The following is a 113,810-nucleotide window of genomic DNA, read 5'->3' as shown; positions in this document are numbered from 1 at the left end:
GGCCTGGCACGCGCTGGACGGCGCCACCGCCTCAACCCGCCCGGCCCGGGCCCGCACCCCTGAGACGGCCTCCCCGGCCGCCGCGCTCTTCGACCAGGCCGGCACACGCCCCCGCCCCGGCCGCCGCCCCGGGCGCCGACGCCGCCGCCTGACCGGCGCCCTCATCGTGCTCCTCGCCTTCGCCGCCACGCTGGGGGCCGGTGCTCTCGCCGTCGACGCCCTGGGCCTCCTCGACCCCCGGCCCGAGCCGACCCCCGAGGCCGCCACCTGGGTGCCCCCCTCACCCACCCCGTCCGGGCCCGCCGCCGTCGTCCCCGACTACACGGGCTTCGATGCCGCCCACGTCATCGACGACGACGTCTTCTTCGACTCCGGCTCCATGACGCTGGAGGAGGTCAGCGACTTCATCGCCCGGGTCAACAAGGGCTGCGTGGCCGGCGACGACGGCACCCCCTGCCTCGCCCAGGCCGTCTTCACCACGGAGGACTACGCGCCCGGCCCCGGCTGCTCCGGCTACACGGGGGCCGAGGGCGAGAGCGCCGCCCAGGTCATCACCAACGTCGCCGGCTCCTGCGGGGTCAGCCCCCGCGTGCTGCTCACCCTCATCCAGAAGGAGCAGGGCCTGCTCACCGCCTCCGGCGAGAGCCTCACCGCCCACGACTACGAGGCCGCCGCCGGCTACGACTGCCCCGACGGCGGCACCTGCGACCCCGAGCACGCCGGCTTCTTCCGCCAGCTCTACGGCGCCGCCGCCCAGTTCCAGCGCTACCACCAGGACCCGTGGGGCTACGAGGTCGTCGCCGGCGAGACGGCCACGCTCGGCTACGCCCCCAGCGCGGCCTGCGGCACCGGTGAGGTCACCCCCGTCAACCAGGCCACCGCCGGCCTGTACAACTACACCCCGTACCTGCTCAACGAGGCCGCCTGGGACGGAGGGGACGACTGCACCACCTGGGGCACCCTCAACTTCTACGGCTACTACCGCACCTGGTTCGGGGACCCGACCCCCTCGAGCGCCGACTGAGTGCGGCCGGCAGCGCCACCGGGCTCCGCCGGGCGCGCCGCCGGCCTGTCGGCTTGAGCCCCGTCCCGGGAGCCGGCGTGACAGGATGTCCCCATGCAGCTGCCCGAGATCCTCACGACCATCTGGGTCGTGCTCGAGTACGCCATCAAGGTCGCCGCCCTGGGCACCGTCCCCGAGAACCGCAGGCCCTCCTCCTCGACCGCCTGGCTGCTGCTCATCTTCCTGCTGCCCGTCGTCGGCCTGCCCCTGTACATCTTCCTCGGCAGCCCCTGGATCCGCGGCCGCCGCCGCGAGCAGCAGGTGAGCGCCACCGAGGGCGCCCTGCGGATGACCGCGGGCCTGCCCGACGCCCCCGAGGGCGCCCACCCCGGCGAGCACCTGGCCTCCGTCCTGCGCATGAACCGCAGGCTCACCGGCCTGCCCTGCGTCACGGGCGAGGCGGTCGCCCTGCACGCCGACGCCGCCGACACCTACGCGGCCATGGCCCGCGCGGTCGACACCGCCGAGCACCACGTCCACGTCGAGTTCTACATCCAGTCCTGGGACGAGGTGACGGACGTCTTCTACCGCTCCCTCGAGCGCGCCGCCGCCCGCGGGGTCACCGTCAGGCTCCTCGTCGACCACCTGGGCTCGCGCAAGTACCCCGGCTGGCGCACGCTCGGGCGGCGCTGGCAGCAGGCGGGGATCCAGTGGCGGCTCATGATGCCGCTGCTGCCCCACCGGCGGCGCTTCCGCCGCCCCGACCTGCGCAACCACCGCAAGCTCCTCATCGTCGACGGCCGCACGGCCTTCATCGGCTCCCACAACATCATCGACCCCACCTACCGGCTGCGCTCCAACATCCGGGCCGGGCGCGTGTGGCACGACCTGTCCGTCGAGGTCACGGGGGACGTCGTCGTCGAGGCGCAGGCCGTGTTCGCCATGGACTGGTACTTCGAGGCCGGTGAGCAGCTCGAGGCCCTGGACCTCGTCCCCGGCCTGGGCGGGCAGGACCTGGCCGACGTGGGCGACGGGGCGGGCAGCGCCGTCGTCGGCACCCCGGCTCCCCGCAGCGGCAGGCCCGACGCCGTCGTCAACGCCATGCAGATCGTCCCCTCCGGGCCCGGCTACCCGACGGAGCCGAACCTGCGGATGTTCCTGTCCCTCATCCAGACGGCCGAGCGGCGGGTGTCGATCACCAGCCCCTACTTCATCCCCGACGAGGCCCTGCTGTCCGCCATGACGACCGCCGCCTACCGGGGGATCGACGTCGAGCTCTTCGTCGGCAAGGAGTCCGACCACTTCATCGTCAACCACGCCCAGCGCTCCTACTACTCGGCCCTGCTGGCCGCGGGCGTGCGCATCTACCGCTACCCGGCGCCCACGGTCCTGCACGCCAAGTACATGACGGTCGATGACGACGTCACCGTCATCGGCTCCTCCAACATGGACTTCCGCTCCTTCGCCCTCAACTACGAGGTCATGCTGCTGGCCTTCGGCGGGGACCTGGACGACCTCCTGCGCCTCAACGACGAGACCTACCGCGAGCTGAGCGAGGAGCTGACGGCTGAGCAGTGGGCGAGGGAGCCGTGGTACCGGCGCTACGTGGACAACGTCTGCCGGCTCATGTCCGCGGTGCTGTAGGGCGTCCGGCGCGTCGGCGCCCGCGACGCTGTCGCCGCGAGCTCGAGGGTTGGGTCACGAGGTCGAGGGTTGCGGACTCGAACTCGGCACCGAACCCTCGAACTCGTGCAGGGACGGGGCTCAGACCCTCGCCAGCAGCCTGCCGATGCGCTGCACGCTCACCTTCCGGCTCGTGCCCAGCGTCTGGGCGAACAGGCTCACCCACAGCTCCTCGATGAGCCAGCGGCCCTCGACCAGCAGCGCCTCGCGCCCGGCATCCGCCGGCAGCGCCGCCGCCCGCTCGCGCGCCTGCGCCAGCAGCGCCTCGGCCTGGCCCACCTGGTAGGCCAGCGCCGCGTCATGGCTCGGCGAGGCCTGCGCCTTGTCCACGCGCAGGGCCGCCGCCCGCAGGTAGCGCGGCAGGTGGACGAGGTGCTCGGGTGGCGTCGCCGCCACGAAGCCGTCGAAGACGAGCGAGGCGACGTGCTCACGCACCTGCTGGAGCGTGGACAGCAGCGCCAACGAGGTGTGCTGCTCGACGGCGCGCCCCACCTCCCGCTGCGCCTGGAGCGCGGCGGCCACCACCTGCGCCACCCGGTAGACCTCGTCCTCGAGCTCGCGGCGCATGACCGCCACGAGCTCCTCGAAGACGGCCCGCGTGCGCACCTGGTCCAGGCGACGCCCCACGGCCACCGCCCACCGGTCGGCGACCACGCGCGCCGCCGACAGCTGGATGTCCGTCACCAGAGCCTCGGTCGTCCGGTACGGCGAGGCGGCCAGCGCCAGCGTCTCACCGGCCGTCCAGCGTGAGGTCACGCGCCCGACGGCGAGCTGCGTGCGCGCCAGCGCCAGCGCGGTCACCCCGGCCGGGTGCGCGCGGGCCTGCGCCTCGGCGTCGGGCAGGATCGTGAGGTCCGCGCTCGCAGGGCCGGCGGCCACGAGCGTCGGGTAGCCGCGCACGACGAGCCCGGCCGTGCCCGTGGACTCGACGGTCGCCGGCAGGGTCGAGCGGTCCTCACCCTCGAGCCCGGCCACACCTGTCGGCCAGTCGACCAGGCCCCTGCGCTCCGCGATCCCCGCCCGCAGCCCGGCGCCCGGCGCACCGGAGCCGGCCGACGACGAGCCCGGTCCTCCAGCGGACGGTAGGGCGCCGCCGTCGGCCCCCTTCCCGCGGCCCTTGCGCCTGCGGCCACGAGAGGAGCGGCGGTCCTCGGCCTCCGCCATCGCCTGGGCCAGCGCCCCGCGCACGGCCGAGCGCACCGCCTGCTCCGTCCGCCCGGCGAGCCGCTTCTGCAGCGCGACGAGGTCCTTGCCGCGGCCGACCTCGCGCCCGCGTGCGTCGAGCCCCACGAAGGCGACGCGCAGGTGCTCCGGCAGGTGGTCCTCCGCCTCGAGCCAGTCGGCCGCGGTGACCTCGACGTCGCGCAGGCGCCGCACTGCGGCGGAGAAGGCCTCTCTGAAGGAGACGGCCGGCGCGCTGGCGCCCTCGGGCACCGGGTGGGCCTCGCGCATCATCGCCCACAGCTGGGCGCCGACGTCGGGGGCCGGCACGAGCTGGCGGCGCACCCGCTTGGGCAGGGCCCGGATCGTGGCGACGACGAGCTCGGGGCGCATGCCCGGCACGAGCCAGTCGAAGCCCTTGGGCTCCAGGCGGCCCAGCACCTCGAGGGGCACCTGGACGCTCACGCCGTCGTCACTGCGGCCGGGCTCGAAGACGTAGTCCAGGCCGAGGGTGAGGTCCCCCTGGACCCACTGGTCCGGGTAGGCCTGCTCGAGGTCGTCGTCGCCACCGGGCAGGAGCAGCTCGCGCGTGAAGTCGAGCAGGTCCGGGCGCCGGCCCTTCTCCCACCTCCACCAGGCGTCGAAGTCGTTGGCGCCGTGGACGTCGTCGGGGACCCTCTCGTCGTAGAAGCGCAGCAGCGCCTCGTCCGAGGCCAGCAGCCCGTGCTCGCGGCGGCGCGACTCGACGTCGCCCAGCTCCTCCACCAGGTCGCGGTTGCGCTGGACGAAGCCGTGGCGCGCGTGCCAGCCGCCCTCGACCAGGCCCTGACGCAGGAACATCTCGCGGGCCACCTCGCGCGCGGAGGCGGTCCCGACGGAGGCGAGGGTCGCCGGGCGGTCCGCCGCCAGCGTCATGCCGTACAGGAGGACCTTCTCGTGGACCATGGCGGCGCCCTGGCGGGTGGACCAGTAGGGCTCGCCGTACACGTGCCGGGCCAGGCCGGCGGCCTCGGCCGCCTCCTCGACCCAGCGCGGGTCCACCCGCGCGACCGTGCGGGCGAACAGGCGGCTCGTCTCGACGAGCTCGGCGGTCATCACCCAGTCGTAGGTCTTGCGGCGCAGGCCCGACCCGGGCCAGATCGTGAAGCGGGTGCCGCGGGCGCCGCCGTACTCGCGGCGCCGCTCGTCCCAGCTGCCGACGTTGGACAGCAGCCCCACGAGCAGGGAGCGGTGGATGGCGTCCGCGTCCGGCGTGTCCGCGCTGCGTCCCAGGGCGACGACGGCGGCCGCCACGTCCCCGTGGGCGACCTGGGCGGCGTGCGAGCCCGGCTCAAGGGCCTCTCGGGCGGCCCGGATCGAGCGGGCCGTGGGCAGCTCCACCGGTGCGGCGGACAGCCCCAGCGGCCGGGCCAGCTGGCGCAGCTGGGTGTGGACGTCCTGCCACTCGCGCACCCGCAGGTAGTGCAGGAACTCACTGCGGCACATGCGGCGGAAGGCGGAGCCGGAGAGCTCGCGCTGCTGGGTGCGCAGGTAGCGCCACAGGTTGAGGTAGGTGAGGAAGTCGCTCGTGGGGTCCGCGAAGCGGCGGTGCAGCGCGTCGGAGGCCTCCTGGCGGTCCACCGGCCGCTCGCGCACGTCCTGGATGGACAGGGCCGCGACGATGACCATGACCTCGCCGGCGCAGCCGCGCTCGCCGGCCTCGAGCAGCATGCGCCCCAGGCGCGGGTCGATGGGCAGGCGGGCCAGGCGCCGCCCCACGTCGGTCAGACGCGGTCCTCGCCGGGAGTCGTGGGCCGCCCGGCGCGAGGAGCCGGCGCCGACCGTCTCGATGGCGCCGATCTCGGTGAGGAGCTGGATGCCGTCGCGCACCGCCCGTGAGTCGGGGGCGTCCAGGAAGGGGAAGTCCTCGACCGCTCCCAGGCCCAGGCTCGCCATCTGCAGGATGACGCTGGCCAGCGAGGTGCGCAGGATCTCCGGCTCCGTGTACTCCGGGCGGGCGAGGTAGTCGCCCTCGGAGTACAAGCGGATGGCGATGCCGTCGGCCACGCGGCCGCAGCGGCCCGAGCGCTGGTCCGCGCTGGCCCGGCTCACCGGCTCAATGGGCAGGCGCTGGACCTTCGTGCGGTTGGAGTAGCGGGAGATGCGCGCCAGGCCCGGGTCGATGACGTAGCGGATGCCGGGGACCGTCAGGGAGGTCTCGGCGACGTTCGTGGCGAGCACGACGCGACGGCAGGAGTGCGCCTCGAAGACCCGGTGCTGCTCGGCGGCGGTCAGCCGCGAGTAGAGGGGCACGACCTCGACGGCGCCCGGCGTGCGCGAGCGCCCGTCCGCGGTGTAGCGGGGCCCCAGGTGGTCGATGAGGGCGGACTCGGTGTCGCGGATGTCGCGCTCCCCGGCGAGGAAGACGAGGATGTCACCGCTGCCGGCGGCCATGAGCTCGTCGACGGCGTCGAGGATGCCGGTGACCTGGTCGCGGTCCTCCTCGCGCTGCGACGGCGCCCGGCCCGCACCGGCCCGGGCGGTGGGCCCTGCCCCGGCCGCCGCGCGCACGGCCTCACGCCGGGCGCGGGCGGCCGCCCTGACCGCGGGGTCGGGCGAGGTCAGGGCCTCGAGTTCGTCGTCGGACAGCTCCCCGGCCGGGGCCGGTCCCGTGGGGGCCGTGGGACCGGTGGGGGCGTCGTCGTCGGGGACGTGGCCCCCGGCGTGACGCACCGGGTCCGCGGCGGCGTCGAAGCCGTCATCGGCGAGCAGGGGCCGGTAGCGGATCTCCACCGGGTAGGTGCGCCCCGAGACCTGGATGACGGGGGCGGGGACCCGGGTGACTGAGCCGTCTGCGCGCGAGACCTCCTGGCCGAAGTGCTCGGCGAAGCGCTCGGAGTCGATGGTCGCCGAGGTGATGATGACCTTGAGGTCCGGGCGACGGGGGAGCAGGCGGGCGAGGTAGCCGAGGATGAAGTCGATGTTGAGGCTGCGCTCGTGCGCCTCGTCGACGATGACCGTGTCGTAGCGGCGCAGCATGGGGTCGGTCTGGATCTCCGCCAGGAGGATGCCGTCCGTCATGAGCTTGACCAGCGTGCGCGGGCCCGTCTCCTCGGTGAAGCGCACCTGGTAGCCCACGACGCCGTCGCCCCCGATGGAGGTGCCGAGCTCGTGGGCGATGCGCTCGGCGACGGAGCGCGCGGCGATGCGCCTGGGCTGGGTGTGGCCGATCATGCCGGTCACGCCGCGGCCGAGCTCGAGGCAGATCTTGGGCAGCTGGGTGGTCTTGCCGGAGCCGGTCTCGCCGGCGACGATGACGACCTGGTTGGAGGCGATGGCCTGGGCGATCTCGTCGCGGCGGGCACTGACGGGCAGCTCCTCCGGGTAGACGACGGCGGGCACGTTGGCGGCGCGCTCGGCCAGCTGCTCGGGCGTGAAGCCCGGCCACTCGCGGCGGCGCCCGCCCCGCTTGGCGCGGCGTCCCTGGTCGGAGTGCCCACCCGGGCTGGCTTGGCCGTCCTGCTCGGCGCGGCTGCCCTGGTCGGCGTGGCCGCGGCGGGAGGGACGGTCGTGCCGGCTGGTGCCGGTGCCGGAGGCTCGGCCGGAGCCACGGCCGGGCCGGGGACTCCCGGGGCGCTCGCTGGGCGGCGCAGGGCTCAGTGCTTCCGTGCTCAGCGGCTCTGGGCTCATGCTCGTCTCGTCACTCATACGGCTGCCCATTGTCCCCCAGGCTCAGCGCCGCGACCGTGTGATGTCACCAGCGCCCGGCCCCAGGACAACCTTCCCTGCGTAGGACAACCTCCCGCTCGTAGGACAACGTGTGTGCGCGCTTTTCGTTGTCCTTGGGTGCGCAGGTTGTCCTTGGGGCAGGAGGTGGTCCTTGGGTGTGCAGGAGGTGCTCCGTGACGGCACCGGGGTCCTCGCGATCCGGTGCGCCAGGAGCCCACGTGGCGACCGTCTCATGGGGGAGCATGGCCTCATGAGCGACCCGACGCCCCACCCCGACGACCCCACGGCCCCGGCCGCGCCCGCTGAGCGGTCGGGCGTCCCCGCCACCCGCAGCACCTGGCAGAGGGTGCGCCGTGCGACCGGCTGGTGCGTCGCCGTCGTCCTCGGGCTCCTGGCCGTCCTCACCCTCGCCCCGGACCTCCTCGCGGGCCTCAGCGAGGACCTGCGCCTGAGCATGCGCTACCCCTTCGCCCAGGCCCTCGCGGTCCGCAGCGGGCTCGTGCTCATCCTCGCGCTCGTCGGCCTCGTCGTCGCCGTCTCCGCGCTCACCCGCGTCCTGCGCCGCGAGGGCGGGCTGCGCACCGGCGTCCTCGCCCTCGTCCTGCTGCTCGTGGCCGGCACGCACACCTGGGTGCTGTGGGACCGCGGGCTCGAGACCACGGACCTGGCCACCGCCCCCGCCGCGGCCGGCGAGCCCTGGGACGGCGGCCTCACCGTCCTCACCTTCAACACCTACGGGGGCCGGGCCCACACGGTCGAGCTGGCCATCGCGATCCGCTCAACCGCCCCCGACGTCGTCGTCCTGCCCGAGACGAGCGCCGAGGACACCACCGAGATCCTCGCCCTGCTCGCCCAGGACGGCCTGGCCTACACGCCCTTCACCACCGCGCCGGGTGCGCCGGAGGAGGCTGCCGAGCCCGCCGACGCCGGGGCTGCCGATCCGGTGGCCGAGACTGCTGAACCAGCCGACGCCGTCGGAGAGCCGGCTGAGCCTGCCGGCGACCTCGACGATCCCGCCGACCCTGCCGCCTCGCCCGAGCCCACGCCGACGGCACCCGGGGCCGGCTCGGGCGCGGGCGCCACCTCGGTCCTCGTCAGCGCCGGGATCGGCGAGTACGAGCAGGCCAGCGCCCCGGACGGCCTCGGTCACGGCGCAGTGCTCCTGCAGCCGGTCGGCGACGCCCTGCTGGACGGCCACCAGCGCCCCACGATCCTCGGCGTCCACACCATCGCGCCCCTGAAGGACACGATGGAGCCCTGGGCGCAGTCGGTGAGCAGGGTCGTCGCCCAGTGCGCAGCCCCGGCCCCGGGCCTCGTCCTCGCCGGAGACCTCAACGCCACCCTCGACCACGCCCCCATGCGGGACCTGGGCGGCTGCACCGACGCGGCCCTGCAGGCCGGGGGCGGTGGCCTGTCCACCTGGCCGGTGTCCACCCGCACCCCGCTGCTGGGCTCGCCCATCGACCACGTGCTCATCGACACGGCCACCTGGACCAGCACGGGCGTTGACCTCATCGAGGTCCCCGGCTCCGACCACCGGGCCCTCGTCGTCACCCTCGAGCAGCACTGAGAGGTCCTGAGAGGTGCTGGGAGCCGACGGCGTCCGCCGCACCGCCCGGCCCACCCGCCGAGCCGCGCAGCCCCCCGCCGGCCACCGGTTGGCCGGCCCACCCACTGGCGCGGGCCTAGCGCAGGCGCCGCTCGAACCACTCACGGCCGAGCCTGCCCACCTGCTCCTGGGCCTCCTGCGGGTTCTCGGCCCGCACCTGTACGAGCTGGCTGCCGTCACGCAGCAGCGTGAAGCCCTCGGTCGCCGCCGCGGCCGAGTCCGGGAACTCGTCCGTGAGCGCGCCGTGGAGCATGAGGACGGGCCAGGGCAGGCCCTCCATCGTGCGCTCCGGGCTCTGCAGGGACACGTCCGCGAGGGTCTGCTTGGACAGCACGTCCCACTCGCGCGCGTTGGGGTTGTCGTCCACGAGGCGGGTGAGGCCGTGGGCGGCGAGCTCGTCGAGCTGGTCCGGGGAGAAGACGTTCTCCCACAGGATCGACTGCGGGCCCACCACCGCCCCCACGACGACGACGGCCTGCACGTTCTGCGGCCGGGCCAGCAGGGTCGCCGTCGCCCCGAAGCCGTTGGCGTGCACGCCCGTGCGGCGGTAGCCCAGCACCTCGAGCCAGCCGGTGACGGCCTGCAGGTCCTCGACCTCGCCCGCGAGGGTGACGACGTCGTCGTCGGAGGCGCCCAGGCCGGAGAAGTCGAACTGGAGGGTCGCCCAGCCGGCCTGGCGGTAGGCCGCGGCCAGGGCGTCGAGGCGGTGGTCCAGGCCGTGCCTGTCGGTGAGGAAGTCGTGGGCGAGGACGATGACGCCCTCGGCGCGCTCAGGAGCCGGGATGCCGGCGTCCACCCCGGCGAGCACGGCGTCGATGTCGAGCCCGGCGGCGCCGTCGGGCAGCATCAGCGTGCCCGCCAGCGTCACGCCGCGGGAGGTGTCGATGCGGACCTCGCTCATGTGACCCAACCTAAGGCAGCGGCCAGCCGCACCGGGAGGGGCAGGACGCCCCGTCGTGTCGATTGCGCTCGCAGCGTGACCCGTGGGGTCCCGCCTTCTGCGCGCTCTGCGCGCGCCTTCCGCGCGGTGCCCGGGCGACGGCGTCGGCCCGGTCCCGGCGGGCGCGCTCAGACGGCGATGGCGTGGGCGGCCTCGACGGCCAGGCGCACGAGGGACTCGTCCGTGCGCTGGGGCTCGCCGGGGGTCAGGCCCCGCACGGAGCAGCGCATGTGGATCTCGCGCGCGCCCGTGGCCTCGATGACCTGGGCCGTGTTCTCAGGGCGCACCGTGCCGGCCGCGATGACCGTCGGGCCGCCGGCGGCGACGAGCCCGCGCAGGACCTCGGCGCCCTCCAGCGCGGTGGGGGCGCCGCCGGAGGTGAGCACCGCGCTGACCCCGAGCCCGCCGAGGTCCCCGTAGGCCTCGGCGAGGTCGCGGGTCTCGTCGAGCGCCTTGTTGAAGGTGATGGGGGCGCCGTCGGCGGTGTCGACGAGCAGGCGCAGCAGGCCGCGGTCGATCGTGTGCTCCTCGGTGAGGACGCCGACGACGAAGCCGAGCTCGACGGCCGGCGGCAGGGGCTGCCCGGCGGAGCCGGCGGGCTGGGGGCGCGTGTACTCGCTCATCTCGCGCGCGAGGGCGGCGATGCGGCGCACGTCGGCGACCATGGCGCGACCCTCGTCGGAGCTGAAGACGAAGCCGCCGCCGCGCGGGCGGATCATGACGCGCAGGCCGAGCGGGTGGGCCGCGGGGCTGGTGAGCCAGTGGCGTCCGGCGAGGGCGCGGCGCTGGGCGATCTCCTCGGCGGCGGCGAGGACCGCGGCCTCGACGGAGCCGATGGAGGGGGTGGTGCCGCCGGCGGCGAGGTTGTCGCACAGCTCGGCCCGGTCCGCCCCGGCCCGGGCGGACAGCCGCACGCCCTCGGCGTTCTCGGTGCAGATCTCGACGGCGACGTGGCCGGGGCGGCCCCAGGACCGGTCCTGCGTCCAGACGGCGTGGCGTCGCAGGGAGGGGGCGGAGCCGGTCAGGCGCATCGCGTTCATGGACCGAGTGTGTCATGCCGTCCGGCTGTGGTGGAGGTCGCAAGATGTGACACGATGTCGCGAAGCCGGGACGTGAAGGTTAGGCTCTCCTTCGCTGCGTGCCCTTCCGGTGACGAGCAGCCCCCGACCGGTCACGAGAGAAGGACCCCATGGCCCGAGCCACACGCGCCCCCAAGGTCCCCGTCGGCACCCCCGCGGGCAGCCGTGCCAACACCGCCTCCTTCCTCCTCACCGCCCTCGGCGGCCTCGCCTCCGGCTGGACCCTCATCCACCTCGGGCGCGGCCTCGGCGCCGTCACCGGGACCGCCCTCACCCGCAGCCCCACCGCCGACGGCGACTGGCGCGCCCACCTCCTGGCCGCCCTCCTCGGGGCCCTCCTGGCCGGCGCCTGCCAGCTCGCCGTCGAGCTCACCGCCCGCACCAGCGCCGCCGGCCAGGAGGGCGCCATCCGCGCCAGGGCCCTCGGCCACCTCCTCGCGCTCGGCCCCGGCCGCGCCCGAGAGCACCGCAGCGGTGCCACCGTCTCCCTGCTCACCGACGGCGCCGAGCGCGTCGCCCTCTACCGCCAGACCTTCCTCGCCCCCACCGTCGCCGCCGCCCTGTCACCGGCCCTCGTCCTCATCCTCCTCGGCGCCACCGTCGACTGGCTGAGCGCCGTCGTCCTCGCCCTCGCCGTCGTCCTCATCCCCGGCTTCATCAGCGTCTTCCACTCCAAGGTCCGCCGCTCCTCCTCCGGCTCGCGCCGCCAGCGCACCCGCCTGAGCGCCGAGTACCTCGACGCCATCCAGGGGCTCACCACCCTCGTCCTGGCCCGCGCCGCCCGGCGCACCCACGAGAGCCTCAGGCGAGAGGGCGAGGCCAACCGCCGCGCTGTCATGGGCCTGCTCGCCGGCAACCAGCTCGTCATCCTCGTCACCGACGGGCTCTTCTCCCTCTTCTTCGTCGCCGCCTCCGCCGCCCTCGCCCTGGCCCGCCTCGGCTCGGGCGCCATCGGCCCGGGGGACGCGCTGGCCATCGTGCTCGTCTCCTACACCCTGCTCGAGCCCCTGGACCGCGTCGGCGCCTTCTTCTACGTGGGCATGGGAGGACTGGCCAACCAGCGGGCCCTGCGCGCCCTGCTCGCCACCGAGCGCGCCGACGGTGCCGCCCTGCCCGACGGCGAGAGCCTGCACGAGCCCACCACCCCACCCGACAGGGCCGGTGGCGCCGGCGGCACCTGGGTCGACGGCGCCCGCCTGAGCCTCAACGGCGTCACCGCCACCTGGGCGAGGCCCGACGACGACGCCCCCGCCGTCCTCGACGACGTCGACCTCAGCATCGAGCCCGGGGAGCGCGTCGCCGTCGTCGGCCCCTCCGGCGCGGGCAAGTCCACCCTCGTCTCCCTCGTCTCCGGCGACCTCCTGCCCGCCGCCGGCACCGTGCGCGTGGACGGCACCGCCCTGACCGCCGCCACCCAGGACGAGGTCCGTGCCGCCAGCGCCGTCGTCGCCCAGACCACCTGGCTGTTCACCGGCACCATCGCCGACAACCTGCGCCTGGCGGACCCCGGCGCCACCGAGGAGCGCATGTGGCAGGCCCTCGAGGCCGCCCACCTCGCCGACGAGGTGCGCCTCATGCCCGAGGGCCTGCACACGCTCCTGGGCGAGCAGGGCCTGGGCCTGTCCGGCGGCCAGGCCCAGCGCGTCTCCCTGGCCCGCGCCTTCCTCGCCAACCGGCCCCTGCTCGTCCTCGACGAGCCCACTAGCCAGGTCGACCTCGACTCCGAGGCCCGCATCGTCCAGGCCATCGAGCGCGTCTCCGCCGGCCGCACCGTCCTCACCGTCTCCCACCGCGCCGGAGCCGTCACCGGGGCGGACCGCGTCCTGCGCGTGCAGGACGGCCGCGTCGCCGTCGTCACCCCCTCCCAGAAGCAGGAGGCCTGAGCCCATGAGCCGCACCCCCTCCGCCGCCCCCGTCGCCCCGGCCCCCACCCGCCGTGAGCTCATCGCCTGGCTCCTGCGGGTCACCCGCCCCGTCCTCGCCCCGCTGCTGGCCTCCACCGCCTGCCGCGTCGCCGACCTGCTGCTCGGCGTCGGCCTGTTCGCCCTCGCCGCCGCGGCGGTCGTGCGCACCGCCACCGCCCTCGCCACCGGGGCCTCCCTGCCGTCGCTGTGGGTCGTCGTCGGCGCCATGGCCGCCATGAGCCTGGCCAAGGCCCTCCTGCGCTACGGCGAGCAGCTCCTCGGCCACCTCGTCGCCTTCAAGGCCCTCGAGCTCCTGCGCGCCGAGATCTTCCGCGCCCTCATCCCGCGCGCGCCGCGCGTCATGGCGACCTCCCGCTCCGGCGACCTGCTGGCCCGCTCCACCAAGGACGTGGACCGCATCGAGGTCTTCTTCGCCCACACCTTCGCCCCCATGGTCTCCGCCGTCATCGTGCCGACGACCGTCCTGCTCGTCATCGGCGCCCGCGCCTCCTGGGCCCTGGCGCTCACCGCCCTGCCCCTCCTGCTCACCGCGACCCTGCTCGTGCCGCTGGCCGGCTGGCGCCGCTCCCTGCGCTCCTCGCGCGAGGTGGTGGCCGCCCGCGCCGTCCTCACCCAGCACGTCACCGACTCCGTGCAGGGCCTGGCCGAGGTCGTCGGCTACGGGCGCACCAGCGAGCGGCTGGCCCAGATGCGAGAGCTGGACGACGCCGTCGCCGCCGCCGGGCGGGCCTCCACCGTCTGGGCCGCCGCGCGCCGCGGCGCCGTGCAGCTCCTCGTCCTGGCCGGCCCCCTGGCCGTGCTCGCCGTCGGGGCTCCCGCCGTCGAGCAGGGCGCGCTGAGCCCGGCCGTGCTCGCGGCCAGCGCCGCCGCCGTCCTGCGCCTGACGGAGACGGTGCGCGGCGTCGAGGAGTTCGCCGCCTCCCTCAACGCCTCCTTCGCCTCCGCTGAGCGCGTGCACGAGGTGGTCCACGCCCCCGTCGAGGTGCCCGACGGCGGGACCGAGCTGGTCGGCGCCGGCGCCCACGAGGTCGTCTGGGAGGACGTCTCCTACGCCTACCCCGGCGCCCGCGGGCGGGCCCTGGCCGGCGTGTCCCTCACTGCGGCGGCGGGACGGTGGACCTGCCTCGTGGGGGTCTCCGGCTCCGGCAAGACCACCCTGGCGAACCTCGCCCTGCGCTTCGACGACCCCACCGGCGGGCGGGTGCTCGTGGACGGCCACGACCTGCGCTCCCTCACCGCCGACTCCCTGCGCCGCGAGGTCGCCCTCGTGTCCCAGAGGGCCCACCTGTTCCGCGCCTCCGTCGCGGACAACGTGCGACTGGCCCGCCCGGACGCCACCCAGGAGGAGGTGGAGGATGCCTGCCGGGCAGCCGGCGTCCACGACGAGGTCCTGGTCATGGAGGAGGGCTACGACACGCTCATCGGCGAGCGTGGCGCCTCCGTCTCCGGCGGGCAGCGCCAGCGCCTGTCCCTGGCGTGCGCCCTGCTCGCCCGGCCCGGCGTCCTCGTGCTCGACGAGTTCACGAGCCACCTCGACCCCGAGCTCGAGGGGCGCGTGCGCCGGGCGGTGCGCGAGCGCCTGACCGGGGCGACCGTCATCGAGATCACCCACCGCCTGGGCCGGGTGGGGGAGGCGGACCACGTCGTCGTCCTCGACTCCGGCCGCCTGGTGCAGGCCGGCGCGCCCGAGGCGCTGCTCGCCGTCGACGGGCCGCTGCGGCGGCTGCGTGAGCGCGAGCGGGCCTGAGGCTCAGACGTCGTCGACGTCGTCGTAGGAGCGCGGGTCCTCGATGGGCTCCAGGTGCGCCGAGACCCGCAGGCTGGGGTCGGCCGCCACGAGCTCGTCGATGAGCTCCTCGGTGAAGTCGTGCCCCTCCTTGACCGTCCACGCCCCCGGCACGAGCACGTGCACGTGAGCGAAGCGCCGGTTGCCGGCCTCGCGCACCCGCACCGCGTGGAAGTCCACCCGCCCCTCGACCCGGTGTCCGTCGAGGACCGCGTTGATCGCCGCCAGCGCCTCCGCGGACGGGGCGACGTCCATGAGCCCCGCGACGGACTCCGACAGCAGGCGGAAGCCCGTCCACATGATGTTGAGGCCCGCACCGAGCGCGACGACGGCGTCCAGCACCGGGGACTGGAACACGGCCACGAGGCCCACGCCGAACAGCACCGCCACCGAGGTCATGACGTCCGTCGCCAGGTGCGTGGCGTCGGCCACGAGGGTCGCCGAGCGCTCCGCGCGTCCGGTGCGGTAGAGCACCGCTGCGACGACGGCGTTGATGACGGAGGCGACGACGCTGACGGCCAGGCCCACTCCCAGCCTCTCGGGCATGACGGGCGTGAGGACCCGCTCGACCGCGGAGACGATGATGAAGGCGGCTGCCACGAAGATGAGGGCGCCCTCGACGACGGCGGAGAGGTACTCGGCCTTGGAGTGCCCGAACTGGTGGTCCTCGTCCGCCGGGCGGATCGAGACCTTGAGGACGATGAGCGCGACGACCGCGGCGACGAGGTTGACCAGCGACTCGGTGGCGTCGGAGAGCAGGCCCACCGAGCCGGTCATCCAGGCGGCCCCTGCCTTGAGGGCGATGGTCGTCACGGCCGCCGCGACGGACAGCCAGGCGTAGGCGCTCAGGTCCTTGGGGGGCGCGTACCTGGGGGAGGACATGACCGCAGTCTGGGCCCTGGGTCCCGGCCGGACCGAATCAGGGTTTCGGGGCCCCGGAAGCGGGGGCAGTGTGAGCCGGGCCGGCGTGGGCCGGGCGGTATGGGTGGGGAGGCAGGGTGGCTGGAAGCCGGCCTCGCCCGGAGCGTTGGCACCGCCGCCCGGTGCCTCCGTAGAGTTCAGCCCGTGCTGTGCGCCGTGGCCTCCTGCCTGCCCGCCGTCGTGGACCTGCCCGTCCCCGACGCCCTGCCCAGCACCTTCCGCGCCGTCGACCTGTGCGGGGTTCTGCTCAACGGCATCCTCGGCGGGCTCATCGCGCGCCGCAAGAACTTCGACATGGTGGGATTCGTCGTCCTCGCCATGCTCACCGCCACCGCGGGCGGGATCCTGCGAGACGTCATGATCCAGGCCGGCCCGCCCTACGCGCTCACCGACCCCTACTACCTGTACACGGCTTGCGCGGGCGCGCTCATCGCCTGGTGGCTGCCCTTCCGCTCGCGCCCGGCGCGCCGCTTCCTCGTCGTCGCCGACGCCGTCGTGCTGGGCACGTGGGCCGCCACCGGGGCCTCCAAGGCCCTGGCCAACGGGCTGGGGGTCATGCCGGCCCTGCTGCTGGGCTGCCTCACCGCCGTCGGTGGCTCGATGATCCGCGACGTCTCCGTGGGGGAGACTCCGGCCGTCTTCGGCGGGAACAAGCTCTACGCCGTGCCGGCCCTGTGCTCGGCGGCCACGGAGGTCTCCCTCGTGCTGTCGGGGGTGCCGGACGCCTACGCGATGCTCGCCTCCACGCTCGTGGGGGCGGGCACCTGCCTGCTCGCCTACTGGCGCTCCTGGCGCCTGCCGGTGATGGAGGAGGTCGAGCGCGAGCGCGAGCGGCGGCGTCGGACCCGGCTGACGTCCGGCGCCAGGCGCCTGCGGGTGCCGGGGACCGCGGTGGCGGACAGCGGTGGGACCTCGGCCTCGGGCTGGCGTCGTGCCCTCATGCTGCGGCCCCGGTGGGCGGCGACGGCGGAGGCGGCAGAGGCAGCGCGGCCGGGCCGGACGGTACGGCCGGGCTGGCGCTACCGGCCGCTGGACCCCGAGGACCGGTGAGCGCTGCGGGTGCTGTGAGTGCCGTGGGCGCTCGCGGTGCCGCGATGCGGGGCCTCAGGAGGGGCCTCAGGCGGGGCGGGTGCCCGCGGGCAGGTCTCAGACGGAGCGGGCTGACCTCAGACGGAGCGGACCTGGGCCTCGTCGACGTGGATGGGCTCGGGGGCCTCGGCCGGCTCCCCGGTGCGGGTGCGCCCGCCGAAGAGGGTCTCCTTGACGGCGTCGGCCACCTTGTCGGTGACGACCTCGCCCTGCTGGCGCACGAAGGAGGAGGCGCGGGTGGTGGCGGCGTCGACCTTCTCGCGCACGAAGGGCTGCTCGGTGACGCGCGAGGCGGCGGCCTTGATGCGCTCGTACTGCGCGCGGCCGGCGCGCGTGCCGAGGACGTAGCCGGCGCCGAGGCCGAGGATGAAGGGGAGCTTGCTGGCCATGCGGACCTCCTGTGGTTGCGTGGTGCGGGTGCGCCGACGGCGTCCGCGCGTCTCTGGCCCCAGCCTACCGGGAGCGCCTGCGGGGGCGCGGCGAGGAAAGGCGCCACTTCCTGAGGTAAGACTTTCTTTGCTATACGCGCGGATTAATCGTTCTTACCATTGTCTGGTGCTGACTCCCGAGACGATCCCCGCGACCCCCACCGCCTCCGACGAGGTGACGGTGACGCACCTCGACGCCCGTGCGCCCTGGACGGGCCCGCTCGACCTGCGCGCCGGCAGCGGCCGGGAGCGGGGCTCGCGGGCGTCCGCCGAGCCCGAGGAGGGTGAGGACCTCGCCGCCCGCCTCAACTGGCTGCGCGCCGGGGTCCTGGGGGCCAACGACGGCATCGTCTCCGTTGCGGGCCTCGTCATCGGCGTCGCCGCCGCCGCGCCCGGGGACAACCGGGCGATCCTCGTCGCGGGCGTGGCCGGCGTCCTGGCCGGGGCCTTCTCCATGAGCGCCGGGGAGTACGTCTCCGTCTCCACCCAGACCGACGCCGAGCGGGCCCAGTCCGAGCGCGAGGGGCGCGACCCCGGGGCCCTCACGAGCGCCTGGCAGGCCGCCTTCTCCTCCGCCGTCAGCTTCGTGCTGGGCTCACTGCTGCCGCTCGCCCTCGTCCTGGCCGCCCCCGGCCCCTGGAAGGTTGCCGCCACGGCGGGCGCCGTGCTGCTCGCCCTCGCGCTCACCGGCGCCGTCTCCGCCCGCCTGGGCAGGTCCCCCGTGAGGCCGGCGGTGGTGCGCAACATGGTGGGCGGCGCGCTGGCCATGGCCGTCACCTGGGCGATCGGCCACCTCATCGGCGTCAGCCTGTGACGCCCTCCGCCTGGTCCGCTGTCCAGCCCCCCGCCTGGCCGCCGACGATCCAGGGCGGCAGCAGGCGCGCGAGCTCGAAGCCGTCGCGCCCGGTCACCACGGGCACGTCCGCCTCGGCGAGGGTGCGCGCCTCGTAGCCCAGGCCCATGGGGTGCGCGATCTGCGCCCCGGCGAGCACCTGCTCCTTCTGGGACAGGCGCCGGATGGCGACCGCCGCGACGCGGTTGGAGTGCTCACGAACCACCTCTGAGTAGATGAGCGGGTCGTGCTGGCCGTCGTCGCCGATGAGCAGCCAGGTGACGTCGGGCAGGTCGATCATGAGACGGCGCAGCTCGGTGCGCTTGTGCTCGATGCCCGAGCGGAACCAGCCGGTGGCGCTCGGGCCCCAGTCCGTCATGAGCTTGGGCGCCTGGGGGTAGCCGTTGTGGGCGAAGAAGGAGCGCAGGGTCGGCACGGCGTTCCACGGGCCGGTGGACAGGAAGATGACCGGCGTGTTTGGGTGGGCGGCCTCGACACGGGCCAGCAGCTGCGCCATCCCCGGCACCGCCTCGCGGTTGGAGGCGTTCTTGAACAGGAAGTTCCAGGCGGCGATGAGCGCGCGGGGCACCTCGGTCACCATGGCGGTGTCGTCGATGTCGCACACGATCCCGAGGCGCTCACCGGGCCCGATGATCCGCACGCGCGTGGTGACGGTGCCGGCGCCGGCGGCGTCGATCTCGACGTCGTGCCAGCCGGGGGCCAGGCCGTGGTCGCGCACGACGACGTCGATGTAACCGCCCTGGTCCGCGCGGGTGCGCACGCTCACCCCGCCCACGCGGATCGTCACCGGCAGGTAGGGAACCGGCACGTCGATGAGCTGGCGCCAGCCCCGCTGGGCGTCCATGAGGGTGTCGACGGCGAGCTCGCGCACCTGCTCGGGCGTCGTCGGCAGCTCGCGGGGGATGGAGCGGAAGAGCGGTCCCTCGGCGGGGGCGTTGGCCGGGCGCATGAGCATACGGGCGAGCACACGGGCCATGGGGGCTCCGGCGTGGTGCGCGCCGGTGGTGGAGGGGGCGCTGGAGCCGTAGCCGTCATAGCCGATGACGCGCGGGCGCCAGCCCATCGCCTTGAGGGAGGGGATGAGGCTGCGGGACAGCTGGATCTCGGCGGCGCGGGCGATGTCGGAGAGAGGCACGCCTCGATCCTATGGGGTGCCCGCCGGTGCCCGCCCGGGCCTGAGCGGGCCCGCCTGCGCCTGGACAACGTGCTCGTGCAAGGACAACCTTCCTGCGCCAGGACAACGTGCGTGTGCCAGGACAACCTGGTGGCGCTCAGCAGGTTGTCCTGGGAGCGCCAGGTTGTCTTTGAGCGCATACGTTGTCCTGCGCGCGCCGGGTTGTCCTGGGAGGCAGGGGCGCACTCCTGGCGGGCGCGTGAGGCCGGCGGCTGCGGCCGGGAGCGATGGACGGCAGCTATGGCCGGGCACCACCGCCGGGGCGCAGGGCGAGCCCGACGGCGACGCCCGCTGCCAGCGCCCACCACGTGTAGGAGGAGCCGAGCAGCTGCTGCCACCACGACCAGTCCCGCTCGAGGTGGTGGCCCTCGGTGAACCACCAGTGCGCCGCCAGGAGGAGCACGAGGCCCCCGGCCCCGGCGACCACGAGCAGGCTGCCGCGGCCCCACCGGAGCGCGGCCGCGACGAGGCCGACCAGCGCGGGCACCGCCCACACCCAGTGGTGCGACCACGAGATGGGGGACACGAGCAGGCCCAGCACCATCGTGACGCTCACCTGGAGCAGCAGCACCGTCCCCTCTCCCGCGTCGGCGTCCGTGCCACGACCGGACGGACCGTCCTCCCGGCCCCGGCCCCGGCCCCGGCCCGCACAGCCCGGGCCCACCTCCCCGACCCGCTCGAGCCGGCGCAGGAGCAGCCACGCGCCGATGACGGCGGCCACCACCGTCCCGGCCCACACCAGCGACAAGCCGTGCTCCCCTGACCACGAGGGCCAGGCCCGCGTGAGGAGGGCCCGCAGGTTCTGGTTGCCGGCGTAGTCGGCCTGGCCCGCCCGCGTGGGGTCCCACATCGCCTGGGTGAGGAACCGCCACGACTCCGCCGGCGAGACCACCGCCGCGCCGGCCGTCACCGCCAGCGCGCTGGCCACCATCGTCGCGGTCGAGCGCCACTCGCGCCGCGCGAGCAGCACGAGCACGGCGATCGCCGGAGTGAGCTTGAAGGCCGCCGCCAGGCCATTGAGCACGCCGCGCCAGCGCGAGCCCCGGGGCACCACGAGCAGGTCGACGGCCACCAGCGCCATGAGCACGGCGTTGACCTGTCCGTACTCCATCGTCTTGTGCACCGGCTCGACGAGCACCACCGAGGCCGCCGTCAGCCACGGCACCGCGACCGCGAGCAGCACCGGGCGCCGCAGCACCGGGCCGCGGCCGACGGCGCTGAGCACGCGGCCCCCCGGCAGCAGGCAGCGCAGGCACGCCCAGAGCGTGACGGCCACGGCCACGGGTGTGGCCACGGTGAGCAGCGCTTGCGAGAGGTCGTCGTCCACCCGGGCCAGGGGCGTGAGGACCCAGGCGGCGAAGGGCGGGTAGGTGAAGGGCCACAGCTGCTCGGCAGGGTTGGCCCACCAGTCGTACAGGCTCCCGCCCGCGCGCCACTGCGCCACGGCGGCGCGGTAGATCCAGGCGTCGAGGTGGAAGACGCGACCGCCGTCGTCGGACACGACCCACGGCCGGGTGACGACGGCGACGGCGACCCACCCGGCCAGGGACGCGAGAACCGTCAGGACCCACGGCACCAGGGTCCCGGGGCGGGCTGCGGGTCCGGGTCGTGCGGCCGGTCCGGGCTCGGGGGCGGTGGGGGTTGGGCTCACGGTGTCAGAGGATCTCAGAAGTGGCCGGGGGAGTCAGGCCCTCTCCCCGTCGGGCGCCTCCCCGTCGCTGGGACTGCCAGGGCCGGCGGGCCCGGGCAGGTGGGTGGCCGAGCGCGCCCGGCGCAGGGCCGGTAGGCCGACGACCATCGCCACGACCGCCACCCAGGACATGCTCGCGGTGAAGAGGTAGCCGCCGTGCGAGCCCGCGGCGTCCAGGACGACACCGCCGACCATCGAGCCCAGCGACACCCCGATGTTCATCGAGGTGCTCACCCAGGCCAGGCCCTCGGTGAGCTGGGAGCGGGCGACGGTGGCCTGCACGATGTTGTTGCCGGCCGCCATCGTCGGCGCCGTGCCGAAGCCGACGAGCACGTACAGGACGGCGAGGACCTCCAGGCCCGGGGCCAGCACGAAGGTCGAGGCGCCCAGCGCGAGCCACACGACGCCCAGGACCAGCTGCTTCCACAGGGGCCAGCCCCAGGAGCGCGAGCCGTACAGGAGCGCGGCCACGCAGGAGCCCGTCGCCCAGGCGGCCAGCGCGATGCCGGTGGAGCCCCGCTGGCCCAGCTCCGTGGCGAAGGCGACCGCCGCGACGTCGTTCGCCCCGAACATCGCCCCGCTGAACAGGAAGATGACGATGATGGACACGACGGCGCCCTGGCGCAGCACCGGGGTGGGGCGGGCCGCGAGCAGCGCGTCCACCTCCTGGCGGCGGGTGGCGTCGTCGCCGGAGCGGCGCCTCGGACGGCGGGCGCGCGGGTGCGGGACCGGCTCGGTCGAGCGCTGGGACAGGAAGAGCAGCCCGCCGACCACCTGCAGGAGCAGGGAGATGATCCAGCCGCTCGTCACCGGCAGGGCGGAGGTCGTCGAGACGGCGGTGGCCAGCACCGGACCGACCATGAAGGCGATCTCGTCGAGCGCGGCCTCCAGGGAGAAGGCGGTGTGGATGTCCTCGGGCGTGCTCAGGACCGTGGTCCAGCGCGAGCGCACGAGCGAGCCCATGGAGCCGCCGAAGCCCCCGGCGCCGGCGGCGAGCAGCACCAGGAGCCACAGGGGTGCGAGTGCCTGCGCGGCCACGATGAGGCCCAGCAGGCAGGCGGCGGAGACCAGCATTGAGGGCAGCATGACCCTCCGCTGGCCGTGCACGTCGATGAGGCGGGCGAGCAGGGGCGCCCCGATGGCGGTGGCGACCATGTACGCCGCCGAGACGGTCCCGGCGGCCGTGTAGTCGCCGTAGAGGGACTGGACCGACAGGATCGTCGAGATCCCTACCATCGACATGGGGAAGCGGGCCATGAGCCCGGCGCTGGAGAACAGCAGCGCGCCCGGCCGCGACAGGATCCGCCCGTAGGCGCTGGCAGTGGGAAGGGACATCGGCGGTGGTCAGCGGGTGGTGGAGTAGGCGCCGGAGCGGTTGACGGTGAAGCCCTCGCCGGTGACCTGGCTCCAGCACTCGACGCCCTCCTCGGAGGAGGTGCAGGCCATCTGCCCGTTCTGGGCGGCGGAGCCGTAGCTGAGGGTGGCGCCGGCCCCGCCGACGGCGGGCAGGTCGCAGCTGCCGGTGGCGGAGCCGTTGGCCTCGAGGACGATGGTGAAGGGCAGGGAGTTGTCCTCCCCGCACGTGTTGTCGACGAACTCGTGCTCCGCGATGGTGCAGGTGACGGCGTCGGCGCCGACCGCGCAGCTGATGTTGCCCGACGGCGAGGCGAAGGAGCTGAGGGTGATGGCGCCGGCGGGGGCCGGGTGGGCCAGGGCGGTCGGCGTAGGAGTGGGCGACGGCGTCGCCGAGGGTGTGGGGGAGGGCGAGGGGGCGGCCTGCTCGGGCTGCCCGGGCTGCTCCGTCTCGGTGGGGGCCTCGGCGGCCTGCGTGGGCACGGCCTCGGGGGAGGGCGCGGCGGGGCGGTCGGCGCCGCCCATGAGGAACCAGACGGTGAGGGCGACGACGAGGACGAGGGCGACGGCGCCCAGCACCCACAGCCAGACGGTCCCGCCGTGCCCGGCGGGCTCCTCCTCGGCCTGCCCGACGCCGAAGACTCCCTGCTCGCCCTGGGCGGGGCGCTGGGCCCAGGCAGGCGCGCCCAGGGGACCCGTCGCGACGGCGGCGCCAGTAGTGCCCATGGCCGCGGCCGCGGTCCCCTGCGGGCCGGGGCCGCCGGGCCGGTACTGGCCGGGCGCCTGGGCGCCCTGGTAGGCGGCGTAGGGCTGGTGGGGCGGGTAGGCCTGGGTCTGCTGCGGCGCGGAGGGCTGCTGGACGGGCAGGGCGACGGTCGCCTGCGTGGGGGAGACCGCGGCCCCCGCGCCGGTGGGCAGCATCTGGGTGGTGGCCTCGCCGCCGGCCTCCGCAGCGCTCACAGGACCCACCGGACCCGCAGTGCCCACAGCGCCCGCGGCACGGCGGGCCAGGGCCGCGTCCACGGCCGGGTCGCCCAGGGAGCCCAGCCACTCCAGCAGCGCCGGGTAGGTGCGCGGGTTCTCAGCGATGTAGGGACGCAGACCCGGGTAGTTCTGGGCCAGCGTGTGCAGCGTGGTGAGCTCGGCGTGGGGGTCCGTCGCGCGGGCGACGAGCTCGGCCTGAGCCTGCGACATAGCGGTGTCCTTCGGGTCCGGTGAGGCGGCGCGCGGTCCTCGGGCGGCAGCGCGGAGGGCTCGGGCCGGGGACGGGTGCGCCGGGGCCGGTGGGTACCGGTCCCCATGAGCCTACCTGAGGGGGCTGGCGGGGCTCCGGGCGGGGCCCCGGCCGGTATTGTCGGGCGCGCGGCCCCCGGCCCGGGGCGCCGTCAAGGAGCCGACCTCAGGAGCGCGCATGGCGGACACGGCCGACGGACGCGTCGGACATCCCTCGGCCCCCGACGGCGCGGACCGCCCGGATGGACCCGTGGCCGGCAGCGCACCGCGCCCCGGCGACCTCGTGCCCCTCGCCGGCGCCGCCACCGACGTCGGCCGGTTGCGGCGCGTCAACGAGGACGGCTACCTCGCCCTCGCCCCCGCCTTCGTCGTCGTGGACGGCATGGGGGGCCACAGCGCCGGGCGGGCCGCCGCACGCGCCGCCCTGAGCGCCCTGCGCCCCCTGGGCGGCACCCGCGTCACCGGCGCCGAGCAGGTCGTCGAGGCCGTGCGCGAGGCCGCCGTCGCGGTCACCGCCATCCCCTCCCAGGCCACCCACCGGCCCGGGGCGACCGTCGCCGGCGTCGTCCTGGCCCACGTGCCCGGGACCGACGGCGACGTGCCCACCTGGGTGGTGCTCAACATCGGCGACGCCCGCGTCTACCTCCTGCGCGACGGCGCCCTCACCCAGGTCAGCCACGACCACTCCCAGGTGCAGGAGCTCGTCGACGCCGGCCGACTCACCCCGGCGGCCGCCCGCCGCGACCCGCGCCGCAACATCGTCACCCGCGCCCTGGGCGGCGGGATCGACGACGACGGCGTGCCCGCCCTGCGCCTCCTGCCCGCCGCCGTCGCCGACCGCCTGCTCGTGTGCTCCGACGGCCTGAGCGACGAGCTGGACGACGACGAGCTCGCCGTGCTCCTCGGCGCGGGCCTGTCCCCCCAGCGCACGGCGGAGGCCGCCGTCGCCGCCGCCCTCGAGCACGGTGGTCACGACAACGTCACGGCCCTCGTCATCGACGTGCCCGGGTCCCCGGCGCCCGGGGCCGGCCCAGCCTGTCCCGGTGACGAGGAGCTGCGGTCGGCGTGAGCGCGACGACGGCGCCCGGTCAGGGCGACGAGACCCGGTCGCTCGCACCCATCGAGGTCAGCGGGCCCCTCGGCAGCGCGCGCCTGCACCCGCACGCGCCCGCCGACGTCGTCGAGCAGGTCCGGGCCCTGCTGAACCGCGCACCGGAGGGCCCCGCGGCGCAGGCGCCCGCCAGGCCCTCGGCCACCACCGCCGACGCCGCCGCCGACCTCCCCGTCCTGGAGGAGGCCCCGGCGACCATGACCTGGTCCGAGGAGGACGAGGCCCGGGCCTGTGCCGCCGGGACCGGCGTCTGGGGGCCGGCCGCCCCCTCGCCCGACTACCCCGAGCCCGAGCCGGGCTCGGGCCGTCGTCGGCACCGCTCCTCAGGCGGGCCGGTGGAGGGCACCACCGCCGAGCCGTCGGCCACCGCGCAGGAACCGCCCGCCCCCGGGCTCGAGGCCCCCCAGCCTCCCGGCGTCCCGCTCGTGTGGGGCAGCCTGTGCGCCGCCGGGCACGTGAGCCCGCCCGACGCGCCCCGCTGCCTGTCCTGCCCCGCGCCCCTGACCGGTGAGCGGCGCCAGGTCCCCACCCCGGTCCTCATGGTCCTGTCCCTGTCCACCGGGCAGCGGGTGCCCGTGCGCGGCGAGGTCGTCATCGGGCGGGCCCCTCAGCCCCTGGCCCCCGGCGGCTCGCTCCTCGTGCCGGTGGCCAGCCCGACGGAGGTCGTCTCGCGCTCGCACCTGCTGGTCTCGACCGCCGGCTGGTCCGTCCTCGCGCGCGACCTCGGCTCCCACAACGGCACCGTCCTGCTGCGCCCCGGCATCGCCCCGGTGCTGCTGGGGAGCACCGTGCCCTGCCCGCTCCTCGTGGGAGACTTGCTGGACATCGGCGACGGCGTGACGGTCCGCCTCGACCCGCCCGGCTGACCCGACCACCCACCTCGGCCCCAAGGAGGACCCCATGAGCGACCTCACCTGGTCCGACCTGCCCCAGGTCGACCCTCAGCGCCCGGACGAGCTGGTCCTCGACTTCTCCGGCGAGGTCCACCGCGTCGCCACCGGGGAGGTCTTCGTCATCGGCCGCGGAGGCGACCTCGACATCGACGACAACCCCTACCTGCACCGGCGCTTCCTCGTCCTGAGCCACGACAACGGCCTGTGGTGGATCGCCAACGAGGGCTCGCGCCTGTCCGCCACCCTCACCGACGGCGACGGGCTCGTCCAGTCCCGCCTCGCCCCGGGCGCCCGCATGCCGCTCGTCTTCCCCCACGTCATCCTCACCTTCTCCGCCGGGCCCACCACCTACGAGATCGACCTCGTCACCGCCGGTGAGGACCGCTTCACCGGCATCGGGGGCGCGGGCGGCTCCTCCGGCCAGACGACCATCGGCGTCACCCCCATGACGAGGTCCCAGCTCCTGCTCGTCCTGGCCCTGAGCGAGCCCGTCCTGCGGCGCGCCGGGACCGGGGCGGCGGAGATCCCCTCCTCCGCCCACGCCGCCGCCCGCCTGGGCTGGCCGCTGACGAAGTTCAACCGCAAGCTCGACAACGTCTGCGAGAAGCTCGACCGCGTCGGCGTGCGGGGGCTGCGCGGCGGGCGAGCCGAGGGAGCGGCCTCCAACCGTCGCACCGCCCTCGTGGAGCACGCGGTGGCCACCCTCATGGTCACCGCCGAGGACCTGCCCATGCTGGACGAGGAGCACGCGGCCAACATGGCGGCCCGCCGGGCCGAGCAGGAGGCCGTGCAGGGGGCCGACGGCGCCCGGGCGGCGGGGGAGAGCACCACCCGTGTCACCGGGGGCCGCGAGGCGCGCGCGTGAGTGAGCCCGGGGACCTCCCCGAGGCCGAGCCGGTCCCTGCGGCTCCCGCGGCCTCCGGGACGGCCTGGGACGAGCCGGCTGCCGGTCCGGCCGGGGACGAGCGGGCCCCCGAGGGCCCCGGGCCCGCCGGGGCCCTCCCCGACGAGGAGGAGCCCGCTGGCCGGCCGAGCCGGTCGTGCCGGCCGCCCAGGCCCGGCCGCCCGCGGCGCCCTGGGCGCCGCGCCCTCGTCGTCCTCATCGCCCTCATCCTCCTGCTCCTGGCCGCAGCGGCCGCCGGCGCCGAGCACCTGGTGCGCGGCCGGGTCGGCGCCGTCGTGCGGGCGGCCGTGCCCGGCCTGTGCGCCGACGCCGAGGCGCGCACGCAGGGCCTCCTGCTGACCCAGCTCCTCACCGGCTCCCTCGACACCCTCACCCTCACCTCCTCCTGCCTCCACCTCGAGCAGCAGGGCGAGGACACCGCCCTCGACCTGCGCGACGTCACCGCCACCCTCACCGGCGTCGGCCTGCGCAGCCCCCACCCCGCCCGGTCCCTCGACGCCACCGGCACGATCACCTGGGAGGACCTGGGCACCCTCATCGCCAACGCCTCTCCCACCCTCGACCAGGTCGCCGCCGCCCCCGAGGAGCACGGCACCGTCACCGCGCCGGGGGCCTTCACCGTCACCTGCGAGGTCCTGGGGGCCGACGCCGTCCTCCTCGTCGTGCCCTCCCTCACCCAGGACGGCGGCCTGCTCATGACCGTCACCCGGGCCACCGTCGCCGGCGTGGGCCTCGACCTGGCCGGTGAGGACTCCCTCGCCACGACGCTGCTGGGCACCCCGGTCCCCGAGGTCGTCCTCGACCGCGACCTGCTGCCTCACGGGCTGTCCTTCAGCGCCGTCGTCGTCACCGAGGAGGGGCTGCGCGTGTCCATGAGCGGCCAGGACCTCGAGCTCGCCACCCTGTCCCGCTGACGGCTGCGCCGCCCCGCATGGGGCGGGCTCCCCGTCGCCCCGCCTGGGTGGGGCGCGAGCGACCGTATAGCCTTCGCGTGGCGTCCACACCGAGGAGAGACATGAGCACTGAGCCCGCCCGCGCCGACCACATAGCGCCCGAGCGGCACGGGCTCGCCACCGGCCCGGCCGGCGCCCACCCGGCCCCGCCCGTCCCCGGACACCAGGCGGGCTACGGACAGGCCCCCTCCGCGCCGTCGGGCCCCTCCTACCCGACCACCGGCACACTGCCCACCTCCAGCGAGCTGCGGCGCGAGGCCCAGCGCACCGCCCGGATCGACGCCCGCCCCACCAGCCCCGAGGAGGACGTCGCCCGGGCCGGAGAGCTCGTCAAGCGCGTCACCAAGGTCTTCTCCCAGCGCGTCGTCGGGCAGGACCAGCTGCGCGTGAGCCTGCTGTCCACCCTCATCGCCGGCGGCCACGTCCTGCTCGAGTCCGTGCCCGGCCTGGCCAAGACCACCGCCGCCCAGACCCTCGCCTCCGCCGTCTCCGGCTCCTTCCGCCGCATCCAGTGCACGCCGGACCTCATGCCCAACGACATCGTCGGCACCCAGGTCCTCAACTACGCCACCGGTGAGATGACCACCCAGCTGGGGCCCGTGCACGCCAACATCGTCCTGCTCGACGAGATCAACCGCTCCTCGGCCAAGACCCAGTCCGCGATGCTCGAGGCCATGCAGGAGCGCCAGACCTCCATCGGCGGCGTCATCTACCCGCTGCCGCACCCCTTCATGGTGCTCGCCACCCAGAACCCCATCGAGGAGGAGGGCACCTACGTCCTGCCCGAGGCCCAGATGGACCGCTTCCTCATGAAGGAGGTCCTGTCCTACCCCAGGCCGCACGAGGAGGCCGACGTCCTCGACCGCGTGAGCCGCGGCTCCTTCGACAAGCCCGTCACCACGCCCCCCATCACCACCGAGGACGTCGAGTGGCTCCAGGGCGCCGCCGAGCGCGTCTACGTGGACCCGGTCATCAAGCAGTACATCGTCGCCCTGGTCAACACCACGCGCGGCGGCGGCCCCCGCCCCGTGCCCGGCATCGAGCGCCACGTGCGCGTGGGCGCCTCCCCCCGCGGCGGCATCGCCCTCATGAAGGTCGCCCAGGCCATCGCCCTGCAGGCCGGACGCACCTACGTCACCCCGGACGACGTCGGCCTGCTGCGTCACAGCGTCCTGCGCCACCGCCTCGTGCTCACCTACGACGCCCTCGCCGACGCCGTCGCCCCCGAGGCCATCATCGACGCGGTCTTCGCCGCCGTGCCCACCCCCTGACCCATGGTCTCCTCCCCGGTCTCACGGCTGGCGCGCGTGCGCGGGCGCCTCGAGCTGCCCACGTTGCGGCGCGCCACCGGTCTGCTCGACGGGCGCCACAAGTCCGTGCTCATCGGGCGCGGGCAGGACCTCGACGACCTGTCCCTCTACCGGCCGGGCGACGACGTGGGCGACATCGACTGGAAGGCCTCCGCCAGGACCGGCCAGCCGGTCATCAAGCGCTTCCAGCGCGAGTCGAGCCTGCCGCTCGTCCTCGCCGTCGACACCGGCCGCACCATGGCCGCGCAGGCGCCCGACGGCACGGACAAGCGCGAGATCGCCCAGGCGGTCGCCGACACCCTGGCCTACCTCGCCCGCCAGCGCGGGGACACGCTCGCCCTCGTCGCCGCCGACGCCGCCCGCATGGTGGACCGCCCGGCCCGCTCCGGCTCCGAGCACGCCGAGATGCTCCTGGCGCTCCTGGACCGCCAGCTCGGCGCCCTCACCACCAGTCCGGCCGGGGGGAGCGCCCCCGGGGCCGTGCTGGCACCCGGGGCGGAGGAGACTGTGCTCGCCCCCGGGGCGCCCGCCTCCCGGGTCTCGGCCGTCCTCGAGCGCGTCTCCACCTGGCACCGCCGCCGCAGCCTCGTCGTGCTCATCACCGACACCGCGCACCCGGACGCCCAGAGCGACCCCGAGGCGGCCCTGTGGCTCAGGCGCCTGTCGGCCCAGCACGAGCTCGTCGTCGTGCAGGTCGCCGACGCCGCCCCGCTCGGCCCCGGCCGGCGCCGTGACGTCGAGCTCGCCGCCGAGGTCCCGGCCTTCCTGCGCCAGGACACCCGGCTCACCGCCCAGCTGGGCGCCGAGGACGGCGCCCGGCGGGCGCGCGTGGCCACCCTGCTCGACTCGCGCCGCATCGAGCACGTCACCGTCACCTCGCTCGAGCGCATGGTCGACGAGCTCGCGGACCTGCTCGCCCGCCAGCGCCTGGCCTCCTCGCGCCGGAGGAGGTGAGCGCGGTGCCCATCCTGCCCGCCCTGGCCGCGGCACTGCCCGCCGCGCCCGCCCTGGCCGCCTCCGTCACGATCGCCCGACCCGTCCTCATGCCCGTGTGGATGCTCGTCCTCGCCGTCATCACGCTCCTCGTCGTCGCCTCCTGGCTCATCGGCACCCTCATCGGCACCCGCCCGGACCGCTCACGCGCCGTCGGCGACGTCCCCATGGCCCCCGAGGACCGCCGCGGCTGGCTCGACGCCGTGGAGGAAGCGGCCGCCCGCCACCGCGAGGGCACCACCGACCTGCGCGCCCTCCACCTCGAGCTCGCCGCCGCCCTGCGCGGCTTCGCCTCCGAGCGCAGCGGCGAGGACCTGCGCAGCGCCACCGTCCGCGAGATCCTCGACATGGCCGACACCGCCGGGCCCCGCAGCGTCGAGGAGCGCCTGCGCCTGGTCGGCTGCGGCCGCCGCCCCCTGGACACCAACCCCCTCGGCTACGTCGGCGAGCTTCTCTACGTGTGGGAGCAGCCCTCCTTCGACCGCGACCCCGCTGCGGCCGCCGAGGAGGCCGTCGACCTCGCCAGGCAGGTGGTGACCCGGTGGTGATGCCCTGGCTCACCGCGGCCCTCGCGGTCCTGGCCGCCGTGCTCGTCGTCCTGGCCGCCACCGGCCGCCTGCCGGGCCGCAACGGACACCTGCGCGCCGCCCTGGACCGCCTGCGTCCCCGCCGCAGCACCCCCGCCCGCCGGGCCCCCGTGCGGCTGGGCAACGCCGCCGCCCTGCTCACCAGCCCTCACGTGCGCCGCCGCGTCACCCACCGCCGCCTGCTGCTCGCCGCCCTCGCCCTCATCGCCGTCGGAGCCCTCGCCGCCTCCGCCACGCTCGCCGGCCGCCCCGTCGCCGTCACCGAGCGCTCCGACACCCTGTCCACGCGCGACATCGTCCTGTGCCTGGACACCTCCACGTCCATGCTCACCACCGACGCCCATATCCTTCAGACCTTCTCCGAGCTCCTCGACTCCTTCGACGGCGAGCGCGTCGCCCTCGTCGCCTGGAACACCACCGCCCAGACGATGGTGCCCCTCACCGACGACTACGACCTCCTGCGGCGCGAGCTGCGCGAGGTCGCCGAGGTCCTCGACTTCGTCCCCGTCTACGGCAGCAACGCCCTCTATGACTACTACGAGGCCTTCATCGGCACCTTCGGCGACGTCGAGGCCTCCTCCCTCATCGGCGACGGCCTGGCCTCCTGCGCCCTCGCCTTCGACCGTCAGGTCGAGGACCGCTCCCGCACCGTCATCCTCGCCAGCGACAACCAGGTGCAGGACCCCTACCACCTGCAGATCTACAGCCTCGCCGAGGCCGCGGACCTCGCCCCCGAGCGGGGCGTGCGCCTCATCTCCATCTACGGCGCCGACCCCGACCTCCTCGACCCCTCCCTCACCCAGGCCGACCTCGAGCAGGCCCGCGCCGAGCTCGAGTCCGTCACCACCGGGCACGGCGGCCTCTTCTACGAGTCCGACGACGCCGGTGCCGCCGCCGGCATCGTGCGCGAGCTCGAGCAGGACCAGGTCGAGGAGGTCGAGGGCGACGTCGTCACCCTCGTGAGCGACGAGCCAGCCCTGCCCGCCGCCTGGCTGCTGGGCTGCGTCCTGGCCCTGCTCGCCCTGGCCGCCTGGAGGCGCGCATGAGACTCGTTCCCGTCCTGCCCGGAGGCTGGTGGACCGTCGTCGGCGCCGCCCTGCTCATGGCCGCCCTGCTCGCCCTCGCCGCCCGCCCGGCACTGGGCCCCGAGACCGACCCCGGCACCAGGGCGGGGTGGGTGCGGCGCGTGCTGCTCGCCGTCGTCACCCTCACCCTCCTGGCCGGCCCCGGCCTGCCCGCCCGTGAGAGCCAGGCCGTGTCCAGCCTCGAGGTCTACCTCCTGGTGGACCGCACCGGCTCCATGGCCGCCGAGGACTGGGCCGGCGGCCCCGGCGCAGGTGGCGGGACCCGGCTCGACGGCGTCAAGGAGGACCTGCGCGCCGTCGTCGACGCCCACCCCGGGGCCCGCTTCAGCATCATCGCCCTGGACTCCGCCGCCGCCCGCGAGCTGCCGCTCACCAGCGACGTCCAGGCCGTCCGCTCCTGGATCGACTCCCTCCAGCAGGAGGTCACCGACCGCTCCACCGGCTCCTCCCTCGAGCGGGCCCTGCCGCTGCTCGCCTCCACCCTGGCCGCAGCCGCCGAGCGCGACCCCGAGGACGCCCGCGCCCTCTACGTCCTCAGCGACGGCGAGGCCACCGACGAGGGCGCCGGGGTCGACGTGGTCGAGGCCGCCCAGGCGAGCTGGCGCGAGCTCGGCGCCCTCGTCGACGCCGGCGCCGTCCTCGGCTACGGCACCGAGGCCGGCGGCCCCATGCGCGCCTTCGACGGCTCGGGCACCGACGGCGGCTACATCGAGGACCCCGCCACCGGGCAGCCCGGCGTCTCCGTGCCGGACACGGCCGCCCTCGCCGCCGTCGCCGAGGGTCTGGGCGTCCCCTACCTCCAGCGCGACGGCACCGACGACGGCTCCACGAGCGAGTTCACCGACATCGACGTCGCCGTCACCACCGCCCTGACGGACGGGCGCGAGCGGCACGGCGTCCAGCGCTACCTCACCTGGCCCCTCGGCCTGATCGCCAGCGTCCTGCTCACCTGGGAGCTCGTGCACCTGGCCGCCACCGAGCGCGGCCTGCGCCGCCTCACCCGACCGACGGAGGGGGCCCGATGAGCACACCCGCCCTGCCCGGGGAGGACACCCGCTTCGCCCCCGGTGGCGTGAGCGAGGACGAGCAGACCGCCTACGCGCAGGTCGTCGCCCCACAGGAGGCGGGGGAGGACCCGGGCGCCCGTGGGCGCCGCCTGCGCCGTCGCCGTCGGCTCCTGGGCTACGGGGCCGTGCCCGCCGTCCTCGCCCTCGCGGCCGCGACCTGGATGGGCTGGCTCAGCGTCATGACGATGCTCGGCCACAGCGCCGTCGGCTCGGGCGACTACGCCACGGCCGTCAGCCGCTACGGGGCCGTGGCCGGCGCGGACCCGTGGCTCGAGCAGTGGCGCGTCCACTACAACCTCGGCACCGCCCACCTGCTCGCCGGGGACCTGGACCCGGCGCAGACCGCGCTCGAGCAGGCCCTGGAGGAGGCGCCGCCCGCCGACTGGGTCGAGGTCGCCCACGCGGACGGCACGAGCGTGCGCGTGCGCGACCCGCGGGCCCCCGAGTGCCTCGTGCGCACCAACCTCTACGCCCTGCGCACCGCCCGCTGGGCCGAGGCGCTGGCGGCGGGGGACGCTGCCGTTGCCGAGGAGGAGCGCGCGGCCATGACGGATGCCGCGGGCGAGTGCGAGGTGGACCCGCCGTTGGAGCCCAGCGGGGAGCCCAGTGAGGACCCCAGTGAGAGTCCCAGTGAGGCGCCCTCGCCGCAGCCGAGCGGCGAGCCCTCCCCGAGCCCGTCGGGCGGTGCCCCCAGTGCGGAGCCGAGCGGGGAGCCGGGTGCGGAGCCGAGCGAGGAGGCGACGCCGAGCCCCTCGCCCCCGGTGAGCGAGCAGCAGCGCGAGCTCGAGGAGCGCAACGGCGAGGCCAACCCGACCCAGTCCGCGGGCCCCGGACCGGACAGCCGGCGCCGCTGGTAGCGGTGGCGCCGGCTGCCACGGGGACGCCCGGCCGGCTGCCGGATGACGCCGGTGCCGGATGGCTCAGCCGGCGGCGGCGACCGGAGGCTTCGCGGGCGTCTCCGGCTCGGTCGCCGAGGAGCGCACGAGCACGGGGACCTCGTGGCGCGGCACGGGGGCGCCCACGGCGCGCAGCACGAAGGAGTCGAGCGCCGCGAGGTAGGCAGCGCGCTGCTCCGGGTTCGTCGGCGTCGGGCGCCCGCCCATGACGCAGGCGTGCACGAGCGGGATGACCTGGGCCGGGTCCTGGCGCGGGATGACGCCGGAGTCCATGGCGTCGGTGAGGATCTGCGCGAGCATCTGCGCCATGAGGCCGGCGTGGGCGCGCAGGCGCCCGGCGGTGCCGCGGGACACGGCGGAGGACAGGGGGCCCGTCGTCGGGAAGTGGTAGCTGCGCTTGACGATGGCCTGCTGGCGCACGTAGATGCGCAGGCGGTCGATGGGGTCCTCGACTCCGGTGAGGGCGCGGGAGAGCTGCTCGGCGTAGCGGGCGGTCTCGTGCTCCATGAAGGCCAGGAGCAGGTCCTCCTTGTCCGCGAAGTGGTTGTACACCGCGGTGCGGCCGACCCCGGCGTGGGCGGCGACGTCGGACAGGGTGATCTTGTCGAAGGACCGTTGGGCCATGAGCTCCGAGAGCGCGTCGAAGAGGGCGTTTCGGGTGCGTTCTCGGTGCTCGGCAAGCGAGCTCCCCATAATCTTTGGCATAAGGCTGACCTTACCTGGAAGGTGACGTCAATGAGAAGTCCGTCAGCACCCAGGCCCCGGAGCCGCTGCGGCGGGCCTCACAGCGTGCCCCCACCTTTCCCTCGACCTCCTCGGTTTGCGCTCGAACGTACGCCAAAACCCCAGGGAGCTCGAGCGCAAACCGAGGAGGTCGGGGGCGGGCCTCAGCGCGGGAGCTGGGCCCGCAGGCGCGCGAGGATCGGCAGGTCCGCCGGCAGCCAGTCCAGCGCCTCCACCTCATCGAGGGCCACCCAGCGCACGGACTCGTGCGCGCTGCCCCGCCGGGGTCCGCGCCGCGGGTCCGCCGGCTCGGCGAGCCACACGCGCATGCGGTAGCCGTGCATCGCCGGCCAGGCCGGGGCGTCGTCGCGGGGGAAGAGCGGGTCCGGCGCCGGCGCGCCGACCGCCAGGTGCTCCGGGGGCACCAGCTCCGTACCCGGGCGGACGGCGAGGGAGAGCTCCTCGTCGAGCTCGCGCACCAGGGCCTCCTCGGGCGTCTCACCAGGGTCGACCTTCCCGCCCGGCAGCTCGTGCTGCCCGGCGTGCTCCGCCGGGTAGGAGCGTGCAGTGCACAGCATCGCCGTCGGGTGCTCGAGGGAGTCGAGGACGGCGGCGGCGACCACGAGACGCGGGTAGGGCAAGGGCATGGAGGGACCTTAGCGGGTGGATCCGTGTCACGATCCAGGCCATTGCCCCGCCCCCACCCCGCCCGCGGTGGACGGAGCCTTGGAACCGCGCGGGTGCCCGCTCCGTCTCACAGGCCGCTGAGGGGCAATGGCCTGAGTTGTGACAGCCGCGGCTGGCACACTGCCCACCGTGAGCACGACTGACGCCCTCCTGGCCCAGTCGCCCGTCGGCGCCCTGTGGCCCGCGCTCGTGCTCGTGGCCGCCGTCGTCCTCCTCCCACCCGCCCGGCGCTGGGCCCGCGCCCTGGGCACCCTCGTGCACGAGGCCGGCCACGCCGCCGTCGGGCTCCTCGTCGGCCGACGCTTCCACGGCTTCACCATCGGCAAGGACCTGTCCGGCGCCGCCGTCACCAGCGGTCCCGAGCGCGGCCTCGGCAGGGTCCTGACCACCTGGGCGGGCTACCCCGCGCCAGCCGTCCTCGGGGCGGGGCTCGTCAGCGCCGCCCTGCACGGCTGGGCCGGGGCCGTCACCGCAGCCGGCACCGTGGTGCTGCTCCTGCTGCTCGTCATGGCCCGGTCCTGGCGCACCGGCGGCCTCGTGCTGCTCGCGGCCGTGCTCAGCGCCCTGACCTTCTGGTTCGGCGACGCGGCGGGTGTGCCGCTGCGGGCCGGGCTCGTCGCCGGCGTGGGGCTCGTGCTGCTGCTCATGGCCTGGGACGGCCTCGCCGCCGTCGCCCGGTCGCGTGATCGCACGCAGGACCCCGGCACGCTCGCCGCCCTCACGCACCTGCCCGCCTGGTTCTGGCTCGCCACCTGGGCTCTCGCCGACGCCGGCGCGACCTGGGCCGTGTGGCGCGCCGGCGCGGGCACGCTCTTCTGAGCGGCGGGATCCAAGGACCGCCGCCCCCCCAGGGGTGCCGGGGACGACGAAGGCCGGCCCCGGGGGCCGACCCTTGGAGCGGGTGACGGGAATCGAACCCGCGCTGTCAGCTTGGGAAGCTGAAGTTCTACCATTGAACTACACCCGCGCGCTCACCACTGGTGAGGTGCTGGTGCAGCATACAGCACTCGAACCAGGGGCGGGAAATCGCCACCCGGGAGGACCCATGACGAGCAGCCCCACCCCCTCCGGCCAGGACCCGTACAGCCCGGTCCCCGGTGCCGAGCCCTACCCCGGAGGTGCTCCGGACGGCTGGGCCCACACCGGCCAGCCCTACGCCGGGCAGGGGTACCAGGGCCAGGCCCGCCCGCCCTACCAGGGCCAGGCCTACCAGCAGTACCAGGCGCCGGATGCCCCGTACCAGGGGGTCTACGCCCAGCCCGGCGTCGCCCTGAGGTCGAGGATGGCGGCCGGCCTGCTCGCCATCCTCCTGGGCGGCCTCGGCATCCACAACTTCTACCTCGGGCGCACCGGCCGCGGCGTCGCCCAGCTGCTCCTGTCCGTCCTGTCCTTCGGCACCCTGTCCTGGGTCACGTGGATCTGGGCGGTCATCGAGGGCATCCTCATCCTCTCCTCGCAGCCGGGCCAGTACCCGTGGGGCGTCGACGCGAACGGCTACCCGCTCCAGCCCTGAGGAGGCCGACGGCGGCACCCCGCCCCGGCGCCGCCGTCGGAACGCACCTGGGCAGCCCACAGACCCGCCTGGCACAATCTCCCCCGTGCTGCTCTCAGACCGTGACATCCGCGCCGAGCTCGAGTCCGGGCGCGTGGCCCTGGACCCCTACGACCCGCAGATGATCCAGCCGGCGTCCATCGACGTGCGCCTCGACCGCTGGTTCCGCCTCTTCGACAACCACCGCTACCCGGTCATCGACCCGGCCGTCGAGCAGTGCGAGCTCACGCACCTGGTCGATGTCGGCCCCGACGAGCCCTTCATCCTCCACCCCGGCGAGTTCGTCCTGGGGGCCACCTACGAGCGCGTCACCCTGCCCGACGACGTCGCCGCCCGCCTCGAGGGCAAGTCCTCGCTCGGGCGCCTGGGCCTGCTCACCCACTCGACCGCCGGCTTCATCGACCCGGGCTTCACCGGCCACGTCACCCTCGAGCTGAGCAACACGGCCACCATGCCGATCAAGCTGTGGCCGGGGATGAAGGTCGGCCAGCTGTGCTTCTTCCGCCTCTCCAGCCCCGCCGAGGCCCCCTACGGGCGCGGCGCCACGGGCTCGCGCTACCAGGGCCAGCGCGGCCCCACCGCCTCGCGCTCGCACCTGTCCTTCCACCGCATCCGCATCGAGGACCCGGGCCCCCTGGCCGAGGGCGTCACCTCCTTCCCGGACGCCGGTCCCGACGCCGGCCCGTGGGCATGAGCGAGCCTCTGGCCGGGCTGTCGGGGGACCTCTCGGTCTCCCTGCCGACCGACACCACGACCTTCTCCGCCGTCGGGACGCTGCCCGTGGGGCGGCTGGACGTGTGCCACGCCCTCGTCCTGGCCGACGACGTCGCCGTCGAGGAGGTCGAGGCCCTGGCCCTGTCCCTGGACGAGCACGCCGGATGGGTGGGTGTCTCGCGCCTGCAGCTCATGGCGGGGGCGGAGCTGCAGGGGCCCTGGCTGCTCGACGACGAGCTGCGCCGGCTGCTGGGCCTGCCCGGCTGGGCGGCGTCGATCATGGTCCTGGAGACGCCCGCGGTGAGGGGCGGGCCGCTGCCGCAGGCGCTCGCGGGCCTCGACCCCGTGGCGGACGCCTTCCCCCTGGCCCAGCCGGAGGGCAGCGAGCTGCTGGCGCTCACGCGGCTGCGCTCCATCGCGCGGCGCCTGGCCGGGGCGCTGCTGCTGCAGGGCGACGCCGAGGCGGACGGGCGCGGGCTCGCACGCCGCTCGGTGCTCGTGCAGCCGGACCCGACGGCGGCCGTCAACATGGACGTGTACGCCCCCGTGTGGCTGGCCCCGGACGCTGCCGAGGCACTGGTGGCCCCCCTCGCCCCGGGCACGCGCCCCCAGCTGGCGGTGCCGGTTCCGGACACGGTCACCGGGCTGGCGGCGATGGACCCGCAGGACCTCGAGCTCCTCACCGAGCGCCTGGGGGCGGAGGCCCTTGACCGGGCGTGGAGGGCCGCTGAGGAGCGTCACGCGCAGATGCTGGTCGAGGCCGAGCAGGCGGTGGCCGAGGGCGGTGTCCTGGAGCCCGTGCTCGACGGCTACGCCCTCACCTGCCCGGTGGACCCCGCGCAGAGCGGCATGGGGGTGGTGGAGCTGCGCGTGGGGGGTGCGGAGCTGCTGCCGCTGGCGGTGTCGGGGACGCCGTGGGCGGGGACCGGCGGCGCGGTCTACTCGCTCGTGTGGGTGCCGCAGGACCCGTCGGACCGTGACCCGTTGCGGATCTCGGATGAGGGCAGGCGCGGGCGCACGGCAGCGGCCGCGCTCATCGAGCGCCTGGCGGCTGCCGTGGCCCGGGTGACCGGCGGCGTCGTCGTCGATGAGGACGGGTTCCTCGTCGCCCTGTGACCCGGCGGGCAGCCCGCCCTCCCTCCGTCGTCTCCGGCCCGCCCGCCGCCCGCCCCTGCATCCCGCCCACCTCCTCGGTTTGCGCGCGAGATCCCTGGGACTTGGGGTGGTGCTCGAGCGCAAACCGAGGAGGTCGAGGGGGAGGAGCGCGGGCTCAGCCCCGGGGTGCCCTGGCGCGGGGCACGAGGCGGGAGCGCTGGGCCAGGGCCGCCTGCGGGTCCCAGGACCACCCGTCGAAGGCCGCCGCCTCCTCGAGCGTGCGCGACCACGGCACCGTCTCGCCCCGCCCGGCGCCGACGCGCAGGTAGTGGGCCAGCAGCCCCGCGGCCGCCTCGGCGTCGTCGAGCGCGCTGTGGTGGCGGCCGATGACGACGCCCGCGGCCTCGCAGCAGGAGGTGAGCCGGCGCGAGTGCACGGGCACGAAGTGCCGGGCCCACTCCATCGTGCACACGCGGGGCACGCGCGCCCGTCCCACCAGGTGCCCGGTGCGCGACAGCGCTGCGGTGAGGAAGCCGATGTCGAAGCGCGCGTTGTGCGCCACGACCGCCCTGCCGGCGAGCTCGCTCACGAGCAGGTCCGAGACCTGCGCGAGCGACGGGGCGCCGTCGAGGTCCGCGGCGACGAGCCCGTGGATGCGTGTCGGGCCCACCTCGACGGCCCGGCCGGGAGCGGGGTGCACGAGTGTGGACCACCCGCGCTCGAGACGGCCGTCGGGGTCCGCCAGGACGAGCCCGATCTCCAGGACCGCGTCCCTGGCGGGGGACAGGCCCGTGGTCTCCAGGTCGATGACGGCGTAGCCGGTGGGGCGGCCGTGGGGCGGGGTGCGGCGGTAGAAGGTCACCGTGGTGATGGTAGACAAGCCACTGCTGTCACGATCCAGGCCATTGCGCCTCCCGCACCGTGAGGCGGGGCGCCGCAACCGCGTGATGCCAACGGTCTGTTCGCGCGAGAGCGGGTGCTGCCGAGGCAATGGCCTCAGTCGTGACACCCGGGCATACCCTTCCCCCATGACCCACCAGACCCTCACGACCCCGCCGACGGCCCCCGTCCTCAACGAGACCGTCCGCGCCCAGCTCGCGCACCGCACGATCCGCGCCTACACGCCCGAGAGCGTCGGCGAGGACGTCGTCGAGACCCTGCTCGAGGTCGCCCGCCACGGCGCCACCTCCTCCTTCCAGCAGCAGGTCACCGTCATCCGCGTCCTCGACCCCGCCGTGCGCGCGGCCCTGCACGCCTCCTCCGGCCAGCCCTACGTCGGCGGCTCCAACGGCGAGCTCCTCGTCTTCGTCGTCGACCTGTACCGCAACGCCGTCCTGCGCGAGCGCGCGGGCGCGGACCTCGAGCCGCTGGAGCGCACGACCCTCTTCCTCCAGGGCGTCGAGGACGCGGTCATCGCCGCGCAGAACGTCGTCGTCGCGGCGGAGTCCCTGGGGCTGGGCACCACCTACCTCGGCTCCATCCTCACCGACGTGCGCAGCGTCATCACCGCCCTGGGCCTGCCGGAGCGGACCTTCCCCCTGCTGGGCCTGCTCGTCGGCCACGCCGCCCAGGAGCCGCAGTACAAGCCGCGCCTGCCGCGCGAGGTCATGAGCGCCGTCGACCGCTACCCGGACCCGGCCGAGCACCTGGAGGCGCTGGCCGCCTACGACGCCACCGTGCGCGACTACTACGACCTGCGGGCGGCCAACACGCGCGTGGACTCCTTCTCCGAGCAGATCGCCCGGGCCCTGGGCGCGGGCGGCTCCTCCACGATGCCGCTGGCCGAGGTGCTGCACGAGCAGCGCCTGTGCCTGTCCTGAGAGGCTCGTGATGTCCGACGACGCGGCCCCACCCGCCCCGTCTGTCCTGTCCACCCTGCCCGCTCTGTCCCGCTTCAGCTTCCCGACGGCGCTCGTCGTCACGCAGGGCGGTCGGGTCATCGCCCGAGCCGGGGCGGTGGACGAGGTCTTCCCCCTCGCCTCGGTGACGAAGCCGCTGGTCGCCTGGAGCGCGCTGGTGGCGGCCGAGCGCGGGATGCTCGACCTCGAGGCCCCCGCGACCCCTGAGCGCGACGGGACGGTCCTGCTGCCGGGGGCGACGGTGGCGGACCTGCTCTCGCACTCCTCGGGCGTCGCCTTCGACTCCGACGCCGTGCTCGCGCCGCCGGGAAGGCGCCGGGTCTACTCCAACCGGGGCATCGAGATCCTGGCCGAGCGGCTGGTGGAGGCCACAGGCGCGGGGCTGGAGGAGTGGGTGGAGCAGACGGTGCTCGAGCCCCTGGGGATGGCGAGCGTCCTCATCCCGGGCTCGCCCGCCCACTCGGGCCAGGGCAGCGCGGAGGACCTGTCGCTGTTCGCCCGCGAGCTGGCGGCGCCGACCCTCGTGGGTGAGGAGCTGGCGCGGCGCGCGCGCACGGTGGCGCGCCCGGGCCTCGACGGCGTGCTGCCGGGTTACGGCAGGCAGTCGCCCTGCGACTTCGGTCTGGGGGTCGAGGTCCGCGGGCGCAAGTCGCCGCACTGGACGGGCTCGGCCAACAGCCCGCAGACCTTCGGGCACTTCGGCCAGGCGGGCTCCTTCCTGTGGGTGGACCCGGTGGCGGGGCGCGAGGCGGTGTTCCTGGGGGCCAGGCCCTTCTCGCGCCTGCACGCCCAGGTGTGGCCCGATCTGAGCGACCAGGTGCTGGCGCTGTGAGCCGGGGCCCGTGCCTGCGTGAGGGCCGGCTGGGCCCGGCGGGCACCCGCCTCAGGCGACCTCGACGATGACGGGCACGTGGTCGGAGGCGCCCTTGCCCTTGCGCTCGTCGCGGTCGATGGCCGCCGAGCGCACGCGGGCCTCGAAGGCCGGTGAGCCGTAGACGAAGTCGATGCGCATGCCCTCGTTGCGGGGGAAGCGCAGCCTCTGGTAGTCCCAGTAGGTGTAATTGGTGACCCGCTCGCGGGTGGCCTCGACCATGCCGGCCTCGGCGAGTGCCCGGAAGGCGGCGCGCTCGGGCTCCGAGACGTGGGTGGCGCCCTCGAAGACCGCCATGTCCCACACGTCCTCATCCAGCGGGGCGACGTTCCAGTCGCCGACGAGGGCGAGGCTCTGGCCGGGGTCCTCGCTGAGCCAGCCGGTGACGTCCCGGGTGAGGGCGCGCATCCAGTCGAGCTTGTAGGTGTAGTGGGGGTGGGTGAGCTCGCGGCCGTTGGGCACGTAGAGGCTCCACAGGCGCACGGGCTCCGTCCCGGCCACGGCGCCCACGCTCGCCCCGAGCGCCCGGGCCTCGACGACGGGCTCCTCGCCCTCCTGGGAGGCCCAGGCGGGCTGCCCGGGGAAGTGGGTCCGGACGTCGTCCAGCCCGACGCGTGAGGCGATGGCGACGCCGTTCCACTGGTTGAGGCCGTGGACGGCCACCTGGTAGCCGGCGGCCTCGAAGGGCGCGTAGGGGAACTGGTCGGGCCGGCACTTGGTCTCCTGCATGGCGAGGACGTCGACGTCCTCGCGCTCAAGGAAGGTGGTGACGCGGTCGACACGGGTGCGGACGGAGTTGACGTTCCAGGTGGCCAGGCGCATGGGCCGAGGCTAGCGGGTGGGCAGGCGGGGCCGGGAGACGTGAGCCATCAAATATTTCGGGATTCGAAGAAATGGCTTGCGCGTCAGACAACCGATGTCATACATTCAATTCCGACGCCGGCGCTCACCTCAGCGCCGAGTGGATGCGCGCAAGGATGCGCGTCCCATGAACACAGGAAGGTTCCCCATGAAGGCCACCACTGCTACCCGTCGCCAGGTCCTCGGCGGCGGCCTCGCCGCCGCGACGCTGGCCACCCTGGCCGCCTGCGGCTCCGGCTCCGACACGATGGCCGACTCCGGAGACGTGGTCGAGATCACCTACTGGCACCGCCTGCCCGACGGCGAGGGCATGACCAAGGTCGACGACATCGTCGCCCGCTGGAACGAGGAGAACCCGGGCATCCATGTCACGGCCACCAAGTTCGACGGCAAGGCCGACGAGTCCTACGCCAAGATCCACCAGGCCGTCCAGTCCGGCGACGCCCCCGACCTCGCCCAGGTCGGCTACGCCGAGATCGGCTCCGAGTGGATCGCCGGCGATCTCGAGGACGTCGCCAAGGAGATCGCCGACGGCGGCTACGAGGCCAACTTCTCCGCCGGCACCATGGGCATGTGCAGGCTCGGCGACATCGTCGTCGGCCTGCCCCAGGACTCCGGCCCCCTCGTCTACGTCTACGACAAGGCCGCCTTCGACGAGCTCGGCATCACCGCCCCCACCACCTGGGCCGAGCTCAAGGAGTCCGCGAAGGTCGCCAAGGCCGCCGGCAAGTACATCACCACCTGGCAGTCCGACGAGACCGCCTACATGATGTCCGGCCAGGCCGCCGCCGCCGGCGCCACCTGGTTCTCCGCCGAGGGCGACGCCTGGAAGGTCGACATCGACTCCGAGGTCACCGCCAAGGTCGCCGCCATCCACCAGGAGCTCATCGACGAGGGCCTCGCGCTCGTCCTGTCCGACGGCCGCTGGGGCGACGACTGGGGCGCCAAGCTCACCGACGGCACCCTCATCGGCACCGTCGCCGCCGCCTGGGAGCCCGCCTTCATGCTCGGCGACCTCGGCGTCGAGGAGAGCCAGTGGCAGGTCACCTACCTGCCCAAGTTCGGCGACAAGCAGGTCACCGGCTCCGACGGCGGCTCCGCCGTCGCCGTCATCAAGGGCTGCCAGCACAAGGCCGAGGCCCTGAGGTTCGCCAACTGGTTCAACACCCAGGTCGCTGACCTCGTCTCCCAGGGCCTCGTCGTCGCCGCCACCACCGAGAAGCCCAAGACCCCCGAGTCCATGGTCAAGCTCTGGGGCGGCCAGGACGTCTACGGCTTCCTCGCCGAGGCCAACGACACCATGAACGAGGACTTCCCCTACTCCCCGACGTGGACCTCCGTCGTCGCCGTCCTCAACACCAAGGGCGGCGAGGTCGCCACCGGCTCCGCCAAGGTCGCCGACGTCTTCTCCGCCGCGCAGGAGGAGGCCGTCAGCTCCCTGGAGTCCGCCGGCCTCACCGTCGCGAAGTGACCCTGCCCGGGCGCTGAGGCCCTCGATCGCCGCCTCAGCGCCCAGCCGGGCCGCCCCGGGCCGGGACCGGACGCTCTCGTCCAGGTCCCGGCCGCGGGCAGTGGCCACCACGAGGACCGGACCGCCGCCCGGGCGGCCCGCCCACAGGCTCGAGGCGAGCAGCGGGCCCGACGACGACGTCGCCCCTCGCCCCGGGCACCACCACCACCGAGGAGCCCCGCCATGAGCACCGCCCCGGCCGCCCCGACGGCCGCGAACCTCCGCGCCATCAAGGCGCGCCAACGACGCAACAACCTGTTCGGCTGGGCCTTCGCAGCACCCTTCGCCCTCTTCTTCGCGGCCACCTTCATCGTGCCGATCCTCGTGTCCGTCCACCAGTCCTTCTTCCAGACCAAGGTCTCCGGCGGCGGCCTGTACGGAGGCGGGGAGACCGTCACGAGCTTCGTCGGCCTCGACAACTTCGCCGCCGTCGTCACCAACGGGGCCTTCTGGACCGGCATCGGGCGCGTCGTCGTCTACGCGGCCTTCCAGATCCCGGTCATGATCCTCACGGCCCTCGTGCTCGCCCTCCTGCTGGACTCCTACCTCGTCAAGCGCGTCACCATCTTCCGGCTGGGCTACTTCCTGCCCTACGCGATCCCCGGCGTCGTCGCCGCCATGGTGTGGCTCTACCTCTACAGCCCGCAGCTGTCCCCGCTGTCCGACTGGCTGGGGATCAGCTTCTTCAGCAAGAACGTCATCCTCGCCTCCATGGCCAACATGACGACGTGGACCTTCACCGGCTACAACATGCTCGTCTTCCTCGCCGCCCTGCAGGCCATCCCACAGGAGCTGTACGAGGCCGCCCGCCTCGACGGCGCCTCCGGCTTCCAGATCGCCACGAGGATCAAGGTCCCCATGGTCTCCGGCGCCGCCCTGCTCACCGTCCTGCTGTCCATCATCGGCACCATCCAGCTCTTCAACGAGCCGACCGTCATGAGCACGGGCCAGTCCTGGATGGGCAACAACTACACCCCGATGATGATGGCCTACAACACCATGATGGTCTCGCCCGGCGACCCGCACACGGCCTCCGCGATCTCCATCGTCATGGCGCTCATCGCCGGCGCGCTCGCGGCCGTGTACGCCCTCGTCCAGCGCAGGATCCAGAAGTGAGAGGCAGCGACGACATGAGCACCACCACCGCCGCCCCATCCGTCTCCGCCGCCAACGCACGACGCCGACGCACCGCCACGCTGCCCGACGGGCGCGTGTACTACCCCTCCACCTCCGACCACGCCCAGTCCCTCGAGCCGAGCCGCACGGCGAAGGCGGTCACATGGGTCGGCATGGTCCTCGTCCTGCTCTACTTCGCCTTCCCGATCTACTGGGTCGTCATCAACGCGACGAAGTCCAACCCGGACATGCTCACGTCCAACGGCTTCTGGTTCGCCGAGAACTCCGCGGCCCAGAACTACACCGCCCTCATGGGCTGGACCGGCAACATGTTCTGGCGCTGGGTGGGCAACTCCCTGCTCTACTCCACCGTCGCGGGCGTCGTCGGCACCCTCATCTCGGTGATGGCCGGCTACGGCATGAGCAAGTTCCGCTTCCGCGGGGCCAACATCCTCTCCGGCACCGTCATGGTGGGCCTGCTCCTGCCGATCTCCCTGCTGACGATCCCCCTGTACATCGTCATGCACACCCTGGGGCTGACGGACACGGTGTGGTCCATCATCATCCCCTCCTGCGTGAGCCCCTTCGGCGTCTTCCTCGGCACGATGTACTCCTCGAGCTCGGTGCCCGACGAGCTGCTCGAGGCCGCCCGCATCGACGGCGCCGGCGAGTTCCGCATCTTCTTCACGATGGTGCTGCGCCTGCTCGCGCCCGCCATGGTGACGATCTTCCTGTTCATCTTCGTGGCGACGTGGAACAACTTCCTCCTGCCGCTCATGATGGTCACGAACAACACCGAGCTCAAGCCCGTGACCCTGGGCCTGTACGGCATGATGTCGTACTTCGACCCGGTGTACGGCGCCGTGCTGCAGGGAGCGCTCTTCGGCGTCCTGCCGCTCATCGTCCTCTTCCTGTTCCTCCAGCGCTTCTGGCAGGCCGGCCTCGCCGCCGGCGCGGTCAAGGGCTGAGGGCGCAGGGACTCATCCAGGCGGCGCCCGTCACTACATGGGGAGGTGGCGGGCGCCGCCGCCTGCCCGCCGATACCCTTCAGCCCATGGGAACCGCACTCGTCACCGGCGCCACCAGCGGCATCGGCCTCGCCCTGGCCCGCGAGCTCGCCGTCGGCCATCACGACCTCGTCCTCGTCGCCCGCTCCACTGAGCGCCTGCAGGAGGCCGCCCACGAGCTCCACCAGCGCGCGGGGGTCGGGGTGCAGGTCCTGACCGCGGACCTGTCCACCCCCGAGGGGCGCGAGCGGGTCGCCGAGCGCCTGAGGGTGGGCCTGCCCGACGGCGTGCGCAGCAGCGCCCCGCAGGTGAGCCGGCCCCACACGGAGCAGGACGTGGCCCGCCGGCCGGTGGACCTGCTGGTCAACAACGCGGGCTTCGCCGTCGGCCAGGAGCTCGTCGGCGGGGACCTCGCCCAGGAGCGCCGGGCGCTCGACGTCATGGTGGCGGCGGTGCTCGAGCTCACCCACGCGGCGGTGCCGGGGATGGTGGCGCGCGGGCACGGGGCGGTGCTCAACGTCGCGAGCGTGACGGCGCTGACCGCGATGGGCACCTACGCGGCCCACAAGGCGTGGGTGCGGACCTTCACCGAGGCCCTCGCCTCCGAGCTGCGCGGCTCCGGCGTGAGCGCCACCGTGCTCAACCCGGGCCTGACCCGCTCGGACTTCCACCATCGCGCGGGCATCGCGGAGGAGTCGTGGCCCGGTCCCGCGTGGCTCGACGCCGACGACGTCGCGCGCGAGGCGCTGGCGGCGGTGCGCCGCGGCCAGGTCATCTGCACGCCGTCGGCGCGCTACCGGGCGGTCAACGCGCTGCTGCGGGTCAGCCCCCGCTGGCTGGTGCGGCGGGTCGCCGGGCACGCCACGGCGCGCACCCGCTACTGAGGGGTTTCGCTCTGGGACGAGTCCTCTGGTGGGGAGCGAGCCACACATAGGACCATCGGCCCATGGCTTCCATCATCTTCCATGGCGTCCCCGTCTCCACCGTCGGCAAGCTGCCCGCCGTCGGCTCGACCGCCCCCGCCTTCACGCTCGTCGGCGCGGACCTGGCCGAGGTCACCAGCCAGTCGCTGGCCGGCCGCCGCGTCGTCGTCTCGATCTTCCCGTCGGTCGACACGGGCGTGTGCGCCCAGTCGGTGCGCGAGTTCAACAAGCGGGCCTCCTCGCTGGACAACACGACCGTCCTGTGCGTGAGCAAGGACCTGCCCTTCGCCCAGGCACGCTTCTGCGGGGCCGAGGGGCTGGACGACGTCGTGACCGCCTCCGCCTTCCGCTCCGGCTTCGGTGAGGACTACGGCGTCACCATGGCCGACGGGCCGCTGGCCGGGCTGCTCTCGCGCGCGGTCGTGGTCATCGGGGCCGACGGCGTCGTGCTGCACAGCGAGCAGGTCGCCGAGGTCGCCGACGAGCCGGACTACGACGCCGCCCTGGCTGTTCTCGGCTGAGCGGGGTCCCGGGCGGCGCGCGCCGTCGTCGATCGCCTAGCCTGGTGCGGTGAGCACCAACGACCCTCAGCGCGCCCGCCTCGCCCAGCTCGTCTCCGACCTCGCCGTCGTGCGCGGCAAGGTCACCCTGGCCTCCGGGCTCGAGTCCGACTTCTACGTCGACATGCGCCGCGCCACCCTCCACCACGAGGCCGCCCCCCTCATCGGCCACGTCATGATCGACATGCTCGAGGAGGCCGGGCTCGGCACCGACGTGGTCGACGCCGTCGGCGGCCTCACCATGGGGGCGGACCCGGTGGCCACCGCCATGCTCCACGCCGCCGCCTCCCGCGGCCTCGAGCTCGACGCCTTCGTCGTGCGCAAGGCGGCCAAGGACCACGGCATGAGGCGCCGTGTCGAGGGTCCCGGCGTCGAGGGGCGCCGAGTCGTCGTCCTCGAGGACACCTCCACCACCGGTGGCTCCCCGCTCGAGGCCGTCGAGGCCCTGCGCGAGGCGGGTGCCGAGGTCCTCGCCGTCGCCGTCATCGTCGACCGTGCCACCGGTGCCCGCGAGCGCATCGAGGCCGCCGGCCTGCCCTACCACGCCGCGCTCGGCCTGACCGACCTCGGCCTGGAGTAGCGGGCGCGGCTCCGCAGGTTCCTGCTCGTGGGGACGTTCGCGTCGGCCGCTCGCGCGGGTTGGTGTCCCCTGGGTGATGTGGTGGGCGACTCCGACTGAGAATCTTTCGATTATCGAAACCTGCTCGTATGCTGAGGGGCATGGCAACCATCGGCGCGCGCATCAAAGAGGTATTGGCCGAACGCCGCCAGACGCAGGCGGCCCTCGCTCACGCCGTCGGACTGAGCGAGTCCGCAATGTCCAAGGTGGTTGCCGGCTCGCGCTCCTTGTCCTCCATCGAGGCGGCCCTCATCGCCAAGCACCTCGACGTGACGATGCACTGGCTCGTCACTGGTGAGGCGGATCCCTTCGAGGTCCGTCTGGCGGCGAGGCACAGCTACGACCGCCCGACGGGAACGTACTCCTGCGACCCCAGCGCCGACATGCAGGTGCTTGAGGACATCGCCCTGGTCTACCGGCAGGCGCAGCCGGCGTGACGGGCACGCGCATCCAGCAGGCGGCGGCGCAGGCACGCGCCGCCATGGGGGAGGGCTTCATCTCACGCTTCTACGAGCGGGCTGAGGACGCCCTCGGAGTCGAGGTCATCGTCGTCCCACTGACGGGGGACGGGTACTCGCTGACGCTCGGTGGTCACAAGGTCATCGTGCTGGCCGCGACAGACCGCTGGTTCCGAAGCAATTTCACTCTCGCCCACGAGCTCGGCCACCTGCTGGTCGAGGGTGCGCCCTCGCGGAACGGCAAGCCGGCCGAGAACGCGGCCAACTCCTTCGCAGCCGAGCTGCTCATGCCGGCGGAGATCATCCGTGCCATCGACTGGCCGAGGGCGCAGGCCTCGACGCTCGCCCAGCTCGTCTGGGACCTCGGAGTCTCCACCCAGGCCCTGGAGATCAGACTGAGGGTCCTGAGGATCGTGCCCGGCGACGAGGTGCGATCGGCCCTTGCCATGCCCACCGAGACGCTGCTGCGAGCCTCGTTGGCGCCGGCGGTCGCGCCCCCAGCGGCGGTGACCGCGCGCATGGAGTACTCCGCCCGCCGTCGGTTCCCAGAACGGGTCGTGACCGACCTTCGCCGTGCGGTCGCGGACGGGCGTGCCCCCCGCGCGTCACTGTCCTGGGTGCTCGGCCTGCCGGTGTCGGAGGACTACCCGGAGAACAGTGAGGTGGACGAGGCCCACGAGCTCGACGTCGAGCTGTTGGACGGGCTGGTCTGATCCGTGTCCCCTCGCCCCTTCTTCTTCCCTGACAACACGGTCCTCATCAACATGGCCCTCCTGGGGCACGTGGACCATCTGAGCGCCTTCGTGCAGGGACGAGGCCGCTGGTGCGCCACCATCGAGTGGGAGTGGCGCCAGAGCCGGGACGAGCTCTCGCTCCACCACGCGGACGCGGCGGTGCGGGGAACCTGCGGTGCTGTGATCCACCCGCAGGACAGCGAGCACACCGATATCGAGGCGCTGCTCACCACGATGCGCCGACCGGGGGACCCACCGAACAGGCACCGGGGTGAGGCCGAGACACTTGTCGTCATCTCCCATCGCCCCGATCTCTTCGGCGCTGTCTTCATGTCCGATGACGGCGGGGCACGGCAACGGGCTCGAGAGGAGGCGGCGGTGTCCCTCTGCCTGGGAACCGTCGATCTTCTGGCCTACTTCGAGGTCATGGGGAAGATCGACCGGAGGCAGGCGCACGAGGACCTCAACGTCTTGAGGAGGAACAGCCGACACGTGCGCCCCGCCGACCCGACGGGCTACGACCGCCTGGTTGAGAGGCTGTGGGCAAAGCGAGACATCGTGGGGCAGGGGCGTCGTGGCTGAGGCCCACCGGGAGTCTCGCGACCACTGGGCCGGCCTGCCCCCGGAGGAGGACCGGCCGGCGGACGTGCGCGAGGTGGGGGTCGGGCCCTGGCCCGGGGGAGAGACCGCCTGGCCGCAGGACCCCCGCTACGACCCGGCGCTCCTGCGCGACGGCGACCGGCGCAACGTCGTCGACCGCTACCGCTACTGGAGGACCGAGGCCGTGCGGGAGGACCTGGCCGCCCGCGCCCACGCCCTGCACGTCGCCGTCGAGAACGTCAGCCAGGACCTCAACATCGGCTCCATCGTGCGCAGTGCGAACGCCTTCAACGTCGGGGCCGTGCACGTCGTCGGCCGGCGCCGGTGGAACAAGCGCGGCGCCATGGTCACCAACAGGTACCTGGACGTGCGCCACCACCCCGAGCCCTCCGGGCTGCTCGAGTGGGCGGCCGCCGAGGGCTACGAGGTCATCGCCATCGACAACGGCCCCGGTTCCCAGCCCCTTGAGTCCCAGGTGCTGCCCGAGCGCTGCCTGCTGGTGCTGGGCTCGGAGGGGGCGGGCCTGAGCGAGGAGATGCTCGCGGGGGCGTCACGGCTGCTGCGGATCGGCCAGTACGGGTCGACGCGCTCGATCAACGTGGCGGCCGCGGGCGCCATCGCCATGCACATGTGGGTCCTGCAGCACGCGGGCCCGGCGCCGGACTGAGCGCCCGGGCCGCCCGGGCGCCTGCGCCCCGGGACCATGATCCGGTACCCGCCGGGTGCGTTCCGTGGGAGAATCGGCACGCACCACTGCACTTTGACACTCAGGAGGCACACAGTGGCCATTGCAACCCCGGAGTCCTACGCCGACATGCTCGACCGCGCGAAGGCTGGCGGCTACGCCATCCCCGCGATCAACGTGACTTCGTCCCAGACCCTCTCCGCCGCCCTCCAGGGCTTCGCCGAGGCCGAGTCCGACGGCATCATCCAGGTCTCCAACGGTGGCGCCGCCTACTGGTCCGGCTCCTCCCGCGGCGACAAGGTCAAGGGCTCTCTCGCCATGTCCGCGTACGCCTACGCGATCGAGGGCCTGTACCCCATCACCTTCGCGCTCCACACCGACCACTGCCCCAAGGGCATGATCGACCCGTGGCTGCGCCCGCTGCTCGAGATCGAGGTCGAGCAGGCCAAGCGCGGTGAGCCCACCGCCTTCCAGTCCCACATGTGGGACGGCTCCGCCGAGACCCTCGAGGAGAACATCCGCATCGCCGTCGAGCTGCTCGCCCTGTCCAAGCAGGCCAACACCATCCTCGAGATCGAGATCGGCGCCGTCGGCGGCGAGGAGGACGGCATCAAGGGCGACGAGAACGCCAACCTCTACACCACGGCGGACGACGCCTGGGCCGCCGTCGAGGCCCTGGGCCTGGGCGAGAACGGCCGCTACACCACCGCCCTCACCTTCGGCAACGTGCACGGCGCCTACAAGCCCGGCCACGTCAAGCTCAAGCCCGAGCTCCTGGGCGAGATCCAGGCCGAGGTCGCCCAGCGCCTCGGTGACCGCCTGGCCACCAAGGTCGGCGACAAGAAGACCCCCTTCGACCTCGTCATGCACGGCGGCTCCGGCTCCACCGCCGAGGAGATCGCCACGGCCGTGCGCAACGGCGTCATCAAGATGAACGTGGACACCGACACCCAGTACGCCTTCACGCGCCCGGTCGTCGACCACATGCTCAAGAACTACGACGGCGTGCTCAAGATCGACGGCGAGGTCGGCAACAAGAAGGCCTACGACCCGCGCGCCTGGGGCAAGGCCGCCGAGAAGGGCATGGCCGCCCGCGTCGTCGAGGCCTGCGAGCGCCTGGGCTCCGTCGGCTCCGCCTCCAAGCAGCACTGAGCCCGGCTCCCGCCCGGCCCGTTGAGGGCCGACGGCGGCTGCTCAGTCATCACCGCCGCCCCGGCGCTCGTGGAGCGCCGGGGCGGCGCCGTGCCTGACGGGCTCCGCGGTGGGACGGGGCGCCTGCCGAGGGCCGGGACGGACCGGGCCGCCGTCGTCGTGCTCCGGTAGGCTGGCCGACGGCGTGCGCGCCGTCGCGCCATCACCAAGCAAGGGAGCAGCCATGCCTGCGGTTGTTGTCGTCGGTGCCCAGTGGGGCGATGAGGGCAAGGGAAAGGCCACTGACCAGCTCGGTCAGGACGTCGACTACGTCGTGAAGTTCAACGGCGGTAACAACGCCGGCCACACCGTGGTCATCGACGGCGAGAAGTTCGCCTTCCACCTGCTTCCCGCCGGCGTGCTCACCCCGGGCGTCACCCCGGTCATCGGCAACGGAGTCGTCGTCGACCTCGAGGTCCTGTTCGCCGAGATCGCCGAGATCGAGTCCCGCGGCAAGGACGCCTCCAACCTGCGCATCTCCGCCAACGCCCACCTCATCCCCTCCTACAACCGCATCATGGACCAGGCCACGGAGCGCTACCTCGGCGACCGCCAGCTCGGCACCACCGGGCGCGGCATCGGCCCGACCTACGCGGACAAGATGAACCGCGTGGGCCTGCGCGTGCAGGACCTCTTCGACGAGTCGATCCTGCGCCAGAAGGTCCGCAGCGCCCTCGACCAGAAGAACGGGGTCCTCACCAAGATCCTGGGGACCGACGCCGTGGACCCCGAGGCGGTCGCCGACGACCTGCTGTCCTACGCCGAGCGCGTGCGGCCCATGGTCATCGACTGCTCACTCGTCCTCAACGACGCCCTCGACGCCGGCCAGACGGTCCTGTTCGAGGCCGGCCAGGCGACGATGCTCGACATCGACCACGGCACCTACCCCTTCGTCACCTCCTCGAGCCCGACAGCGGGCGGAGCCTGCACCGGCACCGGTGTGGGCCCCACGCGCATCGACTCGGTGGTCGGCGTCGTCAAGGCGTACACGACCCGCGTGGGAGAGGGGCCCTTCCCCACGGAGCTGCTCGACGAGATGGGCGACCGGCTGCGTGAGGAGGGCGGTGAGTACGGGGTGACGACCGGGCGGGCGCGCCGCTGCGGCTGGCACGACGCCGTCGTCACCCGCTACGCCTGCAGGGTCAACGGCCTGACGGACCTGGTGATGACCAAGCTCGACGTGCTCACCGGCCACGAGACGATTCCCGTGTGCGTGGCCTACGAGGTGGACGGCGAGCGCGTGGAGGAGATGCCGCTGACGCAGACGGGGTTCCACCACGCCCGGCCGGTCTACGAGGAGCTTCCGGGCTGGAGCGAGGACATCACGGGCGTGCGCCGCTTCGAGGACCTGCCGGTCAACGCCCAGAGGTACGTGCTGCGCATCGAGGAGCTGGCGCGCACGCGCATCAGCGCGATCGGTGTGGGTGCGGGCCGCGAGGCGACGATCTCGCGGCACAGCCTCATCGGCTGACGGGCCAGCGCCGGTCTGGCCGCACCGGCCCGTCCGCGCCAGGACAACGTGACGGAGCCTGGACAACCTGGTTGATGCCACCGGGTTGTCCAGGCTCTCATGCGTTGTCCTTGACCGAGGGGGCTGTGGCTCTCAGTGGGAGGTGGGACGGGCGCGGCCGGACTCGGGCTGGACACAGCCCGTGCGTGAGGCCGGCAGCGGCGGGACGAGGGACGTTCGGCTACTGGCCGTCGGGGCTGCCGGGCTGAGCGCTCTGGCCGTAGCCCTGGGGTGCCTGCCCGTAACCCTGGGAGGGCTGCTCGGGCTGCTGGGGGGCGAAGGACGGCGGCGCTGCCTGCTGGCTGGGCTGGCCGTAACCCTGAGGCGCCTGACCGGGCTGCTGGGGGGCGAAGGACTGAGGCGCCGGCTGCGCGCCCGGCTGGCCGTAGCCCTGCGCAGGCTGGCCGTACTGCTGACCCGGCTGACCGTAGCCCTGCGGGGCCTGGGGCTGCTGGCCCGGCTGGCCGTACTGCGGCGCGTAGCCCTGGGCCGGGTACGCGGGAACGGCGCCGGCGGGAGCCTTCTTCTTGCGCGAGACCAGCACGACGCCGACGATGACGCCGGCCACGGCCAGCACCCCGACGAGGATGCCGATGATCCACGTGAGCGGCAGCCCGGCGGAGTCCTTGCCCTCGGCGTGCAGCGTGCCGCTCTCCTCCATGAGGTTCCAGGTGACGGTGTTGCCCGAGATCTCGGCGTTGCCCGAGGCCTGGGTGACCTTGCCCGGGAAGGTCATGGTGAGGGTGGCCTCGAAGTCCGAGAACTCCTCGCCGGCCAGCTCCTCGTAACTGTCCACCTGGCTGCTGGTGTCGCCCGCCTCGAAGCTGACGAGGTAGAGGTCTCCCTTGTGCGTGACCTGGAGCGGGGAGCCCTCGGAGTTGACCTCGGACAGTGGCAGGTCCTTGGCGACGGACTGGCAGGCCGGCTGCCCGTCATGCTCGGTGAAGGTCGAGGTCATCTCGTAGCCGGAGTCGCTCATGGTGCTCTCGTCGTCGCACGAGTCCTCGGTGACCTCGCTGCCCCACGCGAGGAAGGAGAAGTCGACCGTCTCCCCCTCGTGGATGGTGACGTCGTACTTCAGACCGCAGGCGCTCATCGCGAGGACCATGGGGAGGATGGCTAGCGCTGCCAGACGGCGCCGCAGGGAGTGGGTGCTCATGCACGGAGTCTACTGGTACGTGTCGTGACAGGAGAGGGGAGTGGGCGGGTACGGGCGCCGCCGGCCAGGTGCGCGCGTCCCGCCGCTCGCAGCCTCCCGGAGGCGTCACACGCGGCCGGGCCTCAGGAGGTCGAGCGCCCCGGACCGGGCTCCCGACCACCGGCGCCAGGCGGCCGCCCCGACGGCGGCGCCGGCCACTGCCACGGCGCCGACGGCCCAGCCCCAGTACCTGTCCCAGGCGCTCAGGCCGGCGCCGGGGCTGGCGTGACCGGAGGCGGAGACACCGGAGGAGAGGACGTCGGCGTCGGACCAGGTGACGCTCGTGCCCTCGACGAGACCACCACCCGACTCGACCACGGCACCGGGGAAGGTGAGGGTGACGCGGGCGTCCACCACCCCCGCCAGCGACGGTGCACCGTCACTGGCGGCGGCGTCGGACCCGGAGAGGCCCTGGAGCGCGGACAGGTCCACGACGTAGAGCTCGCCGTCGCGCACCACCAGCGGGGCGGAGCCGTCCGGCGACGCGCCAACGGCGGAGGCCTCGGGGACCGCGACTCCGCTGATCGTCACCTCGCAGCCGACGCCGCCCGCCTCATCGGCCGACCCGACCGGCCGGGAGGTGACGCTCGCTCCCTCGGAGGCGCCCACGAGCGCGGGGTCGGCGTAGTCGGCGCAGTCGGTGTCCGCGGTCAGGACGGTGCCGGTCGAGTCGCGCATGTCGAGGACGACGTCGTAGGTGCCGTTCTCGCTCAGCGTCATGTCCATGTGCGCGGTACATCCCGCCAGGACGGCCGCGAGCAGCCCAGTCGCGGCGAGCAGGCGGATGGGGCGAGGCGAGGGGCGGTGGTGAAGGTCGGGCACGGGACGACGCTAGCGGTGCCGGGAGCCGGGGAACGACGACCTCCCGTCCTGTGATGGAGACCACGCGGCGGGCCGGTGCCGATTTCGCTCTTAGGGACCTAAGTGGAGGTGAAAGCCGCACCCATCTGAGAGAGGATGGGACCTGACCACCAGAGTCAAGAATCCAAGGAAGGGACTCACACATGACTGTGACCGCCCAGGACGTTCGCGCTGCGGCGCCCGCCAACGCTCCCGAGGACGTTATCGAGTTCGCGATCCGCATCGCCGAGCTCGGCAAGCCGGAGAAGGTCTACTTCACTGACGGCACCGACGAGGAGTGGGACCGCCTCACCTCCGAGATGGTCGAGTCGGGCATGTTCACCCGCCTCAACCCCGAGAAGCGCCCGAACTCCTTCCTGGCCCGCTCCCTGCCGAGCGACGTGGCCCGCGTGGAGTCCCGCACCTACATCTGCTCCGAGAAGGAGGAGGACGCGGGTCCCACCAACAACTGGTACGACCCGGCCGAGATGAAGGCCATCCTCAACGAGAAGTTCGACGGCACCTACGCCGGCCGCACGATGTACATCATCCCCTTCTCGATGGGCCCCCTCGGCGGCCCGATCTCCCAGCTGGGCATCGAGATCACCGACTCCCCCTACGTCGTCGTCAACATGCGCATCATGGCGCGCATCGGCACCAAGGCGATGGACCTCATCAACGAGGGCCGTCCGTGGGTCCCCGCCGTCCACTCCGTCGGCGCCCCCCTCGCCCCCGGTCAGGAGGACACCACCTGGCCGTGCAACGAGGAGAAGTACATCACCCACTTCCCCGAGACCAACGAGATCTGGTCCTACGGCTCCGGCTACGGCGGCAACGCCCTGCTCGGCAAGAAGTGCTACGCGCTGCGCATCGCCTCCACGATGGCCCGCCGCGACAGCTGGATGGCCGAGCACATGCTCATCCTGCGCCTGACCGACGAGAAGTCCGGCAAGCAGTACCACGTCACCGCCGCCTTCCCCTCGGCCTGCGGCAAGACCAACCTCGCCATGCTCGAGCCCACCATCGAGGGCTACAAGGTCGAGACCGTCGGTGACGACATCGCCTGGATGCGTCAGGGCGAGGACGGCCGCCTGCGCGCCATCAACCCCGAGGCCGGCTTCTTCGGCGTCGCCCCGGGCACGTCCTACAAGACGAACCCGATGGCCATGGAGACCATGAAGGCCAACACCATCTTCACGAACGTCGCCCTCACGGACGACGGCGACGTGTGGTGGGAGGGCATCGACGCCGAGCAGCCCGAGCACCTCATCGACTGGCACGGCAACGACTTCACCAAGGCGGACGCCGCCGAGGGCAAGAAGGCCGCGCACCCGAACTCGCGCTTCACCACCCCGGCCGCGCAGTGCCCGATCATCTGCCCCGACTGGGAGGCTCCTGAGGGCGTCGCCATCGACGCGATCCTCTTCGGTGGCCGCCGCGCCACCAACGTGCCGCTCGTCGCCGAGCAGTACTCGCCCGCCCACGGCGTGTTCATCGGCGCCTCCGTGGCCTCCGAGGTCACCGCCGCCGCCACGGACGTCAAGGCCGGCTCCCTGCGCCACGACCCCTTCGCCATGCTGCCCTTCTGCGGCTACAACATGGCCGACTACTGGGGCCACTGGCTCGAGGTCCAGGAGCAGCTGGGCGAGAGCTTCCCGAAGGTCTACCAGGTCAACTGGTTCCGCAAGGACGAGGACGGCAAGTTCCTCTGGCCGGGCTACGGCGACAACTCGCGCGTCCTGGACTGGATCGTGCGCCGCGCCTCCGGCGAGGTCGAGGGCGTCGAGGGCGTCACGGGCATCTACCCCAAGCGCGAGGACTTCAACCTCGAGGGCACGGACGTGACCGAGGAGGACTGGGCCAAGATGTACGACATCGACCCGGACGCCTGGGCCGCCGAGATGGACGACACCGAGCAGTACTTCGCCAAGTTCGGTGACAAGGTCCCCGCGGCGATCCGTGAGGAGCTCGCCAAGTTCCGCGAGCGCATCGCGGCCGCCAAGGCCTGAGCCGCCTCAGCCGCCTGAGTGACAGGGCCCCCGGTTCGCCGGGGGCCCTGTCGCGTGCGCCGGGGGCTGTCACGATCCAGGCCATTGCCCGGCCGGCACCGGGGTGCTGTGGGCCGAAGCCGCAGGACTGCGCGGTTGTGCCCGCCCTCTGGTGGGTTCCCCTGCTCAAATGGCCTGGATCGTGACACCTGGGTGGTGACGCTCCTGCGCGATGCGCCGCAGCACCGCCCGCACGTCCTCCACCACCCGGTGGGAGATGACCTCCTGGCGCGTGAAGCGCATCGGACGGTAGCCGAGCCTCGTCAGCTGGCGGTCGCGCCACCGGTCCCGGGCGAACTGCTCCGGCTCCGAGTGGTAGGACGCGCCGTCCGTCTCCAGGACGATGACCCCCTCCACGATGAAGTCGACCTCCCCGACCCCGCGGACCGGAACGCCGTCGCGGTGCCTGAGCCCCGCACCAATGAGGTCGAGCCGCACCGAGGTCTCCAGCGGTGAGCGGCAGCGCCCGCTCGCCAGTGCCAGCCGCCGGCGCCCCAGGGCGCTGCCGCGTCCCCGCCCGAGCGCCGCCCGGAGCTGCTCGACGCTCACCCGCCTCTCGTGCAGGGCCTGGTCCACCGGGCACAGCGCCTCGAGGGTGGAGACGCGGGTGCACATGAGCAGGTGGGCGAGCGTCTCCTCGAGGGGCAGGAGCGGAGGGCGGTCGTTCGGCGGGCGCGGCACCCGCCTCGAGACGTGCACGTGCTCGCCCGCCACGGGTGGGAAACCGCGTCCATGAGGGACGATGACGTGGTCGGCGCCCCGGCACCAGGAGGGCACCTCGAGCCCGTGCGCGCGTGCGGCGACCGTGCAGGAGAGGAAGCCCCCGTGGACCCGGGCGAGGGTGACCGCCGGGTGCGTGCCGGGCAGGCTCACCGTGCCGTGGGGGTGCGGGAGCAGCTCGTGCTGCGCGATGAGGAGGTCCAGCCGACGTCTCTCGGTGCGGCTGAGGCGCAGGTCCCGCACGCGCGAGGCGCCGCCGGCGAGGCGGACGCGGTCAATGAGGTCGTGTCTCATACGGGTGATCGCAGCGCAGGCGCGTCCGGGCGGCAACGGTGCGGGGCTGCTGCTGTGGACGCGCGCCCGTGAGCGGCCTGCGGGCCGGGCCTGTGGAGCCCGAGGACGGCCCGGGCTGTCACGATCCAGGCCATTGCCCGCCCGGCACCGGGGCGCTGCCAGCCGCAGCCGCAGGATGCTGCGATTGGGCCCGGCCTCTGGCGGGTGCCCCGGCCCCAATGGCCTGGATCGTGACACCGGCCCGCTACGCTGCCACCGTGAAGATCCTGCTCCTGGGCTCCGGCGCGCGCGAGCACGCCCTCGCCCGTGCCCTCGCCCCCGCCGCCTCCGAGCTCGTCGCCGTCCCCGGCAACCCCGGCATCGCCACCGTCGCTCTGCCCACCGGCACCGCCACCACCATCAAGGCCGACCCCGCCTCCGCCGAGGACGTCGTCCCCCTCGCCCGGGAGATGCAGGCCGACCTCGTCGTCATCGGCCCGGAGGCCCCGCTCGTCGCGGGTGTCGCCGACGCTCTGCGCGAGGCGGGCGTGCCCGTCTTCGGACCCGGCGCCGAGGCGGCCCGCCTCGAGGGCTCCAAGGCCTTCGCCAAGGAGGTCATGGAGGCGGCGGGCGTGCCCACGGCCGAGGCCGCGGTGTGCGCGACCCGCGAGGAGCTCGAGGCGGCACTGGACCGCTTCGGCGCCCCCCACGTCGTCAAGGACGACGGCCTGGCCGCCGGCAAGGGCGTCGTCGTCACCTCGGACCGCGAGGCGGCCCTGGCGCACGGCCTGGCCTGCCTGGGCAAGGAGGGTGGGCGCGTCGTGGTCGAGGACTTCCTCGACGGCCCGGAGGTCTCCCTGTTCTGCGTGTGCGACGGGGCCACCGTGCGGCCGCTGGCCCCCGCCCAGGACTTCAAGCGCCTGGCCGACGGCGACGCCGGCCCCAACACCGGTGGCATGGGCGCCTACACGCCCCTGACGTGGGCGCCCGAGGACCTGGGCGAGCAGGTCGTGCGCGAGGTCGCCCAGCCAGTCGTGGACGAGATGGCCCGCCGCGGAACCCCCTTCACGGGCCTGCTGTACTGCGGCCTCGCCCTGACGGCTCAGGGCCTGCGCGTCGTGGAGTTCAACGTGCGCTTCGGCGACCCGGAGACCCAGGCCGTGCTCGCGCGCCTGACCTCCTCACTGCCCGAGCTGCTGCTCGCCTGCGCGACCGGCAGGCTCCACGAGGTCGAGCCCCCCACCTGGTCCGAGCAGGCGGCCGTGGACATCGTCCTCGCGGCCCCCGGCTACCCGGGCACGGTCACCACCGGCGGTGTCATCACGGGGATCGAGGCCGCCGAGGCCGTTGCGGGCGTCCACGTCCTGCACGCCGGCACGGGACTGAGTGACGACGGCGAGCTCGTGGCCACGGGCGGGCGCGTCCTGTCCGTCGTCGCCCTGGGGGACGACGTCGAGCAGGCCCGTGCCCGCGCCTACGAGGCCGTCTCGCGCATCCACCTCGAGGGTGCCCAGTACCGCACGGACATCGCCGCCGGCCGCTGAGCGGTGCCATGAGCGAGGGCTACGGGTACATCCCCGACCCGGATCGCCACCCGGACGGGGTGCTAACGGGATCGCTCTACGGCTGGGTCCCCTACATTCCCCGCACGCCCACAACCTACGAGCGCGACGTCTCCAGGGCGGCGCGCGGCGCGCCTCGCCGGCGGGGTTGCCCTCATCGTCGCGTGCACCGCCGCACCGTTGGCAGCCCTGGCCGTGAGCGTTGACCGGGTCGAGGACTACACGTCCGACCTCGCCGACGGCCCGCAGACTCTCGCCGTCGCCTGCCGCTATGACGACCTGCCCAACCTCGTCCCGCGCAGGCGTTACGACTACCTCACCCTGCGGCTGCCCGCGCAGGAGCAGCGGCTGGAGTGGCTGGACGTCTACTCCGCGCAGGTCGGCGCGGACCCGGCTGCCCTGTGCCACGGCCTGGAGGGGGAGGCCGATGTCCTGCTCACGTGGTACCCGCGCAGCGGCGTGGTGGTGTCGCTGGCGGCTCGGGAGGAGCCCTGAGGGCTGGCGTGCGACCCGTGAGGCGGGGTGCGCCGGGCGGGCGCCGCGTCCGTCGGGCTGCCCGGGTGGCACGATGTGCCCATGAGCCTCGCCCCCGTCATCCCTCCCGCCCCCGTGCTCGCCGGCTGGACCCACGTGTCCTCCGGGAAGGTCCGTGACGTCTACGCCCCCGACGGCGGCCCCTGGGCCGGCCAGGACGTGCTCCTCGTCGTCGCCTCGGACCGCGTCAGCGCCTACGACTTCGTCCTGTCCACCCCGGTGCCGGACAAGGGCAAGGTGCTCACGGCGCTGTCCGCCTGGTGGTTCGAGCAGCTGGCGGACGTCGTGGAGAACCACATGGTCTCGGTCACGGACGTGCCCGCCGAGGTGGCGGGCCGGGCGATGGTGTGCCGCCGCCTGGACATGTACCCGGTGGAGTGCGTGGCCCGCGGCTACCTCACCGGTTCCGGGCTGGTGGAGTACCAGGCCTCGCGGTCGGTGTGCGGCGTGAGCCTGCCCGAGGGCCTGGTGGAGGCCTCGCGCCTGCCACAGCCGGTCTTCACCCCGGCGGCGAAGGCGGAGCTGGGCGACCACGACGAGAACGTCTCCTTCGAGCGGGTGGTCGAGATGGTCGGTGAGCCGACGGCGAGGGCCCTGCGGGAGGTGACGCTCGCCCTCTACTCGCGGGCGGCCGAGGTCGCGCACGAGCGCGGCATCATCCTGGCGGACACGAAGCTCGAGCTGGGTGCGGGCGCGGACGGCGCCCTGGTGCTGGGCGACGAGGTGCTGACCCCGGACTCCTCCCGGTTCTGGCCCGCGGATGAGTGGGTCGAGGGGCGGGTGACGCCGTCCTTCGACAAGCAGTACGTGCGCGACTGGCTCACCGGCCCGGCCTCGGGCTGGGACCGGGCCTCGGGCGAGGCGCCGCCGGCGCTGCCGGAGCAGGTGGTCGAGCGCACGCGCGAGCGCTACCTGGAGGCCTACGAGCGCCTGACGGGCGCGCCGCTCGCCCTGTGAGGTCGGGCCCGCCGCGCGGCGCCGGGTAGTCTTGCCCTGCACCTTCCTGTTCCCACCCCGTCACCAGGAGGACCGATGGGACGCATCGTCGTCGAGGTCATGCCCAAGCCCGAGATCCTTGACCCTCAGGGCAAGGCCGTCGTGGGAAGCCTCCCGCGGCTCGGGTTCGACCAGTTCACCGCTGTCCGCCAGGGCCGCCGCTTCGAGCTGACGGTTGAGGGGCCGGTGACCGACGAGCACCTGGCCGCCGCCTCCGAGGCCGCCGCCACGCTCCTGTCGAACCCGATCATCGAGGACGTCGTGTCCGTGCGGGCCGACGACGAGGAGGCCTGATGGCCCGCATCGGCGTCATCACCTTCCCCGGCACGCTGGACGACGTCGACGCCCTGCGCGCGGTGCGCCTGGCCGGGGCCGAGCCCGTCTCGCTGTGGCACAAGGACGCGGACCTTCGCGGGGTCGACGCCGTCGTGGTGCCCGGTGGCTTCTCCTACGGCGACTACCTGCGCTGCGGCGCGATCGCCCGCTTCGCGCCGGTGATGGACGAGGTCATCGAGGCCGCGGGCAAGGGCATGCCCGTGCTGGGCATCTGCAACGGCTTCCAGGTCCTCGCTGAGGCGCACCTGCTGCCGGGCGCGCTCATCCGCAACGACCACCAGCGCTTCCTGTGCCGGGAGCAGTGCCTGCGGGTGGAGTCGGTGTCGACGGCGTGGACCGGCCTGTTCGAGGAGGGTGAGGAGATCACCGTCCCGCTGAAGAACGGTGAGGGCAACTTCATCGCCTCCCCGGAGGAGGTCGAGCGCCTCGAGGGGGAGGGGCACGTGGTGTTCCGCTACGTGGGCCTCAACCCGAACGGCTCGGTCAACGACATCGCCGGCGTGCGCAACGCGCGCGGCAACGTCGTGGGTCTCATGCCCCACCCGGAGCACGCGGTGGAGCCGGGCTTCGGGCCGGACTCCGAGGCGGGCCCGCGCACGGGCACGGACGGACTGAGGCTGTTCCAGTCGGCGATCAGCATGCTGGTGGGGGCCTGAGGGGCCCAGGGCCCGCGCGGCGGCGTCATCCTCAGGGTGGCGCCGCCTGCTGCTGCCACGGGGCGGCGCGAGGGCGCGCCCGGGGCAGGGGTCCTACGGGGCGGGTGCCTGCTTCCACGAGCTCAGCGCGAGGGCGCGCCCGGGACTGGGACTTGTGGATAATCCGGTGGGGCTGTGGACATGTCGGGTGCGACTCACCTGTGCGGAGGGACGTGGGGCCGGCCCGGGGGCCGTCCTGCGCGGAGCCTGTGTTTGCCGCGGAATGACGCTGATGACTGTGGGTGCCCAGATGAAGGTGTCCCAGGGAATCGTTGGGATCTCAACGATTTGACGCGCTCTCGGACGGGCTGCTACACGGCTTGAACGGCGGGCGGCGCGCCCCGGGGCCCCTCCTGCCGACGCTGCGAGAGGGGTGTCCTCGGGTAGCCACAGGGAGAACGGCGTCATCCCGTCACTCCCCCCACCGTGTGCACAAGGCTGTGGACCCATGCTGTGGATAACCCGGGTTCGTGTCCCCGGCAACCCGCCCCTCGCCGTCGGGACGCGACCCCCGAGAGAAGTCCTCCGAGCAGCACGGTGGGCTGGGCCCAAGGACCCAGCCCACCATCGTCCCGGAGCCCCGGCGACTACCCCAGCGCCCGGGCGATCGCGTCCACCACCTCGATGAGGTGACGGTCCGGCAGGTAGCGGCGACGCACCGCCTCGTGGGCCGCGTCACCCATCTCCTGCGCCCGCTCCGTGAACAGCAGCAGGTCGGCCGCCGCCGTCGCCCACGCGAGGTCGTCGTCCGCCGGCACCAGCGAGCCCGTGACACCGTCCTCCACCTGCTCCTGGATGCCGCCGACGGCGGAGGCCACCACCGGCGCCTTCTTCCACATCGCCTCCGCCACCGTCAGGCCGAAGGCCTCGACCAGCGAGCGCTGCGTCACCACCGTGCTCACGCGCTGCAGGGCGTTGACGATGGTGGCGTTGACCTCGCGGTCCGTGCTCGGGATCCCCAGCAGGTGCACCCGGGCCGCCGTCGACTCCGGCAGCGTGGCCAGCCGCTCCATGATCTCCTCCAGGACGGCGACCGCCGCCGGCTCGCGCTCCGGGTCCGGCACCGGCCCCGCGATGACGAGGTGCGCGTCCGCCGGCAGCACGCCGATGTGCGCCGCGAAGGCGTCCAGCAGCTCCTTGCCGCCCTTGAGGCGGTCCCAGCGCTGGACCTGCGTGATCGTCCGGGCGCCCTCCGGCACGGGCGCGTCGAGACCGAAGGCGTCCTCCTCGGCCAGCCCCCGGAAGGCGTCGGGGCGCCCGTCCTCACGGATGAAGGGGACGGCGTCGAAGGGCGCCTGACCGGCCACGTACCCGGCCAGGCGCACCACCGAGCGGGCCTCGTCGAGGTCGAGGACCCGGTTCTTCGGCGAGTCCGGGTTGACGGAGGGGGCGATGACGGCCGTGCGCTCCTCCTCGACGTAGGGGGGCAGGTACTCCGGCCGCGAGGCGATGATGAGGTCGGCCTCCTCCAGGTAGCCGTCCAGGAAGGCCCAGGCGTGCTGGCCGGCCTCACCGGCGTCGGCCACACCGGCGTGCAGGCGCCACAGGACGGTCGCGCCCGCGCGAGTGAAGGCCTCGGTCAGGCCCGCCGTAGCCGGGTCGTGGAGGATGACGACATCGCCCTCGCGCACGTCCTCGATGACGTTGTCCGCGTTGGAGGCCAGGACGTGCTCGTACAGGTCGCGCTGCTTGTCCCCCAGCTTGCCGCCGTCGCCGCTCGTGCCGTGCAGGAAGTCGTTGAGGCGCGTGGCGAGGGTGACGAACTCGGCGGGGGCGTCGAGCGCCAGCCAGCGGGCGTCGATGCCCAGGCCCCGGGCGTAGCCCACGAGCGGCGCGACGGTCTCGGCGGGGCCGGAGGAGGCGGCGGCCGACGGCGTGATGGTCCAGACGGTGCGGCTGTCGAGGAGGGCGTGGGCGGCCTCGACGCCGTCGTGCAGCCGGCGGGCGGCGACCTCGTCGAGGTGGCTCTCGAGGTCCGACAGGGGGAGTGGGGCGACGTCGATGGTTCTCATGCCGGAATCCTGCCCTGTTTGACTGTGACACGCAGCACTTTCAGGGGTGTGTTGGGCCCGTGGCGCACGCCCGCCCGGTGGGCCCGCCCGGCCGGAGCCCGGGTATCCTCTGAGGCGGCCCACTCCCTTCACCCGCCCACAGGAGCAGCCGCATGGCACTCGAGCCCGCGAAGACCCCCGACGTCGACAGCCTCCGCCCGGTCGAGCACCCGGACACGGTCCAGGACGCCGCCGCGACCCCCGACCAGGAGATGCCCTACCGCGAGCTCGGTCTCAAGGACGACGAGTACGCCTCCATCAAGGAGCTCCTGGGCCGCCGCCCCACCAACGCCGAGCTCGCCATGTACTCCGTCATGTGGTCCGAGCACTGCTCCTACAAGTCCTCCAAGATCCACCTCAAGCAGTTCGGCGCCAAGGTGACCCCCGAGATGCGCGAGCACCTGCTCGTCGGCATGGGCGAGAACGCCGGCGTCGTCGACATCGGCGACGGCTGGGCCGTGACCTACAAGGTCGAGTCCCACAACCACCCCAGCTTCGTCGAGCCCTACCAGGGTGCCGCCACCGGCGTCGGCGGCATCGTGCGCGACATCATCTCCATGGGGGCGCGCCCCGTCGCCGTCATGGACCAGCTGCGCTTCGGCGCCGTCGACCACCCGGACACCGCCCGGGTCGTGCACGGCGTCGTCGCCGGCGTCGGCGGCTACGGCAACTGCCTGGGCCTGCCCAACATCGGCGGCGAGACCGAGTTCGACCCCTCCTACCAGGAGAACCCCCTCGTCAACGCCCTGTGCGTGGGCGTGCTGCGACACGACGCCATCCACCTGGCCAACGCCTCCGGCGCCGGCAACAAGGTGGTGCTCTTCGGCGCCCGCACCGGCGGCGACGGCATCGGCGGCGCCTCCATCCTCGCCTCGGAGTCCTTCGAGGACGGCATGCCCGCCAAGCGCCCCAGCGTGCAGGTCGGCGACCCCTTCATGGAGAAGGTCCTCATCGAGTGCTGCCTCGACCTGTTCGCCGCCGACCTCGTCCTCGGCATCCAGGACCTCGGCGCCGCCGGCATCTCCTGCGCCACCAGCGAGCTGGCCTCCAACGGCGACGGCGGCATGCACGTCGACCTCGAGAAGGTCCTCCTGCGCGACCCCTCCCTCACCGCCGGCGAGATCCTCATGAGCGAGTCCCAGGAGCGCATGATGGCCGTCGTCGCCCCCGACAGGCTCGACGACTTCATGGCCGTCATCGACAAGTGGGACGTCGAGGCCGCCGTCATCGGCGAGGTCAACGGCTCCGGCCGCCTCACCATCGACCACTTCGGTGAGCGCATCGTCGACGTCGACCCCCGCACCGTCGCCCACGAGGGCCCCACCTATGACCGCCCCTACGCCCGCCCCGCCTGGCAGGACGCGCTCAACGCGGACTCCTCCGACCGTCTGGCCCGCCCCGCCACCGCCACCGAGCTCGCCGAGCAGGCCGTCGCCGTCGTCACCAGCGTCAACCAGGCCTCCAGCGCCTGGGTCACCAACCAGTACGACCGCTTCGTGCGCGGTGACACCGCCCTGGCCCAGCCCGACGACGCCGGCGTCATCCGCGTCGACGAGGCCACCGGCCGCGGCGTGGCCATCTCCACGGACGCCAACGGGCGTTTCACCAAGCTCGACCCGGCCACCGGGGCCGCCCAGGCCCTGGCCGAGTCCTACCGCAACGTCTGCACCGTCGGCGCGACGCCCCGGGCGGTGACCGACTGCCTCAACTTCGGCTCCCCGGAGGACCCGGACGCCATGTGGCAGCTCGTCGAGGCCATCACCGGCCTGGCCGACGCCTGCCGGCAGATGGGCGTGCCGGTCACCGGCGGCAACGTCTCCCTGTACAACTCGCACGGCAAGGTCAAGGGTCTCATCGACTCCTCCATCAACCCGACACCGGTCGTCGGCGTCCTGGGCGTCATGGACGACGTGCGCCGCGCCAACCCGTCGGGCTGGTTCGAGGAGGGCCTGGCCATCATCGCCCTGGGCGCCACCGCCGACGAGCTGGACGGCTCGGCCTGGACGCGCGTGGTCCACGACCACCTCGGCGGCCTGCCCCCGAAGGTGGACCTGGAGGCGGAGATGGCCCTGGGCCGCGTCCTCGTGGCGCTGAGCGAGGCGGACCTGCCCGAGGGCACGAGGCTCGTGCGCGCGGCCCACGACCTGTCCGCCGGCGGTCTCGTCCAGAGCCTCGTCGACGCCGTGCTGCGTCACGGCGTGGGCGCGAGCGTGGACCTGGCGCCCATCGAGAGCCGCGACGGCGTGGACGACTTCACCGCCCTGTTCTCCGAGTCCGGGGCGCGCGTGCTCGTGGCCGTCCACGAGGCCGCCGTGCCGGTGGTGGAGGCCGCTGCGGGTGCCGAGGGCGTGCCGTGGGCCCGCATCGGCACCACCGGCGGGGACATGCTCGTCGTCTCCGGCACGGACCTGCTGGCCGACGGCGGCTCCGGCCGCCCGCTCATGCTCGACCTCGCCGACCTGCGCGAGGGTGTCGAGGCCACGCTGCCGGCGCTGTTCTGAGCCTCGCGGCGGGCCGTGGGACCAGGGTGCGGGAGCCGGGACGGCTGCCGGCAAACGGTAGCGTCGAACGCCCGCAAACGGTAGCGTAGAAAGGCTGCAAACGGTAGCGTAGTCGCGATCCGGCGCCTATTCTGGGGCCTTGTGACATACCTGCGCCGAACCGTGGACCACGAGCTCGATGAGCTGCTGCCCCTCGCTCCGGCTCTCGCCCTCGACGGTCCCAAGGCGGTCGGCAAGACGGACACCGCCAACCGCCGGGCAACGACGACGTGGTTTCTCGACGACGCCGCCCAGCGGGAGGTGGCTCGCGCCGACTTCAGCCTGGCGTCGGTGCCGCCGGGGACCCTGCTGCTGGATGAGTGGCAGCAGCTGCCCCAGGTCTGGGACTCGGTGCGCCGTCAGGTCGATGCGGGTGCGCCTGCCGGACGCTTCCTTCTCACCGGCTCGGCTACGCCCGTTGACGCGACAGGTACCCACAGTGGTGCCGGGCGCGTTCTCTCCCTGCGTATGCGACCCATGGGGCTCCACGAGCGGGGGCTCGTCTCCCCGACCGTGTCCCTGAGGGACCTGCTGCGTGTGGGCCGGCCGGCGGAGATCGGCGGTGAGACGTCCTTCGTGCTGGGGGACTACGTCGAGGCCCTGACGTCGAGTGGCTTCCCGGGGATCATGGTCGCCCCCGGACGCCTGCGCCGAGACCTGCTCGACTCCTATCTCACACGCATCATCGACCGCGACCTGCCTGACCAGGGATATGAGGTGCGCCGCCCGGAGGTGCTGCGACGGTGGCTGGCCGCCTACGCTGCCGCGTCGTCGACGACGACCTCTTACTCCCGGCTGCTGGACGCGACGACCGGTGGTGACGGCACCCAGCCGGCCAAGACGACGACGATCACCTACCGCGACCACCTCACCAGGCTGTGGCTGCTCGACCCGGTCCCGGGGTGGAGCCCGGCCAACAGCCCGATCCGGCGTCTACAGCAGGCGCCCAAGCACCATCTGGCGGATCCCGCGCTTGCGGCCCGGCTGCTCAGCCTGTCCGCCGGCTCACTGCTGGGCCCGTCCGGGGTGCACATGATGGGGCCCCTGTTCGAGTCCCTTGTCACGCTCACCGTGCGGGTCCTCGCCCAGGCCGCTGAGGCCACGGTCAGCCATCTGCGGCTTCGCGGCGGTGAGCGCGAGGTCGACCTCATTGTCGAGGGCGTCGATGGCCAGGTCCTCGGGATCGAGGTCAAGCTGGCTGCGGATGTCCAGGACTCCGATGTCCGGCACCTGACCTGGCTTCGCGAGCAGGTCCCGGAGCGGGTCTCCGACCTCGTCGTCGTGACCACCGGCACGGCCGCCTACCGGCGTGCCGACGGCGTCGCCGTCGTCCCGCTGGCCCTGCTCGGCCTGTGAGGACGGTGCGGGTGCGGCCGTGGTGGATGTCGCTGCCTCCGGACAGTGGCGCCGCGCCTCCGCATCGCCAGGCCCGTTGCCCACGTCGCACGCTCATGTGACGAGCTGGTGCGCATGATCCGCGTGATTCCGCGGTTTTCCGGACCGGTTGTTTCGGGTCTGTCGGCTCCCATGTGCGTGCGTGTCGCGTACGCACATGGGAGCGTGTCAACCAAGGTTGGCGCCGGTGAGTGAACCGCGGAATACCGACGAAAACCCCGGGTCGCCGAACAAGCCCGAGCACCGTGAGCGTGCCACCGCCCCGTCTCTGAGCCTCAGGGCGAGCCCCGCGCGCACCGCCCACCACCCGCGCGACCCGCTCGCGTGGGACGATGCCGGTATGACTCACGTGACCGCGCTCGACGAGTACACCTGGGCTGACGCCACCTGGTCCCTCGGGACCCACCTCACCGAGGAGGGCGACGTGACGGTCGCCGTCTGCGCCCCCGCCGCGACCCGCCTCCAGGTCGAGGTCTACCCCGAGGCCCTGGGGGCCGACGCCGTCGCCTCCTTCGCGGCCGCGCGCGGCGAGGACGGCGTGTGGCGCGCCCGCCTGGGCGGCCTCGGCGCCGGCTGCCTCATCGGGCTGCGCGTCTGGGGGCCCAACTGGCCCTACGACGAGGCCTGGGTGCCCGGCTCCGATGCCGGCTTCCTGGCCGACCTCGACGCCGACGGCAACCGCTTCAACCCCAACAAGGTCCTCTTCGACCCCTACTCGCGCGAGGTCAGCCACACGCTGTTCACCGACCGCCTCGCCGACCTCGGTGTGGACGGCGGGGTCTTCGGCACCGGCGGTGACGACGTCGACGGCGTGCCCCGACGTCTGATCGACACCGGCCGCTACGCCCCCAAGGGCGTCGTCGTCGCGCAGGAGGGCACCCAGGGCGGGCCTGGCACCGAGGGGCGTCCCTACCGGCCCGGGCTGCGCGCCGAGCAGACGATCATCTACGAGGCCGGGGTGGACCAGCTCACCGGCCACCCCTCCTCCGCCCGCCTCACCGAGCTGCTGGCCGGGGAGCCCGGCTTCGAGGACGTGCCGGACATCCCCGCCGAGTACCAGGGCACCTACAAGGGCGTGGGCATGCTCGCCCCCTACCTCAAGGCCGCGGGCGTCACCACCCTCGAGCTCCTGCCCGTCCACGAGACCAACGCCTCCGAGTCCGGGCGCGACGGCGCCACCAACTCCTGGGGGTACATGACCCTGGCCTTCTTCGCCCCCTCGCGCCGCTACGCCGCCGACCAGTCCTGGGGCGGGCCCACCCGCGAGTTCCGCGAGATGGTCGACGCCTTCCACGCGGCCGGCCTCGAGGTCTACCTCGACGTCGTCTACAACCACACGGCCGAGGGCGGCAACTGGAACGGCGACGTCGCCACGACCGGCTTCACCAGCCTCGGGGGCCTGGCGACCGCCGAGTACTACCAGATGACGGTCGACAAGATCCTCGTCGACGGTGCCACCGGCACCGCCAACCAGCTCAACTACTCCTCCGGCACGGCCCGCGCCCTCGTCCTGGACTCGCTGCGCTACTGGAGCGACCAGATGGGCGTGGACGGCTTCCGCTTCGACCTGGCCACCGTCCTGGGCCGCCTGCCCGAGGAGGCCGCTCCTGACGACTGGGGCAACCTCAAGCGCTTCTTCACGGACCACCCTCTGCTGGTCGCCATCGCGGACCTGGCCCGAGAGCGGGGCATCAAGGTCATCGCCGAGGCCTGGGACCTGTGGGGCTACGAGGTCGGCAACTTCCCGCGCGGCTGGGGCGAGTGGAACGGCCGCTACCGTGACGCCGTGCGCCGCTTCACCAAGGGCGACGGCAACACCGGCTCCTTCATCGACGTCGTCAACGGCGACTACCACCACTTCCAGGACAACGACGGTCCCCAGCGCTCGGTCAACTTCGTCGTCGCCCACGACGGCTTCAACCTCGCGGACCTCGTGTCCTACCAGGGGAAGAACAACGGCGAGGACTGGCCCTTCGGCCCCTCGGACGGTGGCAGCGACGACAACCTGTCCTGGGACTCCGGGGGCAGCCAGGTGCTGCGCCGCCAGCGGTTGCGCAACCTGTGGGCGGTGCTCATGCTCTCGCGGGGCGTGCCCATGGTGGTGGCCGGGGACGAGATGGGCCGCACCCAGAACGGCAACAACAACCCCTGGGCGCTGGACTCCGTCGCCATGCGCAACAACTACGCGATGATCGCCTCCAACCGGCCTCAGGGCGTGCCGGTGGTCGAGGGCGAGGACTGGGCCTACCACGACAACCTCGGCGAGCTCGGCTCCCCGTCCGAGAGCGTCAACCCGCTGTTCCGCTTCACCACCGCGATCATGCGGATGCGCCAGCGTCACCCGGCGCTGCAGCAGGCCCGGTGGGGAGGCGTCGAGCCCGGAGGCGACGACGTGTCCTACCTGTTCCGGCGTCCCGACGGCGAGTCCTCGCCGCAGGAGGGCGACCGGGTCGTCAGCCTGCTCATCGACGCCCCGGACGACCACTTCGCGGTCATGGTCAACATGGACGACGAGCCGGTCGAGTTCGCCCTGCCCGAGGCGGGGGAGGGGCTCGTGTGGCACCGGCTCGTGGACACGGCGGCCTGGGCGGAGCCCGAGTGCAACATCTGGGACGAGGGCGCGGGTGAGGTGCTCGCCGGGCCGCAGGTGGTCCACGGCTGGTCGGTCGTGGTCGCGCACGGTGACCCCGTCGGTACCTGACCCGCATCCCCGCCTAACTCCTCGGTTTGCGCTCGAGCACCCTGGGGTTTTGCCGTACGTTCGAGAGCAAACCGAGGAATTCGGGGAGTGTGAGGGCGGGGGTGCGGCGCTTATCCTGAGGGTGCGGCGCGGCCGCGGGGCCGCGCAGAAGGGAACAGCATGAGCACCAGCACCCCGGACGCGGCCGCCTTCGACGCCGCCAACGTCTTCGGCAAGGGCGAGCCCAACACCGCCTACGCCCAGTACTTCACCGGCGAGAGCTTCCTGAAGAACCTCGTGGAGGACCCCGGCTGCGTCGTCGGCGTCCACAACGTCACCTTCGAGCCCGGCTGCCGCAACAACTGGCACATCCACCACGCCACGAGCGGCGGCGGCCAGGTCCTGCTGTGCACCGCCGGCTCCGGCTGGTACCAGGAGGAGGGCAGCCCGGCGGTCTCCCTCGAGCCCGGGACGGTCGTCTACGCGCCCGCCGGGGTCAAGCACTGGCACGGCGCCAAGGCGGACTCGTGGTTCAGCCACATCGCGCTTGCGGTCCCCGGTGAGAGCACCTCGAACGAGTGGCTCGAGCCGGTCGACGACGAGCACTACCGCGCGCTCTGAGCGGCGGGGCCGCCGTCGTGGCGCGTGACAGCACCTGCCCGACGGCGGCGCCCTGCAGGTGGGCGCACCCGACCTCCCCCCCGGAATGAGATGTTTCTTCTCAGTTACCGGCTGAGTGGGAGCCTGTGCGTGGTTGCCGCGGCACAGCCCCGGCAGCCGTACACGATTCGATGAATGGAGTCCCGCATGCAGGAGAGTGTCGAAAAGGTCTACGAGCAGGTCATCGCCCGCAACCGCGGCGAGTCCGAGTTCCACCAGGCCGTCCGAGAGGTCCTCGAGTCCCTCGACCCCGTCATCGCCAAGCGCCCCGACTACGCCGACAACGCCCTCCTCGAGCGCATCGTCGAGCCCGAGCGCATGATCACGTTCCGCGTCCCGTGGACCGACGACGAGGGCCGGGTGCACGTCAACCGCGGCTTCCGCGTCGAGTTCAACTCCGCCCTGGGCCCCTACAAGGGGGGCCTGCGCTTCCACCCCAGCGTCAACGCCGGGATCATCAAGTTCCTCGGCTTCGAGCAGATCTTCAAGAACGCCCTCACCGACCAGGGCATCGGTGGTGGCAAGGGCGGCTCCGACTTTGACCCGCACGGCAGGTCCGACGCCGAGGTCATGCGCTTCTGCCAGTCCTTCATGACCGAGCTCAGCCGCCACATCGGCCCCGACACCGACGTCCCCGCCGGTGACATCGGCGTCGGCGGCCGTGAGATCGGCTACATGTTCGGCCAGTACAAGCGCCTGACCAACCGCTACGACGCCGGCGTGCTCACCGGCAAGCCCGTTGCGTGGGGCGGCTCGCTCACCCGCACCGAGGCCACCGGCTACGGCACCGTCCTCTTCGCCCAGTCCATGCTCGCCACCAAGGGCGACAGCCTCGAGGGCAAGAAGGTCGCCGTCTCCGGCTCCGGCAACGTGGCGATCTACGCCATCGAGAAGCTGCAGCAGCTGGGGGCCACCGCGGTCACCTTCTCCGACTCCTCGGGCTACGTCGTCGACGAGAGCGGTGTGGACCTCGAGCTGCTCAAGCAGGTCAAGGAGGTCGAGCGCGGGCGCGTCGCCGACTACGTCGAGCGCAGGCCCGGTGCCCGCCTCGTGACCGAGGGCCGTCCCTGGGACGTGCCGGTCGACGTTGCCCTGCCCTGCGCCACGCAGAACGAGCTCGACGGCGACCACGCCACCACGCTGCTGCGCAACGGTGTCGGCGTCGTCGCCGAGGGCGCCAACATGCCCTCCACCCCCGAGGCCGTTGAGGCCTTCCAGGCGGCCGGTGTCCTCTACGCGCCCGGCAAGGCCTCCAACGCGGGTGGTGTCGCCACCTCGGCGCTGGAGATGAGCCAGAACTCCGGTCGCACCCGTTGGAGCTTCGAGGAGGTTGAGGCTCGTCTCACCGGCATCATGGCCGACATCCACGACTCCTGCGTCGAGGCCGCGGAGGCCTACGGGCGCCCCGGCGACTACGTCCTGGGTGCCAACGCGGCGGGCTTCACCAAGGTCGCCGACGCGATGATCCAGCACGGCATCGTCTGAGTTGCACTTCTGACGCTACTGAGCCCTGAGCTCTCACGCTGAGACCTGAACCTTTTGGTCAGGCCCCGGTATGAGAGCTCAGGCCTCAGTGTGCGCTGAGGTGGACAGGGACCCGACGCCCGGGCCGCTACGCTCGGGGTCGTGGCAGCACGACGACGCATCGACACCGAGGCGGGCGCCCGCGCCGTGCGCGAGTGGGCGGCCGAGCGCGACGCCCGCACGGACGGCGGTGGGCAACCCGCGGACCCTGGCCCCTCCGAGCGCTCGGCCCGACGCCGTCGCGACGCCACCGCCGTGCGCTACACCCTCGAGGAGCTGGCCGCCTGCGCCCCGGGCCGCGCGGTCGAGGTCCGGGTCCCGCCCTTCGGCGTCACCCAGGCCGTGGCCGGCACCGTCCACCGCCGTGGCACCCCGCCTTCCGTCGTCGAGACCGACGCCGCCACCTGGCTCGCCCTCGCCACCGGCCGCCTCGCCTGGAATGACGCCCTCGCCGCCGGGGACCTGCACGCCTCCGGCGAGCGCTGTGACCTCAGCCCCTACCTCCCGCTCCTGCGCGCCTGAGCGTCCCGCAGCCGCTGTCCGGCCGTGCGCCGGCCCCGGCTGCGCCGCTCCACCCCGGGGCCGGCCGGCCCCTGCGCGCCCTCTTCGCCCGTCTCGCCCTCGGCGTCATCGTGTCCGATCGGGCATTGCTGAACCGCGAAAACGGAACATCTGACGACTCCACCTCTTCCACTAACGCCCGAACGGGCATATCATTGTGCTTGAACGGACAGCCAATGGTGGCTGTCCCCGCGCAAGGAGGTCCCATGGGCGCCGAGCAACGACACCAGGCGATCATCGACGCCGTCGCCCGCGACGGCCGCGTCGCCGTCGTCGACCTCGCCGCCGACCACGGCGTCACGGTCGAGACCATCCGCCGCGACCTCACGGCCCTCGACCGCGCCGGAGCCCTGCGCAAGGTCCACGGCGGCGCCATCGCCGCCACGAGCCTCACTCTGCCCGAGACCGCCGTCGCCGAGCGCGAGCACCACGCCGCCCCCGCCAAGCAGGCCATCGCCTCAGCCGCCCTCACCGCCCTGCTCGACCGAGGGCTGCTCCCCAGCGACACCACCCTCATCCTCGACGCCGGCACCTCCGTCGGCGCCCTCGCCCGGATCCTGCCGGAGGGCCTCGCCCTCACCGTCATCACCTCCTCCGTCCTCACCGCCGCCCGCCTCGCCGGCAGGGACGGCCTCACCGTGCGGGTACTGGGCGGCCAGGTGCGCGGCATCACCCAGGCCGCCGTCGGCCCCGAGGCCCTGGCCGCCCTCACCCCACTGCGCGTCGACCTCGCCATCCTGGGGACCAACGGCCTGACCGCCGAGCACGGCCTGTCCACCCCCGACCCGGACGAGGCGGCCGTCAAGACCGCCATGGTCCGCGCCGCCCGCCGCGTCGTCGTCCTCGCCGACGCCACCAAGACCGGCCAGGAGCACCTCGTCTCCTTCGCCGACCTGTCCGACGTCGACCTGCTCGTGACCGACGCCCCACCCGCCACCGCCCTCACCCACCACCTCACCGACTCGGGAACAGAGGTCCTTGTCGCATGATCACCACCCTCACCCCCAACCCCTCACTCGACCGCACCGTCGCACTGCCCGGCCCGCTCCAGCGCGGTGGCGTCAACCGCCTCGTCTCCGTCACCGTCGAGCCCGGCGGCAAGGGCCTCAATGTCGCCCGGGTGCTCGCCGCCTGCGGGGCCGAGGTCACCGCCGTCCTGCCCTCGCCACCGGGCGACCCGCTCCTGGCCGCCATCGAGTCCGCCGCCCTGCCCGGCGCCGGCAGCGTGACGACCCGCGCCGTCTCCGTCGCCGGGGCTGTGCGCGTCAACACCGCCGTCACCGAGCCCGACGGGACGACGACCAAGCTCAATGAGCCCGGCGCCGGCCTCACCGCCGCCGAGACCGCTGCCGTCGAGGACGCCCTGCTCGCAGCGGTGCGCGCCTCCACCACGGACACGGCCCGCCCCTGGGCGGTCCTGTCCGGCTCACTGCCACCCGGCGCCCCCACAGACTGGTACGCGCGACTCGTGCGCCTGCTCAGACGGGCCGCACCCGGCGTGCGCATCGCCGTCGACACCTCCGACGCCCCCCTCGCCGCCCTGGCCACCGCCCTGCCCGGGGCCGCTCTCGACCTCATCAAGCCCAACGGCGAGGAGCTCGGCCAGCTCGCAGGGCTGCCGGCCGAGAGGGCCATGGCCCTCGAGCAGGGCGCCCTGGCCGGCGACCTCGCCCCGGTCGTCGACGCCGCCCGGGTCCTCGTCGGGGCCGGCATCAGCGCCGTTATGGCCACGCTCGGTCCGGCCGGCGCCGTCCTCGTCACCGACGAGGCCGCCTGGCACGCCACCGCCCCCGACATCGCCGTGCGCTCCACCGTCGGGGCGGGGGACTCCGCCGTCGCCGGATACGTCCTGGCCGACACCCGGGGCGAGGACGCGCCCGGCCGGCTCGCCACCGCCATGGCCTACGGCTCCGCCGCCGCCGCCCTGCCCGGCACCCGCCTGCCGACCCCGCAGGACCTGCCCACGACAGCCGCCGTCGTCACCCGCCTGGAGTGAGCGGCCTGCGGCCCCAGCACCGGTACCCGCACCACCACCCCGCCCCACCACCGAAGGAAGCACCATGTCCCCCACCTCGCACGCGGACAACGCTCCGCTCATCCTCCCCGACCTCATCCGCCTCGACGTCACGGCAGGCTCCGGCAAGACCGACGTCATCGGCTACCTCGCCGACGTCGTCGCCTCCGCCGGCCGCGCCCGCACCGCCGAAGGACTCGCCTCCGACGCCCTCGCCCGCGAGGCCACCGCACCCACCGGCATCCCCGGAGGCATCGCCATCCCGCACTGCCGCAGCCCGCACGTGCTCACCGCCTCCCTCGGCTTCGCCCGCCTGAGCGAGCCGGTCGACTTCGGCGCCGCCGACTCCCAGCCAGCCGACCTCGTCTTCATGATCGCCGCCCCCGACGGCGCCGACGACCTCCACCTCCAGCTCCTGGCCAAGCTCGCCCGCGGCCTCATGCGCAGCGACTTCACCGACGCCCTGCGCTCGGCCGCGACCGCCGAGGAGGTCTCCCGCATCGTCACCGAGCAGGTCCAGCCCGAGCTCCTCGACGACGCCGAGACGCCCCATGCCCAGCCGGCCCAGGCCGTCCCGGCCACCCCAGCAGCCTCGGACAATGCCCCCCGGGCCGACGACGCCGCCCCGACGGGCCCCGCCCGCCTCATCGTCGGCGTCTCCTCCTGCCCCACCGGCATCGCCCACACCTTCATGGCCGCCGAGGCCCTCGAGCAGGCCGGCAAGGACCGCGGCGTCGAGGTCCACATCGAGGGTCAGGGCTCGGGCAGGGTCGACTGGCTCGACCCCGCCCTCATCGAGCGCGCCGACGCCGTCGTCTTCGCCCACGACCTGCCCGTCAAGGGCCGCGAGCGCTTCGCCGGCAAGCCGGTGGTCGACGTCGGTGTCAAGGCCGCCGTCAACGACGCCGCCTCCCTCATCGACCGCGCCCTGGCCGCCATCGACGACCCCGCCGCCCCGACGGTGCCCGCCGGCACCCCCGGCACCACGGGCGAGGCCGGCACCGAGGAGAAGGTCCACTGGGCCCGCCGCCTCCGGCGCTCGGTCATGACCGGCGTGTCCTACATGATCCCCTTCGTCGCGGCCGGCGGCCTGCTCACCGCCCTGGGCTTCCTCTTCGGCGGCTACGACATCGGCGCCACCGCCCAGACGATCGTCATGGGCAACAGCGGTGAGGGCCTGGCCGCCGCCAGCCTCTGGAACCTGCCCGACCTGGCCGACCCCGCCTACGCGGCGCCCCACGCCCTGGGCGGCTCCGCCCTGGCCGCCTACCTCGGCGCCGTCTTCTCCCTCCTCGGCAGCGCCTCCATGGGGCTGCTCGTGCCCGCCCTGGCCGGCTACACCGCCTTCGGCCTGGCCGGAAGGCCCGGCATCGCCCCCGGCTTCGTCATGGGCCTGGCCGCGCTCGCCACCGGCTCGGGCTTCATCGGCGGGCTCATCGGAGGCATCCTCGCCGGGTACATGGCCGCCTGGCTCGCCGGGCTGAGCACACCGCGCTGGCTGCGCAGCCTCATGCCCGTCGTCGTCATCCCGCTGTCGGTGACCCTCGTCGTCGGCACCGTCATGTACGTCATCCTGGCCGGCCCGCTGTCGTCCCTCATGAGCTGGCTCACCACCTCGCTGACCAGCATGGCGGGCAACGGATCCGCCGTCATCCTCGGCGTCATCCTCGGGCTCATGATGTGCTTCGACCTCGGCGGCCCCGTCAACAAGGCCGCCTACCTGTTCGCCACCGCCGGCCTGGCCGCCGCCACCACCGCCTCCTACGAGATCATGGCCGCCGTCATGGCCGCAGGCATGGTCCCGCCGCTCGCCCTCGCCCTGGCCACGACCCTGAGGCCGCGCCTGTTCACCGAGGTCGAGCGCGACAACGGCCGGGCCGCCTGGCTGCTGGGCGCCTCCTTCATCTCCGAGGGCGCCATCCCCTTCGCCGCGGCCGACCCGCTGCGCATCATCCCGCCCGCCATGGTCGGCGGTGCCGTCACCGGTGCGCTGTCCATGGCCATGCACGTCGGCTCGCGGGCCCCGCACGGAGGCATCTTCGTGTTCTTCGCGATCAACAACATCCTCTGGTTCCTGCTGTCCATCGTCGCCGGCACCCTCGTCACCTGCGCGGGAGTCCTCCTGCTCAAGCAGATGGCGGCGCGCACGCGCGGGGAGACGGCTCTCGAGGAGGCTGCTGCCGCCCCGGCCCTCTGAGAGCACAGCGCCCCACCGGCACGCATGCCCCGAACCGCCCCCGGGTAGGTTCGGGGCATGCCCCGTCCCCGGATCGCCGCCTACACCGCCCCGCCCGCCGTCGTCGCCGCCCGCGACTCCCTGCGCGAGCAGCACCGGGTACCCGACGCCTTCCCGGCACGGGCCCTCGCCGAGGCCGAGGCGGCCCGCCGGGCCTGGGAGGCGGGCGGTGCCGAGCGCTTCCTCGCCCAGGACCATGGCGACGGCCTGCCGGTGCGCGACGCCCGCGACCTCCCGCTCGTCACCATCGACCTGCTCGCTCCCTCGACCTCGACCAGGCCCTCCTGCTCCAGCGGACCGGCCCTGACTGTGCTCATGGCGCTGGCCGTGATGACGGCGGCGCGGGCGGGGCCGGCCGTGCTGACTGCGCTGCCGGCGGCGCCGGGTACCGGGTCGTCTACGCCATCGCCTCACCCGCCACCTTCGTCACCCCCGGCGGCCCCCTCGACACCGAGCTGCACCGGCGCGGCGAGACCGTCTACGCCCCCGACCGCGCCACCCCGCTGCACCCCGTGCCGCTCTCCCACGGAGCCTCCTCCCTCCTGCCGGACGCCGAGCGCCCCTGCTACCTGTGGACCATCGACCTCGACGCCGCCGGCGCTGTCACCAGCGCCCACGTCGAGCGCGCCCTCGTGCGCTCACACGCCCGGCTCAGCTACGCCCAGGTCCAGGCCGCCCTCGACGACGGCGCCTGCCTGCCGGCACCGGTCCCGGCCGACCTGCCCGCGCTGCTGAGCGAGGTCGGCCGGCTGCGCGAGCAGCAGGAGGCCCTGCGCGGCGACATCTCCCTGTCCGTGCCGGCGCAGGAGGTCACACGCACGCCGACGGACGCGGCTGCCGGCTCTGGCGGCACTGTCGGCTCTGCCAGCACCGCCGGCACTGAGCCCGGCTACCGCCTCACCTACCGCGCCGCCCTGCCCGTGGAGAGGTGGAACGCCCAGGTCTCCCTCCTGACCGGCATGTGCGCGGCCCGGCTCATGGTGCGGGCCGGCGCCGGCATCCTGCGCACCATGCCTCCGGCCGAGCCCCGGGACCTGCGGCGCGTGCGGCGCGTCGCCCGCGCCCTGGACGTCGACTGGCCCGAGGACCTGCCCTACCCGGACCTCGTGCGCTCGCTCGACCCGGGCGTGCCCGCCCAGGTGGCCTTCATGGACCAGGCCGCCGGACTGTTCCGCGGCGCCGGATACCTCGCCTTCGGCCCGGGCTGCGCTCCGGCGCCCACGGGGCAGGAGGCGGTCCACGCCGCCATCGCCGCCCGCTACGCGCACGTGACCGCGCCCCTGCGACGCCTCGTGGACCGCTACGGCGAGGAGGTGTGCGTGGCGGCCCGCCCGGCCGCCGCCCTCCCCACTCGCTGCCCGGCCGCCGTCGGCCCTCACGGCAGTGGGCCGCACCTCCTCCCACGCGCGGCAGGGCCCCGTGGACCTGTGGGAGGATGAGCCGGTGAGCGTCGGTGACACCACCCAGACCACCCTCCCCGCCCCCACGTCCCACGGCCTGCCCACGAGCCCGATGAACCCCGGTGACCTCGTCGAGCCCTCCATCCGCGAGGAGTGCGGCGTCTTCGGCGTGTGGGCCCCGGGCGAGGACGTCTCCCGCCTGAGCTACTTCGGCCTGTTCGCCCTGCAGCACCGCGGCCAGGAGTCCGCCGGGATCGCCACGACGGACGGCTCCAAGATCCTCGTCTACAAGGACCTCGGCCTCGTCTCCCAGGTCTTCAACGACCAGATCCTCACCAACCTGCCCGGGCACATCGCCGTCGGGCACACCCGCTACGCCACCCAGGGCGCCACCACCTGGGAGAACGCCCAGCCCATGCTCGGCCCCGTCGCCGGCGGCTCCACCCTCGCCGTCGCCCACAACGGCAACCTCACCAACACCCGCCAGCTCATGGACCGCATCCGCGCCACGAACGGCGAGGACCTGCGCGGCGAGCTGGGCCGCGGCTCCTCGACGGACACGGCCGTCCTCGCCTCCCTCATGGCCCTGGTCTCCGAACGCGGCTTTCTCGAGGGCTGGGACGACGGCGAGGACCTTCTCGCCACCGGCGTCGAGCCCGACGTCGACCTCATCGCCACCACACCGCCCCTCACCGTCTCGCAGACGGCGCGCCGCGTCCTGCCCATGCTGCGCGGCGCCTTCTCCCTCGTCTTCATGGACGAGCGCACCCTCTACGCCGCCCGCGACCCGCACGGCGTGCGCCCCCTGGTCCTGGGACGTCTCGGCAGCGGCTGGGTGGTCGCCTCCGAGACCGCCGCCCTCGACATCGTCGGCGCCACCTTCGTGCGCGAGATCGAGCCCGGCGAGCTGCTCGAGATCGACGCCGACGGCGTGCGCTCCACCCGCTTCGCCCAGCCCCGCCGCGCCGGCTGCGTCTTCGAGTACGTCTACCTCGCCCGCCCCGACACCAAGATCGCCGGCCGCTCGGTCATCGCCGCCCGCAACGCCATGGGCGCCGCGCTGGCCCGCGAGCACCCGGTGGACGCCGACCTCGTCATCGCCACCCCCGAGTCCGGCACGCCCGCCGCCATCGGCTACGCGCAGGCCTCCGGCATCCCCTACGGCCAGGGCCTGTTCAAGAACGCCTACGTGGGCCGCACCTTCATCCAGCCGACCCAGACGCTGCGCCAGCTCGGCATCCGCCTCAAGCTCAACCCGGTGCGCGAGGTCATCGAGGGCAAGCGGCTCGTCGTCGTCGACGACTCCATCGTGCGCGGCAACACCCAGCGCGCCCTGGTCAAGATGCTGCGCGAGGCTGGTGCCGCCGAGGTGCACGTCATGATCTCCTCCCCGCCGGTGCTGTGGCCCTGCTACTACGGCATCGACTTCGCCACCCGCGCCGAGCTCATCGCCACCGGCATGCGCGTGGAGGAGGTCCACCAGTCCATCGGCGCCGACTCCCTCGGCTACCTCTCCGTCGAGGGCATGGTCGAGGCCACCGCGCAGCCCGCCGGCGAGCTGTGCACCGCCTGCTTCACCGGCCGCTACCCCATCGCGCCGCCGGTCGAGGGCGTGCCCGTGGGCACCCTGCCCGTCCACCGGGTCCCCACCGCCGCCCGCAGGCGACCGGCCACGGTGGGCGACGTCGTCGTCCCCCACCGCACCGTCACCCTGCCGGACCTCGCCAACGGCTCCGCCGCCACCACCGCCTGCCCCAGCGCGCCCACCCCACCCACCGACGAAGGACCCCGCACGTGAGCACCGCACCCACCCAGCCCTCCGGCATCACCTACGCCTTCGCGGGCGTGGACACCGCGGCCGGCGACCGCGCCGTCGAGCTCATGAAGGCCTCGGTGGCCGCGACCATGACCCCGGCGGTCGTCGGCGGCGTGGGCGGCTTCGCCGGGATGGTCGACGTCTCCGAGCTGCGCTCCTACCGCAGGCCCCTGCTGGCCACCTCCACCGACGGCGTGGGCACGAAGGTCGCCATCGCCCAGGCCGTGGACGTGCACGACACCATCGGCCAGGACCTCGTCGGCATGGTCGTCGACGACATCGCCGTCACGGGGGCGCGCCCGCTGCTCATGACGGACTACATCGCCTGCGGGCACGTCGTGCCCGAGCGTGTCGCTGACATCGTGCGCGGGGTCGCCCAGGCCTGCGCCCAGGTGCGCACCCCGCTGCTGGGCGGGGAGACCGCCGAGCACCCCGGCCTCATGGCTCCGGACGAGTACGACGTCGCCGGCGCCGCCACGGGCGTGGTCGAGGCCGACCGGATGCTCGGCGCCGAGCGCGTGCGCGCCGGCGACGTGCTGGTCGCCCTGGCGGCCTCCGGCCTGCACTCCAACGGCTACTCCCTCGTGCGCCGCGTCGTCGAGCACGCCGGGTGGGCCCTGGACCGCCACGTTCCCGGGCTCGGGCGCAGGCTCGGCGAGGAGCTGCTGGAGCCCACCCGCCTGTACTCGGCCCTGTGCCTCGACCTCGTGGACGCCATCGACCCGGCCGGCGCCGACCCCGCGGCGCTGCGCGTGCGCGCCTTCAGCCACGTCACCGGCGGCGGCCTGGCCGCCAACCTCGCCCGCGTCCTGCCCGCCGGCCTCGTGGGCGACGTCGACCGCGCCTCCTGGACGGTCCCGGCCGTCTTCGACCTCGTGCGCACGCTCGGCTCCGTGCCGTGGGACGACCTGGAGTCCACGCTCAACCTCGGGGTGGGCATGGTCGTGGTCGTCGCCCCCGAGGCCGTGGACGAGGTCCTGCGCCAGTCGGCAGCGGCGGGCGTGCCGGCCTGGGTGCTCGGATCGGTGCACGGCGCTGAGGGCTACCGGTCGCGCGGGCGCGTGGTGGCGGGCACGAAGGGGGTCGACGGCGGCGCCGTCGACATCCACGGCAGCTACCGCACCGTCTGAGAGCCGGGCCTGGGGCCACGACCGGAGGCCGGCTCGGTTGGCCCGGCTGGGTCCCGCCGGCCCGGCTGACCCGGCCGGTCCCGGGAGCCGGGGGCCTGCCCACCCGGCCTGCCCCCGGGCCGGCTCACGGCGCAGGGGTGCGGGACGGCGGAGCGTGAGACAGCGCAAGGGCCGGCAGGGGAGTCCCTGCCGGCCCTTGCCTGCGAGCGGTGCTCACGCTCGCAGGAGCGGTGATAGTGAGCGGGTCACTCCTCCTCGGAGTCGTCCCAGTCGTCGTCCACGTTGTACTTGGAGGCCAGCTCCTCGTAGTCGATCTCGTCGTCAGCCTCGGCGCCGCTGGACGCGCTGACGAGCTCGCGCTCGAGAGCCGCGTAGTCGGTCTCCGGGCTGAAGTACTTGAGCTTGCGGGCGACCTTCGTCGCCTTGGCCTTCTGACGGCCGCGCCCCATAGGCTCGACCCCCTCCAACAATCTCTGGCGCGCGAGGCGCGCATCACGTGGGCAAATGTGTCGTGGGGCGAGCCTATATCCACGCCCCGGCAAATGGCTATTCGGCGCCATGTGAGGGAGAACGCCCCGTGGGACGTGAGCCGTGAGACCGACGTGAGGCCGTGAGGCCGTGGACGGCGCGGACAGCCCGGGCGGTGCGGTGGGTGATGGCTGCCGCCTCCCCCTCGTCGTGCTGCTCAGCGCGGTGCAGCGCCTCTTCGCAGCGTCTCAGCGGCTCCCAGTCCGTGGCGGCGGCGTTCAGTGCCGCTCAGTGACGCTCAGCGGCGCGAGCCGCGGCGCAGGAGTGAGCCGAGAGCCGCCGCAGCGGCGACGGCACCACCCGCGACCACCGCGACCGTGCGCCGCGCGGCCTCGTCGCCCTCCTGGGCCCGCTCGACCGTCTCCACGGCGCGGCGGCGCACCTCGCTGACCCGGTCCACGAGCCTGTCGCGCTCCTGAGCCAGCCGCGCGCCCAGCTGCTCGCCCGCCGCACGGGCCTGGGCCTGAGGCGAGACGCGCTCGGCCAGGGCGTCGACACTGGCCGCGAGCTGGGCCCGCGTGTCCCGCAGGCGGGCCTCGATCTCCTCCGGGGTGGAGGGCCGCGCCTCACTCATCGACTCGCTCATCGGCGCAGCGCCTTGACAGCGGCGAACACGCTCACGCCCGCCAGGACGAGCGCCGCGCCGGTGACGATCCCCAGCGAGGCCGGGTCCCCGTCACGGGCGTCGTCGAGCAGACGGTTGACACGGTCCAGGACGCTCGGGGCCGGAGCGAGCGGCACGGAGCCGTAGGCGGTGGCGGCGCCGTCGGCCTGACCGGTCGTGCCGGCCCGGGCGGAGGAGAGGGCCGAGGTGAGGCCGGCCCGTGCCTGGGCGACGGCCTCACGTGCCGAGGCGACTGCCTGCGTCATGAGCGCCTCCGGGGCGAGGCGGGTGCCCAGGGCGGTGAGGTCCGCGGTGAGGGAGGCACGGCGGGCGGCGAGCTCGGCCTCGATCCCCTCGGGGGAGAGAGCGGCCTTGGCGGCCTGCCGGGCGCGGGCCTGAGCCGCGAGCTCGGCGGCGGAGGGGCCCGTGGGCCCCGTCCCCGGGGTGTTGACCGGCAGGGGGGCGGGAGGGACCCGCACGCCCGAGGGGTTCTGGGGGACGGTGGGCTGCTGCGCGTGGGTGCTCACTTGAGGCTGCCCTTCTCCAGGCCCTCCTGCAGGGCGGCCTTGGCGAGGGCGACGTCGGCCTTGATCCCCTCCTGCGGTGCGGGGACGTCCGCCTGGGCGGCCTTGAGGCGGTTGACGCCCAGGAGGGCGAGCACGGCCACGACCACGAGCAGGAGCACGGCGACGATGAGGTGGCCGGCCCAGGGGGACAGCGCCTCGGCGATGGCCCAGGCGAGCGCGCTCAGGAGCATCCCGAGGGCGTACAGGGCGAGCACGGCGGCAGCGGCGAGCAGGCCTGCGCCCAGGCCGAGCGCGATGGCCATGCGCTTGCCCTTGGCCTTGGCGAGCTCGATCTCGCCCTTGACGAGACCGGTGACGTTCTCCGAGATCCGGGCGACGAGCTCGCCAAGCGAGGGCTGGGAGCCGGGAGCGCCCGAGGGCGGCTGGTACTGGGTCATGTGGGACGGAGCCTTCGGTGAGGGGGTGGCGGACGCTGCGCGCAACGGTACCCGCGCGTCTTTTCCTGTGCCAGGTTCTCACACCTGGGCGCCCGCCAAGGACAACGTGACGCGCCAAGGACAACGTGCTGCTGGATGGACAACCTGGTGGCGTCGCACAGGTTGTCCTTGAGCGTTTTAGTTGTCCTTGCGCGAGGAGGTTGTCCTTGCGCACGCACGTTGTCCTGGCGCGCTGCCCCGTGCGTCCTGTGTGTCCCAGGTGCCCTGTGTGCCCCGTGCGTCCTGTGTGTCCCAGGCCGCCGCCGCGCCCGGCCCCTACTCCTGGCTCCAGGCCTCCCACAGGCTCGCGTACTCGCCGCCCAGCGCCACGAGCTCGTCGTGCGTGCCGAGCTCGACCACCCGCCCGTCCATGACGACCGCCACCCGGTCCGCGTCCTGCGCCGTGTACAGCCGGTGCGCCACCTCGATGACCGTGCGCCCGGCCAGCGCCGTCGACAGGGTCCGCTCGAGCGTGCGGGCCGCGTGCGGGTCCAGCAGGCTCGTGGCCTCGTCGAGGATGAGCGTGTGCGGGTCCAGCAGGACCAGACGGGCCAGCGCCACCTCCTGCGCCTGCGCCGGGGTGAGCTCCAGGTGGCCGGAGCCGACCATCGTGGACATGCCATCCTCGAGCGCGTCCACCCAGGAGGAGGCGCCGATGGCCTCGAGCGCCCGGCGGATCGTGGCGTCGTCGGCGTCCGGGCGGCCCAGGCGGACGTTGTCCGCGACGGTGCCGACGAAGACGTGGTGCTCCTGGGTCACGAGCGCGACGTGCCGGCGCAGCTCCTCCTCCGGCAGGTCCGTCAGCGCCACCCCGCCCACCGTCACCGACCCGGAGGTCGGTGGGTGGATGCCCGCGAGCATCCGCCCCAGTGTGGACTTGCCCGAGCCGGAGGGCCCGACGACGGCCAGCCGCTCCCCGGGACGCAGCTCCAGGCTCACACCGTGCAGCACCTCGACGCCCTCGCGGTAGGAGAAGCGCACGTCGCGCAGCACGATGCGCGTGCCCTGCGGGACCGCCCCGGTGGGGGTGCGGTCCGCCGGGACCTCCTCCACGCCGAGGATGCGCGACAGGGAGGCCTGGCCCACCTGCACCTGGTCGATCCAGAACATGAGCTGGCCGATGGGCTTGCGCAGCTCCATCGCGTACAGGGCCACCGTCGTGATCGCCCCGAGGGAGGCCAGGCCGTGGCCGGCGAGGAAGGCGCCCCACAGGAGGATGACGACGACGGGCGCGCGCCAGGCGACGTCGAGCACGAGGAACAGGCGCACCCTGAGGCCCGCCGTGTACCTCTCCAGGCTCCACGCCTCGGTCACGTGGGTGAGGATCGCCTCCTCGCGGCGGGCGCCGATGCCCAGGGCGTCAACGGTCTGCGCGTGCTCGACCGTCTCGGAGACGGCTCCGTTCAGGCGCGCGTAGGCGGAGGAGGAGGCCCGGTAGGCGGGCACCGACAGCGGCAGGTACCAGCTCATCATGAGGTACACGGGAGGCCCGACGACGAGCAGCCCCAGCGCCAGCAGCGGGTCGGACAGCGCGGCGGCGACGATCGTGAAGATGATCGTCACGGTGCACACCATGATCTGGGGGATCCCGACGCGCACGAGGAACTCGATGCGGGAGACGTCGTTGGTGGTGCGGCCCACCAGGTCCCCGGTGCCGGCGGACTCGACGGCGCTCAGCGGCAGGTGGACGACGCGGTTCATCATCCGCTCGCGCAGGCCCGCGAAGACGGACTCGCCGAGCGTGCGCGCGTGCATCTGCGCGTACCGGTTGATGACCGCGCCGACGACGGTCACGAGGATGATCGTGAGCACGACCTTGTCCACGTAGTCGATGGTCGCGGTGCCCGCCGAGACCCGGGTGACGAGCCGGCCGAGCAGCTGAGGGGCGACCAGGGTCGCCAGCACGGCCGTCACCTGCAGCGCGAGGACCCACCAGAAGCGCGCCCGGTAGGAGGCCATGATCCCGAGGGTCTTGCGCATCGCGACCTTGCCGGGGGCGAGCGGCAGCGCCATCAGCGTCCCTCCTCGGTGGTGCCTGGGTGCGCTGGGACCCGTCCGACGGTGTCCGGCCCGGTCGGCGGGGCCGTGGGCTCCGTCCCTCCCGGTGTCGGGGCCCCGGGCTCCGCCTCTCCCGAGGCGCGGGCGACGACGGCCCGGTAGGCGAGGGCGTCGGCCTGCCCCTGCCGGGCCCGGGCGAGCAGGTCCCGGTGCGTGGAGCGCACGCGCTCGCGGCCCTCGTCGTCGAGCAGGACCACCTCGTCACAGGCCTCCAGCACCAGCGGGGACTCTGTGACGATGACGGTGGTGCGTCCGCGCCGCGCGGCGTGGACACGGCGGGCGACGCGCGACTCGGTGTGTGAGTCCAGGGCGCTGGTCGGCTCGATGAGCACGAGGGCGGGGGCCTCGGTGAGCAGGGCCCGGGCGAGCGCCACGCGCTGGCGCTGCCCGCCCGACAGGGAGCGGCCCTTCTCGGTCACCATCCCCGCCAGGCCGTGCTCGAGCGAGGACAGGACGTCGTGGGCGTCCGCGACCTCGAGGGCCGCGAGAAGACGGTCGTCGCCGTCGGCCCTCAGGACGGGGGCCCGCACGTCCTGGTCGAGGGCGGAGCCGGCCCGCTCGTCCTCCGCCGCGACCAGGGCGGCGACCCCGACCGGCTGCGGCGCCCGGCCGCCGCGCACGTCGAGGGCCTGGCGCAGCGTGCCCGTGAAGAGCTGGGCGGTGGCCCCGGAGACGACGACGCTGGCGCGCACGTCCGCCAGCGGCATGTCGGTCAGGGGACGGTTCGTGAGGGTGACGACGGGGCCGTCGTCGTGGAAGCGCCCCAGGCGGGTCGCCAGGGCGGCGGACAGGTCCGGGTCGGCGGCGACGAGCGCGGTCATGCGCCCCGGCTCGATCCGCACCCCCGAGGCGTGGTCGACGAGCGCCCCGGCGACGGCGGTGCCCTGTGCCGGGTCCAGGTCGAGGCGCTCGGTGACGCTGCCGGCGGTGAGCGAGACCGTCAGCAGCCGCAGCAGGCGCCGGGCGCCGACGCGGGCGCGCGTGAGGTCCTGCACCGAGTTGGAGAACTCCATGAGCGGCCAGGACAGGTAGGCGGTGTACCCGTAGAAGGTGACGAGCTCACCGGCGCTGATCTGCCCGGCCACGGCCATGCGGGCCGCCGCCCACACGACGACGGCGACGAACAGCCCGGGCAGCAGCACCTGCAGGCTCATGAGCACCGACTGGGTCCCGGCGACGGACACGCCCCGGCGGCGCAGCTCCTGGGAGGCGTCCCGGTAGCGGCGGGCGAAGACGTCCTCGCCGCCGATGCCGCGCAGGATGCGCAGGCCCGCCACCGTGTCCGTCGTGATGGTGGTCACCTGGGACTGGGCCTCGCGCTGGTGGGCCTGGCGCCTCTGCAGGGGCTTGATGACGAGTGTGACGATCCAGGCGACCAGCGGCATGCCGATGAGCGCGATGAGGCCCAGGCGCACGGAGGTGCCGAGCATGAGGACGGCGACGACGAGGAAGGACACGGCCGCGCCGATGAGGCCCGGCAGGCGCTCGACGACGTTGCCCAGGTACTGGGCGTCGGAGGCCACGATGGCGGCGACCTCGCCGGTGGAGGTCTGGCGGCCCAGGTCCGTGCCGGTGGTGGAGACCTGCCGGGCCACGAGCCGGTCGACGTCGAAGCTCACGCGCATCCAGGCGTGGACGCGGAAGTAGGACAGGCCCGTGTCGCCGACGGCGTACACGCAGAACAGGAGGAGCAGGCCCAGGCCGATGGCCCACAGGCGGGGGTTGAGGCCGTTCTCGATGCCGGAGTCGAGGGCGGCGCCGAGGAAGCCGGGCACGATGGCCTGGATGACGTTCGACGTCGTCGCCGCGAGGGTCGCCACGAGCACGGGCTTCCAGGCGCGCACGAGCAGCCAGCGCAGGAGGGCGCCGGCGGAGCGGGTGGGTGGCTGGGGCAGTGGGGCGTCGGGCACGGGCAGGAGGCGTCCTCCCGCGCCGGCGGAGGGCCGAGGGGCCTGCGGTGCAACGGGCATGGTGCGCTCAAGGCTATCGAGACCCCTGCGGCGCGCGGCAGGCCCGTTCGCTGTGGTTTCGGACGCCTCGGTGGGCACCGGTGGCTACTATCGGGGGCGCGACCGGTGCGAGCCGGGGCGCTCCTGCACCGGAAGGCTCCCCCATGGGTCCCGAACAGCTCCTGACGGCCGCCCGCGCCGCCTCCCCCCTCATCGCTGCGACGACGACGGACCAGCACCTGCAGGCGGCCATCGCCGCCGAGCGCCCGGACCTGCGCGCCGCGCTCGCGGCCAACCCGGCGGTCTACCCGGGGCTGCGCGACTGGCTGGCCGAGGCGAGCCGGAGGACCGCGGCCGAGGCGGCCGGGACCGCGGGGGCTGAGGCGGGCGCCCCCGCGGACGCTGAGCCCGTCGAGGCGACCGGGAGCGCTGCCGGGCCCGTCGAGACCGTTGCGGCTGGGCGGCAGGAGGGGCCGGCTGAGGGGCCGGCCGGGACGCAGACCACCCTCGCGCTGCCCGCCGAGACGGCCGTCCTGCCGGTGGGCGCCCTGCTTGCCGACGGCGCGGCCGGAGCCGCCGACCACGGCTGGGGAGGGCCGGGCGCCTTCCCGCAGCCAGGCCCGCAGGCGCCCATCCAGGTGGTGGCACCCGCCGTCCACCAGGCCCCGCCCGCCGGGACTCAGCCCCAAGCCCCCGGTGGGCCTGCCCGCAGGCGCCGCCTCCGGCTCGTCCTCCTCATCTGCCTCCTCGTCCTCGCCCTCGTGGGCGCCGGGGCCGTCATCGCCCTCCTGCGCCTGGGCGAGCGCCCCGCGACCTCGGCCCCCAGCGGCTCGGCCGGGCCCTCGGCCCCGGCCTCCGCACTACCCACGGCGGGCGCCACGCCCAGCGCCACCGAGGTGTCCCGCTGCGCCACCGACCCGGTCTACGAGGTCCGTGCCGTGCGCGACAGCGGTGACGGCCTCGAGGCGGACGTGCACGTGACCCCCACCTGCCAGGACGGCGACGTCCTGGCCGGCGCCTCCAACCTCGTCACCCTCAGCGCCGCCCTCAAGGGCACGAGCCTGAGCTCGTCCACCCGCGTGGTCGCCGCCGTCGCCGTCTTCGACCTGAGCCAGGTGCCCGTCGGCGTCCCCGCGTCGGGCGCGGACGTCACCTTCGTCTTCGAGCCCTCCCTCAACTACGTCAGCGCCGCCCAGATCGCCGTCGAGCGCGCCGAGCTCTCCGTCGCCCGCGACCTGTCGGGAGGGGCCAGGGCCACCACGGCCTCCGGCACGGCCCGCCTCGACACGGCCGGCGCCCCGGACGCCGCCACCATGGACGCCATCTGGCTGGGCCTCCTGCGCGACCAGGCCGACGCCGACTCGGCCACGGTCTCCGGCCCGCTCGACGGCACCTGGGTGCCGCAGCTGTCCTCGAAGAAGCCGGGACTCATCCTCGGTGGCACCACCTGGGACGCCTCCGCCGTCTGGGAGCACTACCTGAGCCTCAAGGCGGTCTACCCGAGCGCCGTCCTGCTGTACTCCGACGACTGGTCCGTCTTCGACGCCGGCGGGCACTGGTGGGTCGTCGCCGTCGCCGAGCCCTTCGCCACCGCCGAGGAGGCCAACGCCTGGTGCACCGCCCAGGGCCTGTCCAGGGACGACTGCTTCGCCAAGTACCTCAAGGTCGGCGGCTCCAGCGAGGGCACGACCGTCCTGCGCTGAGACGCACGCCCCTGGTCTGTCTCACCGGGCCCGCTCCGGGCCCGGCCGCGCTCAGGCGCCCGGGACGCCCTTGAGCGCGAGCACCCGCTCCGCCGCCCGGTCCACCAGGGCCGCCAGGTCCGCGTCAGCGCGCGCCTCGGCCACGAGCGCCTGCGCCATCTCGGGCACCACTGAGGCGTCGGCGGAGGCCAGCACCACGTCCACGCCGGCCCGCACGGCCAGCACCGCCCGCTCGGCCGGGGACCAGGCCCGCACCTGGGCGGCCGCGGCGACGTCGTCGGTCATCACCACCCCGGTGAAACCGAGGTCCCCGCGCAGCATGTCGGTGACGACGACGGGGGAGAAGCAGGCCGGGGCGCCGGGGTCGATGAGCAGGTAGGTGGCCGAGGAGACCATGACCGCGCGCGCCCCGGCCCTGACCGCCTCGGCGAAGACGCTCACGGCCGGGTCGCCGTCGCGGGCGGTGAGCGCGTCGACCACCTGGGCGGTGGTGTCCGTGTTCCCGGTGACGCGCCCCAGTCCGGGGAAGTGCTTGACCACCGGCTCCACGCCCGCCGAGCGCATCCCCGCGCTGAAGGCGAGGACCCCGGCCACGGCGGTGCCGGCGTCGGTCCCGTACTGGCGCCCCCAGGCGCCGATGGGCGCGTTGTCCGACGGCGCCAGCGTGTCCACGAGGTCCGCGCAGGGCGCGAGGTTCATCGTCACCCCCGTCGCCGCGAGCTCCGCGCCCCAGCCGGCGGCGCGGGCGGTCAGCGCCTCGGCGCCCAGCAGCGCCTGCTCCTCGGGGGCGGGGAGCGTGGACAGGCCCGGACCGGACAGGACCTGGACCGCGCCGCCCTCCTGGTCCGTGGCGACGAGCAGCGCCGCCCGGGACGCCAGGGCCGTGTAGGAGGCGACGACGGCCCGCGTGGCCTCGGCCCCCTCGGCGGAGCGCCCGTGCAGGAAGACGCCGCCCGCGTGCACCGCCGAGACGATCTCGGCGTGCTCCTGCGAGGCGCCCTGGGCCGGCACGCCCACCATGAGCAGCTGGCCCACCCGCTCCTCCAAGGTCCAGCCCTCCAAGGGCGAGGCGGGCGGGGGCGCCGTCGTCGGCTCGGGGGAGGGGGTGGCCGACGGCGTGGCCCGGGGTGAGGGCCCCACCGAGGGCGCTGAGGGCTCTGCCGCCGGCACGGTTGGCGGGGTCCCGGAGCAGGCGGCGAGGGATCCGGCCGCGAGGGTCCCCGCGAGGAGCGTGCGGCGGGTCAGGGCTCGCTCTGTCATGGCGCCGACCCTAGCGGGGGCGCCGGGCGGCTCAGCCCCAGCCGAGCTCGTGCAGGCGCTCGTCGTCGATCCCGAAGTGGTGGGCGACCTCGTGGATGACCGTCACCGAGATCTCCTCCACCAGCTCCTCGCGGTCGCGGCAGCAGCGCTCCAGCGGCCCCTTGAAGATGAGGATCCGGTCCGGCAGCATCCCCGACCAGCCGCCGTCGCGCTCGGTGAGGGGCACGCCGAGGTACAGCCCCAGGAGCGCGGGCCGGCCCTGCTCGTCGTGGTCCTCCTCGGTCAGGTGCTCCGGCCCCGGCTCGTCCTGGACGAGGACGACGACGTTGTCCATCGCGTCGAGCAGGTCGGCGGGGATGAGGTCGAGCGCGTCCTCGACGGCGCGCTCGAAGTCCGGCTCCGACATCCTCACAGGGCTCATGGCGGCAGCCTGCCACGGGTGGTGGGGCCACGGGGGCGCGGCCCCGCCCGCGGTGTGCCGACGGCGCCGTGCCCCTGGATCCTGCTGCGCTCCCGTGGGGGACCGGCCGGTGAGCAGCGTCACCTCGGAGGGATTTGCGCGCCCGAGGATCCTGCCCTTAGTGTTCTATCCGGTTCGAGGCGCGACGACGCCAAGGGCAACAGGCCCCCATCGTCTAGCGGCCTAGGACCCCGCCCTTTCACGGCGGTAGCACGGGTTCGAATCCCGTTGGGGGTACCTCTCGTGCGAACTTCATATGGCCTTGTGGCGCAGTTGGTTAGCGCGCCGCCCTGTCACGGCGGAGGTCGCGGGTTCAAGTCCCGTCAAGGTCGCGGAAGCGGATCGGCCCGGTCAGCAATGGCCGGGCCGAGCGCGTCCACGGCTCTGTAGCTCAGTTGGTAGAGCGTTCGACTGAAAATCGAAAGGTCACCGGATCGACGCCGGTCGGAGCCACTGCGAGAGGCCCGGGTCCCACAAGGACCCGGGCCTTCGCTCATGCTCCGCGCGTGCTCACCTCAGGCCCCGGTTGCGCCGGGCCTGCGCCGTCGTCGAGACGACGGCCGCGATCCCGCCGAAGAGGACGCCCGCGACCGGCCACACGACCCAGCTCGTCTCCCACGCGTCGAAGGCGAAGGACCAGACGAGGTAGATGATGATGGTGAGCGGCCAGTAGGCGGCGGCGATGACGCCGATGGGTCGTCCGCGCTGCGCCAGCCCTCCGGGGCGTCGGCGGGACGGCCCTCCTCGGTGAGGGTCGTGTGGGTCGAGGCCGCCCAGTTCGTCGGCAGGAAGATCCGCAGGCCCAGCGCCACGAGCACCAGTGTGAGGGCCGCGCCGAGGGGGGAGTAGTCCCGGTGCCCGGGCATGTCGGAGAGGATGCCGGCGCTCACGAGCGGGATCGCCGAGATGATCCACAGGCCCACGGCCGCGGCCAGGGCGCGTGAGCGCGGCCCCTCGTGCTCCATGCGCAGTCGCACCGCCCAGGCCGAGACGATCGGGTCCTGGGTGAAGCGGCCGCTGAGCAGGTGCCGTGTGCTCACGAAGGCCCGGCTGCGCTGGACGAGGACGAGCACGCCCGCGGCGACGAGGACCAGCGTGAGCGGCAGCCCGATGAGGCCGGCCTCGTTCTGCGTGAGTGCGAACAGGCCCTCGCCGCCGGCCATGCCGGACAGCGTCATGAGCGGGACCGCGGCCAGGACGAGCAGGGCCACGCCGTTGCCCAGGGCGCGGGCGGTGGTGCGCTTGGCCTCGGCCAGCTCCTGGGCCTCGGGCAGGGTGACGGCCGGCGGGCCCCAGGGGCCGGCGCTGCGCGCAGCGGTGCTGTCCGGTGCGGCCTGGGCCTCGCGGATCTCGGGGAGGATGCCGAGCACGGGCGCCAGCTCCTCGAGGTTGCCGAAGTCGGTGATGACCTGGCCGACGGCCTCGTTGTGCGTCTTGCCCGCGCTGAGCGCATCGGCGTAGGCGTCCTCCATCATCGTGCGCAGCTCGGCCTTCGCCTCGGCCAGGCGAGGGGTGGCGGGGTAGGGGGCGAACATGGCGTCGAGGAAGGTGGTGATGGTGTCCATCGGGGTGGTCCGTTCGTGGGGAGGGTCAGAGGGTGGTGGCTCGGGCGGCGAAGCGGTCGATGAGGGCCTTGGTGTCCTCCCACTCGCTGAGCTTCTCGCTCAGGTGGGCGGCGCCGTCGTCGGTGAGCCGGTAGTAGGTGCGGGGCTTGCCGGAGCCCGAGGTGCCCGCGTAGGAGGCGACGAGGCCGGAGGCCTCGAGGCGCTTGAGGGCCGAGTACAGGGTGGTCTGCTTGATCGTGTAGTCGCCGACCTCGGTGATGGTCTTGGCGAGCTCGTAGGCGTAGGAGGGGCTGGCGCTCAGGAGGCTGAGCACGATGAGGTCGATGTAGCCGCGAATGGCGTCCGCGCTGATCACTGCCGTGCGCCTCCTCTCAATGAGTTCATACGTTCAGCGTACTACGTGAGACGTAGTACGTCTAGTGTAAGTGTTACGATCCAGGCCATTGGCCCGGGGGCGTCCTCATGGCCGGACCGCAAAGACCGGAATCACACCGTTCCTCCGAAGCTCTCCCCGGTGCCGGAGCGGCAATGGCCTGGATCGTGACAGGCTCCCCACAGGCACCCCTCCTACGCTGGCCCCATGAGCACCCCCACACCCACGGCCGACGCCGTCGAGGCCGTCGCCGAGGCCACCGAGGACGTCCTGGGGCTCCTCGTCCACACCGGCGTCGGCGCCCTCGTGGGACTCGTCCTCGCCGTCGTCCTCGTCGCCGTCCTCAAGGTCCTCGGCCACCGCCGCAGCCTCTACGGCGAGACCGCCCGCTTCGCCCGCACCCCCCTCTACGCGCTCGGCGCCCTCGCCGGCGGCTACACCGGCGCCGTCATCGCCCGCCTCGGCCTCGCCCTGCCCGCCTGGAGCGCCATCGCCGTCCAGCTCCTGCTCATCGGCGTCATCCTCGCCGGCACCGCCGTCGCCACCGCCCTGCTCAAGGCCGTGGAGTCCTCCGTCGTCACGGGCGTGCGCACCGGCGGCGACCAGGGCCGCGCCAACCGCGTCACCACCCAGGCCCAGGTCCTCAGGCGCGTCGCGCAGGCCCTCGTCATCGTCTGCGGGCTCGTCGGCGCCGCCATGACCTTCCCCTCCGCGCGCCTGGCGATGGGCTCCCTGCTCGCCTCCGCGGGCCTGGTCTCCGTCGTCGCCGGCCTGGCCGCGCAGTCCACGCTCGGCAACGTCTTCGCCGGCATCCAGCTCGCCGTCACCGACGCCATCCGCGTCGACGACGTCGTCCTGGTCGGCACCGACCGCGGCGTCATCGAGGAGATCACGCTCACCTACGTCGTCGTGCGCGTGTGGGACGGGCGACGGCTCATCTACCCCTCCTCGTACTTCACGCAGAACCCCTTCGAGAACTGGTCGCGCCACTCCACCGAGTACACCGGCACCGTCGAGCTCGACCTCGACTGGCGCGTGCCCGTCTCCGCCCTGCGCGCCGAGGCCCTGCGGGTCATCCAGGGCTCGCAGGCCTGGGACGGGCGGACCGCCGACGTCGACGTCACCGGCACCAGCGGCGGCACCGTCACCGTGCGCGTCGCCATCTCCGCCGCCGACGCCGGGGGCGTGTGGAGCCTGCAGTGCCTCCTGCGCGAGGAGCTGGTCCGCTGGCTCCAGCGCGAGGCGCCCTACGCCCTGCCGCGCACCCGCGTCGAGATCGAGCAGGTCGAGGTCTCCCAGGACCCGCAGCCCGAGCAGGTCGCCCGGCTCGCCGAGGAGCTGGCCGCCCTCCAACGGCCCGGTGACGCGGCCGAGGCGCCGACGGCGCCCCAGGAGAGCGTCGACGCCGACCCCGTGGAGGCCGCCCGCCTGCGCGCCGCCGCCCGCGGCCGCTCCCCGCTGCGCCGCGCCCGCCGCGACAAGGTGCGCCGACGGCGCATCCTCGCCCGCCAGGAGCGCGCCGAGCAGCCGCAGCGGGAGGAGGCGACGGTCGTCATCTCGACCGCGGAGCAGGACGCCTACCTCGAGGCGCGCAAGGGCAGCCCGGCCACCGGCGACTGAGCCCGGGCTGGGCCCGGGCTGGGGCCGCCCCGGGCCCGTTCTGGGATCGGGGCGCCGGAGCCGCGGGGCCGGTCCTGTTCCCGCTGGGCGATCGCCCTCGCCCCAGCGGCCCCGCACGGTCCACGATGGGACCGTGACCAGCAACGACTCCGCACCCCGCCTCGACCCCGCCGCCATCGCCCGTACCGACGCCCAGTGGCGCGCCGTCCTCGACCCCTTCGAGTACCACGTCCTGCGCGAGGCCGGCACCGAGCGCCCCTTCACCGGAGCCCTGCTCGACGAGCACCGCGAGGGCGTCTACCGCTGCCGCGGCTGCGGTGCCGAGCTCTTCCGCTCCACCACCAAGTTCGACTCCCACTGCGGCTGGCCGTCCTTCTACGACCCCTCCGACTCCGACGCCGTCACCCTCCTGACCGACACCAGCCACGGCATGGTCCGCACCGAGGTGCGCTGCGCCGCCTGCGGCAGCCACCTCGGCCACGTCTTCGACGACGCCCCCCAGACCCCCACCGGCCAGCGCTACTGCATGAACTCCGTCAGCCTCACCTTCGAGGCCGACGACGAGTGACACGCGTCCTGACCCTCAACCTCCAGCACGGCCGGCCCGGCGCCGGGGCCGCCCTCGACCCCGCGACCGCGCCCCTGGCCGGGGCCGACATCCGTGACGCCGGCGCCGCCCGGGAGGTCCTGGCCGCCCTGGCCGACCAGCTGCGCGCTCTCACCCCCGACGTCATCGCCCTGCAGGAGGTGGACCTCGGCCAGGCGCGCTCCGGCCGCCTCGACCAGGCGGCCGAGCTGGCACGCCACCTGGGGTGGGCCCACCACCGCTTCGCCGCCGCCTGGGCGGGCCCCGTGGCCGGGCTGCGGCGACGCCCGCGGCGCTCGGCCCTGCTCTCGCCCGCCGACGACCTCCTGGGGGGACTGCGCGAGAGCGCCGGGCTGCCGCCCGCCGGATTCGGCAACGCCCTGCTCTCACGCCTGAGTGTCAGCTCGTGGCACGTGCGCCGCCTCGGGCGCGGCCCCGCCCTCGTCACACACGACGACGGCGCCGCCTGGGACCCGCGCGCCTACCGGGTCCACACCTCCACGGCCCGGGTCCTGCTCGCCGCGGTGCTCAAGGACCGTCCGGCAGGGGAGGACAGCCGAGCCGCAGGGCCGGCAGGGCCCGCCGGGAGCCGGCCGGAGCCGTGCCTCGCCGTCGGCTCCACCCACCTGGCCACCCGCTCCGACGTCGCCACCACCCAGCTCGTCGACGCCTGGGCCGCCCTCACGAGCCTGCCCGGGCACCACCTGCTCGCCGGGGACCTCAACCTGCGCGCCGACGCCCTCGCCCGGCTCGGCACCGCCCGCGCGCTCGGGGACGGAGCCACCTTCCCCGCCGCCGGGCCCCGCCACCGCATCGACCACCTGCTCACCGACCCCTGGCCGACGGGCGCCGACGGCCTCCCGCTGGGGCCCGGGACGGCGCCCGCCCCGCTGCGCGCCACCGCCTGGGGCGCGCGCAGCCTCGTCGTCTCCGACCACGCCGCCACCTGGGTGGACCTGGAGCCGGTGAGCGCGCGTGGCTGAGGTGCTGGCCGGGCTCGCCGTCTTCGCCGTCGTCATCGCCGTGGGGTGGGCCCTCGTGCGCTTCGATGCCGTGCCCGCCGGCAGCGACACGGTGCTCACCCGCGTGTGCTTCTACGCGGCCACGCCCGCCCTGCTCGTCACCACCATCGCCGACGCGGACCTCGTCGCCGTCGTCTCGCGCCAGACCGCCGCTGGGCTGGCCGCCGAGGTCATCGGGGTCCTGTCCGCCTTCGCCCTGCACTACTGGGTCCTGCGCCGCTCCCTCGCCGAGGCCACCATCGGCGGCCTGGCCGGCGGCTACGTCAACGCCGCCAACCTCGGCATCCCCGTGCTCGTCGTCCTGCTCGGCGAGGCCACCGCCATCGCCCCGGTCCTCCTGCTCCAGCTCCTCGTCCTGTCCCCGGTGGCCTTCGCCGTCCTCGACTGGGCCGGGGCCCAGCGCCAGGCGGGCGGGGCGGGACCGGAGCCCGCCTCGCGCCGCGGGGTGTGGCTCGCGCCCCTGCGCAACCCCCTCCTGCTCGGCGTCGCCGTCGGGCTCCTCATCAACCTCGCCGGCTGGCAGGTGGAGGGCTGGCTCGGCGGGCTCGTCGCCGGCTCCCTCGACGCGCTCGGCTCCCTCGCCGTCACCGTCATGATGATCTCGCTGGGCATGAGCCTGGCCGCCTCCTCCCCGCGCGTGCGCCGGCGCCTGACCGTCGCCCGCGTGACCCGCCTGAGGGCCGACGGGCCCGCACCGGTTGCACCGCTCGCGCCGCTCGCGCCGCCGGAGGCCGACGAGGACCGGCCCGAGCGCGGGGCCGCCCTGTGGCTCACAGTCGCCTGGAAGCTCCTGCTCGTGCCGGCCCTTGCCGTCGGCATCGGCCTGGCGCTGGGGCTGCGCGGCGGCGAGCTGCTGGTGCCGGTGACGACGGCGGCCCTGCCCAGTGCGCAGAACGTCTTCATGTACGCCACCCGCTACGGCAACGCCAAGGCCCTGGCCCGCGACTGCGTGCTGCTGACCACCGCAGGCTTCGTTCCCGTCGAGCTCCTGGCCGCCGCGCTCCTGACCTGAGAGGCCACCGGCCTGAGAGGGCCGCCGGCTTGAGGGGACGCCGGCCGGGCGCGCCCGGACGGACCCGCCCCTGGGCGCTCAGCGCGCCGCGTCCCCGGGCGCCGTCGGGCCGCCGCACCGGCGCACGGCCGCCAGCACGGCCTCGACCGTGCGCCGCGGGCTCGCCTGGGCCGCGACGCGCTCCCCGCGCTCGTCGGCGCCCAGCGGCTCGAGCACCGCCAGCTGCGAGTCCAGCAGGGACGCCGGCATGAAGTGCCCGCGACGGCCCGCCAGGCGCCGCTCGAGCTCCGCGCGCGGCACGTCGAGCTCGATGAGGACGACGTCGTCGTGCCCACCGCGCAGCACGTCCCGGTAGGCGCGCCGCAGCGCCGAGCAGGCCACCACCCCCGCCTCACCGGCCGCCGCGCGCTCCTCCATCCACAGCCGGACCCGCTCCAGCCAGGGCCAGCGGTCCTCGTCCGTCAGCGCGACGCCCGCCGCCATCTTCGCCACGTTCGACGGCGGGTGGACGTCGTCGCCCTCGAGGAGGGCCAGCCCGAGCCGCTGCGCGACCGCGCGGGCCGTGCTCGACTTCCCGCAGCCCGAGACCCCCATGACGACGACGTGCCTGCTCACCACGGCTCCTCCGCATCCTGTCTCCCGGTGGACCGCTTCCCACGGCCCACTCGCATGACAACATATGCACAATCCTGGACCTACGGGCTGACAATGGGGTGCGTGCCCGCCTCCCTCGCGCCCCGCCCCGATCCGCCGTCCCGCGCGCCCGGCGGCCTCGTGCGGGCCGTCCCCGCCCCGCTGCTCGTCATCCTCTCCGGGCTGTCGAGCTACGTCGGTGCCGGCTTCGCCGTCACCCTGTCCGCCCTCATGCCCTCGGCGACGGTGGCCTGGTGGCGCATCACCATCGGTGCCCTCGTGCTGCTCGCCTGGCGGCGCCCGTGGCGGCGGCGCTGGACCGGGCGGGCCCTGGCCGTCTGCGCCGCCTTCGGGATCGCCACCGCCACGATGAACGTCCTGTTCTACGCCTCCATCGAGCACCTGCCGCTGGGCACCGCGGTCTCCATCGAGTTCGTCGGGCCCGTCGTCGTCGCCCTGGCCACCGGGCGGGGCTGGCGCCCGCGCGTCGCCGGTGTCATGGCCCTCGTGGGCGTCGCCGCCATCGGGGGCCTCGGCCTGGACATGTCCGACGCCGGCCAGCGCGTCGGCGTCCTCATGGCCCTGGCGGCCGGCGGAGCGTGGGCCGCCTACATCCTCACCGGCCGGGTGGTCGCGGGCGCCGGCTCCGGTCTCGACTCCCTCGCCGTCGCCTCCGTGGCCGGCAGCCTCTTCTACCTGCCGCTGGCGGTGACGACGGCAGGCGCCGCCCTCGTGGACGTGCCCACCGTCCTCAGGGTGCTGGGCGTGGCCCTCATGTCCACGGTGGTGCCCTACGTCATCGACCAGGTCGTCCTCGGGCGCCTGCGCTCGGACACCTTCTCGCTCCTGCAGGCCCTGTTCCCGGCGACCTCGCTCGTGGTCGGGGTCGTCATGCTCGCCCAGCTGCCCAACGTGTGGGAGGTCGTGGGGCTCGTCCTCGTCTCCGGCGCCGTCGCCCTGGGAGGCACCGGTGGCGGCAACCGGGTCCCGGGTCGGCGGCTCTGATCCGGCACGGCTGGGAGCGCATACCCAAGGAGCTGTTCCTGCTCTGCTTCCTTGTGCCTCAGCACGACCTCTATGTGTGGGCGCGACAACTCACAGTCGTGTCCGGTGTGGACGGAGTCCAACTGGGTGTGGGCGCCAGGGAGCCTCACGGGACTTGCGAAAAGTCCGCGGGGGGTACGTTCCTTTTGCCCCTCTCTACCCGATTTCCTAGGAGAGTCCTCATGTCGTCCACCCTGCGCCGCCGCGTCTTCGGCCTCGGAGCCCTCAGCGTCGTTGCTGCCGCCGGCCTCGCCGCCTGCGGCTCCTCCGGCTCCGAGGACCCCTCCACGCAGAGCACGTCCGAGGAGATGGCCCAGGCGCCTGAGAGCGCTGCGGAGGAGAAGCCGGCCTCCGAGGACGTCACCTCCGTGGACAACCACGTCATCGTCTTCGAGGTCACGAGCACGACGGCGACGACGGCCGATATCACGATGACGAGCATCGACGCCAATGGTTCCCTCTCGCAGGAACAGCTGACCGATGAGGGGCTGCCCTTCAGCAAGACGCTGGAGATCGATGGCGCGCTCACCATCGACGTGTCGGCCGCGAACATTCTCGCCCAGGTCAAGGACGGCACGGACGTGACCGTCTCGATGACGATCGACGACGGTGAGCCGCTCACCGCGACCGGGGAGGGCGAGTTCGCCACCGCGATGGTGCAGGGCGACAGCGCCGGCACAACCCAGGCGACCGCGGGGGCCGGCCTGTGAGCCTGTGAACCCGGTCGGAGGGCCCCGGACTTGTCCGGGGCCCTCCGCACGTGTGCGTGCGTCATGCGAGACGCGGCTCACGTGAGCGCCCGCGCTGGGCGAGGTCTTCGTCATGGCGGGCCGCCCGCCCGTCTGGAAGACTCGGCACCCGGCCCGGCATCCCGCCGGCCAGGCTGGTGCCCCGGCTCCGGCTCGCTCCCACCCGGGAGGTGAGCCGTCGAGCCCCGAACGCCGGCACCCCACGCACCGCTGCGCCCGACTGCCCCGGTACCGGTGCGCGGGCCCGCGGTCCCGAACGAACGGACACCCGTGCCCACCACCCGCAGGCCCGCCACCCGCGCGCCCTTCGCCTCCTCCTCCCTCCCCGCCGACGGCCAGGCCACCTTCGCCTCCCTCGGCGTGGACCCCGACCTCGTCGCCGACCTCGACGCCCGCGGCTTCACCTCGCCCTTCCCCATCCAGACGGCGACCCTGCCGGACACCCTGCGAGGGCGCGACGTCCTGGGGCGCGGGCGCACCGGCAGCGGCAAGACCCTCGCCTTCGCCCTGCCGCTCGTCCAGCGGCTCGCCGAGGAGGACATGGCCCGCCCCGGCCACCCCATTGGCCTGGTCCTGGCCCCCACCCGCGAGCTCGCCCTGCAGATCGCGGACACGATCCGCCCGCTCGCCCAGGCCCTCGGGCTGAGCGTGACGACGATCTTCGGCGGCGTGTCCCAGAGGCCCCAGGAGAAGGCCCTGGCCGACGGCGTGGACATCGTCGTCGCCTGCCCCGGACGCCTCCTCGACCTCATGGGGCAGGGCGTCGTCGACCTCGACGAGGTGAGCGTCACCGTCCTGGACGAGGCCGACCACATGGCCGACCTCGGCTTCCTGCCCAACGTGCGCCGCATCATGCGCGCCACCCCGGCGAAGGGGCAGCGGATGCTGTTCTCCGCGACCCTGGACAACGGCGTCGACACCCTGGTCAAGGAGTTTCTGCACGACCCGCTCCACCACGCCGTCGACCCCGCCTCCTCGCCCGTGCGCTCCATGGACCACCGGGTGTGGATGGTGGCGGACAAGACGGCCAAGGACGCCGTCGTGGTGCGCCTCGCCTCCGGCACCGGGCAGCGCATCCTCTTCACCCGCACCAAGCACCTGGCGCGCCGCCTGGCGCGCAAGCTGGTGCTCAGCGGCATCCCGGCTGTCGAGCTGCAGGGCAATATGAGCCAGAACGCGCGTGAGCGCGCCATGGCCTCCTTCTCCTCCGGCGAGGCGCACGTCATGGTCGCCACCGACATCGCCGCCCGCGGCATCGACGTCTCCGGGGTCGAGCTCGTCGTGCACGTGGACCCGCCGGCCGAGCACAAGGCCTACCTGCACCGCTCGGGGCGCACGGCCCGTGCGGGCGCGGAGGGCGTCGTCGTCACCCTCGTGCTGCCGGAGCAGAAGCACGACGTCCAGGTCCTGCTCAAGAAGGCCAGGATCAAGGCCGACATCGAGCGCGTGCGGCCCACGGACGAGGCCGTGGCCGTGCTCGTGGGCGAGGAGGCGCCGCGTGTCGCGGTCGAGGACATGCCGCAGGGCGTGGCCCTCAAGGGCGAGCACCCGGGCCGGACGAAGGAGGGGCGCGTGGGCGGCGCCGGCCGTGGACGCTCGGGCCGGGGGCGTTCGAAGGGCGCGGCGAAGGGTGCTGTGAAGGGCGCTGCGAAGGCGCCTGCGCAGGCTGCGGGCAGGGCGGCGGGGACGGCGGCTGGGAAGACGCCGGCCAGGACGGCGGGGAGGCCTGCCGGCTCCGGGCGCGGTGCTGCCGGGCGCGGCGCGCGCGTCACCGGGCACGGCTCCGCGGGTCGTCAGGGGCGTCGGGGGCGCTGAGCGGCCTGTTTCGAAACGGCTGGTCCGTGAGAATCCCGCGCGTTCGTGGTTCTTTCAGTCGTTGAAGTGTGAAGAGGATGGACCTCTGTGTCGACGTAGGGTAAACTATTAATTGTCAGTCAGTGATTGACGATGTTTGTTAATGGCGCCGTTACGGCACCTCGACCCACCTGGCAGGAGAACAGCATGGAGCTCATCGGCATGATCGTCGTCGGTGCCGTCGTCGGCGCCCTCGCCCGCCTCTTCATGAAGGGCGACCAGGGCCTCTCCGTCCTGTGGACCATCATCCTCGGCGCCCTCGGGGCCTTCCTCGGCGGCTGGGGCGCGGGCGTCCTCGGCGTCCAGGAGACCGCCGGCATCGACTGGATCCGCTGGATCCTGTCCATCGTCTGCGCGATGGTCCTCATCAGCGTCTTCCTGGGCGTCACCCGCAAGAAGTGACCACCCCATGAGGAACGGGCTCCCGCTGAGACCAGCGGGAGCCCGTGCTCGTACCCCCTGTGGGGCTCGAACCCACGACCTTCGGATTAAAAGTCCGCAGCTCTGACCAACTGAGCTAAGGGGGCGCTGGCTCAGCGGCCCCACCATAGCGCGTGCTGTCACGATTGAGGCCATTGGCCCGGCACCGTCCTAGCCGGATGGGGCTGATCCGCGTCATCACGCCGATTGCGTCGCCGCCGTGACAGTGCCAGGGTAGCAATGGCCTGAATCGTGACACCCGCGCCCGAGGAGCCCCGCATGACCCGCCCCTTCCACCGCCCCGCCCGGCTCGAGGACGCCGAGTCCATCGAGGGCAGCCAGGACACGGCCGTGGCCTCCGAGCTCGCCCACAGTGCCGCCCAGGCCCTCGTCGGCGGGTTCCCGGAGACCGGCCTCACCCGCGAGGGCGTGCGCGCCGTCGCCGCCCGGGGCGTCGACGAGGTCGCCGAGCTCTGGGCCGACTCCCCGGCCACCACCCTGCCCGGGACCCTGTGGCGCCTCCTCCTCGTGCGCGAGTGGCTGCGCCGCGACCCCGAGCTCATCTCACGCCGCTACGCCACCGTCCTCGACCTCAGCACCGACGCCGAGGCCGCCGCCCGCTTCGAGACCGCCGAGGCCCGCCCCGCCCCCTCGCCCGAGCAGGTGCGCGCCGCCCTCGACACCGTCCTCGCCGGGCGCACCACCGGCTCCGTCACCGCCCTCGCCCCGCTGCTGTCCGCCACCGCCACCTTCCTGCGCGCCCTCGCCGCGGGCTCCACCCCCACCTGGATCGAGGACGACGCCGACGAGCTCGCCGACCCCGTCACCCGCCGGGGCTCGGCGCTCACCGCCACCGCCGACGAGCTCGACGAGGCCGCCCGCTGCGCCGCCGCGGGGCTCCTCGACTGAGCCACCCGCCGCCGTGGACGTGGGAGCATGAGGCCATGACGACCTCCGACGCCGAGACCACGCCCACCCCGGTGCCCCTGTCGAGCTTCCTCGGCGGCTGGGCGCGCACCCAGGCCCGCCACGCGGCCGAGCCCCAGGCGGACCCCGAGGAGCCGGCGGACCCCACCCCCGAGGTGCACGTCCTGGAGAGCGCTGACGCCCGCGACTTCACCGACGACGCCGGCCCCGCCTACGCCGACGAGGACTTCGACGAGCCCTCCGAGGACACCGCGCCCCTGACCGAGCCCGCCCCCCAGGCGAGCCCCGAGGAGCCGGCGGAGCCCGCCCCGGTCCTCGGCCCCGACCCCGAGGAGGGCCTGCCCCCCCTGGACTCCTTCGAGGACCGCTTCACGGACCGCGAGCTCACCTGGATGGACTTCAACGAGCGCGTCCTGGAGCAGGCCGAGGACCAGGACCTCGAGCTGCTCGAGCGCGCCTGGTTCCTGTCGATCTTCTCCTCCAACCTCGACGAGTTCTACATGGTGCGCGTCGCCGGGCTCATGCGCCGCATCAAGATGGGCCTGACCCCCGTGCGGGCCTCCGGCCTGGACGCCCACCAGGTCGTCGCCGAGATCACCCGCCGTGCCAAGGTGCTCGCGTCCCGCCAGTCCGACGTGTGGAACAAGGACATCCGCCCCAGGCTCGCCGAGCACCACATCGAGATCCTGGGCTGGGACCAGCTCGACGAGACCCAGCACGAGCGCCTGACCCGCTACTTCCGCCACCAGATCTTCCCGGTGCTCACCCCGCTGGCGGTGGACCCCTCGCACCCCTTCCCCTACATCTCGGGGCTCTCGCTCAACCTCGCCGTCCTGCTGCGCAACCCGCGCTCCGGCAAGGAGCACTTCGCGCGCATCAAGGTGCCGCCGTCGCTGCCGCGGCTCGTGACCGTGCCCGGGCGCGAGCTCGACACCGCCGACAAGAAGGCGGGCACCGCCCTCATCCCCATCGAGGCCGTCATCGCCCCGCACCTGGACCACCTCTTCCCCGGCATGGAGGTCCTGGAGCACCACCTGTTCCGGGTCACCCGCAACGAGAACCTCGAGGTCGAGGAGGACGACGCCGAGAACCTCCTGGCCGCCATGGAGAAGGAGCTCGAGAAGCGCCGCTTCGGCGACTGCGTGCGCCTGGAGGTGGAGGACACCATCAGCCCCTTCGTGCGCAGGCTGCTCGTGCGGGCCCTCGGGCTGGACGACGACGACGTCTTCGAGCTCCCCGCCCCCCTGGACCTCAAGTGCCTCAACCAGCTCCACGACCTGGACCTGCCGGCACTGAAGTACCCGCGCTACGTGCCCGTCACCGCCCCGGGCCTGGGGGAGGGCGAGTCCTCGACGCCGCGTGACATCTTCGCCGCCATGCGCGAGCGCGACGTCCTGCTGCACCACCCCTACGACTCCTTCTCCACCTCGGTGCAGGAGTTCGTGCGCCAGGCGGCCGCGGACCCCAAGGTCCTGGCGATCAAGCAGACCCTCTACCGCACCAGTGGCGACTCCCCGATCGTCGACGCCCTCATCGAGGCGGCCGAGGCCGGCAAGCAGGTCGTCGCCATCGTGGAGATCAAGGCCCGATTCGACGAGGAGAACAACATCGGCTGGGCCCGCAAGCTCGAGCGGGCCGGCGTCCACGTCGTCTACGGCATGGTCGGTCTCAAGACGCACTGCAAGCTCCTGCTCGTCGTGCGCCAGGAGGCCGAGGGCCTGCGCCGCTACTGCCACGTCGGCACCGGCAACTACCACCCCAAGACGGCCCGCGGCTACGAGGACCTGGGCCTGCTCACCACGGACCGCGACGTCGCCCAGGACCTCACCAGCCTGTTCAACCTCCTGTCCGGCTACGCCCCCCGTGCGCGCTTCCGCCGCCTGCTCGTCGCCCCGCGCACCGTGCGCTCGGGCCTGGTGGAGCGCATCGAGAGGGAGATCGCCAACAAGCGCGCCGGTCGCGAGGCCTGGGTGCGGCTCAAAGTCAACTCCATCATCGATGAGACGACGATCGACGCCCTGTACCGGGCCTCGCGCGCGGGCGTCCCGGTGGACATCGTCGTGCGCGGCATCTGCGGCCTGCGCGCGGGCGTCAAGGGCCTGAGCGAGAACATCCGCGTGCGCTCCATCCTGGGCCGCTACCTCGAGCACTCGCGCGTCTACGCCTTCTGCAACAACGGCGACACCGAGGTCCTCATCGGCTCTGCGGACCTCATGCACCGCAACCTCGACCGCCGCGTGGAGGCGCTCGTGCGCCTGACGGCCCCGCAGATGGTCGAGGAGCTGACCTGGCTCGTGACCCACTCGGCCTCCGACGAGGTCTCCTCCTGGTGGCTCGAGCCCGACGGCTCCTGGACCCGTCACGTCCACGGCCCCAACGGCGAGCGCCTGGAGGACATCCAGGCCACGCTCATGGACCGCGCCACCCGGCGCAAGGGACGGCGCTGACCCCCGGGGCCCGGTGAGGAGGAGCACCGTGACGGACGCAGCCCCCTCCGGCCGCAGGACCGTCCTGGCCGCCGGCGCCCTCGTGTGGCGCCCCTGCCGGGGCGGTGGGGGCGGCCGGGACAGCATCGAGGTCCTGATCGTCCACCGGCCCCGCTACGACGACTGGTCCTTCCCCAAGGGCAAGCTCGAGGCGGGGGAGTCCCTGGTCGCCTGCGCCGTGCGCGAGGTGCAGGAGGAGACGGGCGTCGCCGTCCGCCTCGAGCAGCCCCTGGAGACGGCTCGCTACCCGCTCGCCGACGGCCGGCGCAAGAAGGTCCGCTACTGGGCGGCCCGTCCGCTGGCCGACGACGACCCCTGCCTCGCGGCCCGGACCCCGGTGGAGCCGGCCCCCGCCCAGGAGATCGACGACGTCGCCTGGGTGGAGGTGGGCCGGGCCCGTGAGCGGCTGACCCACGACATCGACCGGCAGGTGCTGGGCCAGCTGCGGGACCTGTGGGAGGACGGCAGGCTCGACACGTGGACCCTTGTCCTCGTGCGCCACGCCCGGGCGGTCAAGCGCTCGGTGTGGAACCGCCCGGGCAGGCGCAGCGCCGAGGAGGACGAGGCGACCCGCCCCCTGACCCGCGACCAGGGCGAGCTGCGGGCGGCCGCCCTCGTCCCGGTGCTCGCGGCCTACGGCGTGGCCGCCGCCGTCACCAGCCCGTGGCGGCGCTGCGTCGACACGCTCGCGCCCTACGCCCGCGCGGCCGGCATCACGCCTCTGCACGAGCCGGCGGTCACCGAGCACGCGCACGCGGCCAGGCCGAAGGACGCTCGCCGGGTGGTCGAGCGGGCCCTGCGCGTGCCGGACGCGCCCCTGGCCCTGTGCACGCACCGGCCGGTGCTGCCCACCGTCATGGAGGCCGTCGCCCAGCACGCCCCGGGCCGGCTGCTGCGCGCCGTGCCTGACCGGGACCCGTGGCTGCGCACGGGCGAGGTCATGGTCATCCACATGGCCCGGCGCCCGCGCGGGCGCGTCCGGGCCGTCGCGATCGAGAAGCAGCGCCCCGCGCTGCCCACGGGCCGCTGAGAGCCGCTGCGGGCCGCGCTGCGCCCCTCCGGGACACGCGCTGCTCACCCGGGGGCCGCCCGGGCGTCGGCCAACGTTTCCCAAGACTTCACCGGCCCGGCCCCGAGCCGTCACCGCCGGGTCACCCGTCCTTCCTACCGTCCGAGGTACCGGCCAGACCGGCCGCCACCCCGCGGGCACCCACTGCCCACACCACGAAGGACGGTTCCCCGTGCTCCTCACCCGTCGCAGCGCCGTGTCGGCGCTCTGTGTCACCTCCCTCGCCGCACTCACCGCCTGCGGCTCCGACGCCGGAGGGTCCCCCAGCACCTCCGGCGAGGGCTCCGGCGGTACCGGCTCCTCCCTCACCGGCCGGATCAAGGGCGCCGGCGCCTCCTCCCAGGGCGACGCCCAGGACGCCTGGATGAACACCTTCATGGACGCCCACCCCGGCACCTCGGTCGAGTACGCCGCCGAGGGCTCCGGCGCCGGCCGCGAGAAGCTCATCCAGGGCGCGGTCGACTTCGCCGGCTCCGACTCCGCGATGAGCGCCGAGGAGCTCGCCCAGGCCGGCGAGGTCATCGAGGTCCCCCTCTACATCTCCCCGATCGCCGTCGTCTACAACGTTCCCGGGCTCACCGGCGACACCCACCTCAACATGACCCCCGAGACGGTCGCGAAGGTCTTCAAGGGCGAGATCACCCGCTGGAACGACGCGGCCATCGCCGCCGACAACGCCGGTGCCGACCTGCCGGACCTGGCCATCGTTGTCGTCCACCGCTCGGACGAGTCCGGCACGACGAAGAACTTCACCCGCTACCTGGGCAAGGCCGCCGGGGACGTGTGGACCTACGAGGCCGGGGAGACCTGGCCCGTCGACGGCGGCCAGTCCGGTGACGGCACGGCCGGCATGATCGCCACCGTCGAGGGAGCCGAGGGCGCCATCGGCTACGCCGACGCCTCCAAGGTCACGGACGCCCTGGGCACCGTCGCGATCGGCTCCAACGGCGCCTTCTCCCCGTACTCGGCCCAGGCCGCCGCCGCCACGCTGGACGCCTCCGAGCTGGCCGACGACGCCACCAGCACCCGCATCGTCTACTCGGTCAACTACGAGGCCGACAACACCTACCCGATCATCCTCGTCTCCTACCTCATCGCCCGCACCGCCTACGACGACCCCGACGTCGCCGCCACGGTCAAGGCCTACCTCGAGCACATGGCCTCCCCCGAGGGGCAGGCGACGGCCGCCGAGGCCGCCGGCTGCGCCCCGATCTCCGACGCCCTGCGCGAGAAGGTGCTCGCCGCCATCGCCACGATCGCCTGAGACCCAGACCGCTGACGCGGAGGGCGGGCCCTCTCCCCGGGAGCGGACCCGCCCACCGCCACCACCAGGAGAGACCACGCGTGGCAAGCCCCACCACCCCACTCACGCCCCGGGAACCGGCAGGCGCGCTCACCGGCCGGGCCCCCGGACGCACCGGCAACCAGGTCTTCCATGCCCTCGCCCTCGGCTCGGGCGTGCTCATCATGGTCGTTCTCACCCTGGTGACGCTGTTCCTCCTCAAGGACTCCCTCCCGGCCCTCACCGCCTCGCACGAGGAGCTGAGCGAGGAGGTCGGCTTCATGAAGGGCCGCAGCTTCTGGTCCTACGCGGCCACGCTCGTCCTCGGCACGCTCCTGGCCTCCGGCACCGCCCTCCTCGTCGCCGTGCCCCTGAGCGTGGCGGTGGCCCTGTTCATCTCCCACATCGCCCCGCGACGCCTGGCGCAGCCGCTGGGCTACCTCGTCGACCTGCTGGCGGCCGTCCCCTCGGTCGTCTTCGGCCTGTGGGGCTTCCTGTGGCTCGTGCCCCTGCTCTCCCCCGTCTACCAGTGGCTCACGGACAACCTCGGACTCATCCCCCTGTTCGCCGGCTACCAGCCCCCGGCCAAGAACCTGCTCACCGCCTCCCTCGTGCTCGCCGTCATGATCCTGCCGATCATCACCGCCACCACCCGTGAGGTCCTCCTCCAGACGCCGGTGCTCCACGAGGAGGCCTCCCTCGCCCTGGGGGCCACCCGCTACGAGATGGTCCGCCAGGCCGTCCTGCCCTTCGCCCGCTCGGGCATCATCTCCGCCTCGATGCTCGGCCTGGGCCGCGCCCTGGGCGAGACCATGGCGGTGCTCATGATCATGAGCCCGGGCCTGTCCACGAGCCTCAGGATCCTGGCCCCCGGCCAGCACCAGACCATCGCCGCCAACATCGCCGGCCAGTTCCGTGAGGCCTTCGGACTGTCGCGCGAGGTGCTCCTCGCCACCGGCCTGGTGCTCTTCCTCATCACCTTCGCGGTCAACTCCCTGGCCCGCTGGGTCATCGCCCGACGCTCCGAGTTCTCAGGAGCCAGCTGACATGCCTGCTCACCACAACCCCGCTGACCACAACCCCGCTGACCCGGCCCGCGCGCCCTTGTCCTCGCGCATGACCGACCCGGGCGCCGCCGTCGACCCGCTGACGGAGCCCCCCGTGCTCGAGGGCGTCCCGCTCACCGCCTGGCGCCTGCCCGGCTGGTTCGTGTGGGGCGTGCTCGCCGGCTGCCTCCTCGCCGTCGCAGGCACCGGGCTGCTCGCCGGCTGGTCGCTGGGCGCGGTCCTCGTCGTGACCGCCCTGTCCTGGCCCGTCGTCGCCACCGCGGTGTCCTGGGTGACGGAGGGCGGGCGCCGGGGGCGCGACACCCTGCTCACGACGCTCGTGCACCTGTGCGTCGCCGTCGTCATGGTCCCGCTCGTGTCGCTCGTGTGGATGGTGCTGTCCAAGGGCTCCGAGCGCTTCGGCGTCGAGTTCCTCATGACGAACATGCGCGGGGCGCAGGAGGCCACCGGCGGCGTCTACCACGGCATCGTCGGCACCCTGGAGATCACCGCGCTGGCCTCGCTCATCTCCATCCCGCTGGGCCTGCTCACCGCGATCCTCCTCGTGGAGTACGACGGCGGCTGGGTGGCCAGGGCGGTGACCCTCCTCGTCGACGTCATGACGGGCATCCCCTCCATCGTCGCCGGCCTGTTCGCCTACTCCTTCTTCCTGGCCGTGGCCGGCCCCCGCTACCAGGCCGGTGTCATCGGCGCCGTCGCCCTGAGCGTGCTCATGACGCCGGTGGTCATCCGCGGCACCGAGGAGATGCTCCGGCTCGTGCCCCACGAGCTGCGCGAGGCCTCCTACGCGCTGGGCGTGCCCAAGTGGCTCACCATCATCAAGGTGGTCCTGCGCACCTCGGTGGCCGGCATCACGACCTCCATCATGATCGCCATCGCGCGCGTCATCGGTGAGACGGCGCCCCTGCTCATCACGGTGGGCCTGCCGCTGACGACGAACCTCAACCCCCTCGAGGGCACCATGGCGACCCTGCCGACGCTCGTCTACAACCAGTACAGCCGTGCCGACTCCGCCTCCCTGGAGCGCGCCTGGGGCGGGGCGCTGACGCTCATCCTCATCGTCATGCTCCTCAACCTGCTGGCCCGCCTCGTGTCCGCCCGCCTCAGCCCCAGGAGCGGCAGGCGCTGAGCCGCCTGGGCGTCCACCGCACCCCCACCCGAAGGAGCCCCCGTGTCCAAGCGCATCGACGTCCACCGCGAGAACATCTACTACGGCGACGTCATGGCCGTGAAGGACGTCAACGTCACCATCCAGCCCGCCTCCGTCACGGCCCTCATCGGCCCGTCCGGCTGCGGCAAGTCGACCTTCCTGCGCACCCTCAACCGCATGCACGAGGTCGTCCCGGGCGCCCGCGTGGAGGGGGAGGTCCGTGTCGACGGCGTCAACCTCTACGGCCCCGGCGTCGACGCCGTGCAGGTGCGCCGGGCGATCGGCATGGTCTTCCAGCGCCCCAACCCCTTCCCGACGATGTCGGTCGCCGAGAACGTCCTGGCCGGTGCCAGGCTCAACAACCGCCGGATGAGCAGGTCCGACGCCGAGGCGCTCGTCGAGCAGTCCCTGCGGGGGGCCAACCTGTGGGACGAGGTCAAGGACCGGCTCGACCGGCCGGGCTCGAGCCTGTCGGGCGGGCAGCAGCAGCGCCTGTGCATCGCCCGCGCGATCGCCGTCAAGCCCTCCGTGCTGCTCATGGACGAGCCCTGCTCGGCCCTCGACCCGATCTCGACCCTGGCGATCGAGGACCTCATCGCCGGGCTCAAGCAGACGTACACGATCGTCATCGTCACCCACAACATGCAGCAGGCCTCACGGGTCTCCGACATGACGGGCTTCTTCAACCTGGAGGCGACCGGCGGGCCGGGCCGGCTCATCGAGTTCGACACGACGGACGTCATCTTCTCCAACCCGCGCGAGAAGGCGACGGAGGACTACATCTCCGGCCGCTTCGGCTGAGCCCGGGAGGACCGGACGGCGCCGGCTCAGCCGGCCAGGAAGGTCCCCATGAGGCGCGCGATGGCGTAGACCGGTCCGCCGACGGCGAGCACGGGCACGAGCGCGCTCGTGATCGCCGCCCGCCCGCCGGGGACCCAGCGGTGCGTCCACAGCACCCGGTTGCCGGCGGACATGAGGACCCCGGCGACGAAGCCCGTCAGCAGGCAGGCGGCACCGGACTGCAGGGCCACGACAGTGCCCACGTGGGAGGGGCCGAAGAACCCGACGGCGGCGAGCACGGCCCCCGCGGCACCCGCGACGAGGGCCGGGACCGTGACGGTGAGGGCCTCGAGCACCGGGGCGGGCACGTCCAGGGTGGTGAGCAGGGCGCCCACGAGCAGCGCCAGCGCGCAGGGCACCATGACGGAGGGGTCCGCGACCCCCGGCTCGAGCGCGCACCAGCCGGCGCCGCAGACGACGACGAGGTTGCCCGTGACGGTGGAGGACAGGTCCTCCACGAGGCCGGGGCGCCCGTCGCGCCTCACCATCTGGGAGACGAAGGCCGCCAGCACGCTCAGCGCCATGACGACCCCCGCCGAGCCGAAGTCCCCCCGCACGGCGACGAGCACCGAGGCGGCCACCCCGGTGAGGGTGATGACGGCGGTGGAGCCCGGGTCGTGGCGGGCGCGCAGCAGGGCGGGCCAGCCCTGGGCGGCCAGGGGGACGAGGATGACGACGAGGGCCAGGCGCGTCCAGGTCGGCAGGGGCGCGGTGGCGGCGAGGAGGGCGGGGACGGTGCCGGCGACGGCCAGACGCGTCCAGGCCGGGTCCGCCAGGCCCGGGGTGATGGGCTTGTTGCCGCCACGGCGCGTGCCGTAGCCGGAGGTGCGGCGCGAGCGTGCCGGGGCGCCGGGCCGGGGGGCCGACGGCGCCTGCGCCGGGTGGGCGGGTGCGGCGCGGCCCGCGGGGACAGGGTCGGTGGCGCTCACGGGCGCATCGTCCCACACCGTGACGCGCCCGCGCCCGCGCGCGTGTGGAACACTGGGCGTCGGGAACCCGGCGGCAGGCAGGAGACGGTATGCGGGCCATCATGCTCACCCACGAGACCGACCCCTCCCACGTCCTGCCGGCCGCGACCCTGCTCGACCTCACGGTCACCTGCCTGGCCCCCGTGCCGTCCTCCTACACCCGGCTCGACTGCGCCGACGTCGTCATCATCGACGCCCGTGGGGACCTCATGCGGGCCTGCGCCCTGTGCCAGCTGCTGACGGGGCCGATGTCCTGCCCGCCGGTGCTGCTCGTCATGGAGGAGGGCGGGGCCGCCGTCGTGCAGACGGACTGGGGGGCCTCGGACTTCGTGCTCGTGTCCGCGGGCCCGGCGGAGGTCTCGGCGCGCCTGAGGATGCTGCGCCCGCGCGGGGCGGAGCCGGTGGCGCAGACGGAGGACCGCCTGGAGGTCGGCGACCTGGTGATCGACGTCACGGCCTACACGGTCCGCCTGCACGGGGCGGTGCTCGACCTGACCTACAAGGAGTTCGAGCTGCTCAAGTACCTGGCGCAGCACCAGGGCAAGGTCCTCACCCGCGAGACGATCCTGGACGACGTGTGGGGCGTGGACTACATCGGCGGCTCGCGGACGGTGGACGTGCACGTGCGGCGTCTGCGCGCCAAGCTCGGCCCGGAGCACGACCACCTCATCGGCACGGTGCGCAACGTCGGCTACCGTCTGGACCCGCTGGACGCGGCCTGAGTACCGGGTCTGGGCCGGGGCTGGGGCCCGCCGTCGCCACCCTGTACCCTTGAGGGCGACGTCGGGCCGTGACGGGCCCCGGGCTCCACATATCGCCGCCTCGAGCGGCCGACGCGCCGCTGGCGCTCTCCGGCCCGACGTCCTCAGCCCACCTCCTCGGTTTGCGCGCGAGCTCCCTGGGGTTTCGGCGTACAATCGCGCGCAAACCGAGGATCTCGGGGCTGTGGCAGGGCCGGGTCGGCGCCACGTACCCTGCGGCCATGGCTTTCTCCCTTCCTGACGACCTGGCCCCCGAGGCCTACCCGCTCGCCTGGCTCGTGGGCACGTGGCGCGGCTACGGCATCCTCACCTACGGCGAGCAGGTGCCCCAGCAGGCCGTCTACCAGGAGATGGTCTTCGACCACGACGGCGGCCCCTACCTGCGCCAGGTGACCACCACCTGGACCGTCGACGCCACCCGCTCGCAGGACCTCGACTTCGAGATGCCCGGCCTCGAGGGCGCCGGGCGCCTGGCACCCGCCCAGGTCTGGTCCACCGAGACCACCTACTGGCGCCCCGTCGGCCAGGAGGAGCCCGACGCCGACGACGCCGACACGACCACCCCCATCACCCGCCTCGAGCTCATCTCGGCCGACCCGGCCGGCCAGGTCGCCGTCTGGGAGGGCTGGATCCAGGGCCCGCGCGCCCAGGTCGGCACCCAGGCCGTCGGACGCACCCGCACGAGCGCCGAGGTCACCCAGATGAGCCGCATGCTCGGCCTCGTGGCCGGCGACCTCATGTGGACCCAGGACATGGCCGCCTTCGGCAAGAAGGAGATGGACACCTACGCCTCCGGCCGCCTGGGGCGCGTCGAGGACCCCGGTGCGCCGGAGAGCCGGCCCGGCGCGGCCCTGCGCGCGGCCATCGCCGCCGACGAGGCCGCCCGCGCCGCCACCCGG

The 113,810-nt window shown here is 73.8% G+C and carries 100 protein-coding genes and 5 tRNA genes; 74 read left to right on the top strand and 31 right to left on the bottom strand.

Going from position 1 to position 113,810, the window contains the following annotated elements; all coding sequences use genetic code 11:
• Both H6X67_RS06710 and H6X67_RS06705 read left to right on the top strand, forming a co-directional pair.
• Positions 1-1,024 (top strand): LasA N-terminal domain-containing protein (locus tag H6X67_RS06710; RefSeq protein WP_349305314.1); only part of this gene is annotated, 1,024 nt, incomplete at its 5' end.
• A 93-nt stretch (positions 1,025-1,117) separates the two neighbouring features.
• Complete coding sequence (locus tag H6X67_RS06705) at positions 1,118-2,647, top strand: phospholipase D-like domain-containing protein (RefSeq protein WP_249369094.1); 1,530 nt, start codon at positions 1,118-1,120, stop codon at positions 2,645-2,647.
• A gap of 120 nt (positions 2,648-2,767) precedes the next feature.
• Here H6X67_RS06705 and H6X67_RS06700 read toward each other — a convergent pair whose 3' ends face one another.
• A complete protein-coding gene (locus H6X67_RS06700) occupies positions 2,768-7,516 on the bottom strand; it encodes a DUF3418 domain-containing protein (RefSeq protein ID WP_249375498.1) in 4,749 nt (1,582 codons plus the stop codon).
• A gap of 289 nt (positions 7,517-7,805) precedes the next feature.
• Here H6X67_RS06700 and H6X67_RS06695 point away from each other — a divergent pair, with 289 nt between their 5' ends.
• Positions 7,806-9,125 (top strand): endonuclease/exonuclease/phosphatase family protein, encoded by a 1,320-nt coding sequence (locus tag H6X67_RS06695; protein ID WP_249369092.1) that lies wholly within the window; start codon positions 7,806-7,808, stop codon positions 9,123-9,125.
• Between the two features lie 115 nt (positions 9,126-9,240).
• On the opposite strand, the gene H6X67_RS06690 is transcribed toward H6X67_RS06695, so the two are convergent.
• Entirely contained in the window at positions 9,241-10,065 is an 825-nt protein-coding gene (locus H6X67_RS06690) for an alpha/beta hydrolase family protein (protein ID WP_249369091.1), read from the bottom strand.
• Between the two features lie 167 nt (positions 10,066-10,232).
• Entirely contained in the window at positions 10,233-11,135 is a 903-nt protein-coding gene (locus H6X67_RS06685; RefSeq protein ID WP_249369096.1) for a copper homeostasis protein CutC, read from the bottom strand.
• 158 nt (positions 11,136-11,293) lie between these two features.
• Between H6X67_RS06685 and H6X67_RS06680 the strand changes: the two genes are divergently transcribed.
• Together H6X67_RS06680 and cydC are read left to right on the top strand one after the other, a co-directional pair.
• Positions 11,294-13,066: an ABC transporter ATP-binding protein/permease gene (locus H6X67_RS06680; RefSeq protein ID WP_249369090.1), complete on the top strand. Its 1,773-nt coding sequence runs from the start codon at positions 11,294-11,296 to the stop codon at positions 13,064-13,066.
• A gap of 4 nt (positions 13,067-13,070) precedes the next feature.
• Positions 13,071-14,855 carry a thiol reductant ABC exporter subunit CydC gene (cydC, locus tag H6X67_RS06675; RefSeq protein ID WP_249435482.1) on the top strand — a complete coding sequence of 595 codons (1,785 nt, stop codon included), beginning with the start codon at positions 13,071-13,073 and terminating at the stop codon, positions 14,853-14,855.
• Between the two features lie 3 nt (positions 14,856-14,858).
• Here cydC and H6X67_RS06670 read toward each other — a convergent pair whose 3' ends face one another.
• A complete protein-coding gene (locus tag H6X67_RS06670; protein WP_249369415.1) occupies positions 14,859-15,776 on the bottom strand; it encodes a cation diffusion facilitator family transporter in 918 nt (305 codons plus the stop codon).
• 183 nt (positions 15,777-15,959) lie between these two features.
• Here H6X67_RS06670 and H6X67_RS06665 point away from each other — a divergent pair, with 183 nt between their 5' ends.
• A complete protein-coding gene (locus tag H6X67_RS06665; RefSeq protein WP_396121357.1) occupies positions 15,960-16,865 on the top strand; it encodes a trimeric intracellular cation channel family protein in 906 nt (301 codons plus the stop codon).
• A gap of 116 nt (positions 16,866-16,981) precedes the next feature.
• Here H6X67_RS06665 and H6X67_RS06660 read toward each other — a convergent pair whose 3' ends face one another.
• Positions 16,982-17,293 carry a YtxH domain-containing protein gene (locus H6X67_RS06660; RefSeq protein ID WP_249369416.1) on the bottom strand — a complete coding sequence of 104 codons (312 nt, stop codon included), beginning with the start codon at positions 17,291-17,293 and terminating at the stop codon, positions 16,982-16,984.
• Between the two features lie 166 nt (positions 17,294-17,459).
• Here H6X67_RS06660 and H6X67_RS06655 point away from each other — a divergent pair, with 166 nt between their 5' ends.
• Complete coding sequence (locus tag H6X67_RS06655) at positions 17,460-18,146, top strand: VIT1/CCC1 transporter family protein (RefSeq protein ID WP_249369418.1); 687 nt, start codon at positions 17,460-17,462, stop codon at positions 18,144-18,146.
• Here H6X67_RS06655 and H6X67_RS06650 read toward each other — a convergent pair.
• The 4 genes from H6X67_RS06650 to H6X67_RS06635 all read right to left on the bottom strand — a co-directional run bounded on the left by H6X67_RS06650 (position 18,136) and on the right by H6X67_RS06635 (position 23,596).
• Positions 18,136-19,320 carry an App1 family protein phosphatidate phosphatase gene (locus tag H6X67_RS06650; RefSeq protein ID WP_249369420.1) on the bottom strand — a complete coding sequence of 395 codons (1,185 nt, stop codon included), beginning with the start codon at positions 19,318-19,320 and terminating at the stop codon, positions 18,136-18,138. The two genes, H6X67_RS06655 and H6X67_RS06650, sit on opposite strands and share 11 nt — an antisense overlap.
• Positions 19,321-19,597: 277 nt before the next feature.
• On the bottom strand, positions 19,598-21,010 hold the full coding sequence (locus tag H6X67_RS06645) for a glycosyltransferase 87 family protein (protein ID WP_249369422.1): 1,413 nt from the start codon (positions 21,008-21,010) through the stop codon (positions 19,598-19,600).
• A gap of 33 nt (positions 21,011-21,043) precedes the next feature.
• The gene (locus H6X67_RS06640; protein ID WP_249369424.1) at positions 21,044-22,384 is read right to left on the bottom strand and encodes an MFS transporter; all 1,341 of its coding nucleotides are present in this window, start codon (positions 22,382-22,384) and stop codon (positions 21,044-21,046) included.
• Positions 22,385-22,393: 9 nt separating this feature from the next.
• Positions 22,394-23,596: a variant leucine-rich repeat-containing protein gene (locus H6X67_RS06635; protein WP_249435484.1), complete on the bottom strand. Its 1,203-nt coding sequence runs from the start codon at positions 23,594-23,596 to the stop codon at positions 22,394-22,396.
• Positions 23,597-23,813: 217 nt separating this feature from the next.
• On the opposite strand from H6X67_RS06635, the gene H6X67_RS06630 reads away from it, so the two are divergent.
• The 10 genes from H6X67_RS06630 (at position 23,814) to H6X67_RS06585 (ending at position 33,395) form a co-directional block, all read left to right on the top strand.
• Positions 23,814-24,704, top strand: coding sequence for a PP2C family protein-serine/threonine phosphatase (locus tag H6X67_RS06630; RefSeq protein WP_249369953.1), 891 nt, complete (start codon positions 23,814-23,816; stop codon positions 24,702-24,704).
• Positions 24,701-25,612: a hypothetical protein gene (locus H6X67_RS06625; protein WP_249435481.1), complete on the top strand. Its 912-nt coding sequence runs from the start codon at positions 24,701-24,703 to the stop codon at positions 25,610-25,612. The genes H6X67_RS06630 and H6X67_RS06625 overlap by 4 nt, the downstream gene beginning before the upstream one ends.
• A gap of 34 nt (positions 25,613-25,646) precedes the next feature.
• Positions 25,647-26,504, top strand: coding sequence for an FHA domain-containing protein (locus H6X67_RS06620; protein WP_249369077.1), 858 nt, complete (start codon positions 25,647-25,649; stop codon positions 26,502-26,504).
• Entirely contained in the window at positions 26,501-27,457 is a 957-nt protein-coding gene (locus tag H6X67_RS06615) for an LmeA family phospholipid-binding protein (RefSeq protein WP_249369078.1), read from the top strand. The genes H6X67_RS06620 and H6X67_RS06615 overlap by 4 nt, the downstream gene beginning before the upstream one ends.
• Before the next feature lie 101 nt (positions 27,458-27,558).
• Positions 27,559-28,767 (top strand): AAA family ATPase, encoded by a 1,209-nt coding sequence (locus H6X67_RS06610; RefSeq protein ID WP_249369079.1) that lies wholly within the window; start codon positions 27,559-27,561, stop codon positions 28,765-28,767.
• Positions 28,768-28,770: 3 nt separating this feature from the next.
• Entirely contained in the window at positions 28,771-29,760 is a 990-nt protein-coding gene (locus H6X67_RS06605) for a DUF58 domain-containing protein (protein ID WP_306468491.1), read from the top strand.
• 89 nt (positions 29,761-29,849) lie between these two features.
• Positions 29,850-30,347: an alpha-amylase gene (locus tag H6X67_RS06600; RefSeq protein ID WP_249369089.1), complete on the top strand. Its 498-nt coding sequence runs from the start codon at positions 29,850-29,852 to the stop codon at positions 30,345-30,347.
• Entirely contained in the window at positions 30,347-31,432 is a 1,086-nt protein-coding gene (locus H6X67_RS06595; protein ID WP_249435480.1) for a VWA domain-containing protein, read from the top strand. Before H6X67_RS06600 ends, H6X67_RS06595 begins: the two co-directional genes overlap by 1 nt.
• Positions 31,429-32,496 (top strand): vWA domain-containing protein, encoded by a 1,068-nt coding sequence (locus H6X67_RS06590; RefSeq protein WP_249369081.1) that lies wholly within the window; start codon positions 31,429-31,431, stop codon positions 32,494-32,496. The genes H6X67_RS06595 and H6X67_RS06590 overlap by 4 nt, the downstream gene beginning before the upstream one ends.
• Entirely contained in the window at positions 32,493-33,395 is a 903-nt protein-coding gene (locus H6X67_RS06585) for a tetratricopeptide repeat protein (RefSeq protein ID WP_249369082.1), read from the top strand. The genes H6X67_RS06590 and H6X67_RS06585 overlap by 4 nt, the downstream gene beginning before the upstream one ends.
• Positions 33,396-33,458: 63 nt before the next feature.
• Here the strand turns inward: H6X67_RS06585 and H6X67_RS06580 are convergent, their stop codons facing one another.
• Together H6X67_RS06580 and H6X67_RS06575 are read right to left on the bottom strand one after the other, a co-directional pair.
• A complete protein-coding gene (locus H6X67_RS06580; protein ID WP_249369083.1) occupies positions 33,459-34,139 on the bottom strand; it encodes a TetR/AcrR family transcriptional regulator in 681 nt (226 codons plus the stop codon).
• A 182-nt stretch (positions 34,140-34,321) separates the two neighbouring features.
• Positions 34,322-34,804, bottom strand: a complete 483-nt coding sequence (locus H6X67_RS06575) for a (deoxy)nucleoside triphosphate pyrophosphohydrolase (RefSeq protein WP_249369084.1) — start codon at positions 34,802-34,804, stop codon at positions 34,322-34,324.
• 169 nt (positions 34,805-34,973) lie between these two features.
• Between H6X67_RS06575 and H6X67_RS06570 the strand changes: the two genes are divergently transcribed.
• The gene (locus H6X67_RS06570; protein ID WP_249369085.1) at positions 34,974-35,663 is read left to right on the top strand and encodes a M50 family metallopeptidase; all 690 of its coding nucleotides are present in this window, start codon (positions 34,974-34,976) and stop codon (positions 35,661-35,663) included.
• A 74-nt stretch (positions 35,664-35,737) separates the two neighbouring features.
• On the opposite strand, the gene H6X67_RS06565 is transcribed toward H6X67_RS06570, so the two are convergent.
• Positions 35,738-35,811 (bottom strand) — tRNA-Gly (locus tag H6X67_RS06565).
• A 78-nt stretch (positions 35,812-35,889) separates the two neighbouring features.
• On the opposite strand from H6X67_RS06565, the gene H6X67_RS06560 reads away from it, so the two are divergent.
• From H6X67_RS06560 to H6X67_RS06550, 3 genes are all read left to right on the top strand, one after another.
• Positions 35,890-36,357 carry a TM2 domain-containing protein gene (locus H6X67_RS06560; RefSeq protein WP_249369086.1) on the top strand — a complete coding sequence of 156 codons (468 nt, stop codon included), beginning with the start codon at positions 35,890-35,892 and terminating at the stop codon, positions 36,355-36,357.
• Between the two features lie 85 nt (positions 36,358-36,442).
• Positions 36,443-37,090 carry a dCTP deaminase gene (gene dcd, locus H6X67_RS06555; protein ID WP_249369087.1) on the top strand — a complete coding sequence of 216 codons (648 nt, stop codon included), beginning with the start codon at positions 36,443-36,445 and terminating at the stop codon, positions 37,088-37,090.
• Positions 37,087-38,226, top strand: a complete 1,140-nt coding sequence (locus H6X67_RS06550; RefSeq protein WP_249369088.1) for a hypothetical protein — start codon at positions 37,087-37,089, stop codon at positions 38,224-38,226. Before dcd ends, H6X67_RS06550 begins: the two co-directional genes overlap by 4 nt.
• A gap of 154 nt (positions 38,227-38,380) precedes the next feature.
• Here the strand turns inward: H6X67_RS06550 and H6X67_RS06545 are convergent, their stop codons facing one another.
• On the bottom strand, positions 38,381-39,067 hold the full coding sequence (locus tag H6X67_RS06545; RefSeq protein WP_249375312.1) for a 3'-5' exonuclease: 687 nt from the start codon (positions 39,065-39,067) through the stop codon (positions 38,381-38,383).
• Positions 39,068-39,233: 166 nt separating this feature from the next.
• Here H6X67_RS06545 and H6X67_RS06540 point away from each other — a divergent pair, with 166 nt between their 5' ends.
• The gene (locus tag H6X67_RS06540; protein ID WP_249367930.1) at positions 39,234-40,025 is read left to right on the top strand and encodes a nitroreductase family protein; all 792 of its coding nucleotides are present in this window, start codon (positions 39,234-39,236) and stop codon (positions 40,023-40,025) included.
• A gap of 10 nt (positions 40,026-40,035) precedes the next feature.
• Positions 40,036-40,896, top strand: a complete 861-nt coding sequence (locus H6X67_RS06535; RefSeq protein ID WP_249367933.1) for a serine hydrolase domain-containing protein — start codon at positions 40,036-40,038, stop codon at positions 40,894-40,896.
• Positions 40,897-40,947: 51 nt separating this feature from the next.
• Here the strand turns inward: H6X67_RS06535 and H6X67_RS06530 are convergent, their stop codons facing one another.
• Positions 40,948-41,757 carry an exodeoxyribonuclease III gene (locus H6X67_RS06530; protein ID WP_249367935.1) on the bottom strand — a complete coding sequence of 270 codons (810 nt, stop codon included), beginning with the start codon at positions 41,755-41,757 and terminating at the stop codon, positions 40,948-40,950.
• Positions 41,758-41,944: 187 nt separating this feature from the next.
• Here H6X67_RS06530 and H6X67_RS06525 point away from each other — a divergent pair, with 187 nt between their 5' ends.
• The 12 genes from H6X67_RS06525 (at position 41,945) to H6X67_RS06470 (ending at position 52,670) form a co-directional block, all read left to right on the top strand.
• Positions 41,945-43,267, top strand: coding sequence for an ABC transporter substrate-binding protein (locus H6X67_RS06525; RefSeq protein ID WP_249375314.1), 1,323 nt, complete (start codon positions 41,945-41,947; stop codon positions 43,265-43,267).
• 222 nt (positions 43,268-43,489) lie between these two features.
• Positions 43,490-44,422 (top strand): carbohydrate ABC transporter permease, encoded by a 933-nt coding sequence (locus H6X67_RS06520; protein WP_249367938.1) that lies wholly within the window; start codon positions 43,490-43,492, stop codon positions 44,420-44,422.
• Positions 44,423-44,436: 14 nt separating this feature from the next.
• Entirely contained in the window at positions 44,437-45,390 is a 954-nt protein-coding gene (locus H6X67_RS06515) for a carbohydrate ABC transporter permease (protein ID WP_396121335.1), read from the top strand.
• 86 nt (positions 45,391-45,476) lie between these two features.
• Positions 45,477-46,313 carry an SDR family NAD(P)-dependent oxidoreductase gene (locus H6X67_RS06510; RefSeq protein WP_249367940.1) on the top strand — a complete coding sequence of 279 codons (837 nt, stop codon included), beginning with the start codon at positions 45,477-45,479 and terminating at the stop codon, positions 46,311-46,313.
• A gap of 62 nt (positions 46,314-46,375) precedes the next feature.
• Positions 46,376-46,873: a thiol peroxidase gene (gene tpx, locus H6X67_RS06505; RefSeq protein WP_249367942.1), complete on the top strand. Its 498-nt coding sequence runs from the start codon at positions 46,376-46,378 to the stop codon at positions 46,871-46,873.
• Positions 46,874-46,922: 49 nt separating this feature from the next.
• Positions 46,923-47,492, top strand: coding sequence for an orotate phosphoribosyltransferase (gene pyrE / locus H6X67_RS06500; RefSeq protein WP_249367944.1), 570 nt, complete (start codon positions 46,923-46,925; stop codon positions 47,490-47,492).
• Between the two features lie 140 nt (positions 47,493-47,632).
• The gene (locus H6X67_RS06495; RefSeq protein WP_249367946.1) at positions 47,633-47,968 is read left to right on the top strand and encodes a helix-turn-helix transcriptional regulator; all 336 of its coding nucleotides are present in this window, start codon (positions 47,633-47,635) and stop codon (positions 47,966-47,968) included.
• On the top strand, positions 47,965-48,702 hold the full coding sequence (locus H6X67_RS06490; RefSeq protein ID WP_249367948.1) for an ImmA/IrrE family metallo-endopeptidase: 738 nt from the start codon (positions 47,965-47,967) through the stop codon (positions 48,700-48,702). The genes H6X67_RS06495 and H6X67_RS06490 overlap by 4 nt, the downstream gene beginning before the upstream one ends.
• A 69-nt stretch (positions 48,703-48,771) precedes the next feature.
• Positions 48,772-49,305 carry a hypothetical protein gene (locus H6X67_RS06485; RefSeq protein WP_249367950.1) on the top strand — a complete coding sequence of 178 codons (534 nt, stop codon included), beginning with the start codon at positions 48,772-48,774 and terminating at the stop codon, positions 49,303-49,305.
• On the top strand, positions 49,298-49,990 hold the full coding sequence (locus tag H6X67_RS06480) for a TrmH family RNA methyltransferase (protein ID WP_249367952.1): 693 nt from the start codon (positions 49,298-49,300) through the stop codon (positions 49,988-49,990). The genes H6X67_RS06485 and H6X67_RS06480 overlap by 8 nt, the downstream gene beginning before the upstream one ends.
• 114 nt (positions 49,991-50,104) lie before the next feature.
• Positions 50,105-51,160, top strand: a complete 1,056-nt coding sequence (gene fbaA, locus H6X67_RS06475) for a class II fructose-bisphosphate aldolase (RefSeq protein ID WP_249367953.1) — start codon at positions 50,105-50,107, stop codon at positions 51,158-51,160.
• Positions 51,161-51,383: 223 nt separating this feature from the next.
• On the top strand, positions 51,384-52,670 hold the full coding sequence (locus H6X67_RS06470; protein ID WP_249367956.1) for an adenylosuccinate synthase: 1,287 nt from the start codon (positions 51,384-51,386) through the stop codon (positions 52,668-52,670).
• A 220-nt stretch (positions 52,671-52,890) separates the two neighbouring features.
• On the opposite strand, the gene H6X67_RS06465 is transcribed toward H6X67_RS06470, so the two are convergent.
• Together H6X67_RS06465 and H6X67_RS06460 are read right to left on the bottom strand one after the other, a co-directional pair.
• Positions 52,891-53,868 (bottom strand): LppM family (lipo)protein, encoded by a 978-nt coding sequence (locus tag H6X67_RS06465; protein ID WP_249367958.1) that lies wholly within the window; start codon positions 53,866-53,868, stop codon positions 52,891-52,893.
• A gap of 105 nt (positions 53,869-53,973) precedes the next feature.
• Positions 53,974-54,729 (bottom strand): LppM family (lipo)protein, encoded by a 756-nt coding sequence (locus H6X67_RS06460; RefSeq protein ID WP_249367960.1) that lies wholly within the window; start codon positions 54,727-54,729, stop codon positions 53,974-53,976.
• Between the two features lie 182 nt (positions 54,730-54,911).
• On the opposite strand from H6X67_RS06460, the gene H6X67_RS06455 reads away from it, so the two are divergent.
• Complete coding sequence (locus H6X67_RS06455; protein ID WP_249367962.1) at positions 54,912-56,756, top strand: phosphoenolpyruvate carboxykinase (GTP); 1,845 nt, start codon at positions 54,912-54,914, stop codon at positions 56,754-56,756.
• Between the two features lie 165 nt (positions 56,757-56,921).
• Here the strand turns inward: H6X67_RS06455 and H6X67_RS06450 are convergent, their stop codons facing one another.
• A complete protein-coding gene (locus tag H6X67_RS06450; RefSeq protein ID WP_249367964.1) occupies positions 56,922-57,809 on the bottom strand; it encodes an endonuclease domain-containing protein in 888 nt (295 codons plus the stop codon).
• 257 nt (positions 57,810-58,066) lie between these two features.
• Here H6X67_RS06450 and purD point away from each other — a divergent pair, with 257 nt between their 5' ends.
• From purD to purQ, 5 genes are all read left to right on the top strand, one after another.
• Positions 58,067-59,332 carry a phosphoribosylamine--glycine ligase gene (gene purD, locus H6X67_RS06445; RefSeq protein ID WP_249367966.1) on the top strand — a complete coding sequence of 422 codons (1,266 nt, stop codon included), beginning with the start codon at positions 58,067-58,069 and terminating at the stop codon, positions 59,330-59,332.
• A 213-nt stretch (positions 59,333-59,545) separates the two neighbouring features.
• Positions 59,546-59,845 carry a hypothetical protein gene (locus tag H6X67_RS06440; RefSeq protein ID WP_249367968.1) on the top strand — a complete coding sequence of 100 codons (300 nt, stop codon included), beginning with the start codon at positions 59,546-59,548 and terminating at the stop codon, positions 59,843-59,845.
• A gap of 81 nt (positions 59,846-59,926) precedes the next feature.
• On the top strand, positions 59,927-60,841 hold the full coding sequence (locus H6X67_RS06435) for a phosphoribosylaminoimidazolesuccinocarboxamide synthase (RefSeq protein WP_249367970.1): 915 nt from the start codon (positions 59,927-59,929) through the stop codon (positions 60,839-60,841).
• Between the two features lie 75 nt (positions 60,842-60,916).
• The gene (gene purS / locus H6X67_RS06430) at positions 60,917-61,174 is read left to right on the top strand and encodes a phosphoribosylformylglycinamidine synthase subunit PurS (RefSeq protein WP_249367972.1); all 258 of its coding nucleotides are present in this window, start codon (positions 60,917-60,919) and stop codon (positions 61,172-61,174) included.
• Positions 61,174-61,872, top strand: coding sequence for a phosphoribosylformylglycinamidine synthase subunit PurQ (purQ, locus tag H6X67_RS06425; RefSeq protein ID WP_249367974.1), 699 nt, complete (start codon positions 61,174-61,176; stop codon positions 61,870-61,872). The genes purS and purQ overlap by 1 nt, the downstream gene beginning before the upstream one ends.
• Positions 61,873-62,498: 626 nt before the next feature.
• Here the strand turns inward: purQ and H6X67_RS06420 are convergent.
• Positions 62,499-63,923 (bottom strand): glycosyltransferase, encoded by a 1,425-nt coding sequence (locus H6X67_RS06420; protein WP_249367976.1) that lies wholly within the window; start codon positions 63,921-63,923, stop codon positions 62,499-62,501.
• A gap of 152 nt (positions 63,924-64,075) precedes the next feature.
• Between H6X67_RS06420 and purL the strand changes: the two genes are divergently transcribed.
• From purL to purM, 12 genes are all read left to right on the top strand, one after another.
• The gene (purL, locus tag H6X67_RS06415) at positions 64,076-66,463 is read left to right on the top strand and encodes a phosphoribosylformylglycinamidine synthase subunit PurL (protein WP_249367978.1); all 2,388 of its coding nucleotides are present in this window, start codon (positions 64,076-64,078) and stop codon (positions 66,461-66,463) included.
• A gap of 141 nt (positions 66,464-66,604) precedes the next feature.
• A complete protein-coding gene (locus tag H6X67_RS06410; RefSeq protein WP_249367980.1) occupies positions 66,605-67,858 on the top strand; it encodes an ATP-binding protein in 1,254 nt (417 codons plus the stop codon).
• A gap of 379 nt (positions 67,859-68,237) precedes the next feature.
• A complete protein-coding gene (locus H6X67_RS06405) occupies positions 68,238-70,598 on the top strand; it encodes an alpha-amylase family glycosyl hydrolase (RefSeq protein WP_249367982.1) in 2,361 nt (786 codons plus the stop codon).
• Positions 70,599-70,757: 159 nt separating this feature from the next.
• Entirely contained in the window at positions 70,758-71,198 is a 441-nt protein-coding gene (locus H6X67_RS06400) for a cupin domain-containing protein (protein ID WP_249367983.1), read from the top strand.
• Between the two features lie 186 nt (positions 71,199-71,384).
• The gene (gene gdhA / locus H6X67_RS06395; protein ID WP_249367984.1) at positions 71,385-72,722 is read left to right on the top strand and encodes an NADP-specific glutamate dehydrogenase; all 1,338 of its coding nucleotides are present in this window, start codon (positions 71,385-71,387) and stop codon (positions 72,720-72,722) included.
• Positions 72,723-72,863: 141 nt separating this feature from the next.
• Complete coding sequence (locus tag H6X67_RS06390; protein ID WP_249367986.1) at positions 72,864-73,283, top strand: sterol carrier family protein; 420 nt, start codon at positions 72,864-72,866, stop codon at positions 73,281-73,283.
• A 245-nt stretch (positions 73,284-73,528) separates the two neighbouring features.
• Positions 73,529-74,311: a DeoR/GlpR family DNA-binding transcription regulator gene (locus tag H6X67_RS06385; protein ID WP_249367988.1), complete on the top strand. Its 783-nt coding sequence runs from the start codon at positions 73,529-73,531 to the stop codon at positions 74,309-74,311.
• The gene (locus tag H6X67_RS06380; protein ID WP_249367990.1) at positions 74,308-75,318 is read left to right on the top strand and encodes a 1-phosphofructokinase family hexose kinase; all 1,011 of its coding nucleotides are present in this window, start codon (positions 74,308-74,310) and stop codon (positions 75,316-75,318) included. Before H6X67_RS06385 ends, H6X67_RS06380 begins: the two co-directional genes overlap by 4 nt.
• Positions 75,319-75,382: 64 nt before the next feature.
• On the top strand, positions 75,383-77,533 hold the full coding sequence (locus H6X67_RS06375) for a PTS fructose transporter subunit IIABC (protein WP_249376409.1): 2,151 nt from the start codon (positions 75,383-75,385) through the stop codon (positions 77,531-77,533).
• A complete protein-coding gene (locus H6X67_RS06370) occupies positions 77,443-79,011 on the top strand; it encodes a ribonuclease catalytic domain-containing protein (RefSeq protein WP_249369840.1) in 1,569 nt (522 codons plus the stop codon). The genes H6X67_RS06375 and H6X67_RS06370 overlap by 91 nt, the downstream gene beginning before the upstream one ends.
• A 73-nt stretch (positions 79,012-79,084) precedes the next feature.
• Positions 79,085-80,770, top strand: coding sequence for an amidophosphoribosyltransferase (purF, locus tag H6X67_RS06365; RefSeq protein WP_249375645.1), 1,686 nt, complete (start codon positions 79,085-79,087; stop codon positions 80,768-80,770).
• A gap of 83 nt (positions 80,771-80,853) precedes the next feature.
• A complete protein-coding gene (purM, locus tag H6X67_RS06360) occupies positions 80,854-81,918 on the top strand; it encodes a phosphoribosylformylglycinamidine cyclo-ligase (RefSeq protein WP_250649301.1) in 1,065 nt (354 codons plus the stop codon).
• Between the two features lie 245 nt (positions 81,919-82,163).
• Here purM and H6X67_RS06355 read toward each other — a convergent pair whose 3' ends face one another.
• The 6 genes from H6X67_RS06355 to H6X67_RS06330 all read right to left on the bottom strand — a co-directional run bounded on the left by H6X67_RS06355 (position 82,164) and on the right by H6X67_RS06330 (position 88,081).
• Positions 82,164-82,367, bottom strand: coding sequence for a DUF3073 domain-containing protein (locus tag H6X67_RS06355; protein ID WP_249369906.1), 204 nt, complete (start codon positions 82,365-82,367; stop codon positions 82,164-82,166).
• Between the two features lie 317 nt (positions 82,368-82,684).
• Positions 82,685-83,032 (bottom strand): DUF3618 domain-containing protein, encoded by a 348-nt coding sequence (locus tag H6X67_RS06350; RefSeq protein WP_249369908.1) that lies wholly within the window; start codon positions 83,030-83,032, stop codon positions 82,685-82,687.
• Positions 83,029-83,577 (bottom strand): DUF3618 domain-containing protein, encoded by a 549-nt coding sequence (locus H6X67_RS06345; protein WP_349305313.1) that lies wholly within the window; start codon positions 83,575-83,577, stop codon positions 83,029-83,031. The genes H6X67_RS06350 and H6X67_RS06345 overlap by 4 nt, the downstream gene beginning before the upstream one ends.
• Positions 83,574-84,014 carry a phage holin family protein gene (locus tag H6X67_RS06340; protein ID WP_249369599.1) on the bottom strand — a complete coding sequence of 147 codons (441 nt, stop codon included), beginning with the start codon at positions 84,012-84,014 and terminating at the stop codon, positions 83,574-83,576. Before H6X67_RS06340 ends, H6X67_RS06345 begins: the two co-directional genes overlap by 4 nt.
• Positions 84,015-84,329: 315 nt before the next feature.
• Positions 84,330-86,066, bottom strand: coding sequence for an ABC transporter ATP-binding protein (locus H6X67_RS06335; RefSeq protein ID WP_249369601.1), 1,737 nt, complete (start codon positions 86,064-86,066; stop codon positions 84,330-84,332).
• Complete coding sequence (locus tag H6X67_RS06330; protein WP_249369602.1) at positions 86,066-88,081, bottom strand: ABC transporter ATP-binding protein; 2,016 nt, start codon at positions 88,079-88,081, stop codon at positions 86,066-86,068. Before H6X67_RS06330 ends, H6X67_RS06335 begins: the two co-directional genes overlap by 1 nt.
• 143 nt (positions 88,082-88,224) lie before the next feature.
• Here H6X67_RS06330 and H6X67_RS06325 point away from each other — a divergent pair, with 143 nt between their 5' ends.
• Positions 88,225-89,763 (top strand): variant leucine-rich repeat-containing protein, encoded by a 1,539-nt coding sequence (locus H6X67_RS06325; protein ID WP_249369603.1) that lies wholly within the window; start codon positions 88,225-88,227, stop codon positions 89,761-89,763.
• Positions 89,764-89,814: 51 nt separating this feature from the next.
• On the opposite strand, the gene H6X67_RS06320 is transcribed toward H6X67_RS06325, so the two are convergent.
• Positions 89,815-91,023, bottom strand: coding sequence for a glycoside hydrolase family 3 N-terminal domain-containing protein (locus H6X67_RS06320; RefSeq protein WP_249435479.1), 1,209 nt, complete (start codon positions 91,021-91,023; stop codon positions 89,815-89,817).
• A gap of 31 nt (positions 91,024-91,054) precedes the next feature.
• Positions 91,055-91,444, bottom strand: a complete 390-nt coding sequence (locus tag H6X67_RS06315) for a metallopeptidase family protein (protein WP_249369428.1) — start codon at positions 91,442-91,444, stop codon at positions 91,055-91,057.
• Between the two features lie 203 nt (positions 91,445-91,647).
• Here H6X67_RS06315 and H6X67_RS06310 point away from each other — a divergent pair.
• From H6X67_RS06310 to H6X67_RS06300, 3 genes are all read left to right on the top strand, one after another.
• A tRNA-Glu gene (locus H6X67_RS06310) sits at positions 91,648-91,720 on the top strand.
• 21 nt (positions 91,721-91,741) lie between these two features.
• Positions 91,742-91,815 (top strand) — tRNA-Asp (locus tag H6X67_RS06305).
• 48 nt (positions 91,816-91,863) lie between these two features.
• Positions 91,864-91,936 (top strand) — tRNA-Phe (locus tag H6X67_RS06300).
• A gap of 62 nt (positions 91,937-91,998) precedes the next feature.
• On the opposite strand, the gene H6X67_RS06295 is transcribed toward H6X67_RS06300, so the two are convergent.
• Complete coding sequence (locus H6X67_RS06295; RefSeq protein WP_249369430.1) at positions 91,999-93,048, bottom strand: permease prefix domain 1-containing protein; 1,050 nt, start codon at positions 93,046-93,048, stop codon at positions 91,999-92,001.
• 25 nt (positions 93,049-93,073) lie between these two features.
• On the bottom strand, positions 93,074-93,403 hold the full coding sequence (locus H6X67_RS06290; RefSeq protein WP_249369432.1) for a PadR family transcriptional regulator: 330 nt from the start codon (positions 93,401-93,403) through the stop codon (positions 93,074-93,076).
• A gap of 225 nt (positions 93,404-93,628) precedes the next feature.
• Here H6X67_RS06290 and H6X67_RS06285 point away from each other — a divergent pair, with 225 nt between their 5' ends.
• From H6X67_RS06285 to H6X67_RS06270, 4 genes are all read left to right on the top strand, one after another.
• Positions 93,629-95,041, top strand: coding sequence for a mechanosensitive ion channel family protein (locus tag H6X67_RS06285; protein ID WP_249369434.1), 1,413 nt, complete (start codon positions 93,629-93,631; stop codon positions 95,039-95,041).
• 133 nt (positions 95,042-95,174) lie between these two features.
• On the top strand, positions 95,175-95,609 hold the full coding sequence (msrB, locus tag H6X67_RS06280) for a peptide-methionine (R)-S-oxide reductase MsrB (protein WP_249369436.1): 435 nt from the start codon (positions 95,175-95,177) through the stop codon (positions 95,607-95,609).
• The gene (locus H6X67_RS06275) at positions 95,606-96,610 is read left to right on the top strand and encodes an endonuclease/exonuclease/phosphatase family protein (RefSeq protein ID WP_249369438.1); all 1,005 of its coding nucleotides are present in this window, start codon (positions 95,606-95,608) and stop codon (positions 96,608-96,610) included. The genes msrB and H6X67_RS06275 overlap by 4 nt, the downstream gene beginning before the upstream one ends.
• On the top strand, positions 96,603-97,661 hold the full coding sequence (locus H6X67_RS06270) for an AEC family transporter (protein ID WP_249369440.1): 1,059 nt from the start codon (positions 96,603-96,605) through the stop codon (positions 97,659-97,661). Before H6X67_RS06275 ends, H6X67_RS06270 begins: the two co-directional genes overlap by 8 nt.
• 78 nt (positions 97,662-97,739) lie before the next feature.
• Here the strand turns inward: H6X67_RS06270 and H6X67_RS06265 are convergent, their stop codons facing one another.
• Positions 97,740-98,276, bottom strand: coding sequence for a gluconokinase (locus tag H6X67_RS06265; protein WP_249369442.1), 537 nt, complete (start codon positions 98,274-98,276; stop codon positions 97,740-97,742).
• Between the two features lie 93 nt (positions 98,277-98,369).
• On the opposite strand from H6X67_RS06265, the gene H6X67_RS06260 reads away from it, so the two are divergent.
• From H6X67_RS06260 to H6X67_RS06245, 4 genes are all read left to right on the top strand, one after another.
• The gene (locus tag H6X67_RS06260; RefSeq protein ID WP_396121353.1) at positions 98,370-99,299 is read left to right on the top strand and encodes an EamA family transporter; all 930 of its coding nucleotides are present in this window, start codon (positions 98,370-98,372) and stop codon (positions 99,297-99,299) included.
• Positions 99,300-99,520: 221 nt separating this feature from the next.
• Complete coding sequence (locus H6X67_RS06255; protein WP_249369446.1) at positions 99,521-100,048, top strand: hypothetical protein; 528 nt, start codon at positions 99,521-99,523, stop codon at positions 100,046-100,048.
• Positions 100,049-100,357: 309 nt separating this feature from the next.
• Positions 100,358-101,902: a DEAD/DEAH box helicase gene (locus H6X67_RS06250; RefSeq protein ID WP_249375502.1), complete on the top strand. Its 1,545-nt coding sequence runs from the start codon at positions 100,358-100,360 to the stop codon at positions 101,900-101,902.
• A gap of 186 nt (positions 101,903-102,088) precedes the next feature.
• Positions 102,089-102,343 (top strand): GlsB/YeaQ/YmgE family stress response membrane protein, encoded by a 255-nt coding sequence (locus tag H6X67_RS06245; RefSeq protein WP_249369932.1) that lies wholly within the window; start codon positions 102,089-102,091, stop codon positions 102,341-102,343.
• Positions 102,344-102,394: 51 nt separating this feature from the next.
• Here H6X67_RS06245 and H6X67_RS06240 read toward each other — a convergent pair.
• Positions 102,395-102,468: transfer RNA gene (locus H6X67_RS06240), tRNA-Lys, on the bottom strand.
• Positions 102,469-102,640: 172 nt separating this feature from the next.
• Between H6X67_RS06240 and H6X67_RS06235 the strand changes: the two genes are divergently transcribed.
• From H6X67_RS06235 to pstB, 7 genes are all read left to right on the top strand, one after another.
• Positions 102,641-103,270, top strand: coding sequence for a hypothetical protein (locus tag H6X67_RS06235; RefSeq protein WP_249435478.1), 630 nt, complete (start codon positions 102,641-102,643; stop codon positions 103,268-103,270).
• A 35-nt stretch (positions 103,271-103,305) separates the two neighbouring features.
• Entirely contained in the window at positions 103,306-105,735 is a 2,430-nt protein-coding gene (locus H6X67_RS06230; RefSeq protein WP_249376358.1) for an RNA degradosome polyphosphate kinase, read from the top strand.
• A gap of 28 nt (positions 105,736-105,763) precedes the next feature.
• Positions 105,764-106,804: an NUDIX domain-containing protein gene (locus H6X67_RS06225; RefSeq protein ID WP_249369548.1), complete on the top strand. Its 1,041-nt coding sequence runs from the start codon at positions 105,764-105,766 to the stop codon at positions 106,802-106,804.
• 211 nt (positions 106,805-107,015) lie between these two features.
• A complete protein-coding gene (gene pstS, locus H6X67_RS06220; protein ID WP_249369546.1) occupies positions 107,016-108,107 on the top strand; it encodes a phosphate ABC transporter substrate-binding protein PstS in 1,092 nt (363 codons plus the stop codon).
• 80 nt (positions 108,108-108,187) lie between these two features.
• A complete protein-coding gene (pstC, locus tag H6X67_RS06215) occupies positions 108,188-109,171 on the top strand; it encodes a phosphate ABC transporter permease subunit PstC (protein WP_249369544.1) in 984 nt (327 codons plus the stop codon).
• A 1-nt stretch (position 109,172) separates the two neighbouring features.
• On the top strand, positions 109,173-110,321 hold the full coding sequence (pstA, locus tag H6X67_RS06210) for a phosphate ABC transporter permease PstA (protein ID WP_249369542.1): 1,149 nt from the start codon (positions 109,173-109,175) through the stop codon (positions 110,319-110,321).
• A gap of 42 nt (positions 110,322-110,363) precedes the next feature.
• Entirely contained in the window at positions 110,364-111,143 is a 780-nt protein-coding gene (pstB, locus tag H6X67_RS06205; protein WP_249369540.1) for a phosphate ABC transporter ATP-binding protein PstB, read from the top strand.
• Between the two features lie 26 nt (positions 111,144-111,169).
• Here pstB and H6X67_RS06200 read toward each other — a convergent pair whose 3' ends face one another.
• A complete protein-coding gene (locus H6X67_RS06200; protein WP_249376360.1) occupies positions 111,170-112,111 on the bottom strand; it encodes a tellurium resistance protein TerC in 942 nt (313 codons plus the stop codon).
• Positions 112,112-112,200: 89 nt separating this feature from the next.
• On the opposite strand from H6X67_RS06200, the gene H6X67_RS06195 reads away from it, so the two are divergent.
• The gene (locus tag H6X67_RS06195) at positions 112,201-112,872 is read left to right on the top strand and encodes a winged helix family transcriptional regulator (RefSeq protein WP_249368706.1); all 672 of its coding nucleotides are present in this window, start codon (positions 112,201-112,203) and stop codon (positions 112,870-112,872) included.
• A gap of 260 nt (positions 112,873-113,132) precedes the next feature.
• Positions 113,133-113,810: heme-binding beta-barrel domain-containing protein (locus tag H6X67_RS06190; RefSeq protein ID WP_249435477.1), on the top strand; the 678-nt coding region annotated here is incomplete at its 3' end.

Origin of the sequence: Actinomyces sp. AC-20-1 (assembly GCF_023369555.1) — a bacterium.
In the GTDB taxonomy this organism is placed as follows: domain Bacteria; phylum Actinomycetota; class Actinomycetes; order Actinomycetales; family Actinomycetaceae; genus Actinomyces.
This window is presented reverse-complemented; position numbering and strand designations above follow the sequence as displayed.

Excerpts from the sequence above, each read along its gene's own strand:
- H6X67_RS06705 (WP_249369094.1), top strand. The coding sequence starts at position 1,118 with ATGCAGCTGCCCGAGATCCTCACGACCATCTGGGTCGTGCTCGAGTAC.
- H6X67_RS06700 (WP_249375498.1), bottom strand. The coding sequence starts at position 7,516 with ATGAGCCCAGAGCCGCTGAGCACGGAAGCACTGAGCCCTGCGCCGCCC.
- H6X67_RS06695 (WP_249369092.1), top strand. The coding sequence starts at position 7,806 with ATGAGCGACCCGACGCCCCACCCCGACGACCCCACGGCCCCGGCCGCG.
- H6X67_RS06690 (WP_249369091.1), bottom strand. The coding sequence starts at position 10,065 with ATGAGCGAGGTCCGCATCGACACCTCCCGCGGCGTGACGCTGGCGGGC.
- H6X67_RS06685 (WP_249369096.1), bottom strand. The coding sequence starts at position 11,135 with ATGCGCCTGACCGGCTCCGCCCCCTCCCTGCGACGCCACGCCGTCTGG.
- H6X67_RS06680 (WP_249369090.1), top strand. The coding sequence starts at position 11,294 with ATGGCCCGAGCCACACGCGCCCCCAAGGTCCCCGTCGGCACCCCCGCG.
- cydC (WP_249435482.1), top strand. The coding sequence starts at position 13,071 with ATGAGCCGCACCCCCTCCGCCGCCCCCGTCGCCCCGGCCCCCACCCGC.
- H6X67_RS06670 (WP_249369415.1), bottom strand. The coding sequence starts at position 15,776 with ATGTCCTCCCCCAGGTACGCGCCCCCCAAGGACCTGAGCGCCTACGCC.
- H6X67_RS06660 (WP_249369416.1), bottom strand. The coding sequence starts at position 17,293 with ATGGCCAGCAAGCTCCCCTTCATCCTCGGCCTCGGCGCCGGCTACGTC.
- H6X67_RS06640 (WP_249369424.1), bottom strand. The coding sequence starts at position 22,384 with ATGTCCCTTCCCACTGCCAGCGCCTACGGGCGGATCCTGTCGCGGCCG.
- H6X67_RS06635 (WP_249435484.1), bottom strand. The coding sequence starts at position 23,596 with ATGTCGCAGGCTCAGGCCGAGCTCGTCGCCCGCGCGACGGACCCCCAC.
- H6X67_RS06630 (WP_249369953.1), top strand. The coding sequence starts at position 23,814 with ATGGCGGACACGGCCGACGGACGCGTCGGACATCCCTCGGCCCCCGAC.
- H6X67_RS06620 (WP_249369077.1), top strand. The coding sequence starts at position 25,647 with ATGAGCGACCTCACCTGGTCCGACCTGCCCCAGGTCGACCCTCAGCGC.
- H6X67_RS06610 (WP_249369079.1), top strand. The coding sequence starts at position 27,559 with ATGAGCACTGAGCCCGCCCGCGCCGACCACATAGCGCCCGAGCGGCAC.
- H6X67_RS06605 (WP_306468491.1), top strand. The coding sequence starts at position 28,771 with ATGGTCTCCTCCCCGGTCTCACGGCTGGCGCGCGTGCGCGGGCGCCTC.
- H6X67_RS06600 (WP_249369089.1), top strand. The coding sequence starts at position 29,850 with ATGCCCGTGTGGATGCTCGTCCTCGCCGTCATCACGCTCCTCGTCGTC.
- H6X67_RS06595 (WP_249435480.1), top strand. The coding sequence starts at position 30,347 with ATGCCCTGGCTCACCGCGGCCCTCGCGGTCCTGGCCGCCGTGCTCGTC.
- H6X67_RS06590 (WP_249369081.1), top strand. The coding sequence starts at position 31,429 with ATGAGACTCGTTCCCGTCCTGCCCGGAGGCTGGTGGACCGTCGTCGGC.
- H6X67_RS06585 (WP_249369082.1), top strand. The coding sequence starts at position 32,493 with ATGAGCACACCCGCCCTGCCCGGGGAGGACACCCGCTTCGCCCCCGGT.
- H6X67_RS06580 (WP_249369083.1), bottom strand. The coding sequence starts at position 34,139 with ATGCCAAAGATTATGGGGAGCTCGCTTGCCGAGCACCGAGAACGCACC.
- H6X67_RS06575 (WP_249369084.1), bottom strand. The coding sequence starts at position 34,804 with ATGCCCTTGCCCTACCCGCGTCTCGTGGTCGCCGCCGCCGTCCTCGAC.
- H6X67_RS06560 (WP_249369086.1), top strand. The coding sequence starts at position 35,890 with ATGACGAGCAGCCCCACCCCCTCCGGCCAGGACCCGTACAGCCCGGTC.
- H6X67_RS06550 (WP_249369088.1), top strand. The coding sequence starts at position 37,087 with ATGAGCGAGCCTCTGGCCGGGCTGTCGGGGGACCTCTCGGTCTCCCTG.
- H6X67_RS06540 (WP_249367930.1), top strand. The coding sequence starts at position 39,234 with ATGACCCACCAGACCCTCACGACCCCGCCGACGGCCCCCGTCCTCAAC.
- H6X67_RS06535 (WP_249367933.1), top strand. The coding sequence starts at position 40,036 with ATGTCCGACGACGCGGCCCCACCCGCCCCGTCTGTCCTGTCCACCCTG.
- H6X67_RS06530 (WP_249367935.1), bottom strand. The coding sequence starts at position 41,757 with ATGCGCCTGGCCACCTGGAACGTCAACTCCGTCCGCACCCGTGTCGAC.
- H6X67_RS06525 (WP_249375314.1), top strand. The coding sequence starts at position 41,945 with ATGAAGGCCACCACTGCTACCCGTCGCCAGGTCCTCGGCGGCGGCCTC.
- H6X67_RS06520 (WP_249367938.1), top strand. The coding sequence starts at position 43,490 with ATGAGCACCGCCCCGGCCGCCCCGACGGCCGCGAACCTCCGCGCCATC.
- H6X67_RS06515 (WP_396121335.1), top strand. The coding sequence starts at position 44,437 with ATGAGCACCACCACCGCCGCCCCATCCGTCTCCGCCGCCAACGCACGA.
- H6X67_RS06510 (WP_249367940.1), top strand. The coding sequence starts at position 45,477 with ATGGGAACCGCACTCGTCACCGGCGCCACCAGCGGCATCGGCCTCGCC.
- tpx (WP_249367942.1), top strand. The coding sequence starts at position 46,376 with ATGGCTTCCATCATCTTCCATGGCGTCCCCGTCTCCACCGTCGGCAAG.
- H6X67_RS06495 (WP_249367946.1), top strand. The coding sequence starts at position 47,633 with ATGGCAACCATCGGCGCGCGCATCAAAGAGGTATTGGCCGAACGCCGC.
- H6X67_RS06470 (WP_249367956.1), top strand. The coding sequence starts at position 51,384 with ATGCCTGCGGTTGTTGTCGTCGGTGCCCAGTGGGGCGATGAGGGCAAG.
- H6X67_RS06465 (WP_249367958.1), bottom strand. The coding sequence starts at position 53,868 with ATGAGCACCCACTCCCTGCGGCGCCGTCTGGCAGCGCTAGCCATCCTC.
- H6X67_RS06455 (WP_249367962.1), top strand. The coding sequence starts at position 54,912 with ATGACTGTGACCGCCCAGGACGTTCGCGCTGCGGCGCCCGCCAACGCT.
- H6X67_RS06450 (WP_249367964.1), bottom strand. The coding sequence starts at position 57,809 with ATGAGACACGACCTCATTGACCGCGTCCGCCTCGCCGGCGGCGCCTCG.
- H6X67_RS06435 (WP_249367970.1), top strand. The coding sequence starts at position 59,927 with ATGAGCCTCGCCCCCGTCATCCCTCCCGCCCCCGTGCTCGCCGGCTGG.
- purS (WP_249367972.1), top strand. The coding sequence starts at position 60,917 with ATGGGACGCATCGTCGTCGAGGTCATGCCCAAGCCCGAGATCCTTGAC.
- purQ (WP_249367974.1), top strand. The coding sequence starts at position 61,174 with ATGGCCCGCATCGGCGTCATCACCTTCCCCGGCACGCTGGACGACGTC.
- H6X67_RS06420 (WP_249367976.1), bottom strand. The coding sequence starts at position 63,923 with ATGAGAACCATCGACGTCGCCCCACTCCCCCTGTCGGACCTCGAGAGC.
- purL (WP_249367978.1), top strand. The coding sequence starts at position 64,076 with ATGGCACTCGAGCCCGCGAAGACCCCCGACGTCGACAGCCTCCGCCCG.
- H6X67_RS06405 (WP_249367982.1), top strand. The coding sequence starts at position 68,238 with ATGACTCACGTGACCGCGCTCGACGAGTACACCTGGGCTGACGCCACC.
- H6X67_RS06400 (WP_249367983.1), top strand. The coding sequence starts at position 70,758 with ATGAGCACCAGCACCCCGGACGCGGCCGCCTTCGACGCCGCCAACGTC.
- gdhA (WP_249367984.1), top strand. The coding sequence starts at position 71,385 with ATGCAGGAGAGTGTCGAAAAGGTCTACGAGCAGGTCATCGCCCGCAAC.
- H6X67_RS06385 (WP_249367988.1), top strand. The coding sequence starts at position 73,529 with ATGGGCGCCGAGCAACGACACCAGGCGATCATCGACGCCGTCGCCCGC.
- H6X67_RS06380 (WP_249367990.1), top strand. The coding sequence starts at position 74,308 with ATGATCACCACCCTCACCCCCAACCCCTCACTCGACCGCACCGTCGCA.
- H6X67_RS06375 (WP_249376409.1), top strand. The coding sequence starts at position 75,383 with ATGTCCCCCACCTCGCACGCGGACAACGCTCCGCTCATCCTCCCCGAC.
- purF (WP_249375645.1), top strand. The coding sequence starts at position 79,085 with ATGAACCCCGGTGACCTCGTCGAGCCCTCCATCCGCGAGGAGTGCGGC.
- purM (WP_250649301.1), top strand. The coding sequence starts at position 80,854 with ATGAAGGCCTCGGTGGCCGCGACCATGACCCCGGCGGTCGTCGGCGGC.
- H6X67_RS06355 (WP_249369906.1), bottom strand. The coding sequence starts at position 82,367 with ATGGGGCGCGGCCGTCAGAAGGCCAAGGCGACGAAGGTCGCCCGCAAG.
- H6X67_RS06350 (WP_249369908.1), bottom strand. The coding sequence starts at position 83,032 with ATGAGCGAGTCGATGAGTGAGGCGCGGCCCTCCACCCCGGAGGAGATC.
- H6X67_RS06340 (WP_249369599.1), bottom strand. The coding sequence starts at position 84,014 with ATGACCCAGTACCAGCCGCCCTCGGGCGCTCCCGGCTCCCAGCCCTCG.
- H6X67_RS06335 (WP_249369601.1), bottom strand. The coding sequence starts at position 86,066 with ATGGCGCTGCCGCTCGCCCCCGGCAAGGTCGCGATGCGCAAGACCCTC.
- H6X67_RS06330 (WP_249369602.1), bottom strand. The coding sequence starts at position 88,081 with ATGCCCGTTGCACCGCAGGCCCCTCGGCCCTCCGCCGGCGCGGGAGGA.
- H6X67_RS06325 (WP_249369603.1), top strand. The coding sequence starts at position 88,225 with ATGGGTCCCGAACAGCTCCTGACGGCCGCCCGCGCCGCCTCCCCCCTC.
- H6X67_RS06320 (WP_249435479.1), bottom strand. The coding sequence starts at position 91,023 with ATGACAGAGCGAGCCCTGACCCGCCGCACGCTCCTCGCGGGGACCCTC.
- H6X67_RS06315 (WP_249369428.1), bottom strand. The coding sequence starts at position 91,444 with ATGAGCCCTGTGAGGATGTCGGAGCCGGACTTCGAGCGCGCCGTCGAG.
- H6X67_RS06295 (WP_249369430.1), bottom strand. The coding sequence starts at position 93,048 with ATGGACACCATCACCACCTTCCTCGACGCCATGTTCGCCCCCTACCCC.
- H6X67_RS06285 (WP_249369434.1), top strand. The coding sequence starts at position 93,629 with ATGAGCACCCCCACACCCACGGCCGACGCCGTCGAGGCCGTCGCCGAG.
- H6X67_RS06260 (WP_396121353.1), top strand. The coding sequence starts at position 98,370 with ATGGGGTGCGTGCCCGCCTCCCTCGCGCCCCGCCCCGATCCGCCGTCC.
- H6X67_RS06255 (WP_249369446.1), top strand. The coding sequence starts at position 99,521 with ATGTCGTCCACCCTGCGCCGCCGCGTCTTCGGCCTCGGAGCCCTCAGC.
- H6X67_RS06245 (WP_249369932.1), top strand. The coding sequence starts at position 102,089 with ATGGAGCTCATCGGCATGATCGTCGTCGGTGCCGTCGTCGGCGCCCTC.
- H6X67_RS06235 (WP_249435478.1), top strand. The coding sequence starts at position 102,641 with ATGACCCGCCCCTTCCACCGCCCCGCCCGGCTCGAGGACGCCGAGTCC.
- H6X67_RS06230 (WP_249376358.1), top strand. The coding sequence starts at position 103,306 with ATGACGACCTCCGACGCCGAGACCACGCCCACCCCGGTGCCCCTGTCG.
- pstA (WP_249369542.1), top strand. The coding sequence starts at position 109,173 with ATGCCTGCTCACCACAACCCCGCTGACCACAACCCCGCTGACCCGGCC.
- H6X67_RS06195 (WP_249368706.1), top strand. The coding sequence starts at position 112,201 with ATGCGGGCCATCATGCTCACCCACGAGACCGACCCCTCCCACGTCCTG.